We start from the raw sequence: 115,343 nt of genomic DNA on the forward strand, positions 1-115,343 counted from the left end.
CTGCTAACCCAGGTTGTTTATTGCAGATGAAGCTTGGGATTGAGCGTGAAGGATTATCTGATGAAATGCAAGCTGTGCATATCGTTGATTTACTACTTGAAGCATATGAGAATGCGAATGCTACAAACGAATCAAGTAATCAACAATTTTTAGCTATGCAGACATAAGAACAAAAGTGCTAGCGCCAAATTAGAAACGTAATGACTGGAGCGAGCTAAAGGAGATAAAATATCTCCTAGACTACAAAAAAGGAGCTGTCACTTCAAAAAGACAGCTCCTTTTTCTAATCACGGAAATATGCGATATTCCGTGGGAAAGAGTTAGACCTTTTACTACATCTTCTTTATACTATTTTTCATCTCATAGAATATCATAGAATATTAGCATTTTCCGTCATTTCCACTTTACATGGCTTTGGATCAATCTCCTTTCCATAACGTTTGCTCCAAAGGAGATGATTCCGTCGTCATTTATCTCCTATATAACTGGCAGTACTCCACCCGCTTCAAGCAATAAAGGGAAACCATTATTGGTAAGTGGGGGGATAAACAAAACCCCCACTGAAAGAAGTCTCAATTTATAAAGAGTTTTCCGTTTGCCTGTTGACGATTAGTATTTCCATATTCATCTTCAACCTTAACTTCAATAACAGCTCCTTGTGCACGTAGGTTATTGATTGCTGTCCAAAAGCCTTGATAATGGCCATCTGATGTTTCTATCATGGGCAATTCGGTTACATTTGCAAGTCCTAAGGGTTCATTAACCAGTGGCATATGAATAAGAAAAGAAGCTTTAAGACCTGGAACACTATCAAACTCGATATGAACGGATTCTCCTGTTTCAAGAAATACGTCATCCTCCGGATTAAGGTGATTAATAGATGGAATGGTATGGTTTACGTCAACTGTAATGGTTTTCTTGACCTGATTTCCGCTTCTATCTTTTGCAATGACTTCGATTAGATTTTCACCATTGTTTACCATAACCCGTTTTGTGTAATTACCATCGTCCGAAACCGTTGCTTGTTGTCCATTAACTGTGACAACATCAAGATTACCAACGGATACTGTACCTTCAACAGTTATAACTTCTCGATTTGTTTTTTCTCCATCCTTAGGAGAATCAATTGTTAGGGAAGGTTCTTTGCTGAACGTAACAGTAACCGATTCTGATTCACCTACGGGCTGACCGTTGTATAAAGAGACGATAGTAAGCTCATTTTCTCCTTCCGTAAGCACTGTATCTATTGTAAAGGATCCGTCTTCAGCAACCTCCACTGATTCACGTTCTTCATCGTTATTCATAAGCTGTGCAATGGTTCCTGGAGAGGCGGTACCCTCGATTGTGAGCTGTTGCTCATTGGTATCGTAATCCGCTTCCGGTGATGTGATTACAGGTGTTGCAAAATCAGGAGTGTCTTTTCCATAATCAACCACAGCACGTATCATATAGTTACCTATATTATCGTTTGCTTTGAACCATTTTCCGCCAATGTAGTCCCAGCTTTTTCCCGCAGCATTTTCAATGTCACCATCTGAAACAAATCCAGGAATAAACGGATAGTCATTTGCTTGAAGGTAAACGACATAGAAATCATCCTCAACGACAATGCCATGTTGCGAAAGGTCTACTTCTGTCCATTGATTTAAATCTCGTTTTGCTTTTGCTTCAATTGGTCCCGCTAATCGATTTCCAGGAGCTCCATTTTCACCCGTGGCATCATAAATTGCGATCAAAATATCATCTCCACCAGGTACAGGGACGTGAGATGCCCAAAATTGGAGCTTTGCACCTGTTAGCATAGCGGATTCCTTTCCTTCATCTAAAGCCATTTTTACAGCAAAGCCATTGCCTTCTAAGAGCATGGCTAGATTTTTACCATAGTCTCCATTGTCATAATAAATTTCTGACGTCTCATTGCTGGAGAACGTTGTTAATTCAAAGTCTAGCTGGTTTGCCTCATTTTCCTTCACCAGTACAGACTTAGCTTCACCATCATATCCTTCTGCAAATACTTTTACTGTATAAGCACCCTCATAGGCTTGCAAAGTATAGGTACCATTTTCGCTAGATTTAACAGGTTCCGCATGCTCGTCTTCCAATAGAAAAATGGTTGCATTTTCAATTTTATTACCGTTTTTATCTGTAATTGTTCCCGAGATTTCCTGCTTAGGTAGCGGCTCTAAGGAAATTGTCGGAGAAATATCCCCATTCTCAGATAACGTCACAGTCTCTGTTACCGAGCTATATCCATAGGCATTAACGGATAGTGTGTAATCACCGGGTGGGTGATGAATGATAAATTCTCCATTTTTAGGATTGGATTTTGTTTCCCATCCAGTTTCTTCTACTCCAATGGTAGCTTCACCTACGGGTAAGAGATCTGAATCATTGGTTGCTTGTAAAGTAGATATTGGATAGGATAAATGTTCCTGCATAGTCGTTTTCATCGTTCCAGATGTTTTCATGTTTTGCTTCTCGTTTTTTTGTGCACGATCGTTTGTTAGACGAACATCGTCAAGATACCATCCAGCAAATTGATTATCCTGTGACTTTAAATTAAACCCAATATAAATCTTTTCTCCTGCATAGTCAGATAAATCAATTCCTGTTTCGTGCCAGTTGTCATTCGATTCTGTAATATGATACAATTCTTCCCAATTTTCCTTGTCAGTAGAAACATATATTGTTCCTGTATCCCAGCCGAAATAGCTTAACTCGTACCATTGTTTAAAGCGCAGTTGTGTTCCGTTCTCTGGAAGAATTGGTGGCATAACCATCGTCATATCTGAATGCATTTCATATTGTCCACGAAGATTTGTGCCCAGTAATTTTCTACCAGAGGCCGCTTCTTCTGGTCCGTAGCTTGGTAGTCCCCATTCCCAGGAATTATTAGTACCAAAGGAATACCAGCCGTCTGGATAAGATTCAAAGTCTTCTGAGTAGCCATCCGTTATACCTTCCTCTATACGAACTAATTGAGGTTCACTTTCTGTTACATTTCCACTGAAATCTTCGACTCTCCACCAATAATGTAGTGACATACCTGAAATATCTTCTAGTGGCACAACAGAAGTATACGAACCACTTTGATGGTTTCCTTCAATTATAGCAGCTGGATAGCTACGTTCTGTATTATTGTCATACTGTACATGTAGTGTAACATCATTAACACTTGTATTATCTTCCGCATGTACCGAAAAAGAAGCATTTTCATTTAAAAACACAGCTTCTCTGAGTTCTGATTCTACTGTTGGAGCTTGATCATCTTGTCCATACGTCTGAACCTGTCCTGTAATTGTGCCTATTCCTTGTTCAACAGCTTCTACTGCATCGTCTACATTTAGAATACCGTACCCATAACCATTATTTGGGGCATTTGTATACTCCTCATTCGTTTTTTCCGTAGCAGTTAGCTTTAAGATATTTTCTATCTCATCAACGGTTAAAGAAGCATCGACTTGCTTCATTAATAATATTGCAGCTGCAACATGTGGGGCGGCCATAGAAGTACCGCTAGACTCCCCATAGTCAAATGTATCCCATGATGCACCAGGTAGAGAAGAACGAATGGTAACTCCGGGAGCAGAGATATCTGGTTTTATTTCACCTCTCTCTGACGGTCCTTGAAGAGAGAACGATGCTAAATCATCATTTGCATCAGTAGCACCGACAGCAATGGATTCTGGATAATTCGCTGGTGCTGAAGCTGTACCAGGCTCTGATGGATTCAAGAACCCTGCATTTCCTACAGAGAATATAGGAACGATTCCAGCACTGCGCCATGCCTGTACCATTGGTCGAAACCAGTCATTGTTTATTGGGCTACCACCCCAAGAGTTATTTACCACATCTGGAGCTTTTTCCGGATGAGGCTCACCGTTCGCATCTGTTGGGGCTAGTATCCATTCTGCGGCTTCCAAAATATAAGAGTCATAGCCTGTTCCTTGATAGAATGCTCTGGTAGCAATCCACTTTGCACCTGGAGCGACACCGATTTTATTTTGTCCACCTTCCTCTTGACCAACCATCGTGCCCATGGTATGCGTTCCGTGGCCATCTGAATCCATTGGACGTGAGCGATCAAAAACAGCGTCATGCCAATTGAATTCATGAACTGGTTGATCGGGATCATCTTCTTGATAACCTCTGTATTGTCTGGTTAAAGCTGGATGATTACCTTCTACTCCACTATCAATATTTGCAACGACGGTACCCTCTCCAGTTATATTTCTTTCCCAAACTTCCGGTGCTCCTACTCGCTCAATATTCCATTCGGTATCCTCTGACTGGTTGTCTGTTTGTTTTACGGCGAACGTATTATCCTCTTCAATAGGAAGAAGTTGCTGTTGTTCATCCAGTATGATCGATTTTACCTGCTTAGATTTAGCGATTCTTTCCACTGATTTCTCATTTCCGGTAACAGAAAAGGCATTAACAATGAAATAGCTGTGAAATTGCTTGATGTTCCCCGATTGTTTTTGTTTTTTTAGTAAGGACTTTAGATCCTGTTGCGTTTTTTCGGCATTTTCTTGTAATGCAGACACAACGGTCCTTTGTTTGAGTTGTTTTGCCTTAGCGGTAGAAAGTTTTGCTTGTATTGCTTCTTTTTTTGCACTTTCTGCTAGCTGTACAGTATTGACCTGATCCTTAAGAATAACTAGATAACGCACATAATCAGTTTTATCAAATGTTTTTACTAGCTTACTTTGTATTACTTGACTAGCAGACTCGCGCTTATCTTGTTGGGCAAAAACATGTGATAGATATGGCGTAGCTAATGTGATAAGTAAGATACAGATTAGCAGAACGGCAATATATTTCCTCATGGGAAATTGCTGCATTTTTTCTCCTCCTTTTTTTGGTATAAATTCCCCCTAGTTCCATTGGTAGTTGTCTCTAACTATATATGGAGAGTAGTGTAGAACTTTGTCAATATTTGTCTTAATTTTAAAAATGATAGTTTTGTAGCTATTTTTCCAAAATTTTTCGTAGTTCTTTTCTCCTGCTTCATTGTAGTGAACAGCGTGTAAACGTGAATACATTAATAATCTTAGGTCACTAACATTTACCAGGTTTTTAAACGGTTATTGATAAATAAACCATTGGTATTAGTTTCGCAATTTGATTTCATGCAATTATTTCTTTATTAATGAAAATAGGGCATCATATGTGTTTCGTTTATCCCGCATATAAATTCAAGCAATAAAGGAAACCAATATGTTTAAGTAGGGGATGGACTGCCAGTCAATGTCCGATTGGTTCAAAGGCCTTAGGTCATATCCTTGAAAGATAAGAAGTATAAAATTTGCCCATGTGGATAAATATGGGCGTGTTGAGCCACATCCAGCTCCAGCACCCAGAAACGAGGTGACTTCACGAATCTCCCTAATCTAAGTCATCATCGGCTTGCAAGCTCATCGTAATTTCTTTATCTCCGTTGACTCGCTCCAGTCCCTACGGTTCTAATCAGGCGCTTTCGCTTTTGCTCTGGAACTAACTTTCGGTGGAGGATAAAACAACACCCCTAACTCATTGAATTTTCACTTTATAAACATTTATACTCGCGTGAAAATAGACTATCTAGTAAATTAGGGCTGAATTAACCATAAAAACTACAAGTCGATCGAAGGGATCGTTCACTAGACTGAAAATAAGTAACTATTTTGCCGATATTAACCCTATACAGATAGGGGGAAACAATTGATGTTAAGAAATACCAAAAAAACTACCACACGTCAATTAGAAGGTGGACAAGCCAAGCTTCAAATAGAAGCTGGTAGTGAAGTAGAGAGACAATTTCAGATGATTGGACTTACGGAGACCGATTTACGAATAATTCATTGTACGCAAGAATATGTCGTAGAAAATCTGGGTTTTATGGTTGATAGATTTTATCAAAATCTAGAAAATGAACCTGCTTTACTACAAATTATTAATCAACATAGTTCTATAGAAAAACTAAAGCAAACTTTAAAAAGACATATCTCGGAAATGTTTACAGGGGTAATCAATGAGGAATATTTCTCCAAACGACAACGAATCGCTTTAATACATGTACATATCGGACTTGATACAAAGTGGTACATGTGTGCCTTTCAAGACCTGTTCTTGTCATTGGTGACAATAATAGAGAAGAACATTAACTCAAAAGACGAATGTTTCCTAGCAATTCGATCCATTTCAAAAATAGTAAATTTAGAGCAACAGCTGGTATTGGAAGCATATGATGCGGAAACAGAGCGGATAAAAAAACAAGCAGAGGAACAAAAGCAATTAATACGAGAAAATGTAGCACATGCATCGGAGAATCTTGCGGCCATATCGGAAGAAACAAATGCTGCGTTCCAACAACTGAGTTCACAATCAGATGAAATTGTATTAATTGCGAATGCTGGGTCAGAGCTTTCACATTTAGCAGAGAAGCGAGCGACAAATGGTAAGCAGCAAGTAAACGAACAGAAGGAAAACATGTCGACAATTCATTATTCTATACATAAGCTTGCTAGTGAGGTGAAGGCTTTAGCAGATATATCAAAAAAAATGCAAGGAATTATTGATATTGTAACGGGGATCGCTGATCAAACAAGCCTGCTTTCTCTTAATGCTTCAATTGAGGCTGCACGAGCTGGTGAGCACGGTCGTGGATTTGCAGTCGTGGCAGAAGAAGTTCGGAAACTTGCAGATGAAACAAAAAGATCAGTCACAAATGTGTCAACCCTTATCTCGAATACAGATCAACAAGTAGAAAAATTAACTGGATCATTATATAAAATTAGCGAAGAAATCGAAAATGGAAACGATACGTTAAAAGAATCGGAAACGCATTTTGCAGAGATTGTTAATACGATGAAAAAAACCAGGATTCAAAATAATAAGATTGAAAAAGAGTTTATTTCATTTGTGAACGTATTGGATGAATTAGGTAAAGCAATGGACGAAGTGGCTTCTTCAGCAGATAATCTTACGATGATTACTAGTGAAATGCAATAGCAAGGAAGGTACTGTAATAATTACTATTTTATGGTGTGACCCATTTATTATATAACCATATATTTTTTTTTATCCCGCATATAACTGGCAGTAAGTCCCCACTTCAAGCAATCAAGTGAAACCAATATGGATAAGTGTGGATCAACTGCCAGTAAATGTCCGATTGGTTCGGGCCTAAATGGAAGTAGGTCACAAAGGCGTTGCCACAGGATGTGGCGAATGAAGCCTTTGTACGTATATGTTTTAAAAACAGATGGAAGCTTCACTTGATTTGATTACAGAAGTACGAATATCTATAGTTAAATGAATGCTTACACAACTTTAGGAAGCTATAAAGATGATGGGGGAGAAAAATATCTCCTTGCATTTTTATATAAGTATTGATAATATTTAAGCAATAATCCTTAAGGAAAGTGGAAGGATTTTGGTAGGAACTTGGCGGTGGTTTATAGGAACCAATAAATGCCCCTATAATAATAAAAAGTTACTACCGTAATAAGGAAAATATAATATAGTAGTTATTTCCTTCGGGGTCGGGTGAAATTCCCAATCGGCGGTGATGAAGTTATTTACTTCTTAGTCCGTGACCCGTGCGGCATAATGCCAAACGGTGGATCTGGTGTGACTCCAGAGCCGACAGTTAAAGTCTGGATGGGAGAAGGAATTTTTGACGCAGCATGTTAGCAAATAGGATACGTATGCTATTTGCCAACGTTTTTTTGCCATTCATATTTTCAATGGCTTATTTACGTATACATGTGGTGACGAAATTCTGTCCTCAAAGCCTCTGAAGCGAAATTCAGAGGCTTTTTTCGTAGTCTAGTAAATTTGTCCATATGGATAAATTTGGGCGTGTTGAACCGCGTCCAGCTCCAGCGCCAAGAAACGATGCGACTTCACGAATCGCCCTGCGATAAGTCATCATCGGTTCGCAAGCACAACGTGATTCCTTTATCTCCGTTGACTGGCTCTAGTCGCTACGTTTCTAATCGTGCGCTTGCGCTTTTGTTCTACTGGTTGGAAAGATAAAACCAGTATAAGTTCGATCTAGTACGCTTCAATTTTAGGAAAAAGGAGTGAAATTTATGTTTACTGGAATTATTGAAGAGAAAGGTGTCATTCGCTCCATAAAGCAACCATCTAAACAGGCAATCTTTTTAACAATTACTGCCAAAAAGGTGATCATGGATATGCACGTTGGTGATAGTGTTGCTGTTAATGGGACTTGTCTAACAGTTGCTGCATTTGATGATATTGGCTTCTCTGCTGAGGTGATGCCAGAGACAATGAAAGCTACCTCTCTAAAGGAACTGACGAAAGGGTCTGAAGTGAACCTAGAGAGGGCGATGGGAGTTAACAGTCGATTTGGTGGACATTTTGTTTCTGGCCATGTTGACGGTACTGGAACGATTATTCAGAAATATCAAAAGGAGAATGCCATTTATTATGACATTGAAGTGGATAAGGAACTAGAAAGATATTTACTAAAAAAGGGTTCGATTGCAGTCGATGGTGTAAGCTTAACACTATTTCAAGTTCGTGGGAATGTCTTTACGATATCATTAATTCCTCATACAGCTTCCGTGACTATTTTAGGAGATAAAGGCAAGGGGAGCTTGGTGAATATAGAGTGTGATATGCTCGTGAAACATGTAGAGCAATTGCTTTCCCATTCTACTGATTCAAGGAAGCTTGATCATAATTTTCTTAAACAAAAAGGTATTATCTAGGAGGTGCCATAAATGAACACAATTGAAGAGGCTATCGATCAATTAAAGACAGGGAGACCTATCATCGTTGTGGATGATGAACAGAGAGAAAATGAAGGAGATTTAGTAGCACTATCTGAACTGATCACTCCTGATACGATAAACTTTATGATCACCCACGGTAAAGGCCTGGTTTGTACATCGATTGAGTCAGAAGTAGCAGAGCGAGTTGGACTTTCTTTAATGACATCAAACAATAACGATCCGCTATCAACAGCCTTTACAGTCAGTGTAGATTATAAGGATACAACTACTGGGATAAGCGCACATGAACGCTCAACGACAATTCGTGCCTTAGTTAATAAATTTGCAATGAAAGAGGATTTTAAACAGCCAGGTCACGTATTTCCTTTAATTGCTAAGGGTGGAGGTGTTTTAACACGTCCTGGACATACAGAAGCTTCCGTGGATTTAGCAAAACTTTGTGGAGCAGCCCCATCAGGAGTTATCTGTGAAATAATTAAAGAAAACGGCATGATGGCGAGAGTGCCAGATTTAGAAAGAATGGCTGCCAAGTTTAACTTATGTATGATTTCTATTGAAGATTTAATCAATTATAGATTAATGATAGAAGAGGAGTGTAAGCAAAATGGGACATATATTGGAAGGTAATCTTGTAGGAACCGATTTAAGAATCGGTATTGTTGTAAGTAGGTTTAATGACTTTATTACTAGTAAACTTCTCGAGGGGGCTGAGGATGCCTTAATTAGACATGGTGTAGCAAAGGAAAATATTACGATTGTTTGGGTTCCTGGAGCATACGAGCTTCCATTAATTGCTAAGAAAATGGCTCTGAAAGCAGACTATGATGCCATTATTACTTTAGGAACAGTTATTCGAGGCTCGACACCTCATTTTGATTATGTTTGTAATGAAGCAGCAAAGGGGATATCTCAAGCATCCTTACAATCCGAGAAGCCAGTTATTTTTGGTGTCTTAACAACGGAGTCCATTGAGCAGGCAATTGAACGTGCTGGTACAAAAGCAGGTAATAAAGGAGCGGAAGCAGCGTTATCAGCTATAGAAATGGCAAATTTACTTCGATCATTATAAAACGATATATCAAAGCAAGTAAGCAACTTCTCAGAAATAAGAGGAGTTGCTTTGCTTATTTTGCTATTTCTCTTTCTTACTTTATTCCACATAACTGGCAGTAAGCCCCCCACCTCAAGGAATAAAGTGAAAGCAATATGGATAAGAAGGTGTTCAACTGCCAGTAAATGTCCGATTGGTTCACCTAACAATCAGTGGTGGATAAACAAAACCACCAACTGATTGAAGTTTCACTTTATCTAAAATAATATCCTTCTAACGTTGGAAAAATCCATAGGGATAGGATAAACTTGTCCGTAGAGGATTTTTTTAATTTATCCCGCATATAACTGGCAGTAAGATCCGCACTTTAAGCAATGAAGTGAACCCAATATGGGTAAGTGTGGAACAACTTTCAATAAATGTCCGATCGGTTTAAGGGCCTTTAGGTCATACCCTTGTGGTACTAACCATCCGTGGGGAAAAACAAAACCCCCCACGGATGGAAGTTTCACTTTATCCCGCATATAACTGGCAGTAAGATCCGCACTTTAAGCAATAAAGTGAACCCAATATGGGTAAGTGTGGAACAACTGCCAGTAAATGTCCGATCGGTTTAAGGGCCTTTAGGTCATACCCTTGTGGTACTAACCATCCGTGGGGAAAAACAAAACCCCCCACGGATGGAAGTTTCACTTTATCCCGCATATAACTGGCAGTAATCCGCCACTTCAAGCAATGAAGTGAACCCAATATGTAAGAGGGGGGGCAACTGCTAGTAACGTCCGATTGGTTTAAGGGCCTTTAGGTCATACCCTTGTGGTACTAACCATCCGTGGGGAAAAACAAAACCCCCCACGGATTGAAGTTTCACTTTATATATAAAAAATATGAATGATAAAAGATCTTGTGTTCACAGATATGGGGGAGATTATTATTAAGCTATTATTAGGACAATTAGTAATCATTGCTGTTGTATGGACGGGAATGGCTTTTTTCTTTTCAGAGATGGCTGAGCCAAGTAAAGTTATTTTCTACCTTGTAACTTCTTGGATGCTATTGTTAATTGTTATTATTATTAAAACATGGTTAAAGAATCGAAAGAGTTGAAGGATGATCGAGAATGCTAACCGTTGAAAATATAACGAAATCATTTGGTGATAAAATATTATTTCAATCTGTTTCCTGTATCATTGCTGCGCATGAACGAATAGGGTTAATTGGAGTAAATGGTACCGGGAAGTCTACATTCCTTAAAACAATCGCAAAACTTGAGTCACCAGAACAGGGTACGATTCAGCACGCAAAAGATTATCAAATTGAATACTTAGCCCAAGATCCAGATTTAGATGGGGATTTGACAGTGATGGAGCAGATTTATTATGGTAATTCGTTAATTATGCGTGTGATGCGCGATTATGAGCGAGCATTGCTGGATTTACAACGTGATCCAACAAGTGAAAAAGCGCAATCAAATTTGCTTGTGATGCAGCAGAAGATGGATGAGGCAAGTGCGTGGGAAGCAAATACAGCAGCCAAAACGGTCCTAACGAAGCTAGGCATTACAGAATTTAATAGAAAAATAAATGCGTTATCTGGGGGACAAAAAAAGCGAGTGGCTATTGCCAAAGCCTTAATTCAGCCTGCTGATCTCCTCATTTTAGATGAGCCGACGAACCATTTGGATAATGAGACGATTGAGTGGCTTGAGAGGTATTTACAATCATATCGTGGCTCCCTATTAGTAGTTACACACGATCGATACTTTTTAAATCGTGTGACGAATCGAATTTTCGAATTAGACAAAGGAAAGCTTTATTCGTATGAAGGGAATTATGAGATTTTTTTAGAAAAAAAGGCAGAGCGTGAAGCGCTGGAGAGAAGTAATGAGATGAAGCATAAAAATACGCTACGCAGGGAGTTAGCGTGGTTAAAGCGTGGAGCTAAAGCTCGTTCGACAAAGCAAAAAGCAAGAATTGATCGTGTTCATGAGATGAAGGAAAAAACATTTGACACGAATGAGCAAGCCATTGATGTACCCGTAGGATCTGTCCGATTAGGGAAAAAAGTAATAGAGCTGAAGGAAGTAGATAAGTCCTTTGCCAATAAACAAATCGTAACCAAATTGAATCAATTAATTGTTCCTGGAGACAGATTAGGTATTGTAGGTCCAAATGGGTCTGGGAAAACGACGTTGCTCGACTTAATGGCACAGCGTATTACACCAGATAATGGAGAAGTTATTATTGGTGAAACAGTGAAAATCGGCTATTATACACAGGGTGATGAAGAGCTTAACGGTGAAATGAGAATCATTGATTATATAAAAGAAGTAGCTGAAGTTATCCACACAAAAGACGGGGCGATTATTACAGCTGAGCAAATGCTCGAACATTTTTTATTTTCTCGAACACAACAGTGGACGTATATTCGGAAGCTATCAGGTGGAGAAAAACGTCGTCTCTATTTATTGAAAATATTAATGGAAGAACCAAATGTTTTATTTTTAGATGAGCCTACCAATGATTTAGATACGCAAACATTAAGTGTATTAGAAGAGTATCTCGATCAATTTCCTGGCGTCGTTATAACAGTTTCACATGATCGATACTTTTTAGATCGAGTGATTGACCGTTTATTAGTTTTTACGGAAAATAATCGTATAATACCTTACTATGGAAACTACACGGACTATCTAGAGAAACAGAAGGAAATACCGATGACCCAAAAGCCTGTTGAAAAAACAGAAAAAGTAAAGCCGAAGAAACAGAGGAAAAAACTTTCCTATAATGAGCAAAAAGAATGGAATGAAATTGAAGATGTTATTACAGCATTGGAAGAAGAACTGGAAAAGATCCAGGATAACATTGTAAATGCTGGAAGTGATTCAGAAAGAGTCCAAGTATTATTTAACGAACAGCAAGAGATAGAAGCCAAATTAGAGGCAAAGATGGAACGTTGGGAAGAGTTATCATTATTAATTGGTGAATAGAACCTACCTGCAATGAGGTGCATCCCTAAAGTTAGACCAAATATCTAATTGCTAGGGGTGTTTTTTGTTGTCTAGGAAAATTATAAAATATGCCCATGTGGATAAATAGGGGCGTGTTGAGCTGCGCCCAGCTCTAGCGCCCAGTAACGATGCGACTTCACGAATCGCCCTAATCTAAGTCAACATCGGCTCGCAATCTCACTGTGATTCCTTTATCACCGTTGACTCGCCAATCATCGTTTCTAATCGGGCGCTTGCGCTCTTGTTCTTTATTGTAAATCCATACATGAAAACAGCGTTTTGTATTGGATAAAGGCGCTTAATTGTTTATCTGTATAGAATTACGAAGATAAGCTTAAACTAACCTCAACGATCGTTTATTCAGGTGGTTAAAGCGTATGAGTGTAGATGAACTATATTATCAAATTTATGAATTAAAAGAAAGACTTGGCATTCTACAGGAAGAGTATTGGCATCAAACTTCTGGTCCAGATACATGGTATTTTTGGTTCAATATTGTGAGTGTAATCATTCCTTTCGTTCTATTATACTTTTTCTTGGATCGAGGGAGAGTATTTGAAATCGGTTTTTATGGTTTTGCCATACATGTCATGTGGTCTAATCTTGATAATGTATTATCGATGTATAATTATCTTATTACACCACATAGTATTTCCTACTTATTTCCAACAAGTCTTACAGTGACAACAGTTGTGCTGCCGATTGGATTTATGTTGCTCTACCAATATTGTACGAATAAAGGGAAAAATTTTTATTTATATGCTATCGTGCTTTCTGCTGGATTTGGATATGGATTAGCCTCTATTTTTATTGCTTTGGATATGTTAATTTTGCATGGAGGAATGAAGTTAACCTATATATTCTTATTGGATGTTGCTATTTCGTATCTTGCTTTTTGGCTAACCAAATTGTTCTGGTGGTTAAAAAATCATGGACCTAAAAAAACAGGCTAAGGAGTAAATCCTCCTAGCCTGTTTTTCCTTTTATTCTGTTAGTCCCTCAATGGAGATTGTTTCTACTATTCCGGTTTGATTGTCACGCATATTTGCTTCTAATTGAACTTTATCGCCTATTTGCAAGAAAATGGATCTTGGTGCTTTTCCAGAATTTACGGTATAAATAGTCGCATCATCTTTAAGTAAGAATTGAACAATTTGTTTTTTATCTTGCGTTGTTACAACAACCCGTTCAACAATACCATTTCTCTTTTCTAATGCTGCTTCTCCAGTTGATTCCACATTACTAGGATCTTGCGCCAAAGCTAAACGATAAGCCTCAAGTGTACTTCTGGCAGTATCACCAAAAACAACAAAATCGGAATCAGACGCTTTAATATATGCATAATGTTTAAATAATCCGTTTGGATCAAGGACATTTACAACCCATGTTGGATTCCCATCAATGTTGTAAAGAATTGGCATGGAACCAGTCCATTTCTTTTCAGGGAACTCTTTATTTACAATTTCCTTTGCACCCTTACTATCCATTATGCCGTTATTCTTTTCCCCGTTATAATATGTTAGTTCACCTGTTCTTGCATTAATTAAGGTGTAACCAAGTGCGGAGTCAATATTCTCTTTTGGGGAAGACATATCAGTAAAATAATGCATCTCTCCATTCTCATCAAAAATTGGTGTAACGCTTGATTCCGTACCAGATTCATTCGGAATCTTTACATCCTTTTTGCCAAAAAGGGAGTTCAGCCACCCATGAATATATTTCCCGAAATATTCATTCTCATTTGAGGCCATTTCTGAACTAATGGATCCATCAATAAATTCAGGTGCATCAGCAGCATGATATAGTTTAACATCACCTGTAACAGGATCGACTACGGCAACATGTAATTTTTCCATATCTGGCTTGTTCGTTAGTCCGATTGGTTTAAAGAGCGTTTGAACATACCAAGGCTTTCCATTTTCGTCTACTTCAATTTGTGCCTCACCACTTCGAATATAATCTGGATGCGCATTATAAATGGTACGATCAATGTTATGATGAAAGTAGCTCGAATTTGTATACTTCATATTATTTTTAATAAATTTTGGCTGGGCATTAACATCAGTAGCAGAGATAGTGAAATAACCTTCTGTCTCTTTGCCTCTAAAGTACCTCCAGAAATCAGTGAACTCTACCGGTGCAACGAACACAATGTCATCTTTAATTTTTTGCACCTGCAACTTACCTAAGTCATAATATTGTGTGTTTGGTACTACACTCATCGCCTTCTGTACTTTATTTCGAGCAAACTCAGGCGAAACAACAATTGGTGTAGCATCTTTATCTAAAGGTTTGGCTTCAGCTACTTCTTCTTTAGCAATGGATTCATACGTATCATCTAAGGTGAATATTCCTAATACAAAAAATCCAGGAATAGCTATAACAGTAAATACAATGATGGCCCCTGTGATCACATCAAACTGTTGACTTGATTTGCTAAAAGGCTGGCTTGACGTAAGCATATACAAACCAGTCATACCAGCTACTCCAATGATGATATTGGCAATCGTCATATTTGGAATCGTAATAGGTGGCATAAAAATATAGACGATTATAGCCCCTATGATAAATAAAGTCGCAAATATAATAGCAACTGCCTTAAAAGTTGTTCCTCGATATTTCTTGTTTTTAAGTACAAAATATCCAGCAATAACAAAATACAGGATAAAGGATAGAATCGTTGTTGTTAATATTCCTGTCATGCTTTCATCTCCTATCTTCTTTACAAGAGGGAACTTTGAGAGTCCGGAAAAAATAGTAGCTTTATATACACAAAAACAATATGTGAACCCTACAAGTAATGATGTGATTATTACCTTTATGAATGTATACGTTGAAAATGAATAAAAAGTTTCAGTTTAGGCACATTTATTTTCAAATAAATATAAATTCATTAAAATAGGGGGATACGAATGCAAAGGGGGGAGCGGATGAAACAAATTTATAGTGATGTTATTCAATTTCGTGGTAGTCATTATGAATATGGGATTAGGCAGGGTGAATGGTTAAGAAATTCATTTATTCTTGAAAACAGAAAGAAGCAATGGGGAATTAGAAGACCGCGTTTCACTATTAATGAAAGTGAGGCAAAGGCGGCTATCACGACGTTTGCTCCAGGAATATGGGAAGAACTTCAAGGTCTCATGCATGCGTTAAAGTGGGATATCAATGATGTACTTCAAGAGTTCGGTGGCTATCGTTTAGCGTATACCAAAAGTGGTTGTTCTATTTTTACAGGGTCCAATTATATGATACGTAATTATGACTATCATCCGAAAACTTATGAAGGGCGCTATACCATTTTTCAACCAAATGATCAAGGTTTCGCGACCATTGGACCGTCACAGCGCATTACTGGCAGAATGGATGGTATGAACGAACATGGTCTTGCATTGGGCTATAATTTCATTCATCGTCGAAAGCCGGGTGATGGCTTTATTTGTAATATGATCGGAAGAATAATTTTGGAAAGCTGTAGAAATACAGAAGAGGCAATACATTTATTGAAAGATATTCCTCATCGGCACTCATTTAGTTATGTATTGTTAGATAGGAGCGGGGATTCTATTGTAGTAGAAGCATCACCGCGAGCTGTTAAGGTACGTCAGTCACATGTATGTACCAATCATTTTGAAACATTAACAGCTGAAAACCGTTACCATTTGGATGATTCCTATCGAAGGAAGCGGGCAATAGATGAGCAAAAGGGGTCATTAAATAATGCTTATCAAGCATTTGAAATGATGAATAATTCAACAAGAGGTGTATTCTCTACTAAATATAAAAACTGGTCGGGAACCATTCATACCTCTGGTTATTTTCCTAAAGAATTAAAGGTGTGGTTTGCTTTAGGTGGAGATCGAAAGCCAGAAATCTTTGACTTTAAACGATGGTTAAAAGGGGAGAATATAGCCATGAAACGAGTAATTGGAATGGTTGATACGGACTTGCCATTTGTTCATATGGAAGAAAATGTTCGATAAATACTATTATTTAGGAATTCAATGTTTAAAGTGTTGAGGTTTAAGGGAAAATAAATTTAGACTGACATTATCTGTACAAGTACTTGCTCAACAGAATAGGAGTTTATTACAGCTCAAGAAACATGGATTACATGCATGATCATTCAGAATAAAAGGATTTATTTATTTGAATGAAGTTTTACTTTATTTATGAGTTCCAGTTATATTATACTCAAATGGAATATGAAGGTAGGAGGTAATCTAATGAAGCTTTTTCAGGTAAGGAAGGGCCAATTCGTTTTTTACAAGAATGAATTGCATAAAGTATATTCGGTAAAACCGATGTTTAAAAAATCGGTTCATTTATATCGCCTAAAGGATATGCAGCAAATTCTAACGAAAGCAAGCGAAATAGAACTCTATAGACCACAACATAATGATACATTTATTTTTTACGGGAAAAGGTATACGATTGATAAGAATAAGATGCCAGAACCAGGGGACTATATTCTAATTATTAAGCCAGCTCCAGATTTCCTTGACCATTATTCCTTAAATGCTATTGAAAAAGTAGATAGTGTGGAAGACGGGAATGTTGTTACCACTAGAGATAATGGAGTGAAGCATAGTGAATATGTTGTAATGGTCCCAGGTAAGGCTGATGCAAGTCAAGAAATAGCTTATTATGATAAAAGCCTCGTGCCAGAAGAACAGCAAATTCAAGATGAATCGATTAGCTACCTTGCTGAAAGTGACGGTAGCTTAAAGCCAGTCGTTGGTGATATATATATTGATATTGCTAATGAAACAAAAGCAATGATTGTCGCTATGACAGAAGATGAGGTTGTGTTCGGGCATGGAGTACGTGTACATGTGGCGGATCTACTTAATGAGGAAAATTACAAGTTAGTTTATCGTTTTGAGGAAGATTTATAATTAATCATCAGTCCCTAATCATCAAAAATTGGCGATTAGGGATTTTTTTATAAGTTAAGAAAGTATAAAATCAGTGCAATGATTGCGTTAAGCCAAGTAGTTATTTTGAAATGTTTGATGTATATTGGCAATGCTTCGACTAATTACTTCGCTTTCCGCGGGCACGGCCTCAACTAACTTTGCAAAGAAGAACACGTTGCAAAGTGGATTTTCGGCTCGCGCTAATCCCGCAGGAGTCTACGTAATTAGTCTCCGCTATGAGAAGGTGCAACAATTCTTGTCATAAGAAATAGGTTGACTTTTTTTACAATGGGTAAAGTGAAAATCGCTATTCGTGAGTATAATAGCAGCTGTGTTACTTCATGCTAGCGTTGTAGAGCCTGATAATAACGAAGGCCGGCCACTTCAACTCCTGTGGGAAATGTTTGACCTGAAGATCCACTTTTTTGAGCGGGTTTTGCTAAAAAAGTTAGCTGAAGGACAAACCCCACGGAAAGGGAAGTGGGCAGCTGGAGTGGTGGTCAAGCAAGCGGGGCTGGGACATAACTAGCCTGGAGAAGTAAAAAAGAGATTCCAGTTATCAAAAATAGATAGCTGGAATCTTTTTCATTATCATAAATACATGAATTTTGTGTTATGGCGGTGTACTTTCTTAAGTTCACCGCCATAAAGGCAAATCCTAATTCATTTTCCACTTTCGAATTGCCTCTCACCGACATTCGAGTGAAACGCAAATTGGCCTTCAAAAATCCGAAGACAGGTTCTACATCTATTTTTCGTTTACCATAGATTTTTCCTGTTTCTTCTTTTGAAAGCTGCTCTCTTATATATGCTTTTTGCTGTTCCCATTGAGCATTGTAATAAATCTTTCGATTCCCTTTTGCTTTGGTACAATGAACGCGTAATGGACATCCCGAACAATCTTCACATTCATAGACACGAAAGGTTCGTTTAAATCCGGCTTTATCTGTTCGATTCGATAGATATTGAAAAGGTACTTTCTTTCCATTTGGACAAGTAAAAAAGTCTCCGTCTGAATCGTAGTCCCAGTTGGATACATGGAAAGGATTTGTTTTATATTTCTTTTTCTTTTCCATCCGATAGGAATTATAAGTAATCAGTGGCGTTCTTTTTCTATGAAGTACATTACTGTAATTTTGTTCACTACCGTAACCTGCGTCGGCGACAATATGCTCGGGCAATTGAAAGTACCTATCTTCAATACTATCGAGAAAAGGAATAAACGTGCGAGTATCCGTAGGATTTGGAAATACATCGTAGGCTAATGTGTATTGACCTTCGGTCGCAATTTGTACATTATAACCTGCTTTAAGTTGACCATTTTTCATATAGTCATCTTTCATTCGCATAAAAGTGGCATCATGATCTGTCTTAGAATAACTATTGCGATCGCCTAAGATTGCCATATCTTTTTGATATTTGTGTTTACGAGCTTCAAAATCTTGGAATTGTTTACGGTATTGCTTGGGTTCTTTTCGTTCGGAACGAAGTTGTTTGCGTTCTTTTGCTTCTTTGCTTTCTTCGATTGCTTTATCATATTTTTCTACTTTTTCATCTAGCTTTTTAACCACTTCACTGAGTTCTTCCTTTGAAAGTTCATCGGAACTTTCCCTTTCTATTTCAGGAATAATTTCTTTTTCCAGTAATTCCTCATACATTTGATTCGACTTCTCTATTAAATCGGTGCTGTATTTTTCAATGGATTTTTTCCATACAAAGGTAAACTTATTGGCATTTGCCTCTATTTTCGTACCATCAATAAAAATAGCCTCTTCTTCAATCGCCTTCTCTTCAACAAGTTGACAACGAAATAAGACAAAACACTGACGTAATAATTCTTTTACTTCGGAATGAACACGAAAACGATTAATGGTACGATAACTTGGTTCATAGCCTTGTGCTAACCACATCATACGTACACTGTCTTTGATTAATCCCTCTATTTTTCTGCCAGAAAAAACAGACTGTGTATAGGCACATAAGATAATCTTCATCATCATGCGTGGATGGTATGCAGGACAACCTGTTTCACGCAAAAATCCCACAAATGATTCCTCTGGGATATGTTCTACAATATGGTTAACCGCATAGGCGATATCATTTTCTTGTAATTTCATTTCAAAATCTAAAGGCAAAACGACTTGATTCATGGTATAATGTTTAAACATAAAGGATACCTCTTTTCTAAGTTTTTGTGTAGTTACTTTAACTTTATCAGAAGGTATCCTTTTTGCGTATATAAATATTGAAAAAAGTAAAAAAAGTGATACGCCCTAAATTGGCGTACCACTTTTTTCAGTTACTGGGTTTTGTCCCAGCCCCAGAGGAAGCGTAAATCTGAGCATTTAGTGATAAGGAATGAGCGAATTTTGCTCCGTTTTTCTTATGGTTATAAGCAGACATAATACAAAGGGTTCGTATGTCTCAAGGAGGTGTCATAAAATTGAATGCGCGTAAATGAAAATCTTTGATTATGAATATAATGTGAAATACTTCACAAAATATGGATGAAAATTCGTAGAATTGGTATACTATAGATGTAAAAATTAGAAAGGGTGAAGAAAATGTCAAATATTGTTTTTGTATCACCTGGTAAATATATTCAAGGAAAAGATGCCTTACATCTTATTGGAAAACATGTGAAATCAATCGCAGAAAAGCCACTTATTCTTTCTGATGATGTGGTTTGGGACATAACTAAAGAGACAATTGAAGCAAGCATGAGGGAAGAAAATTTGGACTATCATTATGTTCCGTTTAATGGAGAGGCCTCATTAAGTGAAATAAAAAGAGTGGTAAATGAAGGGAAGGATCATCAGGTAGATGTAGTAGTTGGTGTAGGCGGAGGGAAGACATTGGATACAGCTAAAGCGATAGCAAATGAATTGCATGCTCGTGTTGTTATCGTTCCAACTACTGCTTCAACAGATGCACCTACGAGCGCATTATCTGTGATATATAGTGATGAAGGAGTGTTTGAAAGTTATAAGTTTTATCATAAAAACCCTGACTTAGTACTTGTTGATACTGCAGTTGTCGCCAAAGCTCCAGCTAGATTATTTGCGTCTGGTATTGCTGATGCGATGGCTACATGGGTAGAGGCTCGAGCTACACTGAAGCGCAATGGTGATACGATGGCAGGCGGAAAAACAAGTATTGCAGCTAAGGCAATTGCTAAAGAGTGTGAAAAAACATTATTTGCATATGGAATAGCTGCATATCAAGCAGTAAAAAAAGGATTGGTTACGAATCATGTAGAAGCTGTAGTGGAAGCTAATACATTATTATCAGGATTAGGTTTTGAAAGTGGTGGCTTAGCAGGAGCACATGCCATTCATAATGGATTCACCGTACTCGAAGGTGATATTCACCACCTTACTCATGGCGAAAAGGTTGCATATGGTACATTGGTGCAGTTGCTATTAGAGCTCCATAGCGAGGATGAAATGATAAAATATATTCAATTTTATCGCGAACTTGGTCTTCCAACTACATTACGAGACATGCATTTAGACGATGTTTCTTATGAGGAGCTGCTAAAAGTAGGCGAGGCAGCTACGCAAGAAGGAGAGACGATGAAAAACTTATCACCAAGTATTCAGGCTGGTGATGTTGCTTCAGCTATACTTGCAGTAGATCAGTTAAGCAAACAATTTGTGAATAAGTAATATCAAAAAACTGTCCATGGCGATTTTATCTCATGGACAGTTTTTGTTTCTAAGTTAAGAAAGTATAAAATCAGTGCAATGACTGCGCTAAGCCAAGTAGTTATTTTGAAATGTTTGATGTATATTGGCAATGCTCCGACTAATTACTTCGCTTTCCGCGGGCACGGGGCCTTAACTAACTTTGCAAAGAAGAACACGTTGCAAAGTGGATTTTCGGCTCGTGCTAATCCCGCAGGAGTCTACGTAATTAGTCTCCGCTATGCGAAGGTGCAACAATTCTTGTCATAAGTAATAGGTTGACTTTTTTTACAATGGGTATAGTGAAAATCGCTATCCGTGAGTATAAAAGCAGCTGTGTTACTTCATGCTAGCGTTGTAGAGCCTGATAATAGCGAAAGCCGGCCACTTCAACTCCTGTGGGAAATGTTTGACCTGAAGATCCACTTTTTTGAGCGGGTTTTGCTAAAAAAGTTAGCTGAAGGACAAACCCCACGGAAAGGGAAGTGGGCAGCCGGAGTGGTGGTCCAGCAGTAGCTATTATTCCATAATAGCTACTAGAGGAAGCGTAAATCTGAGCATTTAGTGATAAGGGCTGAGCGAATTTTGCTCAGTTTTTCTTATTTTTGGATATAATTATTGTTCAAGTTTAGAACTGGCTTTATATCCAAGAATATTTATTGGATCCTTTGGACTAGAATAAGGTGGTGCATAACCAAGCTCTAAATCAGATAGATCAAAGACGGTTAGCTTTCCTTTGATTGCAGTGGCAAGAACTGCTAGACGCTTATCTACACCTGCATGACCAACGACCTGTCCACCTAGAATGGTTCCATGCTGTTTATCAAATAAAACCTTTATCCAAAGCTTATCTGCTCCAGGGTAATAGCTTGCATTTGATAACGATTGAAGTGTAGCTACATCGTATGATTTTCCATAGGCTTCTAAGCTGTCACTATTATGACCAGTTGATCCAATTGTTAAATCGAATAATTTTAAAATATTGGTGCCATATGTTCCATTATACGTAATAGGTTTTCCATTTAGATGATTAGCAATGACAAAAGCTTGACGATGGGCAGGTCCTGCTAAGGCAATATTTCTCCCATGACCAGTAATTGGATCCTTTGTTTCTACTACATCTCCTAATGCATAAATACTTGGATCACTAGTTTGCATAAAAGTGTTGACTAAGATTGCGCCTGTTTTGCCAATTTCAAGGGATGCATCTACTGCAAGCTTGGTATTTGGACGAATTCCAACAGCCATGATGGTGAGATCCGCTTGAATAGTTCCTCCACTGTTTACATGTAATAGCTTTCCATCATTTGAGAAATGATGAAGGCCATCATTTAATCGTACTTCTATATTCTTTTTCGTTAGGTATTCTTGCACAATCCTAGCCATATCTGCATCAATAACATTCATTACTTGTTCAGAGCGATCAATAAGTTTGCAGGTTATTCCTTTGGCATGTAAATTTTCAATCATTTCTAAACCTACAAAGCCACCACCAATAACAGCTGCGGACTTAGGCTGATTTGTTTCGATATAAGCATGAATTGCATCCATATCAGGTATCGTATGCAAGCTAAATGTCCGTTCCCTATTCATTCCCTTAATAGAAGGCATCACTGCAGATGCTCCAGGTGACAAAATTAACGTGTTATAGGTTTCTTGATGATTGCCTGTCTTTGAGCAATAGGTAATTTCTTTATTGGAACGGTCAATGGCTGTTACCTCTGTAAACGTACGGACCTCTACCTGAAATTTCTCACTAAATTTTTCTTTGGAATATAGAATAGCATCCCTATTTTCTATAGTACCTCCGATGTAATAGGGCATTCCGCAATTGGAAAAGGATACATGGCCACCCTTCTCCAATAAAATAATCTCATCTTCTTTGTTTGCTCTACGGATTTGCGCTGCTACGGTTGCCCCACCACCAACGCCGCCAACAATAAGGATTTTTTTGGCCAACTTGATCACCTCACTTTTTAACGTTCACATTCATTTGCATTACTAGTACTTTACCCTAAATAACCCCAATTGAACCTAAAAAAACAATAATGATTGTCACTGGGACAAGCCAGCGCATTAATTGGAACCATACATGGTATATCCCATCTGATAGATTATTTGCTGAAGTAAATTCCTGTTTTATAAGGCTTTTATCCATTCTAAATCCGATAAACAGAGCAATAAATAAACAGCCACCAGGCAGCATGATATTACTCACTAGAAAATCGGAGGCGTCAAAAATAGTTAGACCGAAAATCTTAAAATCAGCAAGGCTACTAGAGGATAATGCAGCTGGTATGCCTGCAATAAATACAAGCATACCGGAAACGATGGCTGTTTTTTTACGAGAACGTTGTTTTTTCTCACTGAATGCAGATGTTATGATTTCCAGCATGCTAAAGGAAGATGTTAAGACTGCAAATAAAAATAATAGTAAGAATAAACTTAAAAACAACTCTCCAAATGGCATTTGAGCAAATGCCTCTGGAAGCACAATAAAAAGTAACCCTGGACCTTCAGCAGGTTCCAAGCCAAATGCGAATACCACTGGGAAAATAGCAAGACCAGCTAGTAAGGATACAAAAATATTCATAATAGAAACAGAGCCTGCTGACATTGGCAAGCTAACATCTTTATTTAGATAAGAACTATATGTGACCATAACGGAGATCCCTACGGCGAGTGAAAAGAAGGATTGGCCAAGTGCATATAAAACATTTTCTGCATTAAGCTTAGAAAAGTCTGGTTGAAGGAAAAAACGTAATCCTTCTATTGCTCCTTCAAAAGTTACGGATCGAATAACGAGTACAATGAAGAAAATAAATAATAATGGCATTAAGATTTTACTTGTTTTTTCAATTCCGTCCTTAATTCCAAACGAAATAACGATGATATTAATTAAAATAAATAATAAATGGCCGATGATCGTAATGAGTGGATTACCGGTTATCGTTGCGAATAATTCCCCATAATTAGCCGAATCACTTATAATCATGCCGGGTATAGAGATTGCACTATAGATTAGTACCCACCCACCAACGACACTATAAAAGGACAGAAGTAAGAATGCTCCTATAACTCCCCAATGTCCAATAAATGACCAGCCAGATTTTGGTGCAAGCTTTTGGTAGGCAGATACTGCCTCTTTCTGAGTACCTCTTCCAATAATAAATTCAGCAATTAAAATAGGAAGACCAATGATGATTGTAAATGCGATGAACAACAGGAAAAATGCTCCGCCACCATTCATTCCTGTCATATACGGGAATTTCCAAATTGCTCCTAGGCCAATTGCAGCTCCTGCTGAAGATAGGATAAATCCTAGCTTTGTTGACCATTGATCTTTTTTCTTTTCCATAAAATTTGTCTTCCTCTCTTCTTTTATTCGTTAGCTCAGATGTAATGTAGAAGACTTACTGAATAGTTCAGTCATAAATAGGGGTGTCTCAAAGGATAGCTTTGTTTCCAGACACCTGTAAAGCCCTCTTTTCGTGAACAACGTTTCGTCTTTTTGTGAGTACATACTCTCACTCCGGTGATTTACACGAAAGTTCCTCCTACTTGAGTCTCAAATCTAGCAGTTGCTATATCGCAAAGCCCTTTCTTAAACATCCCCTTTAGAATTATGTTTCACTTTATTTACATTATCCGCAAATGTCAAGCAAAATTTTTTTACAAGGTGAAGAAGATGGTGTTCCAATTTAGAGCTTTGTTCGGATTTCCCAAAGCTCTGGAAAGAAATAGTGATCTAGTACGTTTTTTAGATAGCCAACTCCAGAAGATCCACCTGTACCTATTTTATGTCCAATTATTCTTTCTACTGTTTTCATGTGTCTAAAGCGCCATTGTTGAAACCAATCCTCGATATCAACAAGCTTTTCTGCAAGTTGATACAAATCCCAATGGGAATCGACATTTTTATATACAGTCATCCAAGCCTGTTCCACAGAGTCATCCTTCTCATATGTTTTCGAAAAGTCTCGCTGGAGAATGTCTGGATTTATAGAAAACCCATTTTTTGCCAATGCTTGAATTGCCACGTCATAGAGTCCTGGAGCATGATAAGCATCCTGTAGTAATTGATGTACTTCTGGGTCCTTTTCATAGATTTTAAGGATAAAGGGTGTTTTATACCCTAGTACAAATTCAACAAGACGGTATTGATAGGATTGGAATCCAGAGGCATTACCGAGCTTATCTCTAAACTCCATATATTCTGCAGGGGTCAGTGTAGAAAGCACATCCCATGCTTGGATAATCTGCGATTGGATTTTGGAGACACGAGCTAGCATTTTAAAGGAAGCTTGAAGCTCTCCTTGTTGTATCGCACGGATTGCAGCCTGTGTTTCATGAATAATTAACTTTAGCCAAAGTTCACTAACATGGTGAATGATAATAAATAACATTTCATCATGATGATCAGAAAGTCGTTTTTGACTGGATAGTAATGTATCTAACTGCAGGTAGTCCCCATAGGTCATTTTTTCTTTAAAGTTGGTATGAATACCTTTTTCAGAACGAAATGTATCGTTTATATGTTTATTTGTCATGCTGTGCATCCTCCTTATTGATGGGACATAGGGCAGCTCGGACTGGACTTCCATCTGCACCATGAATATGTAATGGAAGCGCAATAAGCTCATATTCTCCCGGTTTAATTTGATCTAACATAATATTTTCAAGTATATGGATACCATGATCCTGTAAAGCATGGTGTGTTACAAGATCTTTACTATCTGGAGCATCTACGGAAGGCATGTCAACTCCCAGTAGGAAAACACCTAATCTTTGTAAGTACGGTGCAATATTAGGATCAAGGTTTGGTAACACATCTGGAAAGCGCTCGGGATTGTTTGGCAGCGAAGTGCGTAATAAGACGCGGTTAATCTCTGATGGCCAATGATACTGGGACAACACCTCCGCTGTTATGGTATTAGCTTGACTAACGTCAATAACTACTGATTTTCCAATATAAAGATTGATGTCTAGTTGCTCAATTGTTTTTCCATTTGAATCAAAATGGAATGGTGCATCAATATGTGTTCCAGTGTGAAGACTAGTTGTTATTTGGCCGATATTTACAGATTTTGTTTCTTGTTTTGATGCTGTAAGGGAATAGGAAAAGGGCTTATCCCCTGGCCAGTGAGCAATTTTATCAGTTAAAGGCTGTGAAATATCAATCCATTCTCCCACTATGCAATCACTCCTCGTTTGTTTTCAAAGTGCTTATAGCTCTGATTATCCATAATTGATTTTAAAATGTTTACCATTTTCCATACTTCCTCGAACGTATTATAAAGTGCTACCGGTGCTAGGCGAATGCCGTTTGGATTTCTGAAATCTGGGATGACTCGATTTGCCTTTAAGGCTTTACAAATGCGTGCAGCTTCTGGATGCTCCAAATATACATGGCCGCCCCTAATTGCTTGATCACGTGGATTAGCAATCGTAAAACCGTGATCAATCAGTTCCGTGTCTATTAAGTTCATTAAGTATTCAGTTAACAGAAGTGATTTCTTTCTAATTTTACCAATGCCAGCCTCTTCAAACATAGATAGTGAGCCTAATAATGGTGCAGCACTAAGTAGATGAGGTGTTCCAATCTGATAAGCACCAGCATCTGAAGCAGCAGTTAAGCTATGTTCCATATCGAATTGTTTTTCCTTATTGGAACTAAACCAACCTGCAAGTCCTGGATGGTTACCGAAGTGCTTTTGATGAACAAATAACCCTCCAACGCTACCTGGTCCACCATTTAAGTGTTTATATGTGCACCAAAATGCAAAGTCAACATCCCAATCATTCAGTTGATGAGGAATAGATCCGATAGAATGACAAAGATCAAAACCAATAATAATGCCACGTTTATGAGCTTCTTTTGTGATGGTTTTCATATCAAGGATTTGGCCACTACGATAGAGTACCCCTGGTAAAACAACCAATGCGATTTCATCTGTCATTGCTTCAATAATGTCGGAGGTTTCTAGGGTATGACCATTTCTACTCTTCACTTGAATGAGATGCTCCTCTGGATGGAGTCCTTTCAGCTGTAGCTGACTTTTTAGTGCATAGATGTCGGATGGGAAATTCAATTCATCCGCAAGTATCTTTGTCTTCTTACCGTTTGGTTGGAAAAAGCTTGCTGTTAGCTGATGAAGATTAGTGGTTGTTGACCCTGTAATAATAACCTCTTTCGGTTGAGCGCCTACAAGATGTGCGGACATTCTTCCTAATTTTTCTGATAAATAGAACCAAGGATGTTCACCTTCTGTCCAACCATCAATCCCATATTGCTTCCATGATTCCATAATGGTGTTGACAGCTTGTTCGGCACGTTTAGACAATAATCCAAGTGAATTTCCGTCGAAATATAAGCGCTCAGGTGATTGATAAAATTCATGTCTAAATTCGTTTAATTCGTCCTCTTTGTCTAATTCCTGTGCGTACGTAATGTCTGTATTCATGATCAAGCACCTCAATTCTTTGATTATTAGTTAAAAACACTATTCTATTCTAACAAATAATATTAGGGAATGTGTGAAAAGTCTGGTAATAACTTTACTTCCTTACTTGTTATAACGCAATTACTTCGTAAACGAAAAGTTTTTCTAGTATAAAAAAGGTATTTATTAAATAATATAGAATATTAAGAATATAAATATGGCAGTTAGTAGGGAGTGGTTCATGGTATAGGAAGCTATTATTCATCTTTGTCCTGAAAATTGAAGAAATAATAAGGGGGGAACATAATGGAATCAACAGTTTGGTCATTAGTACCACCAATTTTAGCAATTATTATGGTGTTATTAACAAAGCGAGTACTATTGTCACTAGGAGTAGGAATCGTGGCGGCAGCTCTTTTTATTGATAGTTTTGATGTTTTAGGATCTATTGTGTTGATATGGGAGGCATTTAAAGGCGTTTTTGTAGCCGAAGGAGCATGGAATACTTGGAATGTCTTTCTTCTATTATTTGTACTTATGCTTGGTATATTAACTGCTTTTGTTAGTATGATGGGCGGGACCGCAGCATTTGCAGAATGGATGATTAAACGGGTGAAAACTAGAGTAGGTGCTCAAGTCATGACAATGCTACTAGGTATTATTGTTTTTGTAGATGATTATTTTAATAGCCTTACAGTCGGTCAAGTAGCGAAGCCTGTTACAGATAAGCATCGTGTGTCTCGTGCCAAGCTAGCTTATATCGTAGATTCTACCTCTGCGCCAATTTGTGTCATTGCACCAGTTTCTAGCTGGGGAGCGTATATTATAGGAATTATTGGCACCGTATTTACAACACATGCCATTTCAGAATATAGTGCTTTTGGAGCTTTTATCCAAATTATTCCGATGAATTTTTATGTGTGGGCAGCATTGGGAGTGGCGCTAGTAATCGCTATTCGCCAAGTTGATTTTGGGCCAATGAAAAAACATGAGCAGCGAGCAATGAGTACTGGGGAGGTTTTGAATCCGGAAAATAAGGATAAGGTAGACGTGGCAGCGAAACTGCCAACAAGTGAATCAAGTCGAATTAGTGATTTGCTGATTCCAATTGCCGTATTATTCATCTCTACTATTGTTTCTATCTACGTGAATGGATTAGTAGCTATAGAGGGTGAAAAGACATTAATTAACATATTCGGAAATGCTGACGTATCTGTAGCCTTATTATATGGTGGAATCATCGGTTTAGTAATAACATTTGCGCTGTTTAGTCGTCATATTATTACGGGTAAGCTTTCAGGCAAGCACTTTATTACGGGAATCATAGGAGGAACTAAATCTATGCTTCCTGGTTTCGTCATTTTAATTTTCGCTTGGGCCATTGTAGACTTAATCGGTCAGTTAGGAACGGGTACTTATTTAGCAGGTATTGTAGAGACCACTAATATTAGCTTAACATTTTTACCATTCATCATTTTTGTCATGGCAGGCTTTATAGCATTTTCTACAGGAACTTCATGGGGATCTTTTGGTATTCTATTGCCAATTGCTGGGGAAATTGCAGCCGCAACAGACGTGTCATTAATTCTTCCAATATTGGCAGCAGTGCTGTCTGGGGCAGTTTTTGGTGATCATTGTTCTCCTATTTCAGATACTACGATTCTGTCATCTACTGGGTCTAGCTGTCATCATATTGATCATGTTACTACCCAAATACCCTATGCACTTGTTGCAGCAATGATTGCAGGTTTAGGCTATTTAATCTTTGGTATGACAGAAAGTGTTTGGTTAGGTCTAGCTATAGTAATTGTTAGTATTACAGCTTTATTTGCTTTTACAAGAAGAAAAAATGCAACAGATAAAATCAATGAAGAGCCAATTGCAAAATAATTAGGTAATTTGTATGATTTATTTTCAGTATATTGTCAATTTTAAAAAGTTACTATATACTGTTGATATATAAATGAAATATCGTTTCAATATTTGAAACGGCAGGAGGGTAATAATGGCCTTTATTTCTGATAAAGTAGAAAGCTTACCACCCTATTTGTTTTCGGAATTTCAGAAAAAGAAAGAGCAGCTTCTCGCAAAGGGAGTAGATGTTATCGACTTAGGGATAGGTGCTCCTGATTTGCCAACTCCGGAATTTATTTGTAAGGTTCTAGCAGAAGAGGTGATGCATACAGAAAATCACCGCTATTCCACATACAGTGGATGTAGGGAGTTTAAGGAAGCGGTAGCTGAATTCTATTTAAAGCGGTATCGCGTTTCGCTGGATCCCGATTCAGAAGTGCTAGCGCTTATTGGCTCTAAAGAGGGTATAGCTAATTTGATACAAGCGGTCATCAATCCCGGAGACAAAGTAATCGTACCTGATCCAGGGTATCCTGTTTATCGTAATGGAGTTCATTTAGCTGGAGGAGAGAGTGTTTCATTACTTCTAGATAAAGAGAATAATTATATTCCCATGTATTCCAGTCTTACTAAAAAAGATGCGCTAGAAGCAAAGCTAATGTTTCTTAATTACCCTAGCAACCCAACTGCTACGGTAGCTGATATAAGCACTTATTTGGAAGCGATTACATTTTGTCATGATCATCAAATTGTTTTAGCTAATGATGCAGCATATGATCTTGTGACATTTGGAGACCATCGAGCCCCAAGTGTTTTACAAGTACCTGATGCCAAGGATTATGCTGTTGAGCTAGGATCATTATCCAAAAGTTTTAATATGACTGGCTGGCGGATTGGCTATGTCGTAGGTAATAGGAAGATCATAAAGGCCCTGTCTACATTAAAGAGTAATATTGATACATGCCAGTTTATTCCGATACAGAAGGCAGCAGCAGCAGCTTTAAGAGGTGACTTCTCGACAGTACAAGAAAATAATATGATTTACAAACACCGTATGGAGAAACTGTACAATGCATTAAGGGAAGTAGGTATATCTGCTGCAAAACCAAAGGGAACTATATTTATCTGGGCTGAAGTACCAGATGGATACACATCGCTTGAATTTGCGAATCAATTATTGGACGAAGTAGGTCTTATTGTTACACCTGGGACAGCTTTTGGAACACAGGGCGAAGGGTTTATTCGAATTACACTTTCTGTAAGTTCGAAACGATTGGATGAAGTGATCAGCCGCTTAAAGCAGCTTAATTGGAAAGGGTGACAATATGCAAGTTACGAATACAACAGAGACAGCAGCAAAAGCCATTATTACCTGTTTAAAAAGAGAAGGTATAGAACGTGTGTTTTGCGTGCCAGGAGAAAGTTATCTGCCTGTACTAGACGCATTACATGACGAAACATCTATTCAAGTAATCTCGGCAAGACATGAAGGCGGAGCTGCTTTTATGGCGGAGGGCTATGCAAAATCAGCGCTGAAGCCTGGTATTGTTCTTGCAACAAGAGGAGTAGGTGCGGCAAACCTTTCCATTGGTGTACATACAGCTTATCAGGATTCCACACCAATGGTTGTGTTTCTTGGGCAGGTGCATAGTAAATTTAGAGGTAAAGAGGGCTTTCAAGAAGTAGATTTAGATCAATACTTTCAATCTATTGCTAAATGGGCGGTTGAATTAAAGGATGCAGAGCGGACTCCAGAGATTGTGCAGCGCGCTTTTCGAATTGCCACGTCAGGACGACCAGGGCCTGTTATCATTTCGTTGCCAGAGGATGTTCTAAAACAGGAAGCACGGATGAAGTATGGACCAGTGATTCATAGACCAACTCCTGCACCATCGATGACAGAAGTGAAAAAAGTCGAGAGCCTTTTGGATAGTGCCAAGCGTCCGGTAATTATTGCTGGAGGTGGAGTGAAAAGTGCAGGCGCTGAACAGCAATTAAAGCAGTTTGCAGAAACATATCATTTACCTGTAGTTACTGCCTTTCGACGTCATGATGTATTCCCGAACAACCATTTGTTATATGCCGGTCATTTAGGACTTGGCACAGCAAAAGAAATATTGGAGACAGTTTGTGCAGCAGATGTTGTCTTGGCAATGGGAACGAGACTTTCTGAAGTAACGACCCAGGATTATTCGCTTTTGTCACCTGATCAAACACTGATCCACATTGATATTGATTATAACAGTATTGGAAAAAGCTTTACACCAGTTCTTGGCATCGTAGCTGATATGAAAGAGGCGCTTTATCAACTTGAAAAAATTACTGTTAAGCAATCGTGGACAACGTGGGCATTTGAACGAAATGCAGCCTTTATCAGGGCAAGTCGCTTAGAAGTAGAAACAGAAGACCCTATTAATTCTCATATTATCGATTATTTAATCAAAACGTTACCGGAGAATGCCTTAATTACAAATGATGCCGGTAACTTTGCTGGCTGGGTCCATAGCTACTATCCTTTTAAGTATCCCCATACGTATGTAGGTCCTACCTCTGGAGCAATGGGTTATGGGATGCCAGGGGCTATCGGGGCTAAGCTCGCTCTTCCAGATCGGTTAGTTGTTTCATTTTCTGGAGATGGCGGTTTTATGATGACGTGCCAAGAGCTGGAAACAGCTGTAAGATATGATATTCCTATCATATGTCTCGTTTTTAATAATAAGATGTATGGTACGATCCGGATGCATCAGGAAATGCATTACCCCACGAAGGTGATGGCAACAGATTTAGGGGATGTTTCCTTTAAAGACTTAGCAATTAGCTTAGGAGCAGTGGGGTACTGTGTGTCATCATCTCAGGAATTTAAGGTTGCTTTTGCAGAGGCTTGTCAGCTTAAAAGGCCTGTGTTGATTGAGATCTTAACGGATAAGGAGCAGATTTCTGTTTCATCAACAATATCACAAATACGTGATCGAGCTATGGAACAGTAATATAAATTGGAAAAATTAAAGGAGGTTTTTTCAGATGACAGCAACGTTGCAAACAAAGAAACTATCAAATTTTATTAATGGCGAGTGGGTGACGGTAGATTCATCGACAGCTGTTATTAATCCAGCGAATGGGGAAGAAATCGTTCAAGTACCTTTATCTGGAAAGGAAAGTGTTGATGTCGCTGTAGCAGCGGCTAAGCAAGCACAGAAAGAATGGGCATTGGTTCCTGCACCGCAGCGAGCAGAGGTGTTGTATCAAGTTGGGAACATAATGAAAGAACGAAAAGAGAGGCTATCTCAATTATTAACCATGGAAAATGGAAAAGTAATTGAAGAGGCTCGGGGAGAAGTTCAAGAAGGAATTGATATGGCCTTTTATATGGCTGGTGAAGGGCGTAGATTATTTGGGCAAACAACTCCAGCTGAATTAAAGGATAAATTTGCAATGAGTCAGCGTTGTCCTGTTGGTGTTGTTGGTATTATTACTCCGTGGAACTTTCCAATAGCTATTGCCACATGGAAGTCGTTCCCTGCAATTGTTGCTGGAAATGCAGTAATTTGGAAACCAGCTACGGAGACACCAATCATGGCATATGAGTTAGCAAAGATATTTGAAGAAGCAGGTCTGCCAAAGGGAGTAATCAACGTTGTATTTGGTGGAGGTTCTATCGTTGGCGATGCCATGGTTCACCATGACGATATTCGAATTATTTCTTTTACAGGATCAAATGAGACTGGTAGAAACATTGCAGCAGAATGTGGAAAGCAATTAAAGAAAGTATCTTTGGAGATGGGTGGCAAGAACGCAGTTATTGTAATGGATGATGCAGACATTGATCTTGCAGTCGAAGGGATTCTTTGGAGTGCATTCGGTACAAGTGGTCAGCGCTGTACTGCCTGTAGTAGAGTAATTGTTCATGAGCGTGTAAAAGAAACGCTTGAAGAAAGATTATTAGTAGAGATGGAGAAATTGACGATTGGAGATGGGCTAGATCAATCGGTAAAAGTTGGACCTATTATTAATAAATCAGGTTTGAATAAGATTAAGCAATATGTAGAAATTGGAAAAGAAGAGGGAGCGAAACTATTGGCTGGAGGCTTTGTATGGCAGAATGGAGTAAGTCAAGGTGGACATTATTTTGCACCAACTCTATTTACGGATGCCAAGCCTTCGATGCGGATTGCCCAGGAAGAAATATTTGGCCCAGTTGTCTCTCTAATTCCTGTAAAAAGCTTTGAGGAAGCGATTGAAGTGAATAATGGGGTTAGCTATGGTTTATCAAGCTCTATATTTACGAAAGATGTGAATCAAGTATTCCAAGCCCAACGTGATTTAGATACTGGAATTGTCTATGTTAATGCAGGTACTACTGGAGCAGAGATTCATTTACCATTTGGTGGTACAAAGGGAACCGGCAATGGTCACCGCGATTCAGGTGTGCAAGCATTGGACGTATTTACGGAGTGGAAAGCAGTTTATGTAGATTATAGTGGAAAACTGCAACGTGCTCAAATCGATGTCGATTAGTAAATAAAAGTAAATCTTCATCGGGTAGGGTATTACTACCCGTTAACCAGCGACAGACTGGAATACTTCATGAATATGATGTAGAAGGAGTGGATGGAATGAAGATAGGGGTATTAGGATCAGGATTAATGGGTAAAGAAGCTGCACGTGATTTGGTTACAAGTGAAGGAGTTACTGCTGTAGGATTAGCAGATATTGATTTAGCACGCGCACAAGATATATGTGAGCAGTTACAATCCTCGAAATTGACTGCATATCAGGTCAACGCAGCTGATAAACAGGAATTAGCTAATTATATGCGCCGATTTGACGTGATTATTAATGCATTATTTTATTCGTTTAATGAAGTAGTTGCGCAAACTGCAATTGAGGTCGGAGTAAATGCTGTTGATTTAGGTGGACATATTGGCCATATGACAGATAAAGTCTTAGCTTTGAAAGAGGAAGCCAAAGCTGCTGGAGTTACTTTAATTCCAGATCTAGGGGTAGCCCCTGGAATGATTAATATTCTTTCTGGATACGGTAACAGTAAATTAGATAAGCTAGAATCTATAAAACTCTATGTTGGTGGGATTCCAGTTAAACCAGAAGCACCGCTTGAATATAATCATGTATTTTCGATGGAAGGTGTATTTGATCATTATACAGATCCATCCTTGATTATACGAGACGGAGTGAAGCAGGAGATTCCATCTTTGTCTGAAGTAGAGCGAGTCTATTTTGAAAAATTTGGACCGCTTGAAGCATTTCACACTTCAGGTGGTACTTCAACTCTCTCTATATCTTATCCTCATTTGCAGACACTAGAATATAAGACGATTCGCTACCCAGGTCATGCGGAGAAGTTTAAGCTTTTAGTAGATTTAAACTTAACACGTACGGACTATCAAGTGGATATTAATGGTCAACAAGTAAGTCCAAGAGATGTTTTCTTAAAGGTTCTTGACCCAATTGTCGAGCTAGGAGAAAAAGATGATGCGGTTTTATTACGTGTTGTTGTCTCTGGTCAAAAGGACGGACAATCTACGACGTATTCGTATGAAATGACGACATATAAAGATAGAAAAACCCAAGTAACTGCTATGGCTAGAGCAACAGCTAACACTATTTCGGTTGTAGCACAAATGATTGCCAACCAAACAATTACAAAGAAAGGTGTCTATCCGCCAGAGCAAATTGTTCCAGGTGATCCATACATGAAGGAAATGGCAAAACGTGGGGTAAACATTATGGAAAAAGAAAACGTAGTAAAGACACATGTTAAGATATAGATAGATTTTTCATCCCTCTGCAATGAAGCGGAGGGATTTAACTTTAAATCTCAGCAAGGAGTCTATCGATGAATCAAAGCGTAATGAAAGCATTAAAAATTGTAGAGTTATTTAGAGAAGGTGCTCAAGAATTATCCTTAAAAGAGATCTCCAATCAAGCGAAAATGCCAAAACCTACTGCTTATCGATTACTAACCACGTTAGAACAAAATGGTTATCTAAACAAAACGAAGGAAACGGAGCATGATGTGAAATACCAATTAGGGTTGAAATTTTTGGAGCTAGGAAATTTAGTTTCTGATAGACTTGAAGTAAGGGGGATAGCTTTACCTTATATGGAGAAATTAGCAAAGGAAATTAATGAAGTTATCCACCTTGTCATCGTGAATCAAAATGAGGCTACTTATATTGAAAAGGTAGAAAGCTCAAGAGCACTTCGTCTTAATACTAGAATTGGTAGGAGTGTACCATTATATATTGGGTCTGGACCAAAATTGCTTCTGGCCTTTTTGACAAGTGAGCGGCAGGAGGCTATTATCAATCAATCGGAGCTTATATCTACACATCATCCGATTAATAAAGAGCAGTTAAAGGAAGAAGTAAAGCAAATTCAAAAAAATGGTTATGCATATAGCATTGGAGAGCAGGATGAGGATACGACAGGAATATCCTATCCGATCTATAATTTTCAACAAAAGGTTGTTGCTGCATTAGCAGTAAGTGGTCTTTCCAGCCATTTCGAAGGAATTAATTTGGAGTTAATAAAACAAGAAACAGCTAAAACTGCAGCTGAAATTTCACAAAAGCTGGGCTATCAATCAGCTGATCAAGATTAGAGGAGGGATTTGTAACTTGAATACAGTATTCATTGCAGGGCATGCTCGTTTGCCTTCAGGAATGGCAGCCCAAAGCATTTATCAGACCTTAACAATTACAGCTGAAATTGATAAAAAATACGGTGTTATTGTGGCAGCGGGCTGTACATTAGCTACGGATCATGGAAAAGATTTTGTCCAGCAATTATTAAGAGGTCATAGTCTACAAGATGGTATCGAAAAACCAGTTGAACTTATTAAGAAACATTACTTAGGAAAAGCAGGTAATGCATTATCATCGGCTTTGAAGGATTTGTATAAACAATATCAAAGCTGTTATGAACAAACATAAATGAACATGTACAAGGGTATTAGATTTCGGCAAAAATTGGGAACTTGAAAGAATACGAGTTTTGTATGAACGACAATTGGGAACGGTGGTCTGATAGGGGAATGCTCACCTCAACAAAGGAAATGAATATGATTGTTATGGAAAAATGGTGTTCCTTTATAAAATGCATATCTAGTATGTAGGAAAAGAAGCTGTCTTTTGAGACAGCCCCCTTTTAGCAATAAATCTAGTTATTATTGATCAATACCAATAGATATATATTTTTTCTCTACGAATTCATCCATACCATGATGGCCACCTTCTTTTCCGATACCTGATTGCTTTATACCACCAAATGGAGCCTCGGGCGTTGCAGGGAAGACGTCATTAACACCGACAATACCATAATCAAGCTTTTCTGAAACGCGGATAGCTCGATTGGTATTTTCCGTAAATATATATGCTGCTAGCCCGTAATCCGTATTGTTTGCCTTTTGAGTGACATCCACTTCATCTGTGAATGTTTGGATAGGTATAACTGGTCCAAAGGTTTCTTCGTGCATAATTTTCATGTCTTCTGTAACATTAGATAAAATCGTTGGTTGATAATAATGACCTGGTAAATCACCTTCCCACAGCTTTCCTCCGTGAGCTACAACAGCTCCTTTATCCATTGCATCCTCTACATGAGATTGTACCTTTTCACAGGCTTGCTTATTTATTAATGGCCCAATCTCTGTATCTTTTTCTATTCCTAAACCTATCTTTAGATTTTTTACTTTTTCTTTTAAAAGCTGTGCAAATTTATCCGCGATAGAGGAATGAACATATAAGCGGTTTGTGCATATACATGTTTGCCCATTATTTCTAAATTTACTTCCTAAAACGAGTGACGTTGCTTTTTCAATATCAGCATCTGCAAAGACAATACTTGGAGCATGACCACCTAGCTCAAGCGATAATTTCTTTAAGTGTTCGGCACTTTCTCTCATTAAATATTTCCCAACAGCAGTTGATCCAGTAAAAGTAATTAGACGCACATTTTTATTGGTGAGTAATCGTTTTCCAATTGCCCGTGCATCACCAGTTACTAGATTTACTACACCTTTAGGCAATCCAGCACGTTCAAATAGCTTGATAATTTCTATTGCGGATAAAGGTGTCTCTGGGGCTGGTTTTAATACTACTGTACAGCCAGCGGCTAATGCAGGAGCTAATTTACGGGTAATCATCGATGAAGGGAAGTTCCATGGTGTTATTGCTCCTACAACGCCTACCGCTTGAGGAATGACAACAAGTCGCTTGGATTTTATGGAAGAAGGGATCCACTCGCCGTAATTCCTGCTCGCTTCCTCTGCATACCAAAGCAGAAAACCAGCAGCACCTTTTACTTCTCCAATTGCTTCTTTTAAAGGCTTCCCTTGCTCCAATGTTAGTATTTTACCGAGACGTTCTGCATCATCAAGCATGAGTTGAGAAGCTCTATATAAATAACGTGACCTTTCTCTTCCGGTTTTGTTGCTCCATACAGGAAATGCTTCTGAAGCAGCTTGAATAGCCCGATCCGTTTCTTTCCCTCCAGCAAAAGCAACATGAGTTATAGGTTCTAAGGTAGCTGGATTATAAATTGTATCAGTTGTATCTTCATGAATATCTTCCCACACTCCATTAATAAATACGCTCCTTGTAAATGCATCAAACATGATAAAGCCTCCTTTTAAAAAAGATCAAACACCCGGTAGCAAACCAGGTGCATCACTACTATTACTTTATTCTCCAAGTAATTCCTATTAGAACCTTAATGAAGCGATTATCTAAAAATCTCACCATCTCTTGCTGTTTTTAGTCAGTTAATCAATTCATTTTGCTCCCATGCAGGTAGCATGTTGTTTAATGTTTTATCTTTACGATAGCCAAGCACATATTCAGCCTGCATAATCGTGTGAATTTCACGTGTCCCTTCATAGATGACAGGTGCCTTAGAATTACGTAAGTAGCGTTCTACCGGGTATTCATCAGAAAACCCATAGGCACCATGAATTTGGACAGCATCATCTGCAGCCTTATTAGCGAAATCACAGGCCTGCCATTTTGCTAATGAGGTTTCCCTTGTATTGCGTTTTCCTGCGTTTTTTAATTCTCCAGCACGATAAACAAGCAATTTACTCATTTGCAAACCCGCTTCCATATTTGCAATCATTTGTTGAACTAATTGATGTTTACCAATTTCTTTACCAAAAGTTGCTCGTTCATGACAATATTTAATACTTGCCTCTAGACAAGCCATGATTTGGCCCACTGCTCCAGCTGCAACTGTAAATCTACCATTGTCCAGTGCAGACATAGCGATTTTGAAGCCTTCTCCTTCTTCGCCAAGTAAATTTTCCTTTGGTACTTTAATATGATCGAAGAATATTTCACCGGTGTTTCCAGAACGAATGCCTAATTTACCTTTAATTGCTTTAGAAGAAAAACCTTCCCATTCCCTTTCAATAATGAAAGCCGAGATTCCTTTATGCTTTTCAGATCGTTCTTTTGTATAGGCGAAAACGATAAAGTTATCGGCAGTATCGCATAAAGAAATCCATGTTTTTTGACCATTAAGAATATAATAGTCACCTTGCTTTGTTGCAGTTGTCTCTAATGCTGCAACATCTGATCCAGCGCCAGGCTCCGTTAAACCAAAAGCACCGATCTTTTTTCCCTGTGCTTGAGGTACTAAGTACTTCTGTTTTTGTTCTTCATTCCCCCACTGTAATAAAGTCATACTATTTAAACCAGTATGAACGGATACGGCAGTACGAAATGCAGTATCTCCACGTTCAAGCTCTTCGCAAACAATAGCAAGGGCGTTATAATCCATACCGCTTCCTCCATATTCCTCTGGAATACATACACCCATTAAACCTAAATTTGCGAGCTTTTGTATGATCGTAGGGTCAAATTTTCCTTCCCTATCCCATTGAGAAATATAAGGCATTATTTCTTTATCCGTGAACGTTCTTACGGTGTCTCTTAACATATTTTGTTCCTCCGTGAAATTGAAATTCATTTAAACAACTCCCTTATATTTTTTTATTTGATACACCTAATTGCTTGAAAATTACACTATTATGTTCTCCGGCATCAGGTGGATGGTGCCTATAAGTAACTGGCGTACGTGATAATTTTAATGGACTTCCTATCATATTAATTGTTCCTGCGGTAGGGTGGGGAAGATTAATAAACATTTCACGGGCAAGTAACTGTTTATCGTTTGCTACCTCAGCAATGTTTTGAATAGGACCACATGGTATTTTCTGTTGTTTGCATTTTTCTAACCAGTCGTTAGTAGGATAATGCAACAATACATTTTGGAGCAGAGGAATTAACTCTTCTCGATGCTCCACTCGATTAGGATTAGTCAGAAACCGTGGATCTGTTTTTAATTCAGGCTTATTAATAACGTCGCAGAGTGCCTGGAATTGTCTATCATTCCCTACTGCAATTACCATCTCACCATCTTTTGTTTTGAAGGTCTGATACGGTACAATGTTTGCATGGTTATTTCCCAATGGAGTTGGTATCTTACCTGACATTAAATAATTGCTACCTATATTAACAAGTGCACTGACCGCAGTATCGTATAAAGCTATATCTAATTTTTGCCCTTTTCCAGACTGGCTTCTTTCCAGCAGTGCACCTTGAATACCTATGCATGCATATAATCCTGTCAGAATATCCGTTATTGCTACACCTAGCTTTTGTGGTCCAGTATCTTCATCTCCAGTAATGCTCATTAAACCACTCATAGCTTGAATAATAAAATCGTATCCAGGCATGGCCTGATAAGGTCCAGTTTCACCAAAACCAGTAATAGAGCAGTAGATGAGACCGGGATTTATTTCCGAAAGCGTTTCGTAGTCTAATTCGAATCGTTCCATCGTTCCAGTCCGAAAATTATTGATGACGACATCGCTCTCTCTAATCAGTTCTTTAATTTGTTTTATTCCTTCTTTAGACTTTAAATCGATCGTAATACTCTTTTTATTACGATTCGTACAAAGATAATACGCGCTTACTCCTTCTTGAAAGGGCGGTCCCCATTTCCGAGTTTCATCACTTCCACCTGGTGCTTCTACTTTAATAACCTCTGCACCAAGATCACCAAGAACCATTGTGCAATAAGGTCCTGCTAGTACTCTTGATAAATCAAGTATACGAATATGCTCTAAAGCACCTGCCATGTTTTCACTCCTTTTTGTAGAATTAAAAAGCCAATTCAAACTAAATTACAGTGCACTGTAATTTGAGTTGAACTGGCTTTTACCTGTTGATACGGCTCTGGTATGGAGCTGTGAACAGGTTAGGCAGCTTATTGATAGGTAAATAGATGAACGAAAATCAATAATGCATATGCAGTTAATTCTTATTATTCAGTATACTATTATCTATTTGGTTTGTAAACGTTTTCTTTATGGGTTTATGAATATGGAGAATGAGTGGTATTTGTGCAAAATTAGGATGTGTATAAAGAAAGCTTGTAAAGAAACAAAGGGGTCTCTTTACAAGCAGATTAAGAAGAAGTCTAGTATTTATTTTATAAGTAGTCTAAACCTCGTTGCTCAACTATTTTATCCATAGGAGTTTTAGAAGTTCTTTTATTATTTGGTTGCTTTTTGTAATTTATTAATCATTTTTAGGGCTCTGCCTGTTCCAATAGCAACGGATTCAAGTGGATTTGGTGCCAGATGTACTGGAACGATAATTTCTGTAGAAAGCCATTCCTGCATGCCATTTAATAGCGCGCCACCACCAGTTAAAACAATCCCGTGATCTACTATATCTCCACTTAGCTCTGGTGGGCAATTTTCAAGTGTTGAACGAATTGTTTCTAATACTTGCTCTAAAGACTCTTTCAATGCAATATGAATTTCCTTTGATGTAATGGTAACTGTTTTAGGTAGTCCTGTTACCATATCTCGTCCTCGAATTTCCATTGTTTCTTCCTTATGATTCGGATGAGCATAGCCAATTTCCATTTTAATATTTTCTGCTGTCCGCTCTCCAATTAAAATATTATAGTTTTTACGGATATGATGAATAATTTCTTCATCCATTTTGTCTCCACCGATACGAACGGAATTACAGGAAACAACTCCACCGAAAGATATGATACCAACCTCTGAAGTTCCACCACCAATATCAACAATAACATTTGCAATGGGCTCATCAACTGGTAGGTCTGCACCAATTGCAGCAGCGATTGGTTCTTCGATTAGATGTACGTGTTTTGCACCATAGCTTGTTACAGCGTTATGAATAGCACGGCGTTCTACTGTTGTACTTCCAGAAGGAGTACAAACAACTACAACTGGTTTACGCATGGACATTCCGATTTTTTTGCTCACTTTTTTCAAGAATTCTTTAAGCATTTGAGCAGTTACATCATAATCTGCGATTACACCATCTTTTAACGGGCGAATAGGTATAATGTTTTGCGGTGTTTTCCCTACCATTTCTTTTGCTTCCGCTCCAACCGCAACTACTTGTTTTGTATTTACATCAATAGCAACAACAGAAGGTTCATTTAATACAATACCTTTAGATTTCGAATATATGAGTATATTAGCAGTACCAAGGTCGATTCCAATCTCAGCAGTAGATAACATAATTTAGATCCTCCAATGATGACAATTTTATCTTTTATAATAGTTCTCTTATTGATTATAGTTTTAGGGGGTAGATATACAAGTGTTACTTTTTGGAAAAATAATTAAGAGATGAAAAGACTATTATACTACAATGTAAAGTAGATTTGCCCCTATTTTACGTGACATTTCTATTACAAATTGTTAGAAGCTGTAATATAACATCTGGATTTGCAACCATGTCAACACTAATTTTATTGTAATTTTTTCCTATATATTGTTATTTTTCCTGTGTACGCTTTTCGCTAAAAAAATGAATCCCTATAAATAATAGGTTTAGAGAATTGCTAATACCATGTTCGCATGTGAGTCAATCGATTGGCAAGCTCTTCCATAAATATTACAAAAAATCCATGCTATGATGATTTTGCACGAAACAAAACAACGATAAGGAGTGTGTCACATCAATGATTAAAAAGATAGGCATAGTTACTGCATTATCTACTGCATTACTATTTGGAGGGGCTTTTTCATCTTCTGCTGATGCTTCTGCAAAAGACTTTTCGCAGAATCATATATACAAAATCTTCTATTCTATTAATGGGGATTGGAAGAGTATTTCTGAGGATAATTTAAATGATTTACTAGCTAAATATATGAATAAATTCCAATTAAACTGGAATGAAATCAATTGGGATAAAATTCATGTCGAAAAGCAAGATAAATCAAACGCAGAAAAACCAGCAAAAAATGAAAAACCTGCCAAAGAAGATCAAGCAGATCAAAACGACAAACCGGCTAAAGAACAAGAAAAATCAGAAGAACCTAAGCAACCAGCTAAAGAACAAGAGAAACCTGAAGAGCCAAAACAACCAGAACAATCAGAGGAAACACCAGATAAAGAACAGCCTGCCGAGGAGCAGCAACCTGAAAAACAACCAGAGCAAAATAATAATCAACAACAAACAGAAGAACAACCTAGTCAAAATGAAGAGCAAGCACAATCTCAAGAATTAAGTCAGTTTGAGCAAGAAGTAGTTGATTTGACAAACCAAGAAAGAGCTAAGCAAGGTCTACCAGCTCTTAAAGTGGATACAGAGCTAAGTAAAGTTGCGCGTGAAAAATCAAAAGATATGGCAACAAATGGCTACTTTTCACACAATAGTCCAAATTATGGTTCTCCATTTGATATGATGAAGCAGTTTGGTATTAGCTATAAAACAGCAGGTGAAAATATTGCTAAAGGGCAAAGAACTCCTCAAGAAGTAGTGAATGCTTGGATGAACAGTGAAGGTCACCGTGCAAATATTATGAATGCTAATTTCACTCACATTGGAGTGGGGTATGTTGAGCAAGGCAATCACTGGACTCAACAATTTATTGGAAAATAAGTAGTTTAGGAGATTGACTGAGGTCAATCTCTTTTTTTATAAGTTAAGAAAGTATAAAATCAGCGCAATGACTGCGTTAAGCCAAGTAGTTATTTTGAAATGTTTGATGTATATTGGCAATGCTCCGACTAATTACTTCGCTTTCCGCGGGCACGGCCTCAACTAACTTTGCAAAGAAGAACACGTTGCAAAGTGGATTTTCGGCTCGCGCTAATCCCGCAGGAGTCTACGTAATTAGTCTCCGCTATGAGAAGGTGCAACAATTCTTGTCATAAGTAATAGGTTGACTTTTTTTACAATGGGTAAAGTGAAAATCGCTATCCGTGAGTATAAAAGCAGCTGTGTTACTTCATGCTAGCGTTGTAGAGCCTGATAATAGCGAAGGCCGGCCACTTCAACTCCTGTGGGAAATGTTTGACCTGAAGATCCACTTTTTTGAGCGGGTTTTGCTAAAAAAGTTAGCTGAAGGACAAACCCCACGGAAAGGGAAGTGGGCAGCTGGAGTGGTGGTCAAGCAAGCAGTAGCTATTATTCCATAATAGCTACTAGAGGAAGCGTAAATCTGAGCATTTAGTGATAAGGAATGAGCGAATTTTGCTCAGTTTTTTTAATAGTCTAGGAAATTATAAAATTTAAAAATGTAGATAAATATCGTCGTGCTGAGCCGCGTCCAGCTCCAGCATCCAGAAATGATGCGACTTCACGAATCGCCCTAATCTAAGTCATCATTGGCTTGCAAGCTCACCGTGATTTCTTTATCTCCGTTGACTCGATCCAGGCGCTACGTTTCTAATCGGGCACTTGCGCTTTTGTTCATGGTTCAGAGCAAGTCAAGTATTTACGGAGGCTACGTTCATTTGTTCCATTTTTTTATACAGCAATTTTTAAGAATAGTCGTTTCTGAACATAGCGGGTATACACTTTGGATTCTCAAGCTCTATAATTACAATACTTTTGATGTGTAACTGTTTTATGTAGTATTCCTATTGCTGTATAATATGTTGTGGTGAAGAGAAGGGAGTGAATTGAATGATACGAACAATCAAGATATACATATATGCTAGTTTACTTGTACTCGGAACGTATTTTCAATTAAAACGAGTACAAAAATCTGTTAATCAACTAACGAAAGAAGAAATTTTTATTCAGCCAAGAAGTGTATCAAGGAAAGTAATGAAGCGAACTGGCAGTATGGTTATGGTCAATGGTCAGGAAAAATTACCAAAGGGACCTGTTTTATTTGTAGCGAACCATCAAGGCTTATTCGACATTTTAACGTTACTTGGGCATCTTGGAAAGCCGGTTGGATTTATAGCCAAAAAAGAAATACAAAAGCTTCCAATAATAGCTTCATGGATGGAATTAGTACATTGTGTATTCATTGATCGCACGGATCGAAGACAATCTGTTAAAGCAATTCACCAAGGAATAGAAAATTTGAAAAGTGGTCATTCCATGGTCATTTTCCCAGAAGGTACAAGAAGTAGAGGAAGTAGCTTAAATCCCTTTAAGCCAGGAAGCTTCCAATTAGCATTAAAGGCTAATGTACCTATCGTACCTGTTGCAATTGATGGTACTTATCAAATGTTTGAGGAAAGAAATGGCAGAATAAGTCCATCATGGGTTACATTGACGATTGAAGATGCAATATTTCCAGAAGAGTATAATGGAAAAAACTCTTCAGAGATCGCTGAACAAGTTCAGAGTGTTATAAAAAGGCGATTGCAAATAGATGGTGCAGATGATCGGATGACGTCAAGCGGTGACCAACAAGTGTCGACTACATAGATGAAAGTAAACCTTCAATCAGTGGGAATAACCAAAACCCCAACTGATTGAAGGTTTATTTTATATAAACGTTTTTTCGTTAAGAGAGAGTACTACTTATTAACAATGTATAAAGGGCTTTTCTGATAAGTTGGTAAAAAAGCTTACGAGAGGACTGTTTTACATGATTTTTTCATATTAAATTTCATTATGTACCGTAGTATGGCATATCCTTTGCTACTTCTAACTCATGATGAACCTCGTCAGCATATCCTTGCATCGTAGCAACTTCTAGCTTCATCATACTTCTAGCATTTATCCCCCGCATATAACTGGCAGTAAGACCCCGAGTTCAAGGAAAAAAATGACCCAAATGTGGATAAGAGGGGATTCAACTGCTAGTAAATGCCCGATTGATTCTAGGGCCTTTAAGTCATACCCTTGTGGTACTACCAATCCGTGGGGAAAAACAAAACTTCCCACGGATTGAAGTTTCACTTTATATCCATGTACAGGTAGTTTCATTTTGGAAGAATTAGATATACTAATACTGAGGTGATAGAAGTGGTTCAAGGAACAGTGAACTGGAATACAGAGATAACACAAGAATGGTTGCAAAGCTATGTGGATGATTGGGTGAAATTTTATAAAAAGCAGACTAGGGATGGGGAGGTTGCTTCTTATATTCCAGAGTTAAATAAGGCCAATCCAAATCATTTAGGAATTTCTATAGTAGGAAATAATGGGGTAACTATAAAATCTGGGGATGTAGACATTCCTTTCACAATACAAAGTATTTCGAAGGTATTCTGTTTTATTATTGCCTGTATGGAGAGAGGCGTCTCCTATGTCCTCGATCGTGTGGATGTAGAACCTACAGGAGAAGCATTTAATTCGATCATGCATTTAGAAATGAGAAAATTAAAGAAGCCGTTTAATCCTTTTGTTAATGCAGGAGCGATCACGGTTTCTTCCATGTTGAATGGTAAAACGTCTGATGAGAAACTAGAGCCATTATTTATATTATTAGAAAAGATGTTAGGGTATCGTCCAGCATTAAATATTAATGTGTATGAATCAGAACGAGATACATCGATTCGAAATCGTGCAATTGGTTATTATCTATTAGAGTTAGATTACCTAGAATCAGATATGAATATAACCTTAGAAACTTATTTTAAGCAGTGTTCAATCGAGATTACGGTTGATGATTTAGCTACTATTGGCAGGGTGTTTGCTAATGATGGAATTGATCCTAATTCAGGTGTAGAAATTATTCCTCGTAAGATAGTCAGATTGGCTAAAGCACTAATGTTAACTTGTGGAATGTATGATGCATCTGGTAAGTTCGCTGCTTATGTAGGTATTCCTGCGAAAAGTGGTGTCTCAGGGGGGATTATTGCAGTTGCGCCACCAAGAGTGCGTGACGAGGAATTACCTTTTATAGATGGATGTGGAATTGGAGTTTACGGTCCCTCATTAGATGACAAAGGCAATAGTATTGCAGGAATAAAATTATTAAGGCATATTGCAACGAAGTGGGACCTGAGTGTGTTCTAGTAAAAATAATGGAGGTGAGCCTGTGTGTGGGAGATATACGCTACTGGCAGATGAGTTGGAAATCTTAACCACATTCGACTTGGATCAAGAAGCTATTGAAAATTATGAACCAAGCTATAATATTGCACCTGGACAAAGGATCTTAGCCATTATACATGATGGCAAGCAGAAACGGGCAGGGTTGTTACGCTGGGGACTTATACCTAGGTGGGCGAAAGATGAAAGAATCGGGTATAAGATGATAAATGCTCGTAGTGAAACGGCTCATCAGAAACCAAGCTTCAAACAGTTATTAATGCAGAAAAGATGTATGATAATAGCTGATAGTTTTTATGAATGGAAGAAAACGGAGAATGGTAAACAACCACAGCGAATACAAATAAAAGATCGTAAGTTATTTGCTTTTGCGGGCTTATGGGATAAGTGGGGGTACGGGGATGATGAACTCTTTACTTGTACTATACTAACAAAAGCTGCTAATAAATATGTGGAAGCTATTCATCACCGCATGCCAATTATTTTGCCAGTTGAAAAGGAAGATGCATGGATAAAGCCGACCAAGCAAAAACCTGAGGATACCCAACGATTTTTACAGTCACTTCAAGAAGAAGCGTTGAAATCCTATGCTGTTCAACAGTATGTTAATTCTGCTAAACACAATGATGAACAATGTATCCAGCCAATTACTTCTGCATAAATTGGTGATGCTAGGACAAACGTATTTTATTTAGATAGGAATAGAGGCTGGGACAAAACACAACTTCTTTACTCAAAATACGAAAAAATCATGTCTTTTGTCTCAGCCCCTATGTGTTTACTTCAAAAAGGTTCTATTATCGGTCTATCAAAACCTTCGCTTTTCGGGCACGACCTCAGTCTCTTCAAAAAGCACAAATCGCTTTTTTTAGAGTCTTTGAACTTGTGCTTTCCCGCAGGATAAGAAGGGCTTTGGTAGCATACATCCCACGCGGAAAAAGCGCTCTTCTTTTTCAAGGAGTCAACGTATGTTGACTACGTTTCGTATGATCATGATTGTTTGACTTTTCCCGTCATTACTAGATTATTATCCTTGTTCTGCCTTAGCTTGTTCTTTTTCCTCCTTAGCTACCTTCAGGAATTTCTTTGTTTCATAGACGACTACTCCAGATAAACCTAATAGTCCTATTAGGTTTGGCACAGCCATTAATGCATTCATAATATCTGATATTCCCCATACAATATCTAGTTTTTCCATTGACCCATATAATACAGCTAATACAAATACAACACGATAAATCGGTATGGCTTTATCATTGAATAAGTACGCAAAGCATTTTTCTCCGTAATAAGACCATCCTACTAAGGTTGAAAAAGCAAATAGAATGATACCAAATGTAACGATATATCCACCTGTATCTCCGAGGAATGCCGCAAATGAGGCAGCAGTTAAATCACCACCATCTAGCCCGCCTTGATACATGTCAGCCATTACGATTGTAATTCCTGTGATGGAACAAACGATAATGGTGTCAATGAAAACCTGTGTCATGGATACCAATGCCTGACGACCAGGGTAGTCTGTTTTTGCTGCAGCGGCAGCAATTGGAGCTGAACCTAGACCTGCTTCGTTTGAAAAGACACCGCGTGCAACACCATAGCGGATAACCGTACCTAAAATACCACCGCCAATTGCACTACCAGTAAATGCATCTTCAAAAATTAGTCCAACAACACCAGGAATAAGATCAATATTCATAACCATAATAATTAATCCACCAATGATATAAAATAAGGCCATAATCGGAACAAAGAAAGCGGTTATTCTGCCAATGCTTTTAATGCCTCCAAGTATAACTAGTCCTACCAGTATGGTAAGTACAATACCTGTTACCCATGTTGGTACATTAAATGTCCCTTGAAGGGCGTCAGATACAGAATTGGATTGCACCATATTTCCAATTCCAAAGGCTGCAATTGATCCAAAGATTGCAAATATAATGCCTAGCCATTTTGCATTTAACCCTTTTTCTAAATAGTACATCGGTCCACCAGACATCTGACCTTTACTATTCTCAACTCGATATTTAACGGCGAGAATAGCTTCGGAATATTTAGTAGCCATTCCAAATAATGCAGATATCCACATCCAAAATACAGCACCTGGCCCTCCGAGCACGACCGCAGTTGCAACACCTACAATATTCCCAGTTCCAATCGTTGCTGCCATTGCTGTTGTTAATGCTTCATAATGACTAATATCTCCTTTGGATTTTTTATCTTGTTTAGCAGGACTGAATGCTAGCTTTAACGCATAGGGTAGTGTGCGAAACTGTAAAAAACCTAAACGAAACGTTAGATACAAACCTGTTCCAACAATTAGTATCAATGTTGGCGGCCCCCATACAAAGCCACTTATAGCTTCGATGATATCCATCATTTTTTCTTTCCCCCCTTTTTATACTTATATTAAATATTCCGAAAAATACAAACGCATGTCAAGGGATTTTAGAGAATTAACTAGAAATTAATTTGGTGAAATAGGTATTGTAAATGCTGTTTAATAGCTATTTGAAGCCAAAATGAAGGGGAAAGAACAGTTCATACTCAATAGTTAGTAGACGATGTTAGATAGAAACCTTTGCCTGTCACCATAGAAGTTGCTTATAATAGAAATAAATGCAAAGCAGGTGTTATGATGATTCGAGTAATGTTTGTTTGCTTAGGAAACATTTGTCGATCGCCAATGGCTGAAGCGATATTCCGCGAATTAATAAAGCAAGCTAATTTAACCGATCAAATCCGGGTTGATTCAGGAGGGACTGGTAGTTGGCATATAGGTGAAGAACCGCATCATGAAACCAAATTAATTTTACAAAGAAACAATATTTCTTCCGATGGATTGATTGCAAGACAAATAAATGCAGACGATGCCAAACGATTTGATTATATTATTGCAATGGATGATCAAAATAAAGAAGATTTGCTCCAATTAGTTGGACAAAAGGATAACGTAATGATTGCTAAATTAATGGATTTTGTGAATGATCCAGAAGAAAACAGCATTCCTGATCCGTATTTTACGGGGAACTTTGACTATACATATAGGTTAGTTTCAACGGGATGCCGTCAGCTACTGGAATATTTAAAAGAAGAACATGCTATAAGTTAAGGAGTGATTTTAATGGGAAAACGAAAATTATTTTTAGGTGTAATGATTGGAGCAACAGTAGGGGGATTAGTTACATTATTTGATAAAGATACGAGATCATATAGTAAAGAAAAGCTCTCAACTGCTAAATCAGGTACAAGTTATTTGATGAAGCATCCTTCCGAAGCTGTTCACTCTATTCGAACTGCATTTGATACGTTTAATCGGAACTTTACAACTGGAGCTGAGAAAACAATAGATGCTCTTGAGCAAGTAGAAGCAACTCTAGATAAAGTTGCTAATAAAAATGAAGCCAACCGAATAGAATAAAGGAAATCACAAAATACCATTGACATGTGGATTTGATGATTGTTAGGGAGTGTGACAATGGAAAATGATATGATGAAGTTTGGAAAGCAGCTATATAAACGTATGGAAGAAGTAGATGTTTTTGGTTTAGCTGCACAACTTGCCTATTTCTTTCTATTGTCACTATTTCCTTTCCTATTGTTTCTAGTTACATTGGTTGGCTATCTTCCGATTGACGAACTAGCTGTGCTTGATATTATTTCAGATTATGCACCACCACAGATAGTTGAGCTAATAACTACAAACGTTACGCAATTAATTCGTCAGCAAAATGGTGGCTTACTTTCTTTTGGGATTATAGCTACTCTGTGGGCAGCATCTAATGGAGTAAATTCATTAATGCGTGGATTCAATCATGCTTATAAAGTAGAAGAAAACCGACCATTCATTGTATCGCGTTTAATCGCCATTGTGTTGACTATTGCAATGGTAGCTATTATCATCATCGCTTTGCTACTACCTATTTTTGGAAGAACCGTTGGTGCTTATCTTTTTTCATTTATTGGTTTGTCCGAAGGCTTTCTGACAGTATGGGGGGCATTACGCTGGGTTGTTTCCTCGATTGTTTTCTTAATCGTTTTCCTAGCACTTTATAAATTGGCTCCTAATAAGCGGATATATGTAAAGAATGTAATTCCTGGCGCTTTGTTTGCTACCATCGCTTGGCAACTCGTGTCACTGTGCTTTTCATACTATGTTAGTACCATCGGCAACTATTCTGCAACCTACGGTAGTCTCGGTGCAGTGATCGCCTTAATGATATGGTTCTATTTATCAGGGATAATTATCATGACGGGTGGAATAATTAATGCGGTTATCCGAAAAAACAGGCTGTTGAAGTAAATTATTTCAACAGCCGTAAACCATTAAGTATAACTAAAATCGTACTTCCTTCATGTCCTATTACTCCTAAAGGTAAGTCGAGAATCTGCATGAAATTAGACAAAATGAGTAGGATGATTACCGTAAGTGAAAAGACAATATTTTGTTTAACAATTTTATTCATCTTTTTAGAAAGCGTAATAGCATTGGTGATTTTAGATAAGTTATTTTTCATGAGCACGACATCTGCCGTTTCTAATGCAACATCTGTACCTTCACCCATAGCTATCCCAACATTTGCAGTCGCTAAGGCTGGACCATCGTTTATACCATCTCCAACCATCGCTACATTACTAAATTCACTTCTCATTTTTTTCACTTGCTCTACTTTTTCATCAGGCATACAGTTTGCTACATAACGATCTATTTTTGCTTCTGAGGCAATTGCTTTTGCTGTTAACTCATGGTCTCCTGTAAGCATAACAGTATAAATTCCCTGTTTCTTCAATTGCTTGATTGCTTTTATACTATCTTTTCGAACCGTATCCTTCATGCCGAATAATGCCACGATTTGATCCTTCTTTTTCACAAATACGACCGTTTTACCTTCCTCAGCCAGTTTATTTGCTCTATCAGCAAAAAATTTATCCTCTCCAATATAATCTGGTTTACCTAGCTCCCATTTCTTTTCATCTATCATTGCTGCGATTCCATTACCAGCTAGTGTAGTCACATTATCTATTTCACTAGTTATGGTAACATGCTGTTCCTGACAAAATCGGATAATCGCTTTTGCTAATGGATGGGTAGATTCCTGCTCCATTGCCATTGCAGTAGATAGAATAGTTTGTTTATCATGTTCTGGATGTACATAAAAATCAGTTACCTCTGGTTTTCCATTCGTGAGTGTACCTGTTTTATCGAGGGCTATAGCTCGAATATGGCTAATATTTTCGATATGAACCCCACCTTTAAATAACACCCCAGATTTTGCGCTGTTTGATATCGCTGATAGAGTTGCAGGCATAATAGATGCGACAAGTGCGCAAGGTGATGCAACGACCAAAAGAATCATTGCGCGGTATATACTATCCTGTAATGTCCACCCAAAAATTAGATAAGGAATAATCATCATAATTGCAACAGCCGCTAATACAGCTTTTACATAAACCCCTTCAAATTTTTCAATAAATAATTGAGACGGCGATTTTTCATTTTTAGCGGATTGAATCATTTGGACAATTTTTTGAAATAACGTTTCATTTGCAGGCTTTGTTACTTGAATAGATATAGAACCATCTAGCGCTATAGTCCCCGCGAACACATCTGCGTTATTTGCTTTATAAACAGGAATAGACTCTCCTGTAATAGCACTCTCATCAATGGATGTATTTCCTTGAACAATTGTTCCATCTACGGGAATCCTTTCACCTGCTCGTACATAAATAAGATCATCAACGTGAAGGCTGGAGACAGGGACAACCTCTCGACGATCATCCTTGATAAGAAGTGCTTCTTCTGGCTGCAGTTCCATTAATGAGGCTATTTCTTTATGACTTTTATTCATCGTGTACGTTTCTAAGGCTCCAGATAATGCAAATATAAATATTAAGACAGCACCTTCCGTCCAGTAGCCAATAGCTGCAGAACCAATGGCAGCTAGGATCATAAGCATCTCTACATTCAGCTCTTTGTTATGCAAGGTTTCTGTTATCCCCTCTTTTGCTTTGGCATATCCGCCAATCGTAAAAGCAATTAAGTGAAGCGTTACCCATAGCTGATAAGAGATATAGGATTCGAAAGTCCATGTAAATAATATAAGTATGCCACTTAATAAGGCCGCGATTAATTCTTTATGTTCTTTAAGTTTATTAATAATAAATGAAGCTTTAGCTGGTTGCTTCATTGGACTATTCCATGTGTTAGTTTCTGCAGTCATGCAGTACACCTCCAAAAAGATAATTTAAATTAGTTATTAATTTATAATAATTATTAATTAGTATATGTTATTATATTACCATCGAATGAAATAAAGTCAAGACATAAAACGGAAAAATTTATCCCGCAGTAAGACCTCCACTTCCAGCAATAATGTGAAACCAATATGTAAGTGGGGGGAACAAGGTCAGTAAATGTCTGATTGGTACAAAGGCCTTTAGGTCATACCCTTGTGATACTACCAATCAGTGGGGGATAAACAAAACTCCCCGCAGATTGAAGTTTCACATTATCTATTGTAAAAATTAACCGAAAACTGTTACAATCTATATGAATTAATAAATATAACAACAAGGGGGAATAGTTTTGAGTAGATTTAGATTAGTGCTTTCATTATTTATTTTAATTGCAATTCTTGCCGCTTGCGGAAAAAGTGATGAGAATAATAACAGTGAAGGAGAAAAAGGTGTAACAGATAAAAGGTGGGAAGATATTCAAGAAGTAGGAGAGTTAGTGGTTGGCACTTCTGGAACATTAATAGCTGCTTCATACTATGATGGTGATGAGGAAAAGCAAGAACAGTTAACTGGATATGATGTAGAGGTAATGAGAGAGGTGGCAAATCGCTTAAATCTTGATATATCATTTGAGATTATGGGTATTGATAGTATGCTTCCAGCAGTAAAGAGTGGAAGGATTGATGTTGCTGCAAATGATATTGAAACAACAGATAAACGAAAAGAAGAATTCAATTTTAGTGATCCTTACAAATACTCTTATTCAACAATGGTAGTAAGAAAAGAAGATAATTCTGGTATTGAATCACTTGAAGATTTAAAGGGTAAAAAGGCTGGTGGAGGAGCAACTACGATTTACAGTCAAATTGCTGAGCATTTTGGTGCAGAAGTTGTTACATATGGGAATGCACCAAACGAAGCTTATTTACGTGATGTTCATAATGGAAGAACAGATGTTATTGTGAACGACTACTACCTATCTAAGTTTGGCGTAGCTGGTTTTCCAGATTTTGATATTCATCTGCACCCAGATTTGAAATTTCATCCTACAGAACAGGCTGTGGTAATTCCCGAAGGTGCTGATAAGCTTACTGAAGAGATTAATAAGGCATTAACAGAAATGCGTGAAGATGGTACATTAACGGAATTAGCGAAAAAGTTCTATAAAGAAGATGCATCGCAGAAACCTGAGGGAGAAATTAAAGAAATAGATGGCCTCGACTTGTAAGGGGACAACCTAGATGAATGTGAATGGATTGGATTTAGCTGAACTATTTGATGTCGAATTAGCGATAGAGAGCCTACCATTTGTTTTAGGTGGCTTGCCTATGACACTGCTCGTATCTGTCGTCGGTATGGGGATAGGGTTAGTGCTTGGTTTGATCCTTGCTTTAGCGAGAGGAGCTAATAATCCGCTATGGTACTTACCAGCACGAGTATATATTTCATTTATGCGTGGAACGCCAATGCTCGTCTTTCTGTTTATTCTATATTTTGGACTGCCAGTTATTGGCATAGAATTAACTGCAATAACGGCTGCTTATTTAGGTTTTGGTTTGAATAGTGCTGCTTATATCGCGGAGATTGATCGTTCAGCTTTAAATAGTATTGATCAGGGTCAATGGGAGTCGGCTAAAGCACTTAATTTAAACTATTGGCAAACGTTAAGAAAGGTTATTTTACCGCAAGCTACCAGAGTTGCCATCCCACCTTTGACAAATGTCTTTATGGATATAGTTAAAGCAACGTCATTAGCTGCTGTCATCACTGTTCCAGAGCTTTTTCAGAAGACACAGATTGTAGCTGGGAGAGAATTCGATTCAATGACCATGTATATATTGGTTGCATTGATTTATTGGTCAATTTGTATTGTCATCTCATTTATTCAAGAACGATTAGAAATACGATATAGCAAGTTCTTATAATTATTTGGAAGCTATAAATTTCTGAATAAAACGAGGCTAGAACAAAACGCAACTTCTTTACTCAAAATACGAATAATCATATGATCAATAGGAGTATCATCGCCGCACCGTGAAAATATAATTGCTTTTCGCGGGCACGGCCTCAGCTAACTTGGTAAAGAAAATCACGTTACCAAGTGGATCCTCGGACTCGTGCTGTTCCCGCCGGAGTCTCGCTTATTTCAGGTGCTAAATGAATGATTCTAATCAAAAAACGAACGATAATTAATCACCAACTAATTATCATTCGTTTTTTATTGTTTCTTCATTCTTTTGTCTCAGCCTCATTTTATATTTGCTGCTCCTGGTGTTTGTCCTTTTGGAAAAAAATCGCACCTGTAATGATGATTAGCACAATAGTAATTAAGTAGAAAAAAGATACATGAGGAAGCTTTTCTATAAATAAACCTCCAATAAATGGTCCACTAATACTACCTAAACTAAACATGATACCTACCATTAGATTGCCTGCAGGTAAGAGCTTTCCCGGTAATAAATCAGTCATATAAGATATACCTAGAGAAAACAATGATCCAACACACATGCCTGCGAGCGTGAACAAGATAAACAGTCCTAGAACCGATGACTCCCATACTGCTGACAACGAAAAGCAAATAATTCCTAAGGATAAAACAGTTAATAGAATCGGTTTCCTTCCATATTTATCGCTAAGTATACCTAGAGGTAATTGTGTAATTAAGCTGCCAAAAGCAAAACAAGGAATAATTAAGGCTAGCATATCAACCTGGTGGCCGATTCGTAGTCCGTACACGGGAAAAATACTATGTAATGATGCCTCTAGGAATCCATAGCCGAATCCTGGTAGAAGTGCTACCCAAGCTATTTTAATCGTCTTCATAAATCGTTGAACAGAGCTCGTTGGATAAGCGCTGTCGATTTCATCCTCAGGCCATTGGTTACGAATAAAAATTAATGTTGACCAGACCAAAAGGCTTAAAAGTGCTGAAATAATAAATGGCAATGCTTGATGAACGGATAATAGTCTCGTCATTAATGGTCCTAATGCAAAACCTAATCCAAATGATAATCCATATAAAGCAATATTTCTTCCCCTTGTATTTTCTGTTGCTGTTGCGGTAATCCAAGTTTGTGTCCCGAAATGCAGCATTTGATCGCCAATTCCAATTATCATTCGAAGAATAAACCAAAACCATAAAGCATCCCATAATGGGAAAATTCCCAAAGAAATAATTACAAGCATGCCACCTACAACAATTATTGGTTTAAAGCCAAATTTACGCATCGGTTTTTCCATAAAAGGAGAGGCCAATAAGACACCAATATATAAACCTGTTGCATGTAATCCATTAATTGTAGAGGAAATACCATTTTGTTCTAAAATAATAGAAAGTAAGGGAAGTAGCATACCCTGTGAAAAACCAGAAATTAACACAAGTCCTATTAATATCCAGAAACGATAATTTGCAGTATTCATTGTTGTACCCCTTTAATGAAGTTCTAACTTAAATCTAATAGCAAACTTGAAAAAGGTCAATTATTGTGTATATAGTATCTAAATCGTTTATGATTATAATAAATAAGGAAAAATATAATAACGTTGTTTTATTACAATTATAACTGGCAGTAAGACCCCCACTTCAAGCAATAAAGGGAAACCACTAACGGAAAGTGGGGAATCGACTGCTGGTAAATGTTAGATGGGTTCAAAGGCATTTAGGTCATAGCTTTATGGTACTAGCAATCAGTGGTGGATAAACAACCCCCCCCAACTGATTGAGGTTTCACATTATGAAAAAATTAATAGGAAGATAATTGGAGGGAACGAGAGTGGAATTATATTTAAAAGAAAATGGATTAAGAACAAGTCTAGCGTATGGTGAGTTGGAAATATCGGGAAATGAGGAATATGGTTTTCGACCATATCAGTTAATGATAGCATCCATTGCAGGTTGTAGTGGTTCGGTGTATCGTAAAATTCTAGAGAAACAAAGAATAGAGCTAGAAGATATAAAAATTACTGCAGAGGTAGAAAGAAATCCGGACGAAGCAAATCGGATTGAAAAAATAGTACTACATTTTACGGTAAAAGGGCATCATTTAGATCCTGATAAATTGTATAAAAATTTAGCAATAGCTAGAAAAAATTGTGCTATGGTACGTTCTGTTGAGAACAGTATAAGGATAGAAGAAACAATTGAAACAATTGAATTAAGCCGTTAATTTTGTATAAGCAGGTATAAAATTCATATGTCAGAAAGAAACTAAGTGAAAAAAGAAGGGATAAGACATATGAATAAAGTTAAATGGTGTAGTTCGGTCATGATTCTAGCTATAATGTTTGCTTCTGTATTTCCAGCTAACAGCTTTAGTGCTGAAAAAGAGAAGAAGAAGGATCCATATGAAATACCTAGTCACGTTCTCAATGTATCTAAAGAAAATACATTTCCAAACTCCACAGAAGATCAGGAGGTTATTGAGCCAAGTGAACTAACGAAGGAGCTAATGGATGAATTAGACATTAAAATAGAAAACCCTGTATTAATTAAGATGCTTAATGAAACATCGTTAAAACCTTCACCAATAGCGATAGGATATCGTGGCATGGTTTATATTGGAAGGTGGCCATTAAATTATGAATCATCGGAAACAACGATTAATTGGGAGTATCAGCAAATTAATATGAATGAATTAAATAATACTGGAGGAACAGAAGCGCAGGAATTGCGTTATGTTCAACAAGAACAAAAAGAAATAAAGGGTGCACTTACCAATAAAATTAATAAGCCTGATGATGTGAAAAAAATGATGCTACTAAAATCAAAGACAAAGACCAAGCTTCCACTTTCTTATCAGACTGTAATAGGAAAAAATACTAAAAAAGATAATACCTATAATGTTGCAGCAAATAAGTATGCAAAGCTACAAACTTTTGCACCAGCTGTTAATGAAAAAGGGCAAGTAACGTTTGGAGAAGTGTATTTAAAATTGAAGGGGTCCAAAAAATCAATTGAAATTAAAAATGTAACGAAGCAAGGAATTGGCGCTTGGATTCCTATTCAAGATTACGTATCCTTTTCGTATAATGTAAAATAATGAAGCATACTTTCCATATAGCTGTCGAGAAGCTCCTCGATAGCTTTTTATATTTGAATAAAAGAATTGAATATCTTTCTTGGATCTTACATAAAACAAAAGAAGAGGGGGATTATTTCATGCTAAAAGCGGTTATTGAAGAAAATGGAAGGGAAAGGGGGTTGATTTTTACACTTTATTACTTTATCATAATGAAGTATTAAAGAGAAAGAAAGAGGGGAAACAAAACATGGAATGGGTTGTAATCGTTTCTGTTCTTGTGATGACGATATTAAGCTTATTACGTGTGAATGTAATTATTGCTATTATCGCAGCAGCTTTAACAGCAGGGTTAATGTCAGGGTTAACTATCGTTGAATCAATGGATATGCTTGTGGGAGGTATGGGAGGTGGCGCAAATACCGCTTTAAGTTATATACTCTTAGGAGCATTTGCCGTTGCTATTAGCTATACTGGAATTACGTCATTATTGGTAAATTATTTAATACGCGTGCTAACAGGAAAAAAGACTATGATGCTATTAGCAATTGCCGGAGTTGCATCATTATCACAAAATTTAGTACCTGTGCATATTGCATTTATACCTATATTAATACCGCCATTACTACAATTATTTGATCGAATGCGAATGGATCGTCGCGCAGTTGCAACAGCTCTAACCTTTGGGCTTAAAGCTCCTTACATTCTTATTCCAGCAGGTTTTGGATTAATCTTTCATGAGACGATTGTTACAGGGATGAATCAAAACGGAGCTAATATTACAGTTAGTGAGTCTGCCTTGGCAATGCTTATCCCTGGCTCAGGAATGATTATCGGATTATTGATCGCTATCTTTATAACCTATCGGAAAGATCGTGATCCAGATTCATTTGTTGGAGAATCAGACACGGCTGCGGCTGTAGAGGCAACAAACATCCGCTTTACAAAACAACATGTATTTACGTTAATATCGATATTTGCTGCCTTAATTGTACAAATTATTACAGAGAATTTAATTGTTGGCGCATTAACCGGTCTTGTTTTCATGTTCCTATTCTTGGTTATTCCATTTCATAAAGGAGATCGTGTAGTCACAGAGGGAATTGGTATGATGGGAACAATCGCATTTGTAATGCTGGTAGCAGCAGGTTATGGAAATATTTTAACAGAAACAGGTGCAGTAGAGGCTTTAGTAGAAGTTTCATCTGGTTTTTTGGATAATAATCACGCGCTTATTGCATTTATTCTGTTGTTGGTTGGGTTACTAGTAACCATTGGAATTGGGTCCTCCTTTGGGACGATCCCGATATTGGCTGCACTGTACGTCCCGATTTGTTTAGCAGCAGGTTTTTCCCCACTCGCTACAGCTGCACTTATTGGTACAGCAGGTGCATTAGGGGATGCAGGATCACCAGCATCTGATAGTACACTTGGTCCTACGTCTGGTTTAAATGCTGATGGAAAGCATCACCATATTTGGGATACGGTAGTCCCAACCTTTATTCACTACAATATCCCATTGTTTATATTTGGTTGGATTGCTGCAATTGTCCTTTAGAATTTCCAAGCTGTCGAAGTATTATTTTGACAGCTTTTTTGTCTACGACATTATAAAATTAGCCCATGTGGATAAATATGGGCGTGTTGAACCGTGTCGTCAAGCTCCAGTGCAGTAGAAACTAGGCTCGACTTCTCGAATCGAACTTACGATAAGTTATCAGCACGTAAGCACACGTTGATTTCTTTACCTCCGTTGACTCGCTCCAGTACGGTTTTAATCGAGCGCTTGCGCTTTAAGAAAGTATAAAATCAGTGCAATGACTGTGTTAAGCCAAGTAGTTATTTTGAAATGTTTGATGTATATTGGCAATGCTCCGACTAATTACTTCGCTTTCCGTGGGCACGGCCTCAACTAACTTTGCAAAGAAGAACACGTTGCAAAGTGGATTTTCGGCTCGCGCTAATCCCGCAGGAGTCTACGTAATTAGTCTCCGCTATGAGAAGGTGCAACAATTCTTGTCATAAGAAATAGGTTGACTTTTTTTACAATGGGTAAAGTGAAAATCGCTATCCGTGAGTATAAAAGCAGCTGTGTTACTTCATGCTAGCGTTGTAGAGCCTGATAATAGCGAAGGGCGGCCACTTCAACTCCTGTGGGAAATGTTTGACCTGAAGATCCACTTTTTTTGAGCGGGTTTTGCTAAAAAAAGTTAGCTGAAGGACAAACCCCACGGAAAGGGAAGTGGGCAGCCGGAGTGGTGGTCAAGCAGTAGCTATTATTCCATAATAGCTACTAGAGGAAGCGTAAATCTGAGCATTTAGTGATACGGACTGAGCGAATTTTGCTCCGTTTTTCTTATGATGGATTCCATAAACACCTGTTTTTATTGGAACAGGAGACTTCACTAAAAGCAAAAGTGTAATCTTTAACGATAGAATAAAAATATGTAGTAAAGGAGATAGTAAAAAGAAAAACAGGTGGGGTAATATGAAAAAATACATGATGCTGACAGTCCTTGTTTTTCTGATTGTTTCTTTTGATATGTTGCCATCCGTTTCAGCGAATGGCTATGGCTGGGGGTATAAGAAGAATAGTGATCATAAGCTCCCTGATATCGGTGAATATCAAGACATGCTTAAAAAATATGATGCTTATTATGTAGATAACACTGGAGAAAAAACAATTTATCTGACATTTGATAATGGTTATGAACAGGGATACACAGATAATATATTAAATGTATTAAAAAAACAACAAGTACCAGCAACGTTTTTTGTAACGGGTCACTATGTGGAAAGCGAACCAGACTTAGTAAAGCGTATGGTTGATGAGGGACATATCGTAGGAAATCATTCCTATCATCATCCTGATTTCTCTATTATGGATAAAGAGGCAATTAAAGAAGAACTGGAAACATTGGAAGATGCAGTAGCTGAAGTATCTGATCAGAAAGAAATAAAATATCTCCGACCTCCAAGAGGTATGTTTAACGAGAATACATTAAAATGGTCGAAAGAACTAGGCTATATTCATATTTTTTGGTCGTTGGCATTCAAGGACTGGGAGACAAAGAAGCAAAAGGGCTGGAAGTATGCATTCGAACAGACGATGGATCAGGTACATCCTGGTGCAATTATTTTATTGCATACGGTTTCATCGGATAATGCTGAAGCACTTGATCGTATAATTACCGAATTAAAAAAGCAAGGATATCGCTTTAAAAGTTTGGATGATCTTGTCCTAAAGGATCAATTACCAAAAGCAATCTATGGGCTATAAGTCAGCTTAAATAGATATTCTATAAAATACAGTGAATAGAAATGCGAACGTCGGTAGAGAGAGTAACAGAGGCGATGCTTCGTCGTTAGTAAAGTTACTCAAAGGAGCCTGAACCATTACCCACGAAAATCAGCTGCTTAGAAGAAAGCTGAGACAGACGTTCTATATAAAAATAATAAGATTAGTGGGTAAGGTCATCGACGGGTGATCTTATCCACTCACTAATTAATGTTTCACTTTATCATTGACTTTTGAGGTAGTTATTTTTGTTCCTACTCAGATCGTAACTTAATAATATTTTATTTATAATTTTCCAAACTTTTGATATACTGATGAAAAGCATACAAGGAGTTGGACATTATGAATAAAGAAGATCTGATTGCTCCATATAATTATAATATTGTCATGGAAATGGAACGTCATGCAAATGACCCAACTAAAGTTGCCTTGATTTGGGAAAATGAAGGTGGAGTTCATAAGGAAATTACATATAGTGAATTAATGCGGAATGTAAATAAAATTGGAAACGCTTTCTTGGAGAGTGGCTTGCAAAAAGGAGACAAAATTCTTGTGATGATACCTCGCTTGGTAAAAGCTTATGAGGTCTATTTAGCAGCTCTTAAAACAGGAATCATTATTATTCCAAGCTCAGAAATGCTGAAGACAAAGGATTTACAGTATCGTGTTACACATGGAGGGGTTCGTGGAGTTGTAAGTTATTATCCGTATGTTGAACAATATTATGGTATTAGCGAATATGATCAGTTACAAAAAATTGTAATTGGTGAGCCTGTGGATGGTTGGCTTTTTCTTGAAGGATTAATGGAAGATGCATCAGATCAATTAGAATTGGCATTAACCTGTAAAGATGATATTGCGTTTTTACCGTATACGTCAGGAACAACTGGCAATCCCAAAGGTGTAGTGCATACACATGGCTGGGGATATGCTCATCTGAAAACAGCTGCAAAAAACTGGCTAGCAATAAACGAAGGAGATAAGGTTTGGGCAACAGCTGGTCCAGGATGGCAGAAATGGGTTTGGAGCCCATTATTATCTGTGTTAGGTTCAGGAGCAACAGGATTTATTTATCATGGAAAATTTGACGCGGAAAAATATCTACAGTTACTGCAGGAACAAGAAATTAATGTACTTTGCTGCACACCTACGGAATACCGAATCATGGCGAAACTCGACAATTTGGAAGAATACGAGCTTCCTGCCTTACATAGTGCTGTTTCGGCTGGTGAGCCATTGAATGTGGAGGTAATCAATACATTTCAGCATTATTTTAATGTAACGGTTCGTGATGGGTATGGACAAACGGAGAACACATTACTACTTGGATTTATGAAGAATATGGATGTGAGACCAGGGTCAATGGGAAAACCAACTCCGGGTAATGAGGTCGATATTATTGATGAAAATGGTATTCCCGTTCAAGTTGGGGAGATTGGCGATATTGCAGTAAAGCTCGATTGCCCAGCCTTGTTTCGAGAGTATTATCAAGATACAGAACGGACTTCTATGTCAAGACGTGGCGATTACTATGTGACAGGAGATCAGGCTTCTAAGGATGAGGAAGGTTATTTCTGGTTTGAAGGAAGAAGCGATGATATCATTATTAGTTCAGGATATACAATTGGTCCTTTTGAAGTAGAGGATGCATTGGTTAAGCATCCATCTGTCCAAGAATGTGCTGTTGTAGCAAGTCCCGATGAAATACGGGGGAACATTGTAAAAGCCTTTGTGGTGTTACGTCAATCTCAAGCAATAGGGTCAGAGTTAGTCAAGGAGTTGCAAGAGCATGTTAAAACTTTAACTGGTCCATATAAATATCCAAGAGAAATTGAATTTATTGATGAATTACCAAAGACTACTTCTGGGAAAACAAGAAGAGTTGAATTACGTAATCGAGAAAAATTCAAGGTAAATGAATAGAAATGGTTAAAGAGGGCTCATATGCTCTCTTTTTTGTAGTCTAGGAAATTATAAAAGGAGTCAGCTGTCCAGAAACTAGGCGATTTCACGAATCGCCCTTTGATAAGTCATCATTGACTCGCAAGCTCTCTCCGCTGGCTCGCTCCAGTCGCTACGTTTCTAATTGGGTGCTTTCGCTTTTGTTCCTTCGCATAGCCATGTTTTATAAACTCATTTATGTGGGAATGTTACTAGTGAGCATCGTAAAAAAAATTAATCAAAATGCTTGAAAGTCAAAAAAGGTCAGAGTATAATAATAGTCAAAGGTCAAATATAGTCAAAGTCAAACTTTTAATGATTACAATAAACATATTTCTAAGGAGGAATGGAAATGCTTTGTCAAAACTGTAAACAAAACGAAGCTAGCATTAATGTTGCAATGAATATCAATAGTCAGCATATGCAAATGCACCTATGTAATGAATGCTTTCGTGAAATCCAAGGGCAAATGATGAATTCCAATGACTTCTTCTCACAATCCCCATTTGAACATATGAATGGTTTTCAAGCGAATGGATCTCCGAAAATGGGGACAAGAACAAAACAAAAAAACGGAAACCGAGGTAATGGATTAATTGATCAACTTGCAAAAAACGTAACACATGCAGCAAGGGCTGGTTTGATTGATCCGGTAATCGGCAGAGATAAAGAAGTCAAACGAGTTGTTGAAACTTTAAATCGTAGAAATAAAAATAATCCCGTATTAATAGGAGAGCCTGGTGTTGGTAAAACTGCGATTGCAGAAGGCTTGGCACTTAAAATTACAGAAGGAGATGTGCCTACAAAATTAATCAATAAAGAAATTTATATGCTAGATGTGGCATCACTTGTTGCTAATACGGGTGTTCGTGGTCAATTTGAAGAACGTATGAAACAATTAATTAACGAATTACAAGAACGTCAAGATGTTATCTTATTTGTTGATGAAATACACCTATTAGTTGGAGCAGGCACTGCAGAAAGCTCGCAAATGGATGCAGGAAATATTTTAAAACCTGCACTAGCCAGAGGTGAATTACAATTAATTGGTGCTACAACATTAAAAGAATATCGTCAAATTGAGAAAGATGCGGCACTAGAACGTAGATTACAGCCCATCATTGTAAAAGAACCTTCAAGTGAAGAAGCAGTTCAGATATTACAGGGTATTAAGGATCGTTATGAGAAATTCCATGAGGTTCGTTATTCTGATGAAGCTATTCGGGCATTTGTAACACTTTCAAAACGATATATTCAAGATCGTTACTTGCCTGATAAAGCGATTGATTTGATGGATGAAGTTGGTTCACGTTTGAATCTAGCTAATGCTTCGAAAGACTCTGATACAATAAACCAACGATTAGAAGAAATTATTAAAGAGAAAGAAGAAGCTGCTGAAAGAGAAGATTATGAACGTGCTGCAAATTTAAGATATCAAGAAATACAGTTGCAAAAACAACTAGATAAAGCGAAAGATGAAGAACAAATTATCGATGTAGATATTTCCGATATTCAATTGATTGTTGAAGAAAAAACTGGGATACCTGTTACAAAGCTTCAAGCTGATGAACAAGAAAAAATGAAAAACATTGGTGAAAACCTAAGTGCAAAAGTGATTGGACAAGATGTAGCTGTAGATAAAGTTGCCAAAGCGATTCGTCGTAGTCGAGCAGGCTTAAAATCAAATTATCGACCAATTGGTTCTTTCCTTTTCGTTGGACCAACTGGTGTTGGTAAAACAGAACTAACAAAAGCCTTAGCGGAAGAATTATTTGGCTCCAGAGATTCGTTAATCCGTCTTGATATGAGTGAGTATATGGAGAAACATGCTGTATCAAAAATCATTGGTTCACCTCCAGGCTATGTAGGTCATGAAGAAGCGGGTCAATTAACGGAAAAAGTACGTCGCAACCCATACTCCATTATTCTATTAGATGAAATAGAAAAAGCACATCCAGACGTACAAAACATGTTCCTACAAATTATGGAGGACGGTCATTTAACGGATTCGCAAGGAAGAACAGTTAGCTTTAAAGAAACTGTAATTATTATGACGAGCAATGCTGGAACAGGTGTTAAAACAGTGAATGTTGGTTTTAATAGGGAGTCCCATGAATCTGTATCTACGATGGAGAATCTTCTGGCATATTTCAAACCAGAATTTCTTAACCGCTTCGATGCGATTATTCAATTTAACGAACTAACCGAAGAAAACCTAATGCAAATTGTAGATCTTATGCTTGCTGATCTACAAAAAACAATCGAAGAAAATGATCTATCGATTACGATTACAAATGAAGCTAAACAAGAATTGGTTCGACTTGGCTATGACCGCCGTTTTGGCGCAAGACCTTTACGTAGAGTAATCCAAGATAAAATCGAAGATCAATTAACAGACTTAATATTGGAAGATGATAATGTTTCCAATGTAAAAGTAGACGTCTTCAATCAAGAAATTGTAGTGCAAAAGGCGTGAGTTAGATAAATGAAAAGGGGTTGGGACAAAATACAACTTCTTTACTCATAAATACGAATAATCATGTTTGTCAATAGGAAAATCATTGAAGCACCATGAAAAATATACTTGCTTTCGCGGGCACGGCCTCAGCAGCGATATATCGCACGCAGAAAAAGGGTTCTTCTTTTTCAAGGAGTCTCATATTACGGAGCTAATGAATTAGTTTAATCAAATAAACGAGCGATAATTAATTTAAATAATTATCGCTCGTTTTTTATTGTTTCTTAACTACATTTGTCCCAGCCTTCTCTTTGCCACATTTTCTGAAGATAAGTGTGTATTTCTCTTGGCAAACCTTTTATATCCTCTATTCAGCAGGAATAGTTTCCTCATACAACTCCCATAAACTAACATCAATGCTATTCATAATTCCGCTGTTTTTGTAAGAAAATAAACCTATATTAAGTTGAAAAAGAGGATGTCTTTATGATTAAAAGTAAGCTATCAATCGGATTTATTTTTTTTATTGCACTTTTTAATGTTCATATAGTTTCCATACATAGTGAAGGATCTTCGGGTATGCAGATGCATTTTATTGATGTTGGGCAAGGAGACAGTATGCTAATAAAAACGCCCGCAAACAAACATATCTTAATCGATGGAGGTCCACCAGATGCAGGGAAACGAGTAGTGAAATATTTAAAAAAACAGGGTGTGAACAAAATTGATTTGCTTGTAGCAACACATCCTGATGTTGATCACATTGGTGGGTTGCCCTATGTGATGAAGCATATCAAGGTGGCAAAAATATTAGACTCTGGGAAGTTACACACAACACGGATGTATGCAAAATATATACAGGAAATACGAAAACAAGCTATTCCTGTGAAGGTAGCCAAACTACACGAAAAACTATTGGTTGATCCGCTGCTAAGTATCCAGGTATTAAACACATACGGTAAATCAAAAAACAATAACCAATCTTCGATTGCACTGAAGGTTAGCTATAAGGAAGTCGACTTTTTATTAATGAGTGATGTAGAAATGGAACAAGAAAAAGAAATAATGAAAAACATAGAAATAGATGCAGAAATTTTGAAAGTCGCCCATCATGGGTCGAATACAAGTACGTCCCTTAGATTTCTTAAAGCCGTGAGTCCACAAACGGCAATATTAACGTATAGTAAGGAAAATGATTATGGACATCCAGTTAACCGTGTGATAAAGAATCTTTATAAGGTAAATGCAAATATATATTCTACAGGGGCACTTGGTAATTTAGTTATTCGAACAGACGGTGAAGATTATCTCGTATTCCCAGAAAAAGAACCATTTTATAATTTAGATGCAAGTTAGCGATTTACAAATATATACAAAAATGATATCATAATGATATAGAAAGCATGGGGAAGGTGTGTATTATTATGATTCGAGAAAAACAGGCGTGGGTAATTAATGGTTTTATAGGGATTTTACTTATTGCAGCATTAGTAGCTGGAACTGTATTTAGTTTTTTCCAGCTGCAATTCGTACTAGGTGGAATCTGTCTAATTCTTGCGATAACGTTAGGTAGTGGTATTACGTTGGTTCAACCAAATCAAGCCGCAGTTGTTATTTTTCTTGGTAAATATATGGGGAGTATTCGGCGAGAAGGAATTGTAATAACTGTGCCATTTTCAGTACGAAGAACAATTTCACTGCGAGTACGAAATTTTAATAGTAAGCGTTTGAAGGTCAATGATGTGAATGGGAATCCAATTGAAATTGCTGCGGTTATCGTATTTAAAGTCGTCGATAGTGCTAAGGCAGTTTTTGATGTTGATCGTTATGAACAATTTGTTGAAATACAAAGTGAAACAGCTATTCGTGCTGTAGCTACCAAATACCCTTATGATACATTTACAGATGCTGAGCTAACATTAAGAGGTAATGCACAAGAGGTGTCTAATGAATTAACAGCAGAACTTCAGGATCGGTTAAATGTTGCTGGTGTTAAGGTAATCGAAGCCCGTCTAACACATCTTGCTTATTCAACAGAAATAGCTCAGGCGATGCTTCAACGCCAACAAGCAAGTGCGATTATTGCAGCTAGAAAGCAAATCGTAGAAGGTGCCGTAGGAATGGTTCAAGATGCTATTTTACAGCTTGAAAAGGATGGTTCCGTTGAGCTCGATGATGAACGTCGTGTAGCAATGGCAAATAATCTACTTGTATCGATTGTTTCTGACCATGGCACACAGCCTGTCGTTAATACAGGAACCCTATATCAATAATTAAAAGAGGGGTAGTATGCCGAAGAAAAAGAGTTTTCCATTGCGGATAGATCCAAAGTTATATGAGATATTGCAGATTTGGGCAAAGGATGAGTTTCGCAGCGTAAATAGTCACGTAGAATATGTCTTACGAGAGGCTGCTAAAAAAGCAGGGAGATTGCCAACAAGCCAAGATAAGAAAATTGGAGAAGATTGATGAGGCTAGGATGAAAGAATTTTACCATATAAAACCGAAACGTTATCTAAAATATTTTAATTTCGTCCCAGCTTTTTTCAGCTTGTAGAGAAACCACTGTGTTTTCTACAAGCTTTTTTTGTAGTATAGGAAATTACAAAATTGTCCCATGTGGATAAATATAGGCGTGTTGAGTCGCGTCCAGCTCACGACCATAGCATGCCTTTGCAGTTCTTGGGCACCCGTAAAGCTACGTTCTACTCATACGATAAATCCCCTTATCTTCATTAGAAAGTAGATTCAATCCAGTCTTTGAGTAATTAGTGAGAAATATTAAAAGTTAATTCCTAATTTATTTTTAGGCGAGACACCTAATTTAGTGAATTTCATAATTATGAGCCTTTGCGGCTCAATGGGTTTAAGACATAAAAAATGGAGTACCTCCCCAAGTCTAGTATAATGGTAAGTGACCAAACTAACCAAAAGACTGGAGGGACTCCCTATGTCTATTATACGACAAGAGAGCTTATTTGACATCTATGACTTATTGGAAATGGAACCTACCCAACGTTATGAAGCAATCATTTCAGAAATAGATGTGGACGCAATCTTATATCAAGTGAACAAGAAATCAAGGCTTGGAGCACCGGTCAAGCTCAACTATGCCGCAATGATTATCTCATTATGCGTTCGTATAATTGAACGTATTCCAACAATTAAAGACTTGATTAAACGTCTGAAAGACGACCCACTGTTCAAATGGAACTGCGGATTTCTTGTATCTGATGAGACTCCTTCGGAGGCTGCTTATTCTCGATTGATCACTAAACTCAGTGATTCTAATACACTTGAATTAGCACAAGAGACAGTTTTATTTCAAGCGATTGCAGAAGGTTTCATTATCGATGATACCGTTGCAATCGATGCAACTCATTTTGAAGCACGTGATCAAGCTCCAGCTAAAGAAGAAAAAACAAAGACAGAACCGAAAAAACGTGGTCGTAAATCAAAGGCAGAACGAGAACAATGGTTGGAAGAACAAGCTAAAAAGGAAGCAAGCCTTCCACTTTACGAAAAAAAGATTGAAGCTCAGTTACCTGTACCACTAACAGAACTGAGGAACGAAGTTCCTCAAGATCCGAAATGGGGCATAAAGAAAAACAGTGAAGGTAAAAATGTGTTCTGGTATGGCTATAAAGGACATCTAGCAGTTGGCACATCAAGTCAATACATTTTGCAGTCTTTGTTTTCTTCAGGCAGTTTAAATGATGGAAAAGCAGCCATTCCTTTATTGAAGGGCATTCATGAACGTCTATCTCTTTCATCTTTACGTTATCAAACAATGGATGCTGGTTATGATTATGATCCTATTTATGTCCAAGTAAACCGTATGGGGCAACAATCAGTAATAGCTTACAATAAGCGAAATGAATCTGATCCCATTGGATTCGATAAACACTTTGCACCTACCTGTTTTCGAGAACATTCTTATCGTTATGATAGCTTTGATACCAAATATGAAACCTTGAAATACACACGACCAAAGGAATGTAAGGATTGTCCGCTAGCAACCGAAGGTCTATGTCAAAAGATTTACAAGGTGAAAATAACTACCAACCTTCGAAGATATACAGCACCTGCACGAGGGTCAAAAGCATGGAAATCCATTTTTAAACGGCGTACTGCTGTAGAACGTGTGAATGCTTATCTCAAGGAATATTATCAACTAGACAATATCCGTTACCGTACTGGAAAACGAGCGAAGGTTCATTTTGACATCGTAACGCTTATTTATAATGCATCAAAACTAGCCAGTGATCGTATTAATTCAATGCTTCATCAAAATATAGCTGCTTAGATTAATTTTAAAAAATATTTTTGAGAATTCTGCAGCTCTTTGATTTTATTAAAAAGTAATTATGAAATTGAGTCAATTTTAAATAAATGTATTGACTAATTAAAGATTTAGTTATATGGTTAGTTACATAAGTAATGAACCAAAGAACAAGGTGATGATATGAAAAACAGTTTAGATGAAAGCAAACCTATTTTCTTGCAAATACGAGAACAGCTTGAAGATGCAATCATTAATGAGTCGATAAAGCCAGGGGAACGTGTTCCATCTACTAATGAATTTGCCAACTATTATCAAATTAATCCAGCTACTGCTGCTAAGGGGATTAATGCGCTTGTAGCTGAGGAAATTTTATTTAAACGGCGAGGTGTTGGTATGTTTGTAACAGAAGATGCTAAAGAAATTTTAATAAAAAAAGAAAACAAACATTTTATGAAAATTACATGCTTCCATTAAAAGCGGAGGCTAAAAAGCTTAGGATAAGTCTGGAGGAATTAAGAGAAATGATAGATAAGGGGGATACGAATGAAGATTGAAGTTCGTAAAGTAACAAAGCGATACCATCTTGATGAAGCATTAAAGAATGTCTCTTTTACTTTAAAAGGACCAAAAATTTATGGATTGTTAGGCAGAAATGGTGCAGGTAAATCGACCTTCATGGATATTTTAGCAGGGAATATCTTAGCAACTAGTGGCGAGGTATTGATTGATGGTGAAAATCCATTTGATAATCAAACGCTCAGTTCATCGGTTTGCTTAATTAAAGAAGGTAATAATTTTAAAAGGGAGTTAAAGATAAAGGAAGTTATCCGTATCTATGCTTTTTTCTACCCAGAATGGGATCAGCAGCTTGCTGAACAATTACTTCATGAATATAATCTCAAACCTCAGGCAAAGATTAAGACCTTATCAAAAGGAATGGAATCAGCTCTTGGAATAATTGTAGGTTTGGCAAGTAAAGCACCGATTACCATTTTTGATGAACCATATATCGGATTAGATGCAGCAGCACGCAAAAACTTCTATAAACAAATGTTAGAAGAATTCGAAAACGAAAAGCGGATGATTATTTTTTCGACGCATTTAATTGATGAAGTAAGTCTTATGTTTGAAGAAGTACTGATTTTACAAGAGGGACGGCTTGTACTACAAGAATCTGCTGAAGTACTTCGGGAACAAACATGTGCTGTGACGGGAAAAGTGGAGGATGTAGAAGCCTTCATTAAAGGTAAAGAAGTAATTGAAAAGAAACAGTTGGCAGGGATGATGACAGCCTACCTCTTTGGAAGTATGCAAGAGGCTGAAGAACAGGGATTAAAGGTCGAAGGAATTCCAACGCAGGAGCTGATGATCCATCTAACTGAGAAAAAGAGGGGAGCTTAATTAACCATGAATCAGTTAAAGGGACTATTATATTTCTTTTTGGTTGATATTCGTCATTCAATGATGATCTTTTGGACAGTATTATTATCCATATTAGTTGTTTGTATTGCCTTTGGTTTTTATCTCGATGCCATTGATGGGGGAATGATGACTTTTAGTTTAACGGCTCCAATTTATATATATTGTAGTATTTTAGCTTTTAACGTGGTAAAAGAATTTATCCCATTTTCTATTAAATTGGGGGCAACACGAAAGAATATTTTTATTAGCATAGGTATCTTCTTTTTCCTACTAGCTATTACAAAAGCAGTTGTTGCAAGTATTCTACAGGAAGCTATTTCATTTTTTACAAAGGTTATTGGTATTGAAGATTTCTACTTTTTACATCTTGCCTATTTTGTAAATGATACGTGGTATATACGAATAGGAATGGATGTCATGTTAATCTTTTTCTTAATGTCACTTATGTTTATGTTAGGATTGGTTTTTTATAGACATGGATTCTTAGGTGGTGGAATAAGCTTAGGTGTGGCTGCGGTTGTATTATTATTTGGTATTGCTCAGGGCTGGTTGATTGACTTTATTGTAGATCTAGTTGTGCATATTAATATGGTATTCTTTCTCCAATTATTCGCAGTTGGATTACTGCTATATCTTGCCTCATTTGCCTTTTTGAAACAAATAACAATTATAAAGGTGCGATAAGGTAGGTGCCAAGCTCCACTTATATTTATAGAAAAGAAGATTCGTTCCAAGCCATCGGCTTTGCTCCGCAATGTGGCGTTCACCGCTGTCTTTCCTTCTACAGGAAATGGAGGAAAGGCAGCGATACATCGCTCTTGTTTATCAAGGAGCTATATATTTTATGAGGTAGAGTAGTGCATTGTTCGTGTAATGAATTAATCGTGTTTGTTATGTTCAATCCCTTTGTTTGACTTGTGTGAACAATGGGGGAACTGCGATAATCCTGATGAAGACGGACAATTTTAGTCTAAGCTATTGGAGAAGAAGACACGGTGTATTCGTCTGATTAAGAAAGCGAGAAGAATTTCCAAGTCTAACCGTTCCTTTTTATGTTAGTGATGTTTCTTTTTAAAACAATAAATAGCTACAGAAAGAATGATTATGATAAGGACAATCGTTGTAAAAGCAGTAGCAATTAATTGGGAGGTAACAGAACCGAGAACAAGCATTTCATGAATATAAGTTGATAAATTAACAGGACTCCACTTTATATGTGTACCAAAAACATTAGTAACAATACTTAAGATTATTGTTGTAAGGATTGTTAAAAATGCAACTAAACCTGGTGTTTGTATAATAGCATTATAAAAAATGGAAATGGTTACAACTAAAGTTAACCAAAGACCGTAATAGAATGTAACAAGTAACATAGATAAAAACTCGATTTCACCGTACAAGCTATTCGTATAATACCAGCTTGCTGTGATACCAAGAAACAAGGAAGTCCAGACAAGCAATAAAAGAGAAAACCATTTTGCTAAAATAATCGAACGGTAGGAGATGGGTTTAATAAGAAGCAAATCCATTACACCATTTTTTTGTTCTCCTGCAATGGTTCCCATAGAGATTAGCACAATTAAGAGAACACCAAGACTGGAAAATTGCCCTAAACTCATTAAAAGTATGTCTTGTGGAGCGTACTCAGGAAGTTCTAACACAGTTCCATCCGGTAATCCACCGATTGATTCTAATATCTGAGGAAGATAATAATTAGAGATTGGATCCATAATTGCTAAAAGAAGGAATACGAGTGGTACCCAAATCCATTTCTTGTTTCGCCAATTCTCTAACATCTCTTTTTGAAGTAAAACCTTAGTATGCATTATTCGTTCACCACCTTCATAAACATATCCTCTAAGGACGCACGATGTAATGTGAAATTTGTGAGTGGCCATTGTTCTTTAGAGGCGATTTGCAAAATTTCCTGTCGGGCATTTTGGATATTATGTGCGGTAATCTGAATCGTATCTCTTTCTATATAAACATTTCGTACGGAGGACAAAGTAGAGATTTTATCACGATAAATTGGCAGGTTTTCATGGCATTGAATGGATATCTTGGCTGTTTGATATTTTTGACGTAGGACATGCATTTCTCCTGATTCAATAATTTCTCCCTCTTTAAGCAGCAATAATTCATCGCTAATCTCATCTGCATCGCCTAATATATGAGTAGAAAAAAGAATAGTCATCTGTTGTTTTAACTCTTCCATAAGAGAAAGAACTTCTCGACGTCCAATGGGATCTAAAGAGGAGACTGGTTCATCGAGAACTAATAGCTTTGGTCTATGAATAATTGCTTGAGCTATTCCAAGACGTTGCTTCATCCCTCCAGAATAGTTACCAATTCGTTTGTTTTTTGTATTTGCAATTCCTATTTTTTCCATTAGAAAGGTAGCTCTTTTTACTGATTCTTGCTTAGTAAAACCTTCTAGTTGCCCGCTAAATGTAAGAAATTCCATTCCGGTCATCCAATTATAAAATACAGGATATTGAGGCAAGTACCCAATAAAGCTTCTAGCATCATCGTTTTTTGGTTTGTTTGCAAATTGTATGACACCGGAAGAAGGCTTTAGAAGTCCAGTTAACATTCTTAGAATTGTGGTTTTACCAGCACCGTTCGGCCCGATTAACGCAACGCATTTTTGGGGCGTTAGTGTATAATTAACATTGTTAACAGCTAGCTTATTACTAAATTTCTTGGTTAAATTTGTGATTGTTAATAATGTCATCTATTGTTGCCTCCTCCCGAAAATAAAATATGCAATCGGTCCAATGGTATAAATGAAGATAATAATGAAGAACCACATCCATCTCGGTCCATTCGTCTTTTCGACCTTAGCCCAATCAATAATTGCAATGATTAATAATATTCCTTGTATAACTAGCAACGGAGTAATAACCGCCCAGTTTATGGATTCAAACATTTCCTGCATAGTAACCTATCTCCCTTTTTATATTGCGAGCCATACGATTCCGATCGTGATCAGGACGAACAGGATAACAATAACCCAAGAAAGTGGTCTACCCCAATTCATTGTCCAACCAATTCCAAATCGCTTCTCTAAAAAGATCGTAGGATCGTTTTTATTTACATAAAATTGTCCAAGCTTCCAGTAACGATCATCATCCTTGTCGATTACTTCTACTTGACCTTTGCTTGAAGCTTTAATCCGACTGCCTCCTTGCCCGGTTGTAATGGAAAGGATAATAGCACCGATGGTTAATCCAATACTAATAAGGATAGCTGCACGAATCATTAAAGCTTGCGGTATCGGATACATAAAAGAGAATTGTACAATCGAAAACAGAATGGTTAATAGAATGCCGCCGATAATTGTAAATGCAGACCATCTTCTACGAAATAGTATATTCTGTTGCATAGATTCATTCGGGTTTTCAGCGTTTATTTGCTGCTTAGCTTTACCAATTATTGTATTAACAAAAACGAAAATTAATGTTAAGTAAAGCTGGATAATCGGCATTGCTAACACGGTTCGGTGTGATTTTTCAGCCCAATTAGTAACTTCGCCTTGGAAATTATATTGCATCGGTATTTGTTCAGGGAATTTTGCGTAGGACATCATACTAGCTATGATAGTTGCTATTGCGATAATAATTGAAAAAAGAAACCATGCATTGGAATATCTTAATTTAGATTGGTGAAATTGGGTATGAATGTAAACCTTCTGTGATTTTTCTTGCTTCCAATTAGATAATTTTTTCAACTGTTTCATCTTTATATGGAAAACGTAATAGCTGAGAAAGCTAAGTAGAATAAATACAGAAATGACAATGGCGAGCAGAATTCCAACTGCTGATTCTTCTAAGTCAGTTATCATATCGGTAATAAGAAAAATGCCTGTAGCAAAGGCGCTTAGGAAGCTAATAGCATAAGCATATTGTTTTCTCATTTTTTTAAGCTCTGGGGTATAATACACAGTCTCTGGAATAGATACACCAAAGCTTTCTGTTTTTCTAGTCAAATATGGTACGAAGATAAAAAATATAAACATGGGCACGAGTAAAACGATTAATACTAACGTTATATTATTCATCTAGGATTCACCATCTTTCGTAAATTCTGAATAAATATGTGAACACATGTTAAGAAATTCTTCTTTATTCAAATCTCGACAGATATTCTCAGCAATAATTGGGTGTAGCTCATGCTCCACTTTCGACCTATATTGATCATCTGCTTTTGGTACCCCATCTGGGTTAATGACGACACCCTTTTGACGATGTATATGAAGAAACCCATCTTGTTTAAGTTGCTGATATGCTTTATTGACAGTATGCAAGTTAATTCCGATATCCGCTGCTAACGAGCGAACGGAGGGCAACGTGTCACCAGGACATAATTGTCTTCTAGCAATGCCTTCAATGATTTGTTGAGATAGTTGCAGGTATATTGGATCTTTAGACTCAAAATCTAGTGATATGAACACATTCCATGGCACTCCTTTATATCTGTTATATTTAATGTATAACAGATATAACTTAGTGTCAACGAAAATATAATAGGTTGAGAATCGAAATGTCTCTGAATTCGAGCAATAAGGAATATGTAAAAGTGCTGTTCGAGCTGTGTTATTGTCATCTCAAAGAAACGAGCTACTGAGATCTCGTGAAGATGGATTACTCACAGGGGGTACGGGTTTTTTGGTTGGATAGAAGTAGATATAGCTGATTGTGGAATAAAAGGGGCTGGGACAAAACCCAGTAAAATTAAAAGTGGTACTCGCCAATAATTTGGTAAGTACCACTTTTTTTGAGATTTATGTACGCAAAAGGGATACCTTCTGGTAAAGTTAAAGTAATCACACCCAAACAGAACCGGAGGTATCCCTTATGTTTAAACATTATACCATGAATCAAGTCGTTTTGCCTTTAGATTTTGAAATGAAATTACAAGAAAATGATATCGCCTATGCGGTTAACCATATTGTAGAACATATCCCAGAAGAATCATTTGTGGGATTTTTGCGCGAAACAGGTTGTCCTGCATACCATCCTCGAATGATGATGAAGATTATCTTATGTGCCTATACCCAATCTGTTTTTTCTGGCAGAAAAATAGAAGGCTTACTTAAAGATAGTGTACGGATGATGTGGCTAGCACAGGGTTATGAGCCGAGCTATCGTACCATCAATCGATTCCGTGTTCATCCCGAAGTAAAAGAGTTACTACGCCAATGTTTTGTCCTATTTCGCTGTCAACTTGTTGAAGAGAAGGCAATTGAAGAAGAGGCCATTTTTATTGACGGCACGAAATTAGAAGCGAATGCCAATAAGTTCACTTTTGTATGGAAAAAATCCATTGAAAAATACAGCTCCGATTTAGTAGAGAAGTCGAATCAAATGTATGAGGAGCTACTGGAAAAAGAAATTATCCCCGAAATAGAAAGAGAAAGTTCTGATGAAATTTCAACGGAAGAACTCAATGAAGTAGTAAAAAAACTAGATGAAAAAGTGAAGAAATACGATCAAGAAATCGAGGAAAGTGAAAAAGCAAAAGATCGCAAACAACTCCGTTCTATGCGAAAAGAACCCAAGCAATACCGTAAACAATTCCAAGACTATGTAATTCGTAAACAGAAATATCAAAATGATATGGAGATCTTTGGCAACCGCAATAGTTATTCTAAGACGGATCATGATGCCACTTTTATGAGAATGAAAGATGACTATATGAAAAATGGCCAACTTAAGGCGGGTTATAATGTACAAATTGCGACCGAAGGCCAGTACACATTAGCTTATGATGTATTTCCAAATCCTACGGATACTCGCACGTTTATTCCTTTCCTCAAGAATATTGAAGAAAGGTACTTCAAGTTACCCAAGTATATTGTCGCTGACGCCGGTTATGGTAGTGAACAAAATTATAGTGAGGTATTACATCGAAATAGAACTCCACTCATTACGTATAATTCCTATCGGATGGAAAAGAAAAAGAAATATAAAGAAAATCCTTTTTATGTGTCAAACTGGGACTATGATTCAGACAGCGACTTCTTTACTTGCCCAAACGGAAAGAAGGTACCTTTTCAATATCTATCGAATCGAACAGATAAAGCCGGATTTAAACGAACCTTTCGTGTCTATGAATGTGAAGATTGTTCGGGATGTCCATTACGCGTTCATTGTACCAAAGCAAAGGAAATCGTAAGATTTTCTATAATGCCCATTGGGAACAGCAAAAAGCATATATAAGAGAGCAGCTTTCAAAAGAAGAAACGGGAGAAATCTATGGAAAACGTAAAATAGATGTAGAACCTGTCTTCGGATTTTTGAAGGCCAATTTGCGTTTCACTCGTATGTCAGTGAGAGGCAAATCGAAAGTGGAAAATGAATTAGGATTCGCCTTTATGGCGGTGAATTTAAGAAAGTACACCGCCTTCAGGCAAAATACAAGCCTAAATTATAACAAAAAAGATTCCAGCTATCATTTTTTGATAACTGGAATCTTTTTTAACTTCATAAGGGCTAGTTATGTCCCAGCCCCTTATCATATGTTTTTATATTGTTGAATAAGTTCAGCTATCAGTTTATGAATAGAATGTTGCTTCTTAATAGATAATTGTTTCAATTCAAAAATTTCCTTTTTAAATTCAGGATTCGTCATGATGTATTCAACGATTTCAACTGCTTCCTCATCAAATGAGTTAGGAGATGAACTGTAAATCCGTTTAAATTCCTTAAGTAAATCATCACGAAAGGAGTAATTTCCAACTAAATGATCTAGTGATACTTGAAATATTTCGGAAAGTTTTAGTAAAGACATGATATCTGGTGTCACCGAATTATTTTCCCATTTAGCAATAACAGAGCGAGAGATTAAAAGCTTTTCAGCGAGCTCCTTTTGCGTCCAATTATTCTGTTCACGAAGAAATTTAATATTATGTGCAATTTGTTCACGCATGCTACCACACTCGATTGGTTAAATTTAGAAAAAATGAAGCTTTAGTATCTCTCATCCTATCATGTTTATAAAACTTATAATGCTCCATTCTTGTTCTTAAAATACACATATAGTAAAATGTTCTCATATAGATCAATGGAGGGATAGTTAATGATTAGTTGCATGATACTGCACCATTTAACCATCACGAGTCTGACTAAATGTAAAATACTACGTTTTATATTTAAGGATCATGATTTTGAAATTGAAGTTAGGGGTAATAATACTGTTATGGTATTTGTCTATAATGCAGAAAAAATGGAAATATGGCAGGCGGCAATAGCATTTGAGACAACAAACATTATTGTTGGCTATGGGTTTGCGAAGGAAAAATCTGAAGCAAGGATTCAGGCTGAACAAATGATTATAACCTGGTTATCTTTAGTGGAAGAGAAGGAGTTACATCCGCAGCTTTATTATTGAATAGGACTTATGGCATAGAACGTGTGATACATAGCAAAAAAAGCTTGTAGAAATTCTACAAACTTTTTTTGTGTGCGCGGACGAACGAGTAGCACTCGTTTTTCGTGGGGAAAGCGAGCCCTTCACCGAAAATACTCTTATTCATGTTCTAGCTGGCTGAAACGAGTAATGCTTGTTTACGCACATCATCTTTGCTGCACAAACGACAATAACGCTGCCCGTGCAGTTCACGTTCTACTTTCTCTTTTCTCATACGGGAAATTCGCTTACCTTCATTAGAAAGACGGTTTATCGAATCTGTTCTAACGGATATATAACACTACGAGTAATTAAATAAAGCTGTCGAGTTCCTAGGCTCGACAGCCTGTTGAAACCTTTTAGCTTCGGTTTCCTCTCTTAGAGAGCTGATCATATATTTGATCCGCATGCTTGAATTCCTTTTGGTATAAAACCTCTTGCGTTTTAGACAAAAATTTTGCTCTCGTAGATGCACTAATCTGTTTTTTCATGGCAAATCCGTCCTTTTCTTTTTAGTATGGACAAGTAACATATATTTATACACAGAAATCAACCGACTTCTTCTTCAGTGGCTTCCTGAGGGTTTGTAGCAAACTGCTGATACGATAAATATTGTTGCTTCGTTACCACGAATAAATCATAGACTACGGCTTCAAGATTTATCATATGAAAGACTTCCTGATACGTATCGTTAGCCAATGTAACATAAGGTAATTTTGACACAGCCTTTAAGGAACGTATATTTGATTTGCGGACTTTCATGAATACACCCTCAATAGGTGAGCTAGAGAAAATATCATTGAAAAATTGTTCCTTTGCTTGTTTATTATAGCCTTTACCAAAATAAGGCTTCCCGATCCAAGTAGCTAGAAACCCATAGTTTTCCTGGATATCAAATAAATTAATAGTTCCAATTGGATTGCCATACTCGTCTAAAATAGTCCGTGAGATTAATTCTCCTCTGTCTTCTGCTTCCATTGTTTGTTTCGTAATAAAATAGTATTCATCAGTGGTATTTGCTTTGTGTCGAACATAGGGAAAAACAGCTGGATTTACTAATAGCTCAAATAATACAGGCACGTCATGTAGATCTCGTGCTTTAAGCATAAAAAATACCCTCCTATTTTCAGGTGGGTATAATGAATATCCAAATGGAAATCCAGTAAGTTTGCCCACCCGCGAATTTTTAGTTAGCTTTCAACAAAAATTCGGGGTGGGAATCGAACCCACTAGAACCGGCATTGCCGGTGGCGCACCATTTGCCTTCCCTATTTAACTAGTATGATTGTCTTGCTATCGTCAACTCTTTCAATTTAAACTTTGTACGTACTATTATTTTACACTGGATTTGATTAAAATGGAATTGTTTTTTGAGAGCAAAAATCGACATACTATTAACGATAAATATGACGTAATGCTTCTGTTAAATATGGAAAGGAATAATGATATTGATGCTCTTCTAATTTATTCGAAATAACGTACTGTCCTTTAGTAATAAGTTGGGACATTTCACCAGTTGCTACATACATAATGGATGAAGGGACGGGTAACCAATATGGGCGTGCTAATGCCTTTGCTAATGTCTTCATGAACACTTTATTTTGCTTTGGATGAGGTGCTGTTACATTTACAGGACCTGCTATTGCTTCGTTATGAATACAGTAATCAATAATACGAACCACATCTTCAATATGAATCCAGGATAGCCATTGCTCACCAGTTCCTATTTTACCCCCAGCAAAAAGCTTTACAGGTAAACTCATAAGAGGAAGTGCCCCTTCTTTTCCTAGGATAACGCCGAATCGAGTATAGATCGTACGTATACCTAATTCTTCTGCTTGCTTCGCAGTTTTTTCCCATTTCACAACTACTTTTGCTAGGAAGTCATCCCCTGCTTGTGTTGTTTTTTCTGAGAACATAAGGTCGTCTGAAATACCATAGTAACCGACTGCTGAACCACTGATAAAAACATCAGGAAGCGTCGATAGTTTTTTAATAAACGTGATTAACCTCTCGGTCGTATGTATTCTACTATCCAATATTTTATTTTTTTTCGTTTCCGTCCAGTATCCAAATAGAGATTCACCAGCTAGATTAACAACTGCTTGAATAGAAGGCAACTCCTCTGGTGGGTAATGATAACCAATGAATGTTGCATCAGCTGTATTCACATACTTCTCAGGTGATCTAGTTAATACGTACGTATGGTGTTGATGAGCATGAAGATGTCTCATTAGTTCCTTTCCAACAAAGCCAGTACCGCCAGTAATTAGAATATTCATTTTGCTTCACCTTCTTCCAAATTAGTTATCTCTATTATATGCGAATATCCTATTTTTTACAGTTCATTTATTCGATCGACCGCTCCTAACAGAAAAAAGCAGATATTTGTCTGTGAAGAATGAGTAATGGACGGATAAAACAACAGGCATGCTGGTTAATGATTTGGTATGATGGAAAAAAGGGGTGCGTGATGATGAGAAAAATTACCCGAATTACGACACAAAAGAAAAATTCTCAACGTTATAATGTTTATGTAAGTGAGGGAGAAAAAGAGTCTTTTGGCTTTGGCATCGATGAAGCGATTCTTATCGAATTTCAGCTTCGGAAGGGGATGGAACTGGATGAAGCTACAATAACCGAGCTCCTTAAAAAGGATATCGTTTATAAATCATATCTTCTTGCAATTAATTTCCTAAGCTATCGAATGCGTTCGAGAAAGGAAATTCATGATTACTTGCTTCAAAAAGAAGTTGAACCAGAACATATCTCGATGATCTTAGATCGGTTATCTAATAAAAATCTTATTGATGACCGGCAGTTTGCCGAGATGTTTGTTCGGACAAGGATGAATACATCATCCAAAGGACCAATGATTATAAAGAAAGAACTGATGGAGAAGGGAGTAGCTCCAAAACTTGCTGAAGAAGCAATTCAGTTATATACCTACGAAGCACAATACAAAAAGGTTATTAAATTAGTACAAAAGAAACTTCAACAGAAGAGAAAGGATTCCTTCCGCAAGCAGCTGCAAAACGTACAAGGTACCTTGCAGCAAAAAGGATTTTCACAAGATATTATCCAGACTGTATTAGATGAAAGTAGAGATGGAAAAGATGTGTCGGAAGAATGGACCGCGATTATTTATCAGGGAGAAAAACTTTTAAAAAAGCATTCGCAGAAGCTAACAGGATATGAATTGAAGCAAAAGATAAAAGAAGGCTTATATAGAAAAGGATTTACTTTTGAGTTAATTCATCAGTTTGTTGATGAATATGATAAAGAATCAGATCATTTCTAAAGCATTTTCTTTAGCAGTATGTTTCCATTTCTACTCGGTAATTGGTAGAATGATAAAGGAACGTTGAAAAAAGGATGATTACATTGGCAAACAATTATCGATATAGTGATTACTCACTGGAGCAATTAAGACAAGAAATAGGGAAATTGAAAGAAAAAGCCCAAAGAGCTGAGCAGTTAGGTAATATTTCAGAAGTAGCTGTAAACGAACGAAAAATGCAGGTGGCGCTCGCGTATACACTGAATCCTGAGGATTTTAATGAGCAAGAGACGTATGAATTAAAAAATGATCCGGGCTTTACGTTTAAAATCAATTACATGAATGGTGTGTTTGCCTGGGGCAATCGAATCAATCTTATTGGAGAACTTTATGAAAAGGAAGAGGCTATCCCAATTTCTCTATTGGGTAATAGCGTAAACAAATAAACAGTGTTTCACGGGTCTTCATAAAATAAAATATATGTAATACAAAAATGCCCAAACTAAAATGAATGATTACTGTGGGCACTGGAAATCGGAATCCGCTAAAAGAGCAATTCGGCTCATCAGGCAGATAAAACGTTCGCGCATCGTAGTAAATATTTTAGGTTTAAAGGTAAGGAGCTGACCAGGCGCAGCTCCTTTTAAATCGGACTTTCTTCCACATATAATTTGTTTTGCAGTTTTTTTTCTGAAAAGATCCAGCCCGTATAGGAACTAATTATTTCCATATTTTCGTCAATCTGTACGACTGCAATAAAGGGATAATGTCCTTTTGAGCGGTAGCGTAAATCGATAAATCGGACTTCTGTGAAGTCATCATAGTCGTTTATTTCCCAACGATATACCGGCGAAAAAGATAAAAAGGCAGAGATATTTTTATCTTCTAAAGCAATTTCCATTATTTTTGTATCTGGTAATGGTACTTTATTGAATTCATCAACAATTTCAATATGATTATTTTCAACGCTACCAACATAAAACTTTTGATCTGTTGTTATTGCCACCCGCCAATAGTTTTGTTTAATGGTAGGTGATGTCGCAATTTGCTCAACATCAGGGTAGTGTGCTTTGATCCTCTTAACGATGCTTCTTTTGTCAATATATCGTTTAATATAATAGAGAAAGATAACCGCATAGATGGTAATCCATGTATAGCCTGGATGAGCACCTAATGCCCAAGCGGCTATTCCAGCTATGTGCAAGAAGAAGATATAGGGATCAAAGGTATTAATGAACCCATGTGCTATCCATTTACTTGTGAAAGGGCGATAAGCCTGTGTACCATAAGCATTAAATATATCAACAAATACATGAATAACCACAGCTAAAGCTGTCCATAACCACAAGTGGAAGAAATTCACTTGTGGAACAAACAGATGAATAATATTTGCAATTAATATTCCCCAAATAATTACAGCGGGAATGGAGTGAGTAACTCCTCGATGGTGTCGAATATATGTCGCATTATCTTTTAATTTTAATACAGTATCAAAATCAGGGGCATGAGAACCGGCGATGGTTCCAACAAGTACTGCATTAAATAAAATAGGATCATTGTGAACTACTGGATCTAATGTAGCTAATCCTCCTAGTGCAACACCCATTACAATATGGGTACCAGTATCCATAGATCAGGCCCTCCTTAGGTTGCCTATACTGTTTTCTAGTTTTAATTTGTAAGTTTTCGGTAAAGGGCTATCGTTATGATGTATCATCAATTAAACAATTACGGATTTTGCGATTTTTGTCTGATGTTGACCTCGTAAATCGATGGAATTCGTAGATTTCATATTATTTATTGTACCATACAGGATGTGATTTTATGAGAGATAAAAAACTACAATCTATTGACATTTCAGGATTCCAGAATGATCTAATACATTGGTATCAGAACAATAAGCGTGATCTTCCCTGGCGAAAAGATAAGGATCCATATAAAATTTGGGTTTCAGAAATTATGCTACAGCAAACAAAGGTAGATACAGTTATTCCTTATTTTTATCGATTTATTGAAAAGTTTCCAACTGTCCAAGCACTTGCAGCTGCTGATCAGCAGGATGTTCTAAAAGCTTGGGAAGGGTTAGGATACTATTCCCGCGCAAGGAATTTACAAAACGCTGTTAAGGAAGTTGTAGCTTCATATGATGGAAATGTGCCGGCTAATCCAGAGGATTTAGGAGCCTTAAAAGGCGTGGGCCCGTATACCAAAGGAGCTATCCTATCGATTGCCTTTGATCAACCAGAACCTGCGGTTGATGGCAATGTAATGCGGGTTTTCTCACGGTTATTATTGATCGAGGATGATATTGCACAGCAGCGTACAAAAAAATTATTTGAGTCTTATGTGCGAGAAATGATTGATGAATCAGACCCATCCTCCTTTAATCAGGCAATTATGGAGCTTGGGGCCTTGATATGTACTCCAAAATCACCGGCATGTCTATTATGCCCAGTTCAAGAGCATTGCCAGGCATTTGCTGAGGGTAGGCAAGAAGAATTACCAATTAAAAAGAAAGCAAAGAAACAAAAAACAATACCATATGTTGTGCTCCTAATAAAAAATGAAGAAACAGATACGTTTATCATTGAAAAACGCTCTGATCAAGGATTATTAGCTAATCTTTGGCAATTTCCAATGGTACCAATAAAAGAAATAGGATGGGAACATTTGGAAAGATGGTTCTATAATGAGTACGGTATTACCCTTCAATTGCAGGAAAAGAAAGGGAAGTTAAAGCATGTTTTTTCACATATTATTTGGCAACTTGATATTTATACGGCAACAACGAATATAAGTGTTATGGATGACCACAGATTAAAGGCAGTGGATATGTGTGAGTTAGTCAATTATCCATTTCCAGTTTCCCATCAGAAAATGATGACGTATATCGGTGCTGAGACAAAAGAATGAAGAAACAACGAACGATGATTAGTTGAAATTAATTATCGTTCGTTGTTTGATCAAAATCATTCATTTAGCACCTAAAATAAGCGAGACTCCGGCGTCCCCGCGGAAGGCGAGTATAGTTTCACGGTGCAGCGATGTTACTCCTATTGATAACATGATTATTCGTATTTTGAGTAAGAAGTTGTGTTTTGTCCTAGCCTCGCCTTCTTTTATAGTGTAGGAAATTATAAAAATAGCCCATGTGGAAAAGTATGGGCGTGTTGATCCGCGTCCAGCTCCAGAGCCCAGAAACTCGGCAACTTCACGCCCCTACGCTAAGTCATCAGCGGCTCGCAAACTCGCCGTGATTCCTTTATCTCCATTGACTCGCTCCAGTCGCTACGATTCTAATTCGGGCGCTTGTGCTTTTTTTATTCTTGTCGGTTATGCATTTCTTTATTAATTTCATGCAGAATGGTTAGGCCCTCAGGGTTAATATATGGTAGCAGCTGAGATAATGCATGCTGAAAGTATACTAATTCTTCCTCATTCCACTTTGTCTTACTCATCATAGACAGCTCTGTAAAGTCTCTCTTTGATGTGGTCATTATTTCAGCCTCCAAAGCAATGCTTATCCTTAATATATGTATTTGTTTCGTATCTATTCAATATTGGTAAAAACATCCACACCATGCTTTTTTTACTAAATTAAATTTGGATAAAGAAACGTGTTAGTGGACAAATTAATTATTGCGGAGGTGATATTGATGGCTAAAAAACCGAACAAAACTACTGCAGGTACAAACGTTCAAAAGGTTAAGCAACAAAACCAACAAGCCGCTCAAGGGCAAGGTCAGTATGGTACTGAATTTGGTGCTGAACAAACCAATGCTCAGGAAGTTAAACAGCAAAATCAAAAATCTCAGCAAAACAAAAAGTAACTGCGTCCCCCCAATTATTAAGAGCTCCCTTTCTTTAAGGGGGCTCTTTTATCTTTTGAGCATTTTATGTTCTTGTGTATGGTTCGTAATACTTTATATTTGGACTTATTCCCATTATAATAAATGCATGGTCAGTAACGGATGACAAGAAGAAAGGGAGATTGAATGGTTGCTCCGAAATCGGGAACAAAAATTCAGATACAAAGCTATAAACACAATGGACAACTTCATCGTGTATGGGAAAATAGTCTAGTTTTAAAAGGAACGGAAACAATTGTCATCGGAGCAAATGATAAAACAGAAGTAAAAGAAAGTGATGGAAGAAAGTGGATTACTAGGGAACCGGCAATCTGTTATTTCCATTCCAAATATTGGTTTAATATTATCGGTATGCTTCGAACGGATGGCATTTATTTTTATTGCAATATTAGTTCCCCCTTCATCTTTGAGGAAAATGCGATTAAATATATCGATTATGATTTAGATGTGAAAGTTTATCCCGATATGACATTCGATTTATTAGATGAAGATGAATATGAAGAACATCGAAAGCAAATGAACTATCCGAGGGTGCTTGATCGTATATTGCACCAACAATTGGAATATTTATTACGCTGGGTTCGACAAAAAAAGGGACCTTTTCTTCCTGGATTTGTCGATGAATGGTATGAAAGATATTTAACGTACCGTTAATAAGAAACCTTGTTACAAAGCTTGTAGCAAGGCTTTTGTTTGTAGCTATGATGTTATGCGTATAGAAATGAGAATACTAATGATAAGGAAGTTTCTAGACATGAGTTCGATAAAACAGTACATGAAGTTTGTAAAACCATATAAATGGAAGATTATTTGGACAGTACTTGTGGGAATTGTGAAATTTGGTATACCTTTACTGATGCCGCTTATATTAAAATATGTTATCGACAATATTATTGGTAATGACGGTTTGAATCAAGCTGAAAAGACGTCTCAGTTAATTTGGATAATGGGAATAGCCTTTACGATTTTCGTTATTCTGCGTCCACCCATTGAATATATTCGACAGTATCTAGCGCAATGGGTAGGCAACACCATTCTATTTGATATTCGCGATCGGCTTTTTGATCATATACAAAAGTTAAGTCTAAAGTTCTATTCAAAGACAAAAACCGGAGAAATTATTTCCCGGGTAATACATGATGTCGAACAGACAAAGACTTTTGTCATAACAGGTTTAATGAATATCTGGTTAGATCTTATAACCATTCTGATTGCGATTGGGATTATGCTAACAATGGATATTGGGTTAACGATTGTTTCAATTATTTTATTCCCATTCTTTGGTTTTTCCATAAAATATTTTTATGCACGACTACGCCAGCTAACTCGTGACCGATCCCAAGCTCTTGCGGAGGTACAGGGGCATTTACATGAAAGGGTACAAGGAATGCCAGTCACAAGAAGCTTCGCTTTAGAGGATTACGAACAAGAGCAGTTTGAGTTTAGAAACCGTAACTTTTTGAACAAGGCACTTGATCATACAAATTGGAATGCAAAGACATTTGCAGTAACGAATACCATTACCGATTTAGCACCATTATTGGTAATCGCTTATGCAGGGTATCAAGTAATTCATGGGAATTTAACGATGGGGACCATGGTGGCATTTGTTGGCTATATGGAGCGAGTTTATAGTCCGCTACGACGACTCATTAACTCATCTACGACACTCGTTCAATCTATTGCGTCCATCGATAGAGTTTTTGAACTAATGAATGAAAAATACGATATTTTTGATAAAAAGGATGCTATTGAAGTAGAACATGTAGCAGGGGATGTAATGATTGAGAATGTATCCTTTCAGTATGATGATGAAGAAAATGAAGTATTAAAAAGTATTAGCTTACATGTTCAACAAGGCGAAACAATTGCTTTTGTTGGTATGAGTGGTGGGGGTAAATCAACACTTGTCAGTTTAATACCACGCTTTTATGATGTAACAGCTGGTGCCATAAAAGTAGATGGTATAGATGTTAGAGATATGAAAGTCCGATCGCTTCGAGATAAGATTGGAATGGTTTTACAGGATAATACGTTATTTAGTGAATCTATTGCCATGAATATAAGGATGGGAAAGCCGACTGCTTCTGATAATGAGGTTATCGAAGCAGCAAAGGCCGCGAATGCTCATGAATTTATTCAAAGTCTGCCAAATGGATACGATACTTTAGTAGGAGAACGTGGTGTGAAATTATCGGGTGGGCAAAAGCAACGTATTGCAATTGCTCGTGTGTTTTTAAAGAATCCGCCGTTACTAATTTTTGATGAAGCGACATCGGCACTTGACTTGGAAAGTGAGCATACGATTCAAGAAGCGATGGAGCATCTCGCATCTAATCGAACAACATTTATTGTTGCGCACAGGTTAGCTACGATAACGCATGCTGATCGAATTGTTCTTATTGAAGATGGGGAGATCAAGGAAGTTGGCTCGCATGATGAATTAATGAAAATGCAGGGACATTATTATGACCTATACCAAGTGCAGCATCTAGATGATGGGACATTATAGAACAGATGCACATGAGAAATTTTGCATGTGCATCTTTTTTCATAGTCTAGGATATTAAAAAATTTGCCCAATAGTTAAATATGGACGTGTTGAGCCCTGTCTAGCTCCAGCGCTCAGAAACTAGGCGTTTTCACGAATCGTTCTACACTAAGTCATCATCCACTTGCAAGCTCACCTTGATTCCTTTATCTCCGTTGACTCGTTCCGTTTCAAATTGGTCGCTTGTTCTTTTGTTCTTAATCTAATTGAGCGAATTGAATGAAAGTTTTTTCATCTTCAATTAATCCACAGGAAGCACACTGTACTCTGTACTTAGGGCCTTGGTATATAGTATGAAAAACTTCTACATTACCATCTTGATAATTATTAATCGTCTCACCTGTAGTTGCATCAATTTTTATCGGCTGAGCAACTTGTTCAATTTTATTAAAACGAGTTTTGTTAGTTTTGCAGTTTGGACAGCGATATGGTTTATTCATAATACCCTCCAAAAAATTGACGTATGCTTAGTTTGTGGCAAAGCAAGAAAAGTATGCATCAACTGATCATTAGAGATATGTTTTGTGAGGAAAAGAAAATTATAGTGGTGAGCCGTCTCCTTCCGTGGACAACGCTTCAGCATCCTTGGTAGCAAAGAACGCTAACAGCGGAATCTTCAGTAGTTGCTTAGAGGAGTATTCGCTTCTTAAAATTCATACTGTCTACGTAGCTTGATAATTAATGTTGGAGGAGGAATACATAAAAAAACTGTTCCACAAGTTTTAGACTTATGGAACAGCTTCTCCATCTTATTTATCTGCCATTTGTTTAAATGCATTTCCTACTGCTTCAATCGTTTCAGCAATGTCCTTTTCCGTATGCTCGGTAGTTAAGAACCATGCTTCATACTTAGATGGTGCAAGATTAATTCCTTGTTCCAGCATCAGTCGGAAGAACGCTGCAAAAGCTTCACCATCACTCGCTTCTGCTTGAGCGTAATTAATGATTTGGCCATCTCCGAAATAAACCGTTAATGCACCGCATAGGCGATTAACAGAGATAGAGATCCCATGGTCACGGGCTTTTTCAAGAATACCTGCTTCAAGTTGTGTACCTAGGGTATCTAATTTTTCATAGACCCCATCTTTTTGCAGGACTTCCAGACAAGCAATACCTGAGGCCATAGATGCAGGATTTCCTGCCATGGTTCCTGCTTGATATGCTGGTCCGAGAGGTGCAACCTGTTCCATAATTTCTTTTCGTCCACCGTATGCACCAATTGGAAGTCCACCACCAATAATTTTACCCATTGCGGTCATATCTGGTTCAATTCCATATAGTTGTTGAGAGCTACCGTATGTAAATCGGAAAGCCGTGATAACTTCATCGTAGATAACAAGAGCACCAGCTTCATGAGTTAGGTCATTAACTGCTTGTAAAAAACCTTCCATTGGTTCAACAATTCCAAAATTACCAACAATCGGTTCAACTAATATGGCTGCAATTTGCTCTCCCCACTTATCTAATGCTTGTTTGAGGGCGTCTATATCATTAAATGGAACCGTAATGACATCTTGAGCTACGGATTCAGGTATTCCAGCTGAATCTGGTGTACCTAAGGTTGCTGGTCCGGAACCTGCTTCTACAAGGACTGCATCAAAATGTCCATGATAACAGCCGGCGAATTTAATGATCTTTGTTCGATTCGTATAAGCACGAGCGACACGTATGGTAGTCATCACTGCTTCTGTTCCAGAATTGACAAAACGAACCTTTTCTAATGATGGAATCGCTTCTTTTAGCATTTTAGCAAACTGATTTTCTAGTCGAGTAGGCGTTCCATATAATACACCAGTCGTAGCTGCATGTGCGATTGCTTTTGCAATATGGGGATGTGCGTGTCCTGTAATAATTGGACCATAAGCTCCTAGATAATCAATATATTTATTACCATCAACGTCCCAAAAATAAGCACCTTGGCCACGTTCCATGTATACCGGTGAACCGCCACCTACTGCTTTATAAGCTCGAGATGGTGAATTCACTCCTCCAACAATATGCTTGAGTGCTTCTTTATGAAGCGCTTCTGATTTAGTAAATTCCATGGTATTGCCTCCTTTGATATTACATGACCTTTTTTAGCTTGGACGTATAAATATTTCGGATGAAAATAAAGTTGAAAAAGTGAATGACGAAATAAAGCAGGAAGATATAGATACTTGGTACCATGACCGATGATACAAGCATATTCTGCAATGCTTTAAAGGCAAATCCTGCATGAATGACAGCAATAATAAAAGGCAGGAAGAATAGAAATCCTAGCTGTCTTGTCGCTATTTTTTTCATTTCTTTATTGGTAAGTCCAATGCGATAAAGCGAATGATAGTGACTTAAATCGTTATCAATATCTTGATACATCCGAAAATATAGAATCGATCCAGCTGCTAAAAAGAAAAGGACACTAATAAATATACCAAAAAAGAATAGATAGGACATACTATCCTTCATCGAACTGTAGATTTCAGCTTGAGAATCTGGATAAATTTCGTCTGTGGTTGTATAAGGAAGAATATCCATAATGGTATCTACATGATGAACCCAATTTGGTATGTCCATTACATAATAAAAGAATTTTTCATCAGCAGTAGCATGTTGAATAAATTGCTTAAACGTATGATCGGAAACGATAAGCTGAAAGGAGCTATAGACAGTTGAATTTAAATCAGAATCTATAGTTGATACCGACAGTTCTGCTCGCTCATTAGCAGACTTAAACGTAAGCTTCTCTGGAAAATCCATCGTGTAGGATCTTATAATATCCTGAATAAGAATAAGCCCCTCGTTATCTTTAAGCTTGCTTGGCACTTTCCTATCATTCAGTTGAAGCATAGCCTTATAATCCGAATACTTATAGACTATAAAGGGAGTATCGTTCCATTTATCAATCGTCGATATAGAATACAAACGGGTTGGATAGACTGTCAAAGCTTCGAATGGAACATAATTTTGTTGGAAGGCGCTTTCTATTTCAGCAACATTCGCTTCAAATGCTTCGTGATTTTCCTCCCCACCACTAATTAAGGTAACATCCTGTGGTGCAAATCGTTCTGATTCTTCTTCAACACTTTGAAATAATCCAAATAACACACCTGAAGAAGTAAAGGCTACTGCGCTTAAAATAGTTACTATAAATAATAAGCGTGCATGATCCTTAAGTTTATAAGTTAAATCAGAGATCATTAATAGATTTAAATCTTTATATAAATATTTTTTTCGCCGGCGTAAAACGGTTGTAAAGCCAATGATAAACTGCGTAAACAAAAAATAAGTACCTGGAATGATCAGGGCCAGTATAATGAACATACGATATAATATAGAAATCATATCGGAAGTATAGGCCAGATAATAGGAATACCCAATAGCCGTGAGTGCCAGTAAGCTTAATATCCATGAAAATCGAGGTTTTTCTTTCGGCGTTTTAGTACCTCGAAACACTTCCATAATCGATTTTGTACGCAAGGACCAGACAACCGCAATAGAATTTAGCTCAAACATAATAAAGAATAGTGCTACGGTTATACCAATTGCTTTCCATGACAAGTAGAAGGGAAGAATTTCTCCCGTCCCTAAAATAGCAGAAAAAATCATTAAAAAAAGCTTTGTTAATAGTGCTCCTATGATGATACCAGTAATGATAGAGGCAAGCCCAATAATGGTGTTTTCTGTTATTAACAAGCGGTTTAATTGTGATTTACTAATTCCTAATGTCGTTAGTAGCCCATACTCTTTTTTTCGAGATTTAATAAAAGAGGTAGTAGAATACAGAACGAATAAGAAAGAAAATAGATATATAAATACTTCTGAAACGATTATTCCACTTTGGACAATATCTCTAAAGTCGTATTTTTCTATCTTTGGATGAAAAATAACGACAGCGTACATGAAAAAAACAATCACTGCAAACATACAACTCAAGAAATAACTAAGGTATGTACGGGTGTTCCGTTTCACATTGTTAAAAGCGAATTGTCTGAAGGTCATTCGTATTGCCTCCTAGTAAGGACTGCACATTTAAGATGTCTTGAAAAAAGCTTTGACGATTATCACCACGATGGATTTCATTAAATAACCTTCCATCCTTAATAAAAATGACCCGCCCACAAAAACTCGCGGCAAAAGGATCATGGGTGACCATTACCGTAGTTGCTTGATTTTCTTGCTGTAGCTGCCTAAGTGATTCCATTACTTGTAGGGAAGCTTTTGAATCAAGATTTCCTGTCGGTTCATCTGCAAATATAATGGTTGGATCATGAATGATCGCTCTGGCAATAGCGGCACGCTGCATTTGGCCACCAGATACTTCCATAATTCGCTTATGAATGATCGTATCAATTCCAAGCTGCTTCGATACCGTTACTAATCGTTTTTCCATTTCTTTTACCTTCATTTTATTTAACGTCAAAGGTAAAAGAATATTTTCTCCTATGGTTAACGTCTCTAATAGATTATAGTCTTGAAAGATAAACCCCATTTCCTTTCTGCGGAATTTGGCAAGTTTTTGTTGTGAGAAGGAAGTTAAGTTTTTTTCATTAATGATTATTTTTCCAGAACTCGGCACATCGATAGTGGATAAGAGGTTTAATAACGTTGTTTTACCACTACCTGATGGTCCCATAATACCAATAAATTCACCTTTATTAACAGTTAAGTGGAAATGATGTAGGGCTTCGTAGGATCTTCCGCGTTTACTTCCATATATTTTTGTTAAGTTATCTGCTTTAAGTACTTGCATGGTTTACCTCCTATTCGCGATGCTTTAGTGCTGTAGCTGCTCTGCTCTATATAGTATAGTAAAATACTGCATCATTCCTCTATTGTTCTTTCTTTCAAATGAAAAAATTAACCTTACAGTCTTGTAAGGTTAGCTTAAATGAAAGTGAATGGTCACAGTTGTTCCCGCACCCTCCTCAGACGAAATGAATAGATCATGTCCGAGTTCTTGGCAAATTTCTTTTGAAAGATAAAGCCCCATACCAGTAGATTCTCGAAATTTTCTTCCATTACGCCCTGTGAAGAAGGGGTCAAAAACCCTTGTTAGATCTTCACGCGGGATACCATAACCAGTATCCTTTATCTCGAGGGAGAGTAGCTTTTTCTTTTTCGTAGTGGAAAAGTATATATACTTTGAATCAGGCTTTGAGTATTTAATGGCATTCGAAACAGCTTGGTTAAGAACGAATCGTAGCCATTTAGGATCTGTCGTAATCTTCTCATGCTCATCCATTGCCAGTTCAGGAAATACTTGATTACGGATAAAGCTTGATTTGAAATCTTGAATAACTTCTTTTACAACATTTCGTATCGCAACCTGTTGTACATGGAAATCTCGATCGAATTTTTGCAAGCGTGATTGATATAATGCTAAATCTAAGCCTTGCTGCATTCGTTCTAACTCCTCTTCCATACTATGTAAGAAATGATGAGGAAGCTGTAATTTTTCTTTTTGTAAGGTTAAATGCATGACAGATACAGGTGTTTTCATTTGATGTACCCATTGTTGAATAAAGTGAAATTCCATTTGTTTTTGCAATTTAAGCTGCTCAATTTCCTCGGCATATTGATTTGACTGCAGATCATGCTGTCTTTTAAGATTTTCCAGTAAACGATTTGGTGGATCTGGTAGCCAATTACTATATCCCTCATCTCGGTGAATGATCATATAATAATCGCGTAGTCGATAATAACGATAAGCTAAAAAGAGTAAAAGGCAACATGTAAGCAAAATAAGTAAATAATAGATGATATCCCAACTTAATGGCACGGAAGTAATACCGTAAAAAAGCTGTATAATCGCTATTACAAGAAAGAGCTGTAGATAGAAAAAAAGGATAAATGGAATACTATCTTTTAAAAAGTCTTTCATTGTTGCTCGCTCCAAGTATTAATCATTTTATAACCAGCGCCTCGTACTGTTTGTATGCTTTGTTCTATTCCAATGTCTTCTAGTTTCTTACGAAGACGTGTAATATTAACAGATAAAGTATTATCATCAACAAACTGCTCATCATCCCAAAGCATTTCTAATAAGTAAGTTCGAGATAATACTTGATTAATATTATCCATAAACGCTTTTAATAAAATAAATTCATTTTTTGTTAATAGCGCTTTTCGTTCTTGGAACATAGCTTCCATTGCTGTTAAATAGAGACTAAAACCAGCAACCTCTAGTAAATCAGCTTGCTTACTGCTAGCATATTCTCCATAAATTCGCCTCATAATACCTTTTATTTTTGCTTGAACAACATCGAAATTAAAAGGCTTTGTTATATAATCATCTCCACCATTTTCAATTGCCATTACTTGATCCATTCCAGAATCCCGCGCAGAAATAAAGATAATTGGACAATTAGATACACTGCGAATTTTACGGCACCAATAAAATCCATCGTACCTGGGTAGATTGATATCAAGTAGAATTAAATGAGGTTCAATTTCCATGAATTCTTCTAGAATATGTTCGAACTCTGTTACAATGCTCACGTTGTATTCATACTTTTCAAGGTAATCCTTCAATAATCCGGCTATTTTAGGATCATCCTCAATGAGGTATATTTTTTTCATCTCTTGCCACCGTCCTTTTCTTCAATAAAGGGAAGTGAGTATCTAGTTCCAACCAGAAGTAAGGATGGACATGATACACGTATTGTTTTACTTCTATAGCATTCATTCTATCCTATCTTATCCAGAATATAAAATAAATGACAAGCATACTTCGTCTACTGCATAGATATAGAATAACACTAGGTAGAGGGGATAGGATGGTCATCGTGCTTTGGTTAGTGATCGGAGGGGTTATTACAATATTAATAAGAAGCCTTATTGATTTTATTCGAGGAGGAAAGGTTCAGAAGCGACTGCGTGAAAGTGGATTTTCTTTAGAACTTTTCTATGCACTTCTTATTATATATTGCATCGTGATTGTTGGGTTTGCAGTTATTTATTTTTTGTTATCGATGGAGGGCATTATTCTAGTAGAAAATGGAGAACTGAGACAGGTGAATGCGCTAGGATCGATGGTACATTCTTTATATTTTAGCGGAGTAACAATACTAACAATAGGTTATGGGGATATAACACCAATTGGAATTGGTCGGTTCATTGCTTTAATCGAAGCGCTGGTTGGTTATATTCTTCCAACTGCATTCGTACTGCGACTTGTCCAGAATCAGGAGCGAAGCAGAGATCAATGAAACGTATGCTCTAATATGCTATAGTAAAGATAGAAACAGTTATTTGGAGGGATAAAATGACAGTACAAGCAGGGGAAAAAGTAGCTAATTTTACATTACCAGACCAAGATGGGAATCAAGTGAGCTTATCCGATTTCCAAGGCAAGCATGTTGTTCTCTATTTCTATCCAAAGGATATGACACCGGGCTGTACGACGGAAGCTTGTGATTTTCGTGATGCTCATGAAAGCTTTAAAGAATTAGATGCTGTAATTATTGGAATTAGTCCTGACCCAACTACATCGCATCAGAAATTTATGGAAAAACATGATCTCCCTTTCTTACTTTTAGCAGATGAAGACCATCAAGTGGCTGAACAATTTGGAGTATGGAAGCTGAAAAAGAATTTTGGCAAAGAGTATTATGGCATTGAACGGTCAACGTTTATTATTGATAAGGAAGGAACATTGCAACAGGAATACCGGAAAGTTAAAGTGAAAGGCCATGTGGAAGAAGCTTTAACCTATATTCGTGAGCGACTAAACTAAATTAAGAGGTAGTAGGTAGCTATTTAAGGCTACACAGCTTGTAGACGTACATCATCTACAAGCTTTTCTCTTGCATCATTTTTTAACACCATATGCTAAAAGACTTCAGTATGATCTTCCATCCCGTATATTGATGAGAACGGATCTAATAAATGCATCACTAGCAAACCGACCGTGGCTTTTCTGAAATATTGTCATAGTTCACATTCAGGTTGAATAGATTATAGTACTATCAACTCTATTAAAGAGATCTGAGGTGGTTACGTTGGAAATACAAAGAAGATCGACAAGAATTGGGAGAATAACTAGTGTGCAGAGTAGAGGATATCGTATCATTAAACGCTTATTCGATATTATTGGTAGTACAATATTGCTACTTTTACTAGCGCCGGTCATGTTTTATATTTATAGGAAAATAAAAAAATCTGAAGGAAAGCCTGTTTTCTATCAAGAGCTTCGATCTGGGGCAAATAATAAACCATTTGTTTTATATACATTTCGTACAACTACGACTCCTTCACGTGTTATACATGGTTTTCCTCCATATCCATTTCCACCTTCATGGCAGTCAGGGGTGCCAAATGAATTTACCTTCATTCCTAATCCGACCGTAACGATAACCTCAACCGGATTGTGGTTAAGAAAGTATAAATTGGATAAGCTACCAATGTTGTTTCATGTATTCATTGGTGACATGAGCTTTGTTGGACCACAATCAGAACTTCAGGAAATAACAGAATTTTATAATGTATATCAAAAGCAACGATTAAAAATTCGACCAGGTATAACCGGTGTCGTTCAGCTTGCGAATAAGAAAAAATTAACGTATAAACAGCAACTGGAAATGGATTTAAATTATATTAAATATCATACTTGGCGGACAGACATACAAATACTTTGGAAAACCATAAAAAAGGTAGTCTAACCGTTCATCCTACCTTCCTGTTCTATTGGCTGAAAAACCATTAATATAGAACTAAGTAATGGAGATAGGAGAGAATCAATCATGATATTATTCACGGCAAGCATTTCTGAAAAACATCAGAATCGACTATTAGAAAAATATCCCGAGCAGACGTTTGTTTTTGGGGGGGAAGGAAGAATTAGAAACACATATTGCAGATGCCGAAATAGTGGTTACGTATGGAAATGATATCAATGATCGTCATATCGGTCGGGCAATTCGGTTAAAGTGGCTGATGGTATTATCAGCAGGAGTCGACGAATTACCACTACTTTCAATAGAAAGAAAAAACATTCTACTTACAAATGTAAGTGGAATTCATAAAACGCCAATGGCAGAGTACGTTTTTTCAATGCTATTACAGGTTTACCGTCAGGCAAAGCAACTATATGAGAATGAAAGCAATCATCGATGGGATCAACGAGTTAATATGGTAGAACTTTCGGGAAAGACAATGCTCATTCTTGGTACAGGTGCGATTGGTCAAGAGGTAGCTCGCCTTGCAAAAGCGTTTCAATTACAGACCATTGGTATCTCACGTAGTGGGCAAGCACTCGAGAACTTTGATGCGATTTATATAACGGATGAATTATATCGATTATTACCCTATGCAGATATTGTTGTATCTGTTTTACCGAGTATGAAAGAAACAAAGAGATTATTTACGATCAAGCATTTTCAACAATTACCAGAACAAGCTGTGTTTCTAAACATGGTCGTGGTGATGTTGTAGCTGAAGAAGTTATTAGAAGCTATCCAAAAGGAGTACATAGCACATGCTATCCTCGATGTGTTTGAAGTGGAACCGTTACCAATAGACCACTCATTCTGGGAAGAGGAAAATATTATGATAACACCGCATATCTCTGGATTGTCAGAGCAATATGTAACGAGATCTCTAGAAATTTTTCTACAACACCTTGATACGTATATAAGTGGGTAGTATGATTTTATCAATAAAGTGGATGTCAGGAGGGGATACTAATGATACGAATTTATACACGCTCTGGAGATAAAGGCGAAACATCATTACTATATGGAAAGCGGGTTGTCAAAAACGACATGCGAGTGGAGGCTTATGGGACCTGTGATGAAACAAATTCAATGATTGGACTGGCCCTAAGCTTTTTACAAGAAGAAACGTTTAAAGGGAAAGAACAGTTGCTGGATAGGATGTACCGTGTCCAAACCATATTGTTCCATGTAGGTTCAGAACTAGCTACACCTGTTGGTAAGGAAGTAACATGGGAATTGAAGCAAAAGCATATTAAGGAATTAGAAGATCAAATAGATGATTGGGATGCGCATTTGCAGCCGTTAAAGAATTTTATCCTTCCATCTGGTCATCGAGCGTCGGCGGCATTGCATGCAGCGAGAACAGTAGCTCGCCGTGCAGAAAGGTTGGCAGTAGGAATTAAGGATGTAAATCCACTTGTCGTAGCTTATTTAAATCGTATTTCTGATTTTTTGTTTGTTGCAGCGCGTTATATTAATCAATTACTAGGTGGAGAAGAGAGACCACTAGAAGTAGATGTCTAATAGTGGAATTATTATCAAATGAGAATTAGGTTATATAAACGATGGAATATAATATACTAATATTGACAGAATACATGAAGAAGGCGTAAACTAATTATAAAGATTATAAATTAATAATTAATTATCATTTATAGAAACTATTGAAAGCGAGGTGGATGAGGGTGTCTGAAAATCGATTACAGGAAGCAATAAATACATTAAAAGCGTCAGGCGTCCGGATTACACCACAACGACATGCGGTTCTTGAGTATCTTCTCAATGCTATGGTTCATCCAACAGCTGATGATATTTATAAAGCACTTGAAGGTAAGTTTCCAAATATGAGCGTTGCCACTGTTTATAATAATCTCCGGGTTTTACGAGAAATTGGTCTTGTACGCGAGCTAACCTACGGTGATGCATCCAGTAGATTTGATTGCAACACATCGGATCACTATCATATCATCTGTGAGTCATGTGGAAAAATTGTTGACTTTCACTACCCACCATTGGATGAGGTAGAGTCATTAGCTGAACAGGTTACTGGATTTAAAGTCAGTCATCATCGCATGGAAGTGTATGGTAAATGCGAGGAATGCCAAGAGACAGCTACCAAAAAGCACTAATTAAATGTTATCTGCTCCAAATACCTATTTAAGGTGTTTGGAGCTTTTTCTATAAAAATTTCATAAATAGGTATAAGGTCATAGGTATTTATACTAAAAAATTCGCCAGTCGTGGCGAATTTTTATTTAACGTACGATAGTAAAAACACTTTATTCTATTTAGAAGGTGAAATATGTGCTATTGATTCTTTTCTTTTTGCTTCGCCCTTATTTCTTTACGATAACGACGTGTGTTATATTTCTCATCGAATTCCTTACCTTCTAGATCTTTATCCAAGGTTAATGGCTGTTTACAATGCATACAAGCATCTACTCGTCCAAGCATTTTTGTAGGTTTTTCACAGTTTGGACATACGATTGGAACTGCTTTTAATGATAGTGTTCCAATCCAAAGATAGACAACGCAGCTTAAAATAACCATAATAACACCGAGAATAAAGAAGATTACCATTAACCATTCTATTCGCTTGGTCAAAATGCCACCATACATTAATAAAATACCAACAAACACTAGGATTAAGGCAAATGATCGAATTTTATTTATCTTACTCGAATAGACTATCTGAGCCATGTCGAACCTCCTTATTCATACACTAGGTAGTATAGCATATTTTAATAGAAAATTTGATTGTAAGAAAGGATTTCAAATATCGACAACGAAATATAGTATAAGTAAGCGAATCAACTAAACATATATGAAAGAAATTAAAAACTGGAGGAAATCGCAATGGAAAATTTCCTGAGACCCATTTATCAAAAACATGCAAGTGATTCTAATACATTAGGCGTATTAATTCTTGAGAAAACAAAGCCAGATAGCCCAATTACTGATAACTTTGACGTTATATTACTAATTATTGTGAAGGAATCACAACAAGATTGGTATGTCAAGCACTATGAATTTGATCATAAAACCTGTGCACTACATATGGTAAAAGAAGATTTATTAATGAAGTGGATTGATACGAGCGGTTATCGAACTGCTGTAGAATGGATTATTTATGGAAAGGTGATTTTTGATCGTAATGAGTACATCCTTCAGCTGAAAAGTCAATTACGAGATTTTCCTGATAATAAGCGTGATTTAAGAAAAGCCATTGAATTCGGTAAATTAGTGAAAAGTTATAATGAAGCGAAAGAATTGTTTGAATCGGAGGAATATAAGGATACGAATAGCAAAATACTATACTCCTTACACTATTTAGCACGACTTGCAGTTATTGAAAAAGGGTATTATCCAGAGGTTACTGTTTGGAGTCAGGTTAAGCAAATCGATCTTGAAGTATATAAGCTATATGAAGAGTTTATTGAAAGCAATGAAGATATGAAGAAGCGGATTCAGCTAATGCTGATAGCAATGGATTATGTCATTAGCAGTAGAGCAAAGGTTTCCGTAAAGCATTTATTAGATATTATGGAAACAAGTGAAGATGCTTGGTCTTATGCTGATCTGAAATCATTGCCAATGATCTCACCGTATTCGTTGGATTTATCTGCTATAATTGCCTACTTGGTAGAGAAGGACATTATTTTAACGGTAAGAGAGGAAACAAAGGGAGCAGGTGTTTACCATCGTAAGTACATAATTCATGATTAGTGGAACCACCTTCTGCTTGAATGCATAGGATTATATGGGTGATGCAGGAATACAAACGGTTAATACTGCATCCCCTTTGATATTTTTATTAAGGTGCTATTAAAAAAATGTAAAATAACCGTTGACTTTGTAATATAACCATGATAAAGTTAAATCCGTCGCAAAAATCCGGTTTGGATTTAACGACAGAAAACAAAAAAATATAAATTGTTTGTTGACATAAAACTAGCAAACATGATATATTAATAAAGTCGCCAATTTGAACAGCAAAAAAGTTAAGTGAAAAAAGTTATTGACTTGAGCTGATCAAACTGGTATAATAAAAGAGTTGCTGTCGCAAAAAAGCAGCAAACTAATTTGCTCTTTGAAAACTGAACAAAACAACCAGTATGTCAAGAGAAAAACATGCAACTGTTTTTTCTTAAAAATAACCAGAAGGAAACTTCTGGAGCAAGCTAAGACATCATAATTAACGGTGTTAATTATGAACAAACTTTTTTGGAGAGTTTGATCTTGGCTCAGGACGAACGCTGGCGGCGTGCCTAATACATGCAAGTCGAGCGCGGGAAGCAGGCAGATCCTCTTCGGAGGTGACGCCTGTGGAACGAGCGGCGGACGGGTGAGTAACACGTGGGCAACCTGCCTGTAAGACTGGGATAACCCCGGGAAACCGGGGCTAATACCGGATAATACTTTTCGTTGCATAACGAGAAGTTGAAAGGCGGCTTTAGCTGTCACTTACAGATGGGCCCGCGGCGCATTAGCTAGTTGGTAAGGTAACGGCTTACCAAGGCGACGATGCGTAGCCGACCTGAGAGGGTGATCGGCCACACTGGGACTGAGACACGGCCCAGACTCCTACGGGAGGCAGCAGTAGGGAATCTTCCGCAATGGACGAAAGTCTGACGGAGCAACGCCGCGTGAGTGATGAAGGTTTTCGGATCGTAAAACTCTGTTGTCAGGGAAGAACAAGTGCCGTTCGAATAGGGCGGCACCTTGACGGTACCTGACCAGAAAGCCCCGGCTAACTACGTGCCAGCAGCCGCGGTAATACGTAGGGGGCAAGCGTTGTCCGGAATTATTGGGCGTAAAGCGCGCGCAGGCGGTCCTTTAAGTCTGATGTGAAAGCCCACGGCTTAACCGTGGAGGGCCATTGGAAACTGGAGGACTTGAGTACAGAAGAGGAGAGTGGAATTCCACGTGTAGCGGTGAAATGCGTAGAGATGTGGAGGAACACCAGTGGCGAAGGCGACTCTCTGGTCTGTAACTGACGCTGAGGTGCGAAAGCGTGGGGAGCGAACAGGATTAGATACCCTGGTAGTCCACGCCGTAAACGATGAGTGCTAGGTGTTAGGGGGTTTCCGCCCCTTAGTGCTGAAGTTAACGCATTAAGCACTCCGCCTGGGGAGTACGGCCGCAAGGCTGAAACTCAAAAGAATTGACGGGGGCCCGCACAAGCGGTGGAGCATGTGGTTTAATTCGAAGCAACGCGAAGAACCTTACCAGGTCTTGACATCCTCTGCCAATCCTAGAGATAGGATGTTCCCTTCGGGGACAGAGTGACAGGTGGTGCATGGTTGTCGTCAGCTCGTGTCGTGAGATGTTGGGTTAAGTCCCGCAACGAGCGCAACCCTTGATCTTAGTTGCCAGCATTTAGTTGGGCACTCTAAGGTGACTGCCGGTGACAAACCGGAGGAAGGTGGGGATGACGTCAAATCATCATGCCCCTTATGACCTGGGCTACACACGTGCTACAATGGATGGAACAAAGGGCAGCGAAGCCGCGAGGTCAAGCAAATCCCATAAAACCATTCTCAGTTCGGATTGCAGGCTGCAACTCGCCTGCATGAAGCCGGAATCGCTAGTAATCGCGGATCAGCATGCCGCGGTGAATACGTTCCCGGGCCTTGTACACACCGCCCGTCACACCACGAGAGTTGGTAACACCCGAAGTCGGTGAGGTAACCTTTTGGAGCCAGCCGCCGAAGGTGGGACCAATGATTGGGGTGAAGTCGTAACAAGGTAGCCGTATCGGAAGGTGCGGCTGGATCACCTCCTTTCTAAGGATAATTACGGAACGCGAACCATTCTTTACGAATGGTTTGTAAGGACATACTTGGTTGTTTGGTTCAGTTTTGAGAGAGTAAATGATGTCTCTCAAGGGTGAAAGGATCTTCTGTTAAGATCCGTCACGTCCTGTGACGAACACAGAAGTCACCACATCCTGTGGAAGTTTGTACCTTGAAAACTAAATAAGAGTAACAACGACATCAAACTAAAAGCGGAAGCGAATGTTTAGCGATGTACAAACTGGACTGACTCGCAGAAGATAAAGGAAACACGATAAACGTAAGTGAATCGATGTTGACTTATCGTACGAAGAGGAAGGAAGTCATGCTAATCGCTATGAGCGGAAGCTAGAAAACCAAAAGTTAAGGCGATAAATAAGTACGCTTATTCATAGAAAGCTAGTTAAGTGAATAAGGGCGCACGGTGGATGCCTTGGCACTAGGAGCCGATGAAGGACGGGACTAACACCGATATGTCCCGGGGAGTCGTAAGTAGACGTTGATCCGGGAATTTCCGAATGGGGGAACCCACTGTTCGTAATGGAGCAGTACTTCTATCTGAATACATAGGGTAGAGGAGGCATACCCGGGGAACTGAAACATCTCAGTACCCGGAGGAAGAGAAAGCAAATGCGATTTCCTGAGTAGCGGCGAGCGAAACGGAATTAGCCCAAACCAGAAGGCTTGCCTTCTGGGGTTGTAGGACACTCCATTGGAGTTACCAAGAAATTCTTTAGATGAAGCGATCTGGAAAGATCCGCCATAGGAGGTAAGAGCCCTGTAATCGAAAGAGAATTTCCTCCGGAGTGGATCCTGAGTACGGCGGAACACGTGGAATTCCGTCGGAATCCGGGAGGACCATCTCCCAAGGCTAAATACTCCCTAGTGACCGATAGTGAACCAGTACCGTGAGGGAAAGGTGAAAAGCACCCCGGGAGGGGAGTGAAAGAGAACCTGAAACCGTGTGCCTACAAGTAGTCGAAGCCCGTTAATGGGTGACGGCGTACCTTTTGTAGAATGGACCGGCGAGTTACGATCGTATGCAAGGTTAAGTGGAAGACACGGAGCCGCAGCGAAAGCGAGTCTGAATAGGGCGACATAGTATGCGGTCGTAGACCCGAAACCGTGTGATCTACCCATGTCCAGGGTGAAGGTCAGGTAACACTGACTGGAGGCCCGAACCCACGTATGTTGAAAAATGCGGGGATGAGGTGTGGGTAGGGGTGAAATGCCAATCGAACACGGAGATAGCTGGTTCTCTCCGAAATAGCTTTAGGGCTAGCCTCAAGGAACGAGTACTGGAGGTAGAGCACTGATTGGACTAGGGGCCCTCACCGGGTTACCGAATTCAGTCAAACTCCGAATGCCAGCTACTTTGCCTTGGGAGTCAGACTATGGGTGATAAGGTTCATAGTCGAAAGGGAAACAGCCCAGACCGCCAGCTAAGGTCCCAAAGTATACGTTAAGTGGAAAAGGATGTGGAGTTGCTTAGACAACCAGGATGTTGGCTTAGAAGCAGCCACCATTTAAAGAGTGCGTAATAGCTCACTGGTCGAGTGACTCTGCGCCGAAAATGTACCGGGGCTAAACGTATCACCGAAGCTGCGGATTGTTCTTACGAACAATGGTAGGAGAGCGTTCTAAGTGCTGTGAAGTCAGACCGTGAGGACTGGTGGAGCGCTTAGAAGTGAGAATGCCGGTATGAGTAGCGAAAAAAGAGTGAGAATCTCTTTCACCGAATGCCTAAGGTTTCCTGAGGAAGGCTCGTCCTCTCAGGGTTAGTCGGGACCTAAGCCGAGGCCGAAAGGCGTAGGCGATGGACAACAGGTAGATATTCCTGTACCACCTCATGAGCGTTTGAACGATGGGGGGACGCAGAAGGATAAGGAAAGCGCACCGATGGATGTGTGCGCCCAAGCAGTGAGGAAGTCGAATAGGCAAATCCGTTCGACCATTTCAAGCTGTAACGGGGAGGGAAATAGAGTACCGAAGTTCCTGATTTCACACTGCCAAGAAAAGCCTCTAGTGAGTTCATAGGTGCCCGTACCGCAAACCGACACAGGTAGGCGAGGAGAGAATCCTAAGGTGAGCGGGAGAACTCTCGTTAAGGAACTCGGCAAAATGACCCCGTAACTTCGGGAGAAGGGGTGCTCCTCTGCCGAGGAGCCGCAGTGAATAGGCCCAAGCGACTGTTTAGCAAAAACACAGGTCTCTGCGAAGCCGAAAGGCGAAGTATAGGGGCTGACACCTGCCCGGTGCTGGAAGGTTAAGGGGAAGCGTTAGCACTTTTGTGCGAAGCGTAGAACCGAAGCCCCAGTAAACGGCGGCCGTAACTATAACGGTCCTAAGGTAGCGAAATTCCTTGTCGGGTAAGTTCCGACCCGCACGAAAGGTGCAACGACTTGGGCACTGTCTCAACGAGAGACCCGGTGAAATTATACTATGTGTGAAGATGCACATTACCCGCGACAGGACGGAAAGACCCCGTGGAGCTTTACTGTAGCCTGATATTGAATGTTGGTACAGCTTGTACAGGATAGGTGGGAGCCATCGAAGCGTGAGCGCTAGCTTACGTGGAGGCATCCGTGGGATACCACCCTGGCTGTACGAACCTTCTAACCCAGGACCGTGATCCGGTTCGGAGACAGTGTCAGGCGGGCAGTTTGACTGGGGCGGTCGCCTCCCAAAAGGTAACGGAGGCGCCCAAAGGTTCCCTCAGAATGGTTGGAAATCATTCGCAGAGTGTAAAGGCAGAAGGGAGCTTGACTGCGAGACCTACAAGTCGAGCAGGGACGAAAGTCGGGCTTAGTGATCCGGTGGTTCCGCATGGAAGGGCCATCGCTCAACGGATAAAAGCTACCCCGGGGATAACAGGCTTATCTCCCCCAAGAGTTCACATCGACGGGGAGGTTTGGCACCTCGATGTCGGCTCATCGCATCCTGGGGCTGTAGTCGGTCCCAAGGGTTGGGCTGTTCGCCCATTAAAGCGGTACGCGAGCTGGGTTCAGAACGTCGTGAGACAGTTCGGTCCCTATCCGTCGTGGGCGTTGGAAGTTTGAGAGGAGCTGTCCTTAGTACGAGAGGACCGGGATGGACACACCGCTGGTGTACCAGTTGTTCCCCCAGGAGCATAGCTGGGTAGCTACGTGTGGCAGGGATAAGTGCTGAAAGCATCTAAGCATGAAGCCCCCCTCAAGATGAGACTTCCCATCACTTCAAGTGAGTAAGATCCCTCAGAGATGATGAGGTTGATAGGTTCGAGGTGGAAGCGTGGTGACACGTGGAGCTGACGGATACTAATCGATCGAGGACTTAACTAACTTCTTTTGGTTGTCGTTGAATGATCTCTTATTTAGTTTTTAGGGTACAAATGAATACATATTTTTTCAAAATAGTACTTGATTTTTCCTGAAAAACAATTATAATATTGGTTGTCACTGTTTTTTGACAACACTTGGCAGACATCATGTCTGGTAGCAATAGCGGAGAGGTCACACCTGTTCCCATGCCGAACACAGAAGTTAAGCTCTCCAGCGCCGATGGTAGTTGGGGCTTTGCCCCTGCAAGAGTAGGACGCCGCCAGGCAAGATACATTCTAATTGGAATTATTCCACAGTAGCTCAGTGGTAGAGCTATCGGCTGTTAACCGATCGGTCGTAGGTTCGAATCCTACCTGTGGAGCCAATGGAGAGCTGTCCGAGTGGCCGAAGGAGCACGATTGGAAATCGTGTAGGCCGTTACCGCGGCCTCGAGGGTTCGAATCCCTCGCTCTCCGCCACTATTCTAATAATACTGGCCCGTTGGTCAAGTGGTTAAGACACCGCCCTTTCACGGCGGTAACACGGGTTCGAATCCCGTACGGGTCACCAACATGGAGGATTAGCTCAGCTGGGAGAGCACTTGCCTTACAAGCAAGGGGTCGCAGGTTCGAGCCCTGCATCCTCCACCATCAATAATGATTTGAAAAACAGAACAAATTTATTACTTCCTTACATCGCGGGGTGGAGCAGTCTGGTAGCTCGTTGGGCTCATAACCCAAAGGTCGCAGGTTCAAATCCTGCCCCCGCAACCAAAATAATTTATTATTGAATAACTCCATTAGTTGGTCCGGTAGTTCAGTTGGTTAGAATGCCTGCCTGTCACGCAGGAGGTCGCGGGTTCGAGTCCCGTCCGGACCGCCACTTTCAAAAGTCTTATAGACTTTAATAGTTTAAAACTGAATGGCTCGGTAGCTCAGTCGGTAGAGCAAGGGACTGAAAATCCCTGTGTCGGCGGTTCGATTCCGTCCCGAGCCACCATTTGTATTTTCTTCTTCTTGGAGGGGTAGCGAAGTGGCTAAACGCGGCGGACTGTAAATCCGCTCCCTCAGGGTTCGGCAGTTCGAATCTGCCCCCCTCCACCATTTTCTAATAGTATAATTAGGGGTATAGTTTAATGGTAAAACGAAGGTCTCCAAAACCTTTGATGTGGGTTCGATTCCTACTACCCCTGCCAATTTTTCTATATGGCGGCCGTGGCGAAGTGGTTAACGCACCGGATTGTGGCTCCGGCACGCGTGGGTTCAATCCCCACCGGTCGCCCCATTTTTAATTTAAATAATTGGGCCATAGCCAAGCGGTAAGGCATCGGGTTTTGATCCCGTGTACCCCAGGTTCGAATCCTGGTGGCCCAGCCATTTGCGGAAGTAGTTCAGTGGTAGAACATCACCTTGCCAAGGTGGGGGTCGCGGGTTCGAATCCCGTCTTCCGCTCCAAGTATATATGGCGGTATAGCCAAGTGGTAAGGCAGAGGTCTGCAAAACCTTTATCACCGGTTCAAATCCGGTTACCGCCTCCAACGATTATGCCGGTGTGGCGGAATTGGCAGACGCGCACGACTCAAAATCGTGTTCCTTACGGAGTGTCGGTTCGACCCCGACCACCGGTATCGATAAAAACGGGAAAAGCCTTTAAGTCAAGGGTTCTCACATTTAGTGAGAGCTCTTTTTTGTACCCATATCGCACAATTTAGGTAGAAAAATCGTGTACACGTTGAAGAATGACCAGAAGAAAAAATGGGAAAACGTAAGAGTAAAATTACAAGTATTTTTAGGGGTTATATAGGCAATCCGTTTGATAAAAAGTGCTTAAGCATGGTATAAGTGTAAAGGGAGTAAGGACAATTGTTTTTGATTTTGGGATGTTTTTTGGTCATATCCCATCATGAGAGGATTGAAATTTGATTATGTTTGATAATTTTTGGCGTGATTTACCACGACCGTTTTTTATATTGGCACCAATGGAAGATGTGACGGATGTCGTTTTTCGCCATGTAGTTAGCGAAGCAGCTAGACCTGATGTGTTTTTTACAGAGTTTACAAACTCAGAAAGTTATTGTCATCCAGAAGGGCGCCAAAGCGTACGTGGGCGTTTGACATTTACAGAGGATGAGCAACCAATGGTAGCCCATATATGGGGAGATAAGCAGGAGTACTTTCGGCAAATGAGTATTGGTATGGCGGAACAAGGATTTAAGGGTCTCGATATTAATATGGGTTGTCCTGTAGCTAATGTGGCAGGGAATGGGAAGGGCTCTGGCCTTATCCGTCGTCCAGAAGTAGCAGCAGAGCTAATACAAGCTGCAAAAGCCGGAGGATTGCCTGTAAGTGTAAAGACAAGACTGGGTTACACGTATATCGATGAGTGGTTTGAATGGCTGAAACATATATTGGAACAAGACATTGCTAATCTTTCCATTCATCTGCGTACAAGAAAGGAAATGAGTAAAGTAGATGCTCACTGGGAGCTAATTCCTAAGATTAAGAAGCTTCGTGACGAGGTTGCTCCAGATACATTGTTGACTATCAATGGTGATATTCCTGACCGCCAAACTGGCTTGGAGCTTGTGGAAAAATATGGTGTAGATGGAGTAATGATTGGACGAGGAATTTTTAAAAATCCATTTGCTTTTGAAAAGCAGCCGAAGGAGCACAGCAGTAAGGAATTGCTTGATATCTTAAGATTGCACTTGGATCTTTTCGATAAATATTCAAAAATAGAAGCACGTTCGTTTAAGCCTCTTCGCCGCTTTTTTAAGATATATGTTCGAGGTTTTCGAGGGGCGAGTGAATTAAGAAGTCAAATGATGGAAACAGAGTCAACAGATGAAGTACGTGCATTGCTCGATGACTTTGAAGATTTTGAGTGAAAGAATGTTGACGACAGGAGAAGTATTTATAGTTAACGTGAATATATCAGATCAACGTTTCTCACATCGTGGGAAACGTTTTTTGTAGGTGCGCCAGGCATGCCGACTATCTAGGTGGTGAAAGTCCACTGTGGTGGAGGAGATAGCGGCTATTTGAGTAAATAAATATACGCAAAACTTCTCGTATGTTAGAAAAAGAATTCCATGCATAAATACTGTTGGTACGTAAAGAATGTTTTCAATTTTATTCACAGTGTGTTTTAATTTGGTAGAATAAGATTAATAATATAGGAGGTGTTGAAAAGCTATGGATCTATACTCATCATCCCATACCATCCCCTCAGAATATTGGCATGCAATTTCTAATAATGATAGTAATTTTGATGATCATTTTTACTATGGTGTTAAAACAACTAAAATTTTCTGTCGTCCATCTTGCAAATCCAGATTACCGAATAAAGACAACGTTTATATCTTTAAAAAGGCACAAATAGCATTACAGCTTGGGTTTAGGCCTTGTAAAAGATGTAAGCCGGACAATGTGTTATTACCTAATGAGGAATGGATAGAGCTTATATGTGCATGGATTGACAAAAACTATGATGAATATATCACGCTTCATGTGTTAGCAGATGTGTTTCATTCCAGTCCATTTCACCTTCAACGAACGTTTAACAAAATCAAAAAGGAGAGTCCCTTAAATTATTTGCAACGAATAAGGTTAAATAGAGCAGCAAATCAATTAAAAGAAACAAATCATACCATACAGTTTATCTCTTCATCTGTTGGGTTTTCAAATAGTTCCTACTTTAGCACGGTATTTAAGAAATATTACAACATCACGCCGAATAATTATCGGAAGAAATTTAATTGTAAAATGTAAACTCCAATAAAGAAGCGATATTGAAAGGTTTTTCCAACCTTGTAATACACTGATTTTGCTCCGATCCAATCTTGGAAATAATAAGCATAGAAACGAGATATTGCGAAACAAGTTTTACGCACAATGCCTTTGAATGAATGCTTTGGACTGTCTCCTGGATAATAGATTGCCTGTAAAAACAACATTTGTAGGGAAAGCTTTCACGAAAAAAACAACGAACACCTCATCAGTAATCTGTTTCACCATATCGTTCACGAGTTAAGCAATACCATCCTTGCAAATGCCTTCAAAAAATCTAAGGAAAATAACTTGATATCATGAAAATACCTACGATAGCTTTAAAAGAGAAGTATCCTTTTTCCCTTAGAAAATATAGGTGGTACCTTCATCTAACATGATCGTCGGTACCACTTTTAAAATGGTCTAGGAAAATATATTATTTGCCCATGTGGATAAATGGGCGTGTTGAGCCACGTCTAGCTCCAGCGCCCAGAAACGAGGCGACTTCACGAATCGTCCTAATCTAAGTCATCATCGGCACGCAAACTCACCGTGAATCCTTTATATCTGTTGACTGCTTCAGTCGCTACGTTTCTATTCGCGCGCTTGCGCTTTTGTTCTAAGTTAAGAAAGTATAAAATCGGTGCAATGACTGCGTTAAGCCAAGTAGTTATTTTGAAATGTTTGATGTATATTGGTGCTCCGACTAATTACTTCGCTTTCCGCGGGCACGGCCTCAACTAACTTTGCAAAGAAGAACACGTTGCAAAGTGATTTTCGGCTCGCGCTAATCCCGCAGGAGTCTACGTAATTAGTCTCCGCTATGAGAAGGTGCAACAATTCTTGTCATAAGTAATAGGTTGACTTTTTTTACAATGGGTAAAGTGAAAATCGTTATCCGTGAGTATAAAAGCAGCGGTGTTACTTCATGCTAGCGTTGTAGAGCCTGATAATAGCGAAGGCCGGCTACTTCAACTCCTGTGGGAAATGTTTGACCTGAAGATCCACTTTTTTGAGCGGGTTTTGCTAAAAAAGTTAGCGGAAGGACAAACCCCACGGAAAGGGAAGTGGGCAGCCGGAGTGGTGGTCAAGCAAGCAGTAGCTATTATTCCATAATAGCTACTAGAGAAAGCGTAAATCTGAGCATTTAGTGATAGGGACTGAGCGAATTTTGCTCAGTTTTTTTATAAGTTAAGAAAGTATAAAATCGGTGCAATGACTGCGTTAAGCCAAGTAGTTATTTTGAAATGTTTGATGTATATTGGTGCTCCGACTAATTACTTCGCTTTCCGCGGGCACGGCCTCAACTAACTTTGCAAAGAAGAACACGTTGCAAAGTGGATTTTCGGCTCGCGCTAATCCCGCAGGAGTCTACGTAATTAGTCTCCGCTATGCGAAGGTGCAACAATTCTTGTCATAAGTAATAGTTGACTTTTTTTACAATGGGTAAAGTGAAAATCGCTATCCGTGAGTATAAAAGTAGCTGTGTTACTTCATGCTAGCGTTGTAGAGCCTGATAATAGCGAAGGGCGGCCACTTCAACTCCTGTGGGAAATGTTTGACCTGAAGATCCACTTTTTTGAGCGGGTTTTGCTAAAAAAGTTAGCTGAAGGACAAACCCCACGGAAAGGGAAGTGGGCAGCCGGAGTGGTGGTCAAGCAGTAGCTATTATTCCATAATAGCTACTAGAGGAAGCGTAAATCTGAGCATTTAGTGATAAGGACTGAGCGAATTTTGCCCGGCTTTTCTTAATGTCTCGGTTTTGATCACACTCCATTTTTGCTATATAAGTATCAAATTATTTTAGTACGAGTGCTTTATTATGATAAATAAAAATTTTATCCTCAATATGCCATTTAATTGCTTGAAGTAAAGTATCCGATTCGATACTTTTTCCGTACTGTTTGTAATCACTTAAAGTTAACCCATCCGTTAAATGGATGGCCTGTTGTGCTAGTATTGGGCCTTCATCTAATTTTTCAGTAACATAATGAGCTGTAGCCCCAATCACCTTAACTCCACGTTCAAATGCTCTTCTATAAGTGTTAGCGCCAATAAATGCAGGTAGCAAAGAATGATGTATATTAATAATTTTCTTATCGAATTTACGAACAAAACGAGGAGATAGTACTTGCATGTACCTGGCAAGTACTATAAAATCAATATTATTTTCCATAAGTATGCTCGATGCTATGCTATCATTCTTCTCATTGGTCTTCGTTAATCTTAACTTTAAAAATGGTATTCCATAAGATTCAACTAGTTCTTTATGGGTATCGTAATCACTAATTACAAGTGGTATGTTACATGAAAGCTCTCCATCAGACCACCTCCACAAGATCTCTCTCAAGCAATGGTTATCCTTTGAAACAAATATAGCCATATTCTTTTTAGTTACTTCTTCCATACTTATATCACTAGCATAATTATTTCCGATTCGTAATAAAGACTCTTCTATATATTTAATACGCATATCTGCTTTACATTGAAGTTCTATTCTTAGAAAAAATAAATTTTCTTCTCCTTCTAATTGATATTTATTCACCGAATGAATACGTATAAATGGTAGCTTTATTACTTCAAATACTTCGTCTATCATCGAAAAATTAAATTCCCCTTTCAACTTGATTCGATAGTGTTTTGTATTCATCATGCATCCCTCCAATTTTTTTAATCGTATATTGAATCAATACTATTTTCTACAAATATTTCAAATATGTAGAAAAAACTAAAATATTAGTAAAAAAAACCAAAGCATTGTAACTTTTACTCCGATACTATTAACTCATGGGCGGTTACTCCAACATATCTTAAGTAATACTAATATATTATGGAGGTGTTAGATATAAAGGAGGAGGCAACTTGGGGGTAAAATGTATTTTATTATACGATGCAAAAAAAATACTTGATGACAGAGAAGTATTTCTACTAAAAAAATTAAAAGTTGTATTAATCAGAGATTTGAAAACCCTTGAAAAGAAAAATCTAGAGAGATATAAGATGCTAATAATTATCGAAGGAAACAATTTAATTAATGATGGACAAATGTTAATAGAAGAATTTGAGAAACTTCATATTCCTTTAATAAGAGTAAATACGGTACCAAAAGAAGATATATTCGAATTGATTTTTAACATTATCAATGTACAAATAGACTTCAATGAACTTACCCACGTTAACAATGAAAAATTAATAGAAGCATTGCTTTATATTGAAAATAACCTACAGAATAGCAACCTCAATTTAAAAAGTGTAGCTAATCATCTATTTTTAAATACAGCCTATTTCTCTAGATTTTTTAGAGAGTCTATGGGAATTGGTTTTAAAGACTATTTAATTAAGTTAAGAATCGCAAAAGCAAAAGATATGCTAGAAAATGGTCAATTAGTTACAGATGTCTGTATGTCCGTTGGTTACACAAATTTATCTTATTTCTCTCAGATCTTTAAAAAGGAAGTTGGATTTAGCCCATCCATTTATAGAAAGTATTATCAATTAATGACCAAGGAGGAAAAAAATGTACAGAAAATTTTATGATGTCGTTGGTGTAGGATTTGGTCCTGCAGGAATTGCTTTAGAAACTGCAATAAGAGATATGGAAGATATCAATAATAAGAGTGTATATAAAAGAGTATTTCTTGAAAAAAACAATGATTCGGCATGGATGCCGGAAATGTTACTACCTGGTACAGATATTCAGCACCATTTTTTACGTGATTTTGCTACACCTAGAAATCCAAGAAGTCAATATACCTTTTCAAACTATTTATATGAGAAAGGAAGATTGTTTTCTTTTGGGTTATTAGGTCGCCCAAGTCGAACGGAATGGTCTGATTATGTTCAATGGGTTTCCAAACAAATAGATGACAAAGCACATTATAACGAAGAAGTTAAGTCTGTAAAGCCGATAGTAGTAAATGATGATATTGAAGGTCTTGAAGTGCATACAGTTAATAATGTAAGCAAAGAACGCAATGTTTTTCACACTACGAATCTTATTTTAAATTCAGGTAGAAAACCTTATATTCCAAGTCAATTTAAAGATAAAGTAAGTGACAAAGTTTTTCACGCAAGTAAATTCAGAAGTTCCGTACAGCGTATTAATAAAGAAGACAACCCTACTTTTACAGTTATTGGTTCGGGGCAAAACTCTGTTGAAATAATTCTGTATCTAGCTAATAAATTTCCTAATTCAAAAATAAATTCTATTGTTAGGCATACCGGATTTCGTCTATATGAGTTAGGTCATTTTACAAATGAAGTATTTTTTCCTGAGTTTACGAATTACTTTTACTCATTGAACCAAAACGAACGAGATAAACTATTCGAGCAGATCAAACATACAAATTATTCAGCTGTAGATGATGATGTTAGTGAAGCACTATATTGGAAGATGTATGAAGATAAAATTAGAGGAACGGAGCAAATAGAATTACATCGCTGTAAAGAGATAGTAGATGTGGCTAATACTCAAAAAGATTATTTACTAAATATTAAAGATATATATAACAAAGAAGAAGATTCAATAAATACGGATTACATTATCCTTTGTACTGGATTTTTTGAGGAAGAATTTCCAGAAGTACTTCTACCAATGAAAAAGTACTTTAATTATAACAAGAATAATAGTTTAAAAGTATCTGAAAACTATAAAGTAGACACAAAATCAAATGTAAAGGCTAACATTTATTTGAATGGTTTAACAGAGAAAACTCACGGGATAGGGGATGCAGCATCATTCACTATGATGGCGACGAAGGCTCAAAGAATACTTGATTCAATGAACAATATTACCTCTATGAAAGATGGTGTACTGTCTTGAAGGTAAAACAACATTCGGATAAAGTTTCTCGAGTTTGGCCATTGTTTACGAATATTGATGTGGATTATGGAGAAGGTGTGCATATCTATGATCAATCAGGTAGAAAATTTATTGATTGTACATCAGGTATTGGGGTTACAAACACAGGGCATTGCCATCCTAGAGT

At 37.9% G+C, this 115,343-nt stretch carries 96 protein-coding genes, 14 tRNA genes, 3 rRNA genes, 4 pseudogenes and 1 riboswitch (2 of these 118 cut by a window edge); of the genes and pseudogenes, 82 read left to right on the plus strand and 35 right to left on the minus strand.

Annotated elements, in window-relative coordinates:
• Nucleotides 1–167, plus strand: partial view of a (Fe-S)-binding protein gene (locus D9782_RS10230; protein WP_051388448.1) — the 3' portion only. It extends 1,207 nt beyond the left edge of the window; the window shows 167 of its 1,374 coding nt (coding positions 1,208–1,374); its start codon lies off the left edge, out of view; the stop codon is at nucleotides 165–167.
• Between the two features lie 405 nt (nucleotides 168–572).
• Here D9782_RS10230 and D9782_RS10235 read toward each other — a convergent pair whose 3' ends face one another.
• On the minus strand, nucleotides 573–4,844 hold the full coding sequence (locus tag D9782_RS10235) for a S8 family peptidase (RefSeq protein ID WP_121604704.1): 4,272 nt from the start codon (nucleotides 4,842–4,844) through the stop codon (nucleotides 573–575).
• Between the two features lie 862 nt (nucleotides 4,845–5,706).
• On the opposite strand from D9782_RS10235, the gene D9782_RS10240 reads away from it, so the two are divergent.
• Nucleotides 5,707–6,993 carry a globin-coupled sensor protein gene (locus D9782_RS10240; protein WP_121604705.1) on the plus strand — a complete coding sequence of 429 codons (1,287 nt, stop codon included), beginning with the start codon at nucleotides 5,707–5,709 and terminating at the stop codon, nucleotides 6,991–6,993.
• A 47-nt stretch (nucleotides 6,994–7,040) separates the two neighbouring features.
• Here D9782_RS10240 and D9782_RS22870 read toward each other — a convergent pair whose 3' ends face one another.
• The gene (locus tag D9782_RS22870) at nucleotides 7,041–7,259 is read right to left on the minus strand and encodes a hypothetical protein (RefSeq protein ID WP_162986374.1); all 219 of its coding nucleotides are present in this window, start codon (nucleotides 7,257–7,259) and stop codon (nucleotides 7,041–7,043) included.
• Between the two features lie 253 nt (nucleotides 7,260–7,512).
• A riboswitch (FMN riboswitch) is annotated at nucleotides 7,513–7,660 on the plus strand.
• A gap of 418 nt (nucleotides 7,661–8,078) precedes the next feature.
• Here D9782_RS22870 and ribE (D9782_RS10245) point away from each other — a divergent pair.
• The 6 genes and pseudogenes from ribE (D9782_RS10245) (at nucleotide 8,079) to D9782_RS10270 (ending at nucleotide 13,761) form a co-directional block, all read left to right on the plus strand.
• Nucleotides 8,079–8,723 (plus strand): riboflavin synthase, encoded by a 645-nt coding sequence (gene ribE / locus D9782_RS10245; protein ID WP_026682778.1) that lies wholly within the window; start codon nucleotides 8,079–8,081, stop codon nucleotides 8,721–8,723.
• A gap of 12 nt (nucleotides 8,724–8,735) precedes the next feature.
• Nucleotides 8,736–9,350: pseudogene (gene ribB, locus D9782_RS10250) on the plus strand (3,4-dihydroxy-2-butanone-4-phosphate synthase); the annotation flags it as partial.
• 1 nt (nucleotide 9,351) lies between these two features.
• The gene (ribE, locus tag D9782_RS10255) at nucleotides 9,352–9,816 is read left to right on the plus strand and encodes a 6,7-dimethyl-8-ribityllumazine synthase (RefSeq protein ID WP_026682777.1); all 465 of its coding nucleotides are present in this window, start codon (nucleotides 9,352–9,354) and stop codon (nucleotides 9,814–9,816) included.
• A gap of 873 nt (nucleotides 9,817–10,689) precedes the next feature.
• Nucleotides 10,690–10,905 (plus strand): hypothetical protein, encoded by a 216-nt coding sequence (locus D9782_RS10260; protein ID WP_121604706.1) that lies wholly within the window; start codon nucleotides 10,690–10,692, stop codon nucleotides 10,903–10,905.
• A gap of 13 nt (nucleotides 10,906–10,918) precedes the next feature.
• A complete protein-coding gene (locus tag D9782_RS10265; RefSeq protein WP_121604707.1) occupies nucleotides 10,919–12,787 on the plus strand; it encodes an ABC-F family ATP-binding cassette domain-containing protein in 1,869 nt (622 codons plus the stop codon).
• 398 nt (nucleotides 12,788–13,185) lie between these two features.
• Nucleotides 13,186–13,761 carry a hypothetical protein gene (locus D9782_RS10270; RefSeq protein WP_121604708.1) on the plus strand — a complete coding sequence of 192 codons (576 nt, stop codon included), beginning with the start codon at nucleotides 13,186–13,188 and terminating at the stop codon, nucleotides 13,759–13,761.
• Between the two features lie 30 nt (nucleotides 13,762–13,791).
• Here D9782_RS10270 and D9782_RS10275 read toward each other — a convergent pair whose 3' ends face one another.
• Nucleotides 13,792–15,510: a DNA-binding protein gene (locus tag D9782_RS10275; protein WP_026682775.1), complete on the minus strand. Its 1,719-nt coding sequence runs from the start codon at nucleotides 15,508–15,510 to the stop codon at nucleotides 13,792–13,794.
• A 228-nt stretch (nucleotides 15,511–15,738) separates the two neighbouring features.
• On the opposite strand from D9782_RS10275, the gene D9782_RS10280 reads away from it, so the two are divergent.
• From D9782_RS10280 to D9782_RS10290, 3 genes are all read left to right on the plus strand, one after another.
• Nucleotides 15,739–16,791, plus strand: a complete 1,053-nt coding sequence (locus D9782_RS10280) for a C45 family autoproteolytic acyltransferase/hydrolase (RefSeq protein ID WP_026682774.1) — start codon at nucleotides 15,739–15,741, stop codon at nucleotides 16,789–16,791.
• Nucleotides 16,792–17,034: 243 nt separating this feature from the next.
• Nucleotides 17,035–17,706, plus strand: a complete 672-nt coding sequence (locus D9782_RS10285; protein ID WP_026682773.1) for a hypothetical protein — start codon at nucleotides 17,035–17,037, stop codon at nucleotides 17,704–17,706.
• Between the two features lie 334 nt (nucleotides 17,707–18,040).
• Entirely contained in the window at nucleotides 18,041–18,256 is a 216-nt protein-coding gene (locus tag D9782_RS10290) for a hypothetical protein (protein ID WP_121604709.1), read from the plus strand.
• Here the strand turns inward: D9782_RS10290 and D9782_RS10295 are convergent.
• Nucleotides 18,228–19,895: an IS1182 family transposase gene (locus tag D9782_RS10295; protein WP_121604710.1), complete on the minus strand. Its 1,668-nt coding sequence runs from the start codon at nucleotides 19,893–19,895 to the stop codon at nucleotides 18,228–18,230. The two genes, D9782_RS10290 and D9782_RS10295, sit on opposite strands and share 29 nt — an antisense overlap.
• Nucleotides 19,896–20,291: 396 nt before the next feature.
• Between D9782_RS10295 and D9782_RS10300 the strand changes: the two genes are divergently transcribed.
• Both D9782_RS10300 and D9782_RS10305 read left to right on the plus strand, forming a co-directional pair.
• Complete coding sequence (locus D9782_RS10300; protein WP_026679592.1) at nucleotides 20,292–21,395, plus strand: glycerol dehydrogenase; 1,104 nt, start codon at nucleotides 20,292–20,294, stop codon at nucleotides 21,393–21,395.
• A gap of 336 nt (nucleotides 21,396–21,731) precedes the next feature.
• Complete coding sequence (locus D9782_RS10305) at nucleotides 21,732–21,929, plus strand: hypothetical protein (protein ID WP_121604711.1); 198 nt, start codon at nucleotides 21,732–21,734, stop codon at nucleotides 21,927–21,929.
• Between the two features lie 99 nt (nucleotides 21,930–22,028).
• Here D9782_RS10305 and D9782_RS10310 read toward each other — a convergent pair whose 3' ends face one another.
• The 5 genes from D9782_RS10310 to kynU form a co-directional block, all read right to left on the minus strand.
• Nucleotides 22,029–23,372 (minus strand): CoA-disulfide reductase, encoded by a 1,344-nt coding sequence (locus D9782_RS10310; protein WP_026682897.1) that lies wholly within the window; start codon nucleotides 23,370–23,372, stop codon nucleotides 22,029–22,031.
• 55 nt (nucleotides 23,373–23,427) lie between these two features.
• Nucleotides 23,428–24,771, minus strand: coding sequence for a sodium-dependent transporter (locus tag D9782_RS10315; protein WP_026682898.1), 1,344 nt, complete (start codon nucleotides 24,769–24,771; stop codon nucleotides 23,428–23,430).
• Between the two features lie 343 nt (nucleotides 24,772–25,114).
• Nucleotides 25,115–25,963 (minus strand): tryptophan 2,3-dioxygenase, encoded by an 849-nt coding sequence (gene kynA / locus D9782_RS10320; RefSeq protein WP_121604712.1) that lies wholly within the window; start codon nucleotides 25,961–25,963, stop codon nucleotides 25,115–25,117.
• The gene (gene kynB, locus D9782_RS10325) at nucleotides 25,953–26,606 is read right to left on the minus strand and encodes an arylformamidase (RefSeq protein ID WP_026682899.1); all 654 of its coding nucleotides are present in this window, start codon (nucleotides 26,604–26,606) and stop codon (nucleotides 25,953–25,955) included. The genes kynA and kynB overlap by 11 nt, the downstream gene beginning before the upstream one ends.
• A complete protein-coding gene (gene kynU / locus D9782_RS10330) occupies nucleotides 26,606–27,877 on the minus strand; it encodes a kynureninase (protein ID WP_026682900.1) in 1,272 nt (423 codons plus the stop codon). Before kynU ends, kynB begins: the two co-directional genes overlap by 1 nt.
• A gap of 285 nt (nucleotides 27,878–28,162) precedes the next feature.
• Between kynU and D9782_RS10335 the strand changes: the two genes are divergently transcribed.
• The 7 genes from D9782_RS10335 (at nucleotide 28,163) to D9782_RS10365 (ending at nucleotide 36,663) form a co-directional block, all read left to right on the plus strand.
• Entirely contained in the window at nucleotides 28,163–29,746 is a 1,584-nt protein-coding gene (locus D9782_RS10335; RefSeq protein WP_121604713.1) for a Na+/H+ antiporter NhaC family protein, read from the plus strand.
• A 115-nt stretch (nucleotides 29,747–29,861) separates the two neighbouring features.
• A complete protein-coding gene (locus D9782_RS10340) occupies nucleotides 29,862–31,031 on the plus strand; it encodes an aminotransferase class I/II-fold pyridoxal phosphate-dependent enzyme (RefSeq protein WP_121604714.1) in 1,170 nt (389 codons plus the stop codon).
• A gap of 4 nt (nucleotides 31,032–31,035) precedes the next feature.
• Nucleotides 31,036–32,697 (plus strand): thiamine pyrophosphate-binding protein, encoded by a 1,662-nt coding sequence (locus tag D9782_RS10345; RefSeq protein WP_026682903.1) that lies wholly within the window; start codon nucleotides 31,036–31,038, stop codon nucleotides 32,695–32,697.
• 34 nt (nucleotides 32,698–32,731) lie between these two features.
• Nucleotides 32,732–34,225 (plus strand): aldehyde dehydrogenase family protein, encoded by a 1,494-nt coding sequence (locus D9782_RS10350; protein ID WP_026682904.1) that lies wholly within the window; start codon nucleotides 32,732–32,734, stop codon nucleotides 34,223–34,225.
• Between the two features lie 98 nt (nucleotides 34,226–34,323).
• Nucleotides 34,324–35,496, plus strand: a complete 1,173-nt coding sequence (locus D9782_RS10355) for a saccharopine dehydrogenase family protein (protein WP_026682905.1) — start codon at nucleotides 34,324–34,326, stop codon at nucleotides 35,494–35,496.
• A gap of 68 nt (nucleotides 35,497–35,564) precedes the next feature.
• On the plus strand, nucleotides 35,565–36,332 hold the full coding sequence (locus tag D9782_RS10360) for an IclR family transcriptional regulator (RefSeq protein ID WP_121604715.1): 768 nt from the start codon (nucleotides 35,565–35,567) through the stop codon (nucleotides 36,330–36,332).
• Between the two features lie 16 nt (nucleotides 36,333–36,348).
• Nucleotides 36,349–36,663 carry a DUF3870 domain-containing protein gene (locus D9782_RS10365; RefSeq protein WP_121604716.1) on the plus strand — a complete coding sequence of 105 codons (315 nt, stop codon included), beginning with the start codon at nucleotides 36,349–36,351 and terminating at the stop codon, nucleotides 36,661–36,663.
• Between the two features lie 233 nt (nucleotides 36,664–36,896).
• Here the strand turns inward: D9782_RS10365 and D9782_RS10370 are convergent, their stop codons facing one another.
• From D9782_RS10370 to mreBH, 4 genes are all read right to left on the minus strand, one after another.
• A complete protein-coding gene (locus D9782_RS10370) occupies nucleotides 36,897–38,345 on the minus strand; it encodes an NAD-dependent succinate-semialdehyde dehydrogenase (protein ID WP_121604717.1) in 1,449 nt (482 codons plus the stop codon).
• Nucleotides 38,346–38,488: 143 nt separating this feature from the next.
• Nucleotides 38,489–39,694, minus strand: coding sequence for an acyl-CoA dehydrogenase family protein (locus tag D9782_RS10375; RefSeq protein WP_026682908.1), 1,206 nt, complete (start codon nucleotides 39,692–39,694; stop codon nucleotides 38,489–38,491).
• Between the two features lie 13 nt (nucleotides 39,695–39,707).
• Nucleotides 39,708–40,868, minus strand: coding sequence for a CaiB/BaiF CoA transferase family protein (locus D9782_RS10380; protein ID WP_026682909.1), 1,161 nt, complete (start codon nucleotides 40,866–40,868; stop codon nucleotides 39,708–39,710).
• 417 nt (nucleotides 40,869–41,285) lie between these two features.
• On the minus strand, nucleotides 41,286–42,293 hold the full coding sequence (mreBH, locus tag D9782_RS10385) for a rod-share determining protein MreBH (protein WP_026682910.1): 1,008 nt from the start codon (nucleotides 42,291–42,293) through the stop codon (nucleotides 41,286–41,288).
• 446 nt (nucleotides 42,294–42,739) lie between these two features.
• Here mreBH and D9782_RS10390 point away from each other — a divergent pair, with 446 nt between their 5' ends.
• The 5 genes from D9782_RS10390 to D9782_RS10410 all read left to right on the plus strand — a co-directional run bounded on the left by D9782_RS10390 (nucleotide 42,740) and on the right by D9782_RS10410 (nucleotide 47,687).
• Nucleotides 42,740–43,663, plus strand: a complete 924-nt coding sequence (locus D9782_RS10390; protein WP_026682911.1) for a CAP domain-containing protein — start codon at nucleotides 42,740–42,742, stop codon at nucleotides 43,661–43,663.
• Nucleotides 43,664–43,986: 323 nt separating this feature from the next.
• Nucleotides 43,987–44,202: a hypothetical protein gene (locus tag D9782_RS10395; protein ID WP_121603973.1), complete on the plus strand. Its 216-nt coding sequence runs from the start codon at nucleotides 43,987–43,989 to the stop codon at nucleotides 44,200–44,202.
• A gap of 490 nt (nucleotides 44,203–44,692) precedes the next feature.
• Nucleotides 44,693–45,451: a lysophospholipid acyltransferase family protein gene (locus D9782_RS10400; protein WP_121604718.1), complete on the plus strand. Its 759-nt coding sequence runs from the start codon at nucleotides 44,693–44,695 to the stop codon at nucleotides 45,449–45,451.
• A gap of 543 nt (nucleotides 45,452–45,994) precedes the next feature.
• The gene (locus tag D9782_RS10405) at nucleotides 45,995–46,990 is read left to right on the plus strand and encodes a glutaminase (protein ID WP_026682587.1); all 996 of its coding nucleotides are present in this window, start codon (nucleotides 45,995–45,997) and stop codon (nucleotides 46,988–46,990) included.
• A 22-nt stretch (nucleotides 46,991–47,012) separates the two neighbouring features.
• Complete coding sequence (locus D9782_RS10410) at nucleotides 47,013–47,687, plus strand: SOS response-associated peptidase (protein WP_026682588.1); 675 nt, start codon at nucleotides 47,013–47,015, stop codon at nucleotides 47,685–47,687.
• A 366-nt stretch (nucleotides 47,688–48,053) separates the two neighbouring features.
• Here D9782_RS10410 and D9782_RS10415 read toward each other — a convergent pair whose 3' ends face one another.
• Nucleotides 48,054–49,406, minus strand: coding sequence for an alanine/glycine:cation symporter family protein (locus D9782_RS10415; protein WP_121604719.1), 1,353 nt, complete (start codon nucleotides 49,404–49,406; stop codon nucleotides 48,054–48,056).
• 258 nt (nucleotides 49,407–49,664) lie between these two features.
• Between D9782_RS10415 and D9782_RS10420 the strand changes: the two genes are divergently transcribed.
• Genes D9782_RS10420 through D9782_RS10430 form a run of 3 tightly spaced genes read left to right on the plus strand, consistent with a single transcriptional unit; the run spans nucleotide 49,665 to nucleotide 51,329 of the window.
• The gene (locus tag D9782_RS10420; RefSeq protein WP_121604720.1) at nucleotides 49,665–50,138 is read left to right on the plus strand and encodes a low molecular weight protein-tyrosine-phosphatase; all 474 of its coding nucleotides are present in this window, start codon (nucleotides 49,665–49,667) and stop codon (nucleotides 50,136–50,138) included.
• 12 nt (nucleotides 50,139–50,150) lie between these two features.
• The gene (locus tag D9782_RS10425; RefSeq protein ID WP_121604721.1) at nucleotides 50,151–50,447 is read left to right on the plus strand and encodes a YtxH domain-containing protein; all 297 of its coding nucleotides are present in this window, start codon (nucleotides 50,151–50,153) and stop codon (nucleotides 50,445–50,447) included.
• Between the two features lie 57 nt (nucleotides 50,448–50,504).
• On the plus strand, nucleotides 50,505–51,329 hold the full coding sequence (locus D9782_RS10430) for a YihY/virulence factor BrkB family protein (RefSeq protein WP_034679543.1): 825 nt from the start codon (nucleotides 50,505–50,507) through the stop codon (nucleotides 51,327–51,329).
• Nucleotide 51,330: 1 nt separating this feature from the next.
• On the opposite strand, the gene D9782_RS10435 is transcribed toward D9782_RS10430, so the two are convergent.
• The gene (locus D9782_RS10435; protein ID WP_121604722.1) at nucleotides 51,331–53,247 is read right to left on the minus strand and encodes a heavy metal translocating P-type ATPase; all 1,917 of its coding nucleotides are present in this window, start codon (nucleotides 53,245–53,247) and stop codon (nucleotides 51,331–51,333) included.
• A gap of 365 nt (nucleotides 53,248–53,612) precedes the next feature.
• Between D9782_RS10435 and D9782_RS10440 the strand changes: the two genes are divergently transcribed.
• Together D9782_RS10440 and D9782_RS10445 are read left to right on the plus strand one after the other, a co-directional pair.
• A complete protein-coding gene (locus D9782_RS10440; RefSeq protein ID WP_121604723.1) occupies nucleotides 53,613–54,491 on the plus strand; it encodes a transporter substrate-binding domain-containing protein in 879 nt (292 codons plus the stop codon).
• Nucleotides 54,492–54,504: 13 nt separating this feature from the next.
• Nucleotides 54,505–55,188 carry an amino acid ABC transporter permease gene (locus tag D9782_RS10445; RefSeq protein WP_026682595.1) on the plus strand — a complete coding sequence of 228 codons (684 nt, stop codon included), beginning with the start codon at nucleotides 54,505–54,507 and terminating at the stop codon, nucleotides 55,186–55,188.
• Between the two features lie 328 nt (nucleotides 55,189–55,516).
• Here the strand turns inward: D9782_RS10445 and D9782_RS10450 are convergent, their stop codons facing one another.
• A complete protein-coding gene (locus tag D9782_RS10450) occupies nucleotides 55,517–56,683 on the minus strand; it encodes an MFS transporter (protein ID WP_121604724.1) in 1,167 nt (388 codons plus the stop codon).
• Nucleotides 56,684–57,036: 353 nt separating this feature from the next.
• Here D9782_RS10450 and D9782_RS10455 point away from each other — a divergent pair, with 353 nt between their 5' ends.
• The 13 genes and pseudogenes from D9782_RS10455 (at nucleotide 57,037) to D9782_RS10520 (ending at nucleotide 72,369) form a co-directional block, all read left to right on the plus strand.
• Entirely contained in the window at nucleotides 57,037–57,429 is a 393-nt protein-coding gene (locus D9782_RS10455; protein ID WP_026682597.1) for an OsmC family protein, read from the plus strand.
• Nucleotides 57,430–57,498: 69 nt separating this feature from the next.
• Nucleotides 57,499–58,302: a YfkD famly protein gene (locus D9782_RS10460; protein WP_121604725.1), complete on the plus strand. Its 804-nt coding sequence runs from the start codon at nucleotides 57,499–57,501 to the stop codon at nucleotides 58,300–58,302.
• Nucleotides 58,303–58,531: 229 nt separating this feature from the next.
• On the plus strand, nucleotides 58,532–59,839 hold the full coding sequence (locus D9782_RS10465; RefSeq protein ID WP_121604726.1) for a Na+/H+ antiporter family protein: 1,308 nt from the start codon (nucleotides 58,532–58,534) through the stop codon (nucleotides 59,837–59,839).
• Between the two features lie 930 nt (nucleotides 59,840–60,769).
• Nucleotides 60,770–61,561 (plus strand): delta-lactam-biosynthetic de-N-acetylase, encoded by a 792-nt coding sequence (gene pdaA, locus D9782_RS10475; RefSeq protein ID WP_121604728.1) that lies wholly within the window; start codon nucleotides 60,770–60,772, stop codon nucleotides 61,559–61,561.
• 360 nt (nucleotides 61,562–61,921) lie between these two features.
• Nucleotides 61,922–63,502, plus strand: coding sequence for an acyl-CoA synthetase MbcS (gene mbcS / locus D9782_RS10480; RefSeq protein WP_026679575.1), 1,581 nt, complete (start codon nucleotides 61,922–61,924; stop codon nucleotides 63,500–63,502).
• Nucleotides 63,503–63,872: 370 nt separating this feature from the next.
• Entirely contained in the window at nucleotides 63,873–65,996 is a 2,124-nt protein-coding gene (locus D9782_RS10485; protein ID WP_121604729.1) for an ATP-dependent Clp protease ATP-binding subunit, read from the plus strand.
• A gap of 468 nt (nucleotides 65,997–66,464) precedes the next feature.
• Nucleotides 66,465–67,334, plus strand: coding sequence for a ComEC/Rec2 family competence protein (locus D9782_RS10490; protein WP_034678203.1), 870 nt, complete (start codon nucleotides 66,465–66,467; stop codon nucleotides 67,332–67,334).
• Between the two features lie 68 nt (nucleotides 67,335–67,402).
• Nucleotides 67,403–68,251, plus strand: a complete 849-nt coding sequence (locus tag D9782_RS10495) for an SPFH domain-containing protein (protein WP_121604730.1) — start codon at nucleotides 67,403–67,405, stop codon at nucleotides 68,249–68,251.
• Between the two features lie 16 nt (nucleotides 68,252–68,267).
• Entirely contained in the window at nucleotides 68,268–68,447 is a 180-nt protein-coding gene (locus tag D9782_RS10500; protein WP_026679697.1) for a type II toxin-antitoxin system antitoxin, read from the plus strand.
• Nucleotides 68,448–68,928: 481 nt separating this feature from the next.
• Nucleotides 68,929–70,284: an IS1182 family transposase gene (locus tag D9782_RS10505; RefSeq protein ID WP_121604341.1), complete on the plus strand. Its 1,356-nt coding sequence runs from the start codon at nucleotides 68,929–68,931 to the stop codon at nucleotides 70,282–70,284.
• 159 nt (nucleotides 70,285–70,443) lie between these two features.
• Nucleotides 70,444–70,817 (plus strand): annotated as a pseudogene (locus D9782_RS10510) (GntR family transcriptional regulator).
• The gene (locus D9782_RS10515) at nucleotides 70,807–71,664 is read left to right on the plus strand and encodes an ABC transporter ATP-binding protein (RefSeq protein ID WP_026679695.1); all 858 of its coding nucleotides are present in this window, start codon (nucleotides 70,807–70,809) and stop codon (nucleotides 71,662–71,664) included. The pseudogene D9782_RS10510 and the gene D9782_RS10515 overlap by 11 nt, the downstream one beginning before the upstream one ends.
• A 6-nt stretch (nucleotides 71,665–71,670) precedes the next feature.
• Nucleotides 71,671–72,369, plus strand: a complete 699-nt coding sequence (locus D9782_RS10520) for a hypothetical protein (RefSeq protein ID WP_121604731.1) — start codon at nucleotides 71,671–71,673, stop codon at nucleotides 72,367–72,369.
• Between the two features lie 371 nt (nucleotides 72,370–72,740).
• Here the strand turns inward: D9782_RS10520 and D9782_RS10525 are convergent, their stop codons facing one another.
• Genes D9782_RS10525 through D9782_RS10545 form a run of 5 tightly spaced genes read right to left on the minus strand, consistent with a single transcriptional unit; the run spans nucleotide 72,741 to nucleotide 76,138 of the window.
• A complete protein-coding gene (locus D9782_RS10525; protein WP_121604732.1) occupies nucleotides 72,741–73,511 on the minus strand; it encodes an ABC transporter permease in 771 nt (256 codons plus the stop codon).
• Complete coding sequence (locus D9782_RS10530) at nucleotides 73,511–74,419, minus strand: ABC transporter ATP-binding protein (protein WP_121604733.1); 909 nt, start codon at nucleotides 74,417–74,419, stop codon at nucleotides 73,511–73,513. The genes D9782_RS10525 and D9782_RS10530 overlap by 1 nt, the downstream gene beginning before the upstream one ends.
• Nucleotides 74,420–74,623: a PLD nuclease N-terminal domain-containing protein gene (locus tag D9782_RS10535; protein ID WP_026679691.1), complete on the minus strand. Its 204-nt coding sequence runs from the start codon at nucleotides 74,621–74,623 to the stop codon at nucleotides 74,420–74,422.
• Nucleotides 74,624–74,641: 18 nt separating this feature from the next.
• Nucleotides 74,642–75,745 carry a DUF1648 domain-containing protein gene (locus D9782_RS10540; protein WP_121604734.1) on the minus strand — a complete coding sequence of 368 codons (1,104 nt, stop codon included), beginning with the start codon at nucleotides 75,743–75,745 and terminating at the stop codon, nucleotides 74,642–74,644.
• Entirely contained in the window at nucleotides 75,746–76,138 is a 393-nt protein-coding gene (locus tag D9782_RS10545) for a GntR family transcriptional regulator (protein ID WP_026679689.1), read from the minus strand.
• Nucleotides 76,139–76,541: 403 nt separating this feature from the next.
• Here D9782_RS10545 and D9782_RS10550 point away from each other — a divergent pair.
• A pseudogene (locus D9782_RS10550) lies at nucleotides 76,542–78,223 on the plus strand (IS1182 family transposase).
• On the opposite strand, the gene D9782_RS10555 reads toward D9782_RS10550, so the two are convergent.
• Nucleotides 78,202–78,615 (minus strand): helix-turn-helix domain-containing protein, encoded by a 414-nt coding sequence (locus D9782_RS10555; protein WP_026680494.1) that lies wholly within the window; start codon nucleotides 78,613–78,615, stop codon nucleotides 78,202–78,204. The pseudogene D9782_RS10550 and the gene D9782_RS10555 overlap by 22 nt on opposite strands.
• A 270-nt stretch (nucleotides 78,616–78,885) precedes the next feature.
• Here D9782_RS10555 and D9782_RS22875 point away from each other — a divergent pair, with 270 nt between their 5' ends.
• Nucleotides 78,886–79,077 carry a hypothetical protein gene (locus tag D9782_RS22875; RefSeq protein WP_162986375.1) on the plus strand — a complete coding sequence of 64 codons (192 nt, stop codon included), beginning with the start codon at nucleotides 78,886–78,888 and terminating at the stop codon, nucleotides 79,075–79,077.
• A 377-nt stretch (nucleotides 79,078–79,454) separates the two neighbouring features.
• Here the strand turns inward: D9782_RS22875 and D9782_RS23960 are convergent, their stop codons facing one another.
• The 3 genes from D9782_RS23960 to D9782_RS10575 all read right to left on the minus strand — a co-directional run bounded on the left by D9782_RS23960 (nucleotide 79,455) and on the right by D9782_RS10575 (nucleotide 81,377).
• Nucleotides 79,455–79,586, minus strand: coding sequence for a YfhE family protein (locus tag D9782_RS23960; RefSeq protein ID WP_121604736.1), 132 nt, complete (start codon nucleotides 79,584–79,586; stop codon nucleotides 79,455–79,457).
• Between the two features lie 58 nt (nucleotides 79,587–79,644).
• The gene (locus D9782_RS10570; protein ID WP_026680496.1) at nucleotides 79,645–80,202 is read right to left on the minus strand and encodes a GNAT family N-acetyltransferase; all 558 of its coding nucleotides are present in this window, start codon (nucleotides 80,200–80,202) and stop codon (nucleotides 79,645–79,647) included.
• A gap of 287 nt (nucleotides 80,203–80,489) precedes the next feature.
• A complete protein-coding gene (locus D9782_RS10575; protein ID WP_026680497.1) occupies nucleotides 80,490–81,377 on the minus strand; it encodes a TIGR01777 family oxidoreductase in 888 nt (295 codons plus the stop codon).
• A gap of 194 nt (nucleotides 81,378–81,571) precedes the next feature.
• Between D9782_RS10575 and recX the strand changes: the two genes are divergently transcribed.
• Both recX and D9782_RS10585 read left to right on the plus strand, forming a co-directional pair.
• Nucleotides 81,572–82,396 (plus strand): recombination regulator RecX, encoded by an 825-nt coding sequence (gene recX, locus D9782_RS10580; protein WP_121604737.1) that lies wholly within the window; start codon nucleotides 81,572–81,574, stop codon nucleotides 82,394–82,396.
• Between the two features lie 74 nt (nucleotides 82,397–82,470).
• On the plus strand, nucleotides 82,471–82,821 hold the full coding sequence (locus tag D9782_RS10585; protein ID WP_026680499.1) for a YfhH family protein: 351 nt from the start codon (nucleotides 82,471–82,473) through the stop codon (nucleotides 82,819–82,821).
• A gap of 197 nt (nucleotides 82,822–83,018) precedes the next feature.
• Here D9782_RS10585 and D9782_RS10590 read toward each other — a convergent pair whose 3' ends face one another.
• Nucleotides 83,019–84,005 (minus strand): metal-dependent hydrolase, encoded by a 987-nt coding sequence (locus D9782_RS10590; RefSeq protein WP_026680500.1) that lies wholly within the window; start codon nucleotides 84,003–84,005, stop codon nucleotides 83,019–83,021.
• Between the two features lie 194 nt (nucleotides 84,006–84,199).
• Between D9782_RS10590 and mutY the strand changes: the two genes are divergently transcribed.
• A complete protein-coding gene (gene mutY, locus D9782_RS10595; protein ID WP_121604738.1) occupies nucleotides 84,200–85,288 on the plus strand; it encodes an A/G-specific adenine glycosylase in 1,089 nt (362 codons plus the stop codon).
• A 407-nt stretch (nucleotides 85,289–85,695) separates the two neighbouring features.
• Here the strand turns inward: mutY and D9782_RS22880 are convergent, their stop codons facing one another.
• Nucleotides 85,696–85,872: a hypothetical protein gene (locus D9782_RS22880; RefSeq protein WP_162986376.1), complete on the minus strand. Its 177-nt coding sequence runs from the start codon at nucleotides 85,870–85,872 to the stop codon at nucleotides 85,696–85,698.
• Between the two features lie 159 nt (nucleotides 85,873–86,031).
• Between D9782_RS22880 and D9782_RS10600 the strand changes: the two genes are divergently transcribed.
• The 3 genes from D9782_RS10600 to D9782_RS10610 all read left to right on the plus strand — a co-directional run bounded on the left by D9782_RS10600 (nucleotide 86,032) and on the right by D9782_RS10610 (nucleotide 88,756).
• The gene (locus tag D9782_RS10600; RefSeq protein ID WP_026680501.1) at nucleotides 86,032–86,205 is read left to right on the plus strand and encodes a gamma-type small acid-soluble spore protein; all 174 of its coding nucleotides are present in this window, start codon (nucleotides 86,032–86,034) and stop codon (nucleotides 86,203–86,205) included.
• A 165-nt stretch (nucleotides 86,206–86,370) separates the two neighbouring features.
• Nucleotides 86,371–86,898: a nucleoside tri-diphosphate phosphatase gene (locus D9782_RS10605; protein ID WP_026680502.1), complete on the plus strand. Its 528-nt coding sequence runs from the start codon at nucleotides 86,371–86,373 to the stop codon at nucleotides 86,896–86,898.
• Between the two features lie 100 nt (nucleotides 86,899–86,998).
• A complete protein-coding gene (locus D9782_RS10610) occupies nucleotides 86,999–88,756 on the plus strand; it encodes an ABC transporter ATP-binding protein (protein WP_121604739.1) in 1,758 nt (585 codons plus the stop codon).
• A 236-nt stretch (nucleotides 88,757–88,992) separates the two neighbouring features.
• Here D9782_RS10610 and D9782_RS10615 read toward each other — a convergent pair whose 3' ends face one another.
• From D9782_RS10615 to D9782_RS10640, 6 genes are all read right to left on the minus strand, one after another.
• Nucleotides 88,993–89,235 (minus strand): hypothetical protein, encoded by a 243-nt coding sequence (locus D9782_RS10615; protein ID WP_026680504.1) that lies wholly within the window; start codon nucleotides 89,233–89,235, stop codon nucleotides 88,993–88,995.
• A gap of 309 nt (nucleotides 89,236–89,544) precedes the next feature.
• The gene (locus D9782_RS10620) at nucleotides 89,545–90,840 is read right to left on the minus strand and encodes a glutamate-1-semialdehyde 2,1-aminomutase (protein ID WP_121604740.1); all 1,296 of its coding nucleotides are present in this window, start codon (nucleotides 90,838–90,840) and stop codon (nucleotides 89,545–89,547) included.
• A gap of 19 nt (nucleotides 90,841–90,859) precedes the next feature.
• Entirely contained in the window at nucleotides 90,860–92,776 is a 1,917-nt protein-coding gene (locus D9782_RS10625) for an ABC transporter permease (protein ID WP_026680506.1), read from the minus strand.
• Nucleotides 92,751–93,527 carry an ABC transporter ATP-binding protein gene (locus D9782_RS10630; protein WP_026680507.1) on the minus strand — a complete coding sequence of 259 codons (777 nt, stop codon included), beginning with the start codon at nucleotides 93,525–93,527 and terminating at the stop codon, nucleotides 92,751–92,753. Before D9782_RS10630 ends, D9782_RS10625 begins: the two co-directional genes overlap by 26 nt.
• Before the next feature lie 129 nt (nucleotides 93,528–93,656).
• Nucleotides 93,657–94,658, minus strand: coding sequence for a sensor histidine kinase (locus tag D9782_RS10635; protein ID WP_226983627.1), 1,002 nt, complete (start codon nucleotides 94,656–94,658; stop codon nucleotides 93,657–93,659).
• Nucleotides 94,655–95,356, minus strand: a complete 702-nt coding sequence (locus tag D9782_RS10640) for a response regulator transcription factor (RefSeq protein ID WP_121604741.1) — start codon at nucleotides 95,354–95,356, stop codon at nucleotides 94,655–94,657. Before D9782_RS10640 ends, D9782_RS10635 begins: the two co-directional genes overlap by 4 nt.
• Nucleotides 95,357–95,553: 197 nt before the next feature.
• On the opposite strand from D9782_RS10640, the gene D9782_RS10645 reads away from it, so the two are divergent.
• The 6 genes and pseudogenes from D9782_RS10645 to perR all read left to right on the plus strand — a co-directional run bounded on the left by D9782_RS10645 (nucleotide 95,554) and on the right by perR (nucleotide 99,620).
• Entirely contained in the window at nucleotides 95,554–95,985 is a 432-nt protein-coding gene (locus tag D9782_RS10645) for a potassium channel family protein (RefSeq protein ID WP_026680510.1), read from the plus strand.
• Nucleotides 95,986–96,041: 56 nt separating this feature from the next.
• Nucleotides 96,042–96,512 carry a thioredoxin-dependent thiol peroxidase gene (gene bcp / locus D9782_RS10650; RefSeq protein WP_026680511.1) on the plus strand — a complete coding sequence of 157 codons (471 nt, stop codon included), beginning with the start codon at nucleotides 96,042–96,044 and terminating at the stop codon, nucleotides 96,510–96,512.
• A 265-nt stretch (nucleotides 96,513–96,777) separates the two neighbouring features.
• Complete coding sequence (locus tag D9782_RS10655; protein ID WP_034678746.1) at nucleotides 96,778–97,437, plus strand: sugar transferase; 660 nt, start codon at nucleotides 96,778–96,780, stop codon at nucleotides 97,435–97,437.
• A gap of 208 nt (nucleotides 97,438–97,645) precedes the next feature.
• Nucleotides 97,646–98,419, plus strand: a pseudogene (locus tag D9782_RS10660) (D-2-hydroxyacid dehydrogenase).
• A 44-nt stretch (nucleotides 98,420–98,463) separates the two neighbouring features.
• Entirely contained in the window at nucleotides 98,464–99,015 is a 552-nt protein-coding gene (locus tag D9782_RS10665; RefSeq protein ID WP_121605868.1) for a cob(I)yrinic acid a,c-diamide adenosyltransferase, read from the plus strand.
• Between the two features lie 155 nt (nucleotides 99,016–99,170).
• Entirely contained in the window at nucleotides 99,171–99,620 is a 450-nt protein-coding gene (gene perR / locus D9782_RS10670) for a peroxide-responsive transcriptional repressor PerR (protein ID WP_034678747.1), read from the plus strand.
• A 178-nt stretch (nucleotides 99,621–99,798) separates the two neighbouring features.
• Here the strand turns inward: perR and D9782_RS10675 are convergent, their stop codons facing one another.
• On the minus strand, nucleotides 99,799–100,191 hold the full coding sequence (locus D9782_RS10675; RefSeq protein ID WP_026680515.1) for a YgzB family protein: 393 nt from the start codon (nucleotides 100,189–100,191) through the stop codon (nucleotides 99,799–99,801).
• A gap of 156 nt (nucleotides 100,192–100,347) precedes the next feature.
• Here D9782_RS10675 and D9782_RS10680 point away from each other — a divergent pair, with 156 nt between their 5' ends.
• The 22 genes from D9782_RS10680 (at nucleotide 100,348) to D9782_RS10785 (ending at nucleotide 112,020) form a co-directional block, all read left to right on the plus strand.
• Nucleotides 100,348–101,217, plus strand: coding sequence for a nucleotidyltransferase-like protein (locus D9782_RS10680; RefSeq protein WP_026680516.1), 870 nt, complete (start codon nucleotides 100,348–100,350; stop codon nucleotides 101,215–101,217).
• 495 nt (nucleotides 101,218–101,712) lie between these two features.
• Nucleotides 101,713–103,277 (plus strand): 16S ribosomal RNA (locus tag D9782_RS10685).
• Nucleotides 103,278–103,687: 410 nt separating this feature from the next.
• Nucleotides 103,688–106,606, plus strand: a 23S ribosomal RNA gene (locus D9782_RS10690).
• A 149-nt stretch (nucleotides 106,607–106,755) separates the two neighbouring features.
• A 5S ribosomal RNA gene (gene rrf / locus D9782_RS10695) occupies nucleotides 106,756–106,871 on the plus strand.
• Together the 16S, 23S and 5S rRNA genes with 14 tRNA genes alongside form the textbook arrangement of a ribosomal RNA operon.
• A gap of 24 nt (nucleotides 106,872–106,895) precedes the next feature.
• Nucleotides 106,896–106,970: transfer RNA gene (locus tag D9782_RS10700), tRNA-Asn, on the plus strand.
• A gap of 2 nt (nucleotides 106,971–106,972) precedes the next feature.
• Nucleotides 106,973–107,064, plus strand: a tRNA-Ser gene (locus D9782_RS10705).
• Between the two features lie 16 nt (nucleotides 107,065–107,080).
• Nucleotides 107,081–107,155, plus strand: a tRNA-Glu gene (locus D9782_RS10710).
• A 4-nt stretch (nucleotides 107,156–107,159) separates the two neighbouring features.
• Nucleotides 107,160–107,235: transfer RNA gene (locus D9782_RS10715), tRNA-Val, on the plus strand.
• A 46-nt stretch (nucleotides 107,236–107,281) separates the two neighbouring features.
• A tRNA-Met gene (locus tag D9782_RS10720) sits at nucleotides 107,282–107,358 on the plus strand.
• Nucleotides 107,359–107,390: 32 nt separating this feature from the next.
• A tRNA-Asp gene (locus tag D9782_RS10725) sits at nucleotides 107,391–107,467 on the plus strand.
• A gap of 41 nt (nucleotides 107,468–107,508) precedes the next feature.
• Nucleotides 107,509–107,584 (plus strand) — tRNA-Phe (locus D9782_RS10730).
• Between the two features lie 19 nt (nucleotides 107,585–107,603).
• Nucleotides 107,604–107,688 (plus strand) — tRNA-Tyr (locus D9782_RS10735).
• Between the two features lie 18 nt (nucleotides 107,689–107,706).
• A tRNA-Trp gene (locus tag D9782_RS10740) sits at nucleotides 107,707–107,780 on the plus strand.
• 13 nt (nucleotides 107,781–107,793) lie between these two features.
• Nucleotides 107,794–107,869: transfer RNA gene (locus tag D9782_RS10745), tRNA-His, on the plus strand.
• Between the two features lie 17 nt (nucleotides 107,870–107,886).
• A tRNA-Gln gene (locus D9782_RS10750) sits at nucleotides 107,887–107,961 on the plus strand.
• Nucleotides 107,962–107,964: 3 nt separating this feature from the next.
• Nucleotides 107,965–108,039, plus strand: a tRNA-Gly gene (locus tag D9782_RS10755).
• Between the two features lie 9 nt (nucleotides 108,040–108,048).
• A tRNA-Cys gene (locus D9782_RS10760) sits at nucleotides 108,049–108,122 on the plus strand.
• An 8-nt stretch (nucleotides 108,123–108,130) separates the two neighbouring features.
• Nucleotides 108,131–108,212: transfer RNA gene (locus D9782_RS10765), tRNA-Leu, on the plus strand.
• A gap of 297 nt (nucleotides 108,213–108,509) precedes the next feature.
• On the plus strand, nucleotides 108,510–109,472 hold the full coding sequence (locus D9782_RS10770; protein ID WP_121605869.1) for a tRNA dihydrouridine synthase: 963 nt from the start codon (nucleotides 108,510–108,512) through the stop codon (nucleotides 109,470–109,472).
• Nucleotides 109,473–109,779: 307 nt separating this feature from the next.
• Nucleotides 109,780–110,355: an Ada metal-binding domain-containing protein gene (locus tag D9782_RS10775; protein WP_121604742.1), complete on the plus strand. Its 576-nt coding sequence runs from the start codon at nucleotides 109,780–109,782 to the stop codon at nucleotides 110,353–110,355.
• 900 nt (nucleotides 110,356–111,255) lie between these two features.
• Complete coding sequence (locus D9782_RS10780; RefSeq protein WP_121604743.1) at nucleotides 111,256–111,471, plus strand: hypothetical protein; 216 nt, start codon at nucleotides 111,256–111,258, stop codon at nucleotides 111,469–111,471.
• A gap of 351 nt (nucleotides 111,472–111,822) precedes the next feature.
• Complete coding sequence (locus D9782_RS10785) at nucleotides 111,823–112,020, plus strand: hypothetical protein (RefSeq protein ID WP_121604744.1); 198 nt, start codon at nucleotides 111,823–111,825, stop codon at nucleotides 112,018–112,020.
• A 133-nt stretch (nucleotides 112,021–112,153) separates the two neighbouring features.
• Here the strand turns inward: D9782_RS10785 and D9782_RS10790 are convergent, their stop codons facing one another.
• A complete protein-coding gene (locus tag D9782_RS10790; protein WP_162986377.1) occupies nucleotides 112,154–113,005 on the minus strand; it encodes a formyltetrahydrofolate deformylase in 852 nt (283 codons plus the stop codon).
• A 212-nt stretch (nucleotides 113,006–113,217) separates the two neighbouring features.
• Here D9782_RS10790 and D9782_RS10795 point away from each other — a divergent pair, with 212 nt between their 5' ends.
• The 3 genes in view from D9782_RS10795 to D9782_RS10805 are tightly spaced (each overlapping or abutting the next) and all read left to right on the plus strand, a layout consistent with a single transcriptional unit that may run on beyond the window.
• Nucleotides 113,218–113,892: a helix-turn-helix transcriptional regulator gene (locus tag D9782_RS10795; RefSeq protein WP_121604746.1), complete on the plus strand. Its 675-nt coding sequence runs from the start codon at nucleotides 113,218–113,220 to the stop codon at nucleotides 113,890–113,892.
• On the plus strand, nucleotides 113,873–115,177 hold the full coding sequence (locus tag D9782_RS10800; RefSeq protein ID WP_121604747.1) for a SidA/IucD/PvdA family monooxygenase: 1,305 nt from the start codon (nucleotides 113,873–113,875) through the stop codon (nucleotides 115,175–115,177). Before D9782_RS10795 ends, D9782_RS10800 begins: the two co-directional genes overlap by 20 nt.
• Nucleotides 115,174–115,343 carry the start of an aspartate aminotransferase family protein gene (locus D9782_RS10805; protein ID WP_121604748.1) on the plus strand. 1,108 nt of this gene lie beyond the right edge of the window, so the window shows 170 of its 1,278 coding nt (coding positions 1–170); it begins with the start codon at nucleotides 115,174–115,176; the stop codon falls past the right edge of the window. The genes D9782_RS10800 and D9782_RS10805 overlap by 4 nt, the downstream gene beginning before the upstream one ends.

Origin of the sequence: Virgibacillus sp. Bac332 (assembly GCF_003667785.1) — a bacterium.
GTDB lineage: Bacteria > Bacillota > Bacilli > Bacillales > Amphibacillaceae > Virgibacillus > Virgibacillus salarius.

Bases quoted from the DNA above. Each gene is read 5' to 3' on its own strand.
- D9782_RS10495 (WP_121604730.1), top strand. From the start codon at position 67,403: ATGATTCGAGAAAAACAGGCGTGGGTAATTAATGGTTTTATAGGGATT.
- D9782_RS10360 (WP_121604715.1), top strand. From the start codon at position 35,565: ATGAATCAAAGCGTAATGAAAGCATTAAAAATTGTAGAGTTATTTAGA.
- D9782_RS10640 (WP_121604741.1), bottom strand. From the start codon at position 95,356: ATGAAAAAAATATACCTCATTGAGGATGATCCTAAAATAGCCGGATTA.
- D9782_RS10285 (WP_026682773.1), top strand. From the start codon at position 17,035: ATGAAGCTTTTTCAGGTAAGGAAGGGCCAATTCGTTTTTTACAAGAAT.
- D9782_RS10570 (WP_026680496.1), bottom strand. From the start codon at position 80,202: ATGCTTAAAGCACGAGATCTACATGACGTGCCTGTATTATTTGAGCTA.
- D9782_RS10675 (WP_026680515.1), bottom strand. From the start codon at position 100,191: ATGGCTCAGATAGTCTATTCGAGTAAGATAAATAAAATTCGATCATTT.
- D9782_RS10465 (WP_121604726.1), top strand. From the start codon at position 58,532: ATGGAATGGGTTGTAATCGTTTCTGTTCTTGTGATGACGATATTAAGC.
- D9782_RS10340 (WP_121604714.1), top strand. From the start codon at position 29,862: ATGGCCTTTATTTCTGATAAAGTAGAAAGCTTACCACCCTATTTGTTT.
- D9782_RS10500 (WP_026679697.1), top strand. From the start codon at position 68,268: ATGCCGAAGAAAAAGAGTTTTCCATTGCGGATAGATCCAAAGTTATAT.
- D9782_RS10240 (WP_121604705.1), top strand. From the start codon at position 5,707: ATGTTAAGAAATACCAAAAAAACTACCACACGTCAATTAGAAGGTGGA.
- D9782_RS10775 (WP_121604742.1), top strand. From the start codon at position 109,780: ATGGATCTATACTCATCATCCCATACCATCCCCTCAGAATATTGGCAT.
- D9782_RS22880 (WP_162986376.1), bottom strand. From the start codon at position 85,872: ATGACCACATCAAAGAGAGACTTTACAGAGCTGTCTATGATGAGTAAG.
- D9782_RS10260 (WP_121604706.1), top strand. From the start codon at position 10,690: ATGATAAAAGATCTTGTGTTCACAGATATGGGGGAGATTATTATTAAG.
- D9782_RS10350 (WP_026682904.1), top strand. From the start codon at position 32,732: ATGACAGCAACGTTGCAAACAAAGAAACTATCAAATTTTATTAATGGC.
- D9782_RS10425 (WP_121604721.1), top strand. From the start codon at position 50,151: ATGGGAAAACGAAAATTATTTTTAGGTGTAATGATTGGAGCAACAGTA.
- D9782_RS10450 (WP_121604724.1), bottom strand. From the start codon at position 56,683: ATGAATACTGCAAATTATCGTTTCTGGATATTAATAGGACTTGTGTTA.
- D9782_RS10610 (WP_121604739.1), top strand. From the start codon at position 86,999: ATGAGTTCGATAAAACAGTACATGAAGTTTGTAAAACCATATAAATGG.
- D9782_RS10265 (WP_121604707.1), top strand. From the start codon at position 10,919: ATGCTAACCGTTGAAAATATAACGAAATCATTTGGTGATAAAATATTA.
- mreBH (WP_026682910.1), bottom strand. From the start codon at position 42,293: ATGTTATCTACTGCTGAGATTGGAATCGACCTTGGTACTGCTAATATA.
- D9782_RS10460 (WP_121604725.1), top strand. From the start codon at position 57,499: ATGAATAAAGTTAAATGGTGTAGTTCGGTCATGATTCTAGCTATAATG.
- D9782_RS10520 (WP_121604731.1), top strand. From the start codon at position 71,671: ATGAATCAGTTAAAGGGACTATTATATTTCTTTTTGGTTGATATTCGT.
- D9782_RS10585 (WP_026680499.1), top strand. From the start codon at position 82,471: ATGATTACATTGGCAAACAATTATCGATATAGTGATTACTCACTGGAG.
- D9782_RS10485 (WP_121604729.1), top strand. From the start codon at position 63,873: ATGCTTTGTCAAAACTGTAAACAAAACGAAGCTAGCATTAATGTTGCA.
- D9782_RS10270 (WP_121604708.1), top strand. From the start codon at position 13,186: ATGAGTGTAGATGAACTATATTATCAAATTTATGAATTAAAAGAAAGA.
- D9782_RS10415 (WP_121604719.1), bottom strand. From the start codon at position 49,406: ATGATGGATATCATCGAAGCTATAAGTGGCTTTGTATGGGGGCCGCCA.
- D9782_RS10235 (WP_121604704.1), bottom strand. From the start codon at position 4,844: ATGCAGCAATTTCCCATGAGGAAATATATTGCCGTTCTGCTAATCTGT.
- D9782_RS10525 (WP_121604732.1), bottom strand. From the start codon at position 73,511: ATGCATACTAAGGTTTTACTTCAAAAAGAGATGTTAGAGAATTGGCGA.
- D9782_RS10400 (WP_121604718.1), top strand. From the start codon at position 44,693: ATGATACGAACAATCAAGATATACATATATGCTAGTTTACTTGTACTC.
- D9782_RS10590 (WP_026680500.1), bottom strand. From the start codon at position 84,005: ATGGATACTGGTACCCATATTGTAATGGGTGTTGCACTAGGAGGATTA.
- D9782_RS10800 (WP_121604747.1), top strand. From the start codon at position 113,873: ATGTACAGAAAATTTTATGATGTCGTTGGTGTAGGATTTGGTCCTGCA.
- D9782_RS10335 (WP_121604713.1), top strand. From the start codon at position 28,163: ATGGAATCAACAGTTTGGTCATTAGTACCACCAATTTTAGCAATTATT.
- mbcS (WP_026679575.1), top strand. From the start codon at position 61,922: ATGAATAAAGAAGATCTGATTGCTCCATATAATTATAATATTGTCATG.
- D9782_RS10635 (WP_226983627.1), bottom strand. From the start codon at position 94,658: ATGAAAGACTTTTTAAAAGATAGTATTCCATTTATCCTTTTTTTCTAT.
- recX (WP_121604737.1), top strand. From the start codon at position 81,572: ATGAGAAAAATTACCCGAATTACGACACAAAAGAAAAATTCTCAACGT.
- D9782_RS10600 (WP_026680501.1), top strand. From the start codon at position 86,032: ATGGCTAAAAAACCGAACAAAACTACTGCAGGTACAAACGTTCAAAAG.
- D9782_RS10625 (WP_026680506.1), bottom strand. From the start codon at position 92,776: ATGACCTTCAGACAATTCGCTTTTAACAATGTGAAACGGAACACCCGT.
- ribE (WP_026682777.1), top strand. From the start codon at position 9,352: ATGGGACATATATTGGAAGGTAATCTTGTAGGAACCGATTTAAGAATC.
- pdaA (WP_121604728.1), top strand. From the start codon at position 60,770: ATGAAAAAATACATGATGCTGACAGTCCTTGTTTTTCTGATTGTTTCT.
- D9782_RS10380 (WP_026682909.1), bottom strand. From the start codon at position 40,868: ATGGCAGGTGCTTTAGAGCATATTCGTATACTTGATTTATCAAGAGTA.
- D9782_RS10355 (WP_026682905.1), top strand. From the start codon at position 34,324: ATGAAGATAGGGGTATTAGGATCAGGATTAATGGGTAAAGAAGCTGCA.
- D9782_RS10615 (WP_026680504.1), bottom strand. From the start codon at position 89,235: ATGAATAAACCATATCGCTGTCCAAACTGCAAAACTAACAAAACTCGT.
- perR (WP_034678747.1), top strand. From the start codon at position 99,171: ATGAGGGTGTCTGAAAATCGATTACAGGAAGCAATAAATACATTAAAA.
- D9782_RS10645 (WP_026680510.1), top strand. From the start codon at position 95,554: ATGGTCATCGTGCTTTGGTTAGTGATCGGAGGGGTTATTACAATATTA.
- mutY (WP_121604738.1), top strand. From the start codon at position 84,200: ATGAGAGATAAAAAACTACAATCTATTGACATTTCAGGATTCCAGAAT.
- D9782_RS10770 (WP_121605869.1), top strand. From the start codon at position 108,510: ATGTTTGATAATTTTTGGCGTGATTTACCACGACCGTTTTTTATATTG.
- D9782_RS10370 (WP_121604717.1), bottom strand. From the start codon at position 38,345: ATGTTTGATGCATTTACAAGGAGCGTATTTATTAATGGAGTGTGGGAA.
- bcp (WP_026680511.1), top strand. From the start codon at position 96,042: ATGACAGTACAAGCAGGGGAAAAAGTAGCTAATTTTACATTACCAGAC.
- D9782_RS10435 (WP_121604722.1), bottom strand. From the start codon at position 53,247: ATGACTGCAGAAACTAACACATGGAATAGTCCAATGAAGCAACCAGCT.
- D9782_RS22875 (WP_162986375.1), top strand. From the start codon at position 78,886: ATGGTATTTGTCTATAATGCAGAAAAAATGGAAATATGGCAGGCGGCA.
- D9782_RS10490 (WP_034678203.1), top strand. From the start codon at position 66,465: ATGATTAAAAGTAAGCTATCAATCGGATTTATTTTTTTTATTGCACTT.
- D9782_RS10535 (WP_026679691.1), bottom strand. From the start codon at position 74,623: ATGCAGGAAATGTTTGAATCCATAAACTGGGCGGTTATTACTCCGTTG.
- D9782_RS10605 (WP_026680502.1), top strand. From the start codon at position 86,371: ATGGTTGCTCCGAAATCGGGAACAAAAATTCAGATACAAAGCTATAAA.
- D9782_RS10420 (WP_121604720.1), top strand. From the start codon at position 49,665: ATGATTCGAGTAATGTTTGTTTGCTTAGGAAACATTTGTCGATCGCCA.
- D9782_RS10430 (WP_034679543.1), top strand. From the start codon at position 50,505: ATGGAAAATGATATGATGAAGTTTGGAAAGCAGCTATATAAACGTATG.
- D9782_RS10300 (WP_026679592.1), top strand. From the start codon at position 20,292: ATGTCAAATATTGTTTTTGTATCACCTGGTAAATATATTCAAGGAAAA.
- D9782_RS10790 (WP_162986377.1), bottom strand. From the start codon at position 113,005: ATGAATACAAAACACTATCGAATCAAGTTGAAAGGGGAATTTAATTTT.
- D9782_RS10295 (WP_121604710.1), bottom strand. From the start codon at position 19,895: ATGTTTAAACATTATACCATGAATCAAGTCGTTTTGCCTTTAGATTTT.
- D9782_RS10375 (WP_026682908.1), bottom strand. From the start codon at position 39,694: ATGAATTTCAATTTCACGGAGGAACAAAATATGTTAAGAGACACCGTA.
- D9782_RS10515 (WP_026679695.1), top strand. From the start codon at position 70,807: ATGAAGATTGAAGTTCGTAAAGTAACAAAGCGATACCATCTTGATGAA.
- kynU (WP_026682900.1), bottom strand. From the start codon at position 27,877: ATGAATACAGACATTACGTACGCACAGGAATTAGACAAAGAGGACGAA.
- D9782_RS23960 (WP_121604736.1), bottom strand. From the start codon at position 79,586: ATGAAAAAACAGATTAGTGCATCTACGAGAGCAAAATTTTTGTCTAAA.
- D9782_RS10540 (WP_121604734.1), bottom strand. From the start codon at position 75,745: ATGAATAATATAACGTTAGTATTAATCGTTTTACTCGTGCCCATGTTT.
- D9782_RS10530 (WP_121604733.1), bottom strand. From the start codon at position 74,419: ATGACATTATTAACAATCACAAATTTAACCAAGAAATTTAGTAATAAG.
- D9782_RS10620 (WP_121604740.1), bottom strand. From the start codon at position 90,840: ATGGAATTTACTAAATCAGAAGCGCTTCATAAAGAAGCACTCAAGCAT.
- D9782_RS10275 (WP_026682775.1), bottom strand. From the start codon at position 15,510: ATGACAGGAATATTAACAACAACGATTCTATCCTTTATCCTGTATTTT.
- D9782_RS10680 (WP_026680516.1), top strand. From the start codon at position 100,348: ATGGAAAATTTCCTGAGACCCATTTATCAAAAACATGCAAGTGATTCT.
- D9782_RS10555 (WP_026680494.1), bottom strand. From the start codon at position 78,615: ATGCGTGAACAAATTGCACATAATATTAAATTTCTTCGTGAACAGAAT.
- D9782_RS10345 (WP_026682903.1), top strand. From the start codon at position 31,036: ATGCAAGTTACGAATACAACAGAGACAGCAGCAAAAGCCATTATTACC.
- D9782_RS10390 (WP_026682911.1), top strand. From the start codon at position 42,740: ATGATTAAAAAGATAGGCATAGTTACTGCATTATCTACTGCATTACTA.
- D9782_RS10445 (WP_026682595.1), top strand. From the start codon at position 54,505: ATGAATGTGAATGGATTGGATTTAGCTGAACTATTTGATGTCGAATTA.
- D9782_RS10575 (WP_026680497.1), bottom strand. From the start codon at position 81,377: ATGAATATTCTAATTACTGGCGGTACTGGCTTTGTTGGAAAGGAACTA.
- D9782_RS10280 (WP_026682774.1), top strand. From the start codon at position 15,739: ATGAAACAAATTTATAGTGATGTTATTCAATTTCGTGGTAGTCATTAT.
- D9782_RS10315 (WP_026682898.1), bottom strand. From the start codon at position 24,771: ATGGAAAAGAAAAAAGATCAATGGTCAACAAAGCTAGGATTTATCCTA.
- D9782_RS10505 (WP_121604341.1), top strand. From the start codon at position 68,929: ATGTCTATTATACGACAAGAGAGCTTATTTGACATCTATGACTTATTG.
- D9782_RS10630 (WP_026680507.1), bottom strand. From the start codon at position 93,527: ATGCAAGTACTTAAAGCAGATAACTTAACAAAAATATATGGAAGTAAA.
- kynA (WP_121604712.1), bottom strand. From the start codon at position 25,963: ATGACAAATAAACATATAAACGATACATTTCGTTCTGAAAAAGGTATT.
- ribE (WP_026682778.1), top strand. From the start codon at position 8,079: ATGTTTACTGGAATTATTGAAGAGAAAGGTGTCATTCGCTCCATAAAG.